This window comes from Variovorax sp. Root473 (assembly GCF_001426505.1).
Lineage (GTDB): Bacteria > Pseudomonadota > Gammaproteobacteria > Burkholderiales > Burkholderiaceae_C > Variovorax.
Genome location: NZ_LMEV01000019.1, coordinates 221,665 through 309,960, shown reverse-complemented (window position 1 = coordinate 309,960; position 88,296 = coordinate 221,665). Strand labels below are relative to the sequence as shown.

Genomic DNA, 88,296 nt, shown 5'->3' with positions numbered 1-88,296 from the left:
GGGGGGAGCCGCTCTCGGGCCCCGCCGCCGCGTCGGCCGCGATGCGGGCGCAGAACGCCGGCGAATACGACGGCGTGCGCGCCTACCGGCGTGGCGACCCGCTCAAGCTCGTGGTCTGGAAGAAGGCTGCCCGCGCCCAGGCCAACGGCTCCGAAGACCTGGTGAGCCGCGACACGCAGCACACGCAGCGCGAGGAACTCTGGCTCGACGCGCACGCCGCCGCGCTGCCCGACACCGAGGCCCGCCTGTCGCGCCTGTGCGCCTGGGTGCTGATGGCGGACCGGCTCGGTGTCGACTACGGCGTGCGCGTCGCCGGTCGCACGGTGAACCCGTCGCAGGGCGAAGCCCACCGGCGCGCCTGCCTCGAGGCGCTGGCCCTATGCTGAGCGCGAACCGGCTGCGCCTGCAGATGTCCGCCCTGCCCCGGGAGGCGCGCGACACGCTCTTCCTGCTCGCGGTGATCGCGCTGATCGTGCTGCCGCAGGTCAACGAACTGCCCTGGTGGTGCACCGCCCTCACCGCGCTGGTGTTGCTGTGGCGCGGCTCGCTCGCCGTGCAGGCCCTGCCGCTGCCCGGCAAATGGTGGCGCATCGCGCTGCTGGCGGTGGCGCTGGCCGGCACCTACGCCAGCCACCGCACGCTGCTGGGCCGCGACGCGGGCGTCACGCTCATCGTGGTGCTGCTCGCGCTCAAGACGCTGGAGCTGCGCGCGCGGCGCGACGCCTTCGTGGTCTTCTTCCTGGGCTTCTTCGCGATGCTCACGAACTTCTTCTATTCGCAGTCACTGGTCACCGCCTTCACGATGCTGCTGGCGCTGCTGGGCCTGCTGACGGCGCTGGTCAACGCCCACATGCCGGTGGGCCGGCCGCCGCTGATGCAGGCCGCGCGCACCGCCGGCTGGATGGCGCTGGCGGGCGCGCCGGTGATGCTCGCGCTGTTCCTGCTGTTCCCGCGCTTCGCGCCGTTGTGGGGCACGCCCGGCGATGCCATGGCCGGACGCAGCGGGCTGTCGAACACGATGCGGGTCGGCACCATCGCCGAGCTCGCGCTGGACGGGGCGATCGCCGCGCGCATCAAGTTCGACGGCAACCGCGCACCGCCGCAAAGCCAGCTCTACTTCCGCGGCCCCGTGCTGGCGCAGTTCGACGGGCGCGAGTGGACGGCGCTGCCGACCTGGGCGCGCAGCGGGCAGGCGATGCCGAACCTGCGCACGCGCGGCGAGCCGGTGCGCTACGAGGTCACGCTCGAAGCCAGCCAGCGTCCGTGGCTGCTCACGCTCGATGCCGCGCCGCACGCACCCCAGCTGTCTGGCTACGAGGTCACGGGCACGTCCGACCTGCAGTGGTTCGTGAACCGGCCGGTCACCGACCTCGTGCGCTACCGCGCCGAAAGCCACCCGCAGTTCGAAAGCGGCCCGCTCACGCGCGCGGGCGCCCGGCTCCAGCCCTACCTGGCGCTGCCGGCCGGCAGCAACCCGCGCACCGCCGCGCTCGCGGCCGAGATGCGCGCCGACCCCACGCTGGCCGGCGCCGACGCCCGGGCCTTCGTGCAGGCCGCGTTGAAGCGCCTGCGCACCGGCGGCTACACCTACACGCTGGAGCCCGGCGTGTACGGCAACGAAACGGCCGACGAGTTCTGGTTCGATCGCAAGGAAGGTTTCTGCGAACACATTGCCTCGGCCTTCGTGGTGCTGATGCGCAACCTGCAGATTCCGGCGCGCATCGTCACCGGCTACCAGGGCGGCGAGCTCAACAACGTCGACAACTACTGGGTCATACGCCAGAGCGACGCGCACGCCTGGGCCGAAGTCTGGCAAGAGGGCACGGGCTGGGTGCGCGTCGACCCGACCGGCTCGGTCGCACCAGGCCGCATCGGGCAGTTCCAGCGTCTGGTACCGCAACCCGGCCTGTTCGCGGGCGCCATCGGCGTCGTCATGAGCCCGACGCTGGTGCAGAACCTGCGCGCCGCCTGGGAGGCCGTGAACAACGGCTGGAACCAGTGGGTGCTCAACTACACGCAGAGCCGCCAGCTCGACCTGCTCAAGTCCATCGGCTTCAGCGCCCCGAGCCTGGAAGACCTGGCCTATGTGCTGCTGTACCTGCTGGTGGCCGCGAGCCTGGCCGGCGCCGGCTGGACGCTGTGGGAGCGCAGCCAGCACGACCCATGGCTGCGCCTGCTGGGCCGGGCCCGCGCGCGTCTGGCGAAAGCCGGCCTGCCGCTGCCCGAAACCGCGCCGCCGCGGCAGATGGCCCAGGCCGCCGACGCCCGCTTCGGGCCCGCCGGGCAGGCGGTGCGCGACTGGCTGCTGGAGCTCGAAGCCCAGCGTTACGCCCCTGCCACGTCCGACAGATCAGCGTCGCTCGCCGCGCTGCGCGCCGAGTTCCGCCAACTGGCCTGGCCGCCCGCGCCGCCGCGCGTCTGACACGCGGGGCACGCGGGGCACGCGGCTGCAACCACATGTGTCGCCCGAAAGTGCGCATGCGCACGGGCGGCACAATCGTGTCCATGTCACACGCCTTCCCCACGCCCTTTCGCGCCGCAGCGGCCGCCACTGCCCTCCTCGCCGCCTGCGTCGCCTGGCCCACGGGAGCCCTGGCCCAGAAGCCCTCCGCGAACGGGCGCGCCGCCGCCGTCACGCCCGTGCGCGGCAGCGTTCCCTACGCCACGCGCGACGACGCCATGGCTTTCGCCGACGATGTCGCCCAGCGCCGCAACCTCGACCGCGAATGGGTGCGCGCCACCATCGGCGCGGCGCGCTTCCTGCCCAACGTGCCGCGCCTGATGCTGCCGGGCCCCGCCGGCACCGTGAAGAACTGGCAGACCTACCGCAGCCGTTTCATCGACCCGGTGCGCATCGCGGCCGGCGTGCGCTTCTGGCGCGCCAACGCCGAGACGCTCGCGCGCGCCGAGGCCACCTACGGCGTGCCGCCGGAAATCATCGTCGGCATCGTCGGCGTCGAGACCATCTACGGCCGCAACATGGGCAACTTCCGCGTGATCGATGCGCTGGCCACGCTGTCCTTCGACTTCCCGCAGGGCCACCCACGCGCCGCCGAGCGCATCGCCTTCTTCCGCGGCGAGCTCGAAAGCTTCCTGAGCACCGAAAGCCGCACCGCCGACGACCCGCTCACGCCCGTGGGCAGCTATGCCGGCGCCATGGGCATGCCGCAGTTCATGCCCAGCAGCATCGCCAAGTACGCGGTCGACTTCGACGGCGACGGCCGCATCGACCTCGTGAACAATCCGGTCGACGTGATCGGCTCGGTCGCAAGCTACTTCAAGGGCTTCGGCTGGACGCCCGGCATGCCGTCGATCTATCCCGTGCACTTCGAGGAGTCGCGCCTGAAGAAGGCGCTGCTGCTGGCGCCCGACATCCTGCCGACCTTCAGCGCCGACAGCTTCGTGGCCGCGGGTGCCGTGCCCGAAGGCGAAGGCCTGAAGCACAAAGGGCTGCTCGCACTCATCGAGCTGCAGAACGGCCTCGACGCACCGCCGACCTACGTCGCGGGCACGCGCAACTTCTACGTGATCACGCGCTACAACTGGAGCAGCTACTACGCGATGTCGGTGCTCGACCTGGGCCAGGAGGTCAAGGCCGCGATGGAGCAATAGCCACCGTGGCCGCCATGACGCCGCAGGCGCTGCACGCGAACTGGGCCAAGGCCTGGTGCGCGCTCGGCGTGGCCGCGCCCGACGACGCGTTGCGGCCCGAACTGCAGCGCCGCTACAGCGAGCCGCAGCGCCACTACCACACGATGCAGCACCTGGGCGAATGCCTCGCGTGGTTCGACCAGGAACAGGCGCTGGCCGAGCGGCCCGGCGAGGTGGCGCTGGCGCTGTGGTTCCACGACGCGATCTACGACGTGCATGCGCACGACAACGAGGCACGCAGCGCCGACTGGGCACGGCAGGCCATGCGAGCCGCCGGCGTCGACGCAGCGGCGGCCGACCGCGTCCATGCGCTCGTCATGGCCACGCGCCACGACGCCGTGCCCGACGGCCGCGACGCCGAACTGCTGATCGACATCGACCTGTCGATCCTCGGCGCCGAGCGTGCGCGCTTCGACGAGTACGAGCGCCAGGTGCACGCGGAATATGGCTTCGTCCCCGAGGAGATTCGCCAGCCGCGTCGACGCGCGATCCTCCAGCGCTTTCTCGACCGCCCGGCGATCTACGCCACGCCGCGCATGCACGCGCTGCTCGAAGCCCGGGCGCGCGAGAACCTTCAGCGGTCGATCGCCGCCTGATCGGTCGGCACCAGCCGCCACCATTCAGAGCGCATCGGCACGTCGCCGAACGCTTCCTCCACCACGCCGAACAGCAGGCCCTCGCGTCCCGCACCGAGCTGCGACAGCGCCAGCGGGCGCGCGAGGTCGCGGCACAGCATGAAGCTCGCGTCGCCCTGCCAGTCGAGGCAACGTCCGACTTCGGCCAGCATCAGCGCAGGCTGGCCCTGCATGAAGGTGAACGGCATCGGCAGGCCCGTGTCGAGCTGTGCCAGCCCCGCGCGCGTGGCTTCCCATGCGCCGCGCCGGCTGGTCACGCGCAGGCGTGCGCCCATCGGCAGCGCAACTTCGCCAGCGGCGTCGAGGCACGCGCGCGCGCCGTACATCGCGAGCTCGGTCCACAGGCCCACGCGGCGCGGCCGGCGGCCCAGGCGGGTCGCGAGCGCATCGCGCCAGCCGTCGGGCGGCGGATGCGCCCCGACATGCGCAACGGTGCGCCAGATCGGAGTGATCATGCGGCGCCGCAATCCGTGAGCACCAGCGACGCATGCCCGCCGCCGAAGCCCACCACGTTGAGCAGGAGGTGGCGCAGCCTTGCCGGCGGCCCGTCGCTCAGCGCGATGCCGAGGGTCTCGTCCAGCGCATAGCCGACCGACGGCCAGGCGCCGCCTTCGATGCAGCCGACCAGCAACACCAGCTCCGCCGCCCCGGCCGCGCCGAGCGTGTGGCCGATCGCTGACTTGAGCGACACCAGCGGCGGCAACGGGTCGAACACCTGCCGCAACGCCTCGACCTCGATCGCGTCGTTGACCGGGCTGCCCGCCGCCTGCACCTTGATGAGGTCGATGTCCGCGGGCTGCAGACCACTGCGTGCCAGCGTCTCGCGGCACATCGCGCGCACCGCGCTCGCCTCGGTGCCCGAGGGGTTGCGGCCGTCGACCACGTTGGCGCCGCCCAGCAGCGCCCAGCGCGCGGGTTGCGATCCGAGCCGCAGCGCCGCCACCGCCTCGCCGAGCACCAGCCCCTGACGGCTCGCGCCGAAGGGCTGTGCGCTGTCAGGCGCGAGCAGCTGCATCGCGCCGAAGCCGGCCACGGTGAAGCGGTTGTCGAGTTCGGCGCCGATCACCAGCGCCTCGCGCGCCTCGCCCGCGCGCACCATGTCGGCCGCCGCCAGCATCGCGTTGAGCGCCGAGGTGCAGGCGGTCGAGACAGTGAAGACCGGACCTTGCCAGTCGAGTGCGGCGGCGGCGATGTCGGCAAAGTCCTGCAGGTCGCCGCTCAGCCGCGCGTCATGCTGCGCGTGCTCCATGGCCCCGATGTCGAGCGACGACGAGGCCACGAACAGCGGCCCGTGCCGGTCCAGCCCGTCGCCGGTCTGGGCGACCACGCGGCGCACCGTGTGCTGCACGCGCTGCGCCCAATCCTGATCGCCGGGCGGCACCGGCAGCGTGTAGACCGGCCACTGCTGGCCATCGGCCACCGTCACCGGCGTGGGCGGCACGCCGCCGCGCCGCAGCGCCGCGAGCGCGGACGGCAGGTCGTCGCCGAGCACGCTGGCCAGGCCCTTGCCAGCCAGGTACACCGGTCTCAGGGAATTCATGCCTTGCCCGCTTGCACCAGGTGCTCCGCCAGGTGCGCGATGGAGGTCAAGGCACGGCGCGTGTCCTTGCTGTCGGGCATGCGCAGGCCGAAGTGCTGCTGGATCGCCATCGACACCTGCAGCGCGTCGAGCGAGTCGAGGTCCAGGCGCGCCTCGGGGCCGAACAGCGGCTCGTCGTCGCCGAGGCCGCCGGGCGGTGCGTCTTTTTCGACAGCCTCGAGCACGAGGGCCTTGAGGCGGGCGATGAATTCAGAAGAAGAAGCGGTGCTCGTCACGGTGCGCGCCTGCGAAACAGAAAGACAGCCACGAAGAACATGAGGGCCGCGAACGCAACGAGCCGGCCGACCTGCGGCAGCACCTCGGCCGCGCCGCCGCCGCGCAGCAGCACGGTGAGCAGCGCTTCGAGCCCCCAGTTCATGGGAGAGATTTCGACCATGCGCTGCATGAAGCCCGGCATGACGAACTTGGGCACCATGATGCCGCCCGCCGCCGCCATCAGCACGTTCACCATCGGCCCGAGCGTCGCGGCTTGCGCATGGCTTTTGACGAGGCAGGCCACCGCGAGCGACAGGCTCACCGCTGCCAGGCTCACGGCCGCCAGCGACAGCAGCAGGCCGCCCCAGTGGATGCCCGAAAGCGACAGCGCATCGCCGCCGATCATTGGCATGAACCAGATGCCCGCCGCCAGCATCAGCAGCGCCTGCAGCGCGTTCACGCCGAGGTAAGGCAAGGCCTTGGAGGCCAGCAACATCGAACGCGACACGCCCAGGCTCTGCAGCCGGCCGAGCGCGCCGGAGCCGCGCTCCTGCACGAACAGGCTGGACAGCGAGGCGACCACGAAGAACATGCCGAACACCAGCCAGGCCGGCACGTTCTGCTGCACCGACGTGGGCCGCGGGCCGGCGGTGGCAAAGCGCTCGGCCTGCACCATCGCCTGGATGGACGCGTCGGGCGCGGGGCTGGCCGTGCCGGGCACCGCCAGCGCGAGTCGCGCCTTGAGTTCGCCCGACGCGCCGATCAGCTCGGCGCGCAGCGCGTTGAACAGGTTGGCGTCGATGCCGGGTTCGGCCAGCAGGCGGATGTGGGCGCGCGTGGAGAGCGCAGCCGATTCCAGTTCGTCCGACAGGCCCGGCTCCAGCACGATCACGTATTTGAGCGTGCCGCTGCGCAGCCGCGCCTGCCAGTCGCTGCCCAACGGCTGCGGCGCGCCGTGGCTGCGCTGCCAGATCTGCAGCAGCCATCTGGCGGGCGTGCCGCTGTCGCGCGCATCGACCGCGTAGCTCAGCTCGGCCAGCGGCGGACGGTAGATGTCCTTCAGCGTGAGCGACATCAGCACGATGAACACCATCGGCATCACGAACAGCACGGCCAGCCCGTGCATGTCGCGCACGAGGGCCAGCAGTTCCTTCTTGATGAGCGCTAGGAGCATGGCGTTCGGTCAGTCGCGCAGCGAACGGTGCGTGAGCGCCATGAACAGCTGCTCGAGGTCGTGCCGGCCGAACTCGGCCTGGCGCACCTCGATGCCTTCGGCTTCGAGCGCGGCCAGCACGGGGCCGGGGCCGGTGCCCGCGTTCAGGTGGATGCGCCAGTGCGCCGCGCCCTGCTCCACCGTGCCAAAGCGCGACAGCGTCTGTGCGTCGAGCCCGTCGGCGGCCAGCGTCAGCAGCATGGCGCTTTGCGACAGCAGCGCGTCGAGCGGGCCTTCGCGCAGCACGCGGCCCTGGTCGAGGATGGCCACGCGGTCGGCGATGGCCTCGATCTCTTCCATGTAGTGCGAGGCATAGATCACCGCCGCGCCGGCCTGCGCCAGGCTCTTGATCGCATCGAGGATGAAGGCGCGCGACTGCGGATCGACGCCCACCGTCGGCTCGTCGAACAGCATCAGCTCGGGTTCGGGCAGCAAGGCGATCGCGAGGTTGAGACGGCGCTTGAGGCCACCCGAGAGCCGCTCGGCGCGTACGCCCGAGAACTGTTCGAGCTGCGCGAACTGCGTGCAGGTGTCGATGCGCGACTTCTTTCGCGCACCCGAGAGACCGCCGGCCGCGGCGAAGCAGGCCAGGTTCTCGGCCACGGTGAGCATCGGATAGAAGGCCTGGTCCTGCGGTGCCACGGCGATGCGCGTGGGCGCCTTGGCGCGCACCTGCTGCAACGGCTGGCCGTCGATGCGGATGTCGCCCGACTGCACCGCGAGCGCGCCCGACAGGTGCGAGATCAGCGTGGTCTTGCCGGCGCCGTTCGGGCCCAGCAAACCCAGCACGCAACCGCGCGGCACGGCGAACGACACGTCGGCCAGCGCGGCCTTGTCAGCGTGCGGGTAGCGGTAGCCGAGCTGGTGAAGCTCCAGCATTGGCCCACCGCCGGGCCGCCCCAAGGCGGGCCGAGCCTCCCCCTCGGGGGGTGGCGAAGCACACGCAGTGGCAAGCCGGGGGGCTCCCATCTCAGGCGACAGCGGCCTTGAGGTCGCGGAAGAAGGTTTCCTCTTGCTGCGCCTGCTCGCGCAGCTTGCCGGCGAGCGCAACGGGATCGACGGGCTCGCGCCCTTTCACCATGCGCGCCGCCTTGAGCGCGAACGCGCGCCAGCCGTCGCCGATGGCGATCAGGCGTTCGGACATCTGCGTCAGCTGCGGCTTGTCGAGCAGCTGCGCGGCCTCCTGCAGGAAGCCCGCGTAGATGAAGCGAAAGCCCGCCCCGCCCGTACCGATTTCTTCCTGCATGCGCACCAGGTGGCCGATGAAGTCGACGCTGCGCGGATCGCCGGGCGACAGCTTCTGCATGCGCCTGGCCAGCGTGCGCATGCCGCGCACGCCCACGATGGGCACGGGCGCGAGCATGTTGCGCACGGTCTTGCGGATGGCCTGGGTCACCGAAGCGGCATCGACCGCCTTGCGTTCGATGGCCTGCGGGTAGTACATGAGGCCCTTGGGCGCCAGCACGCCCTTGGCGAAGCGCGCGCGCGACAGGTCTTCGCTCGCGCAGCGCACGGGCTCCTCGAACACGGGGTCGCTGATCAGGTAGTCGTCGCCGTCCTTGCCGTAGACCAGCAGGTTGTGCGCGTTGAAGTGAAAGCGCATGTTCGGCGGAAAGTACGGCAGCCAGTAGACCGAGGTCTGCAGGCCCACGAGCTGGCCGTCGGCCAGCAGCGCGTCCAGCCGCTGCTGCCCCGCTTGCGGGCTGCGGAAGGTCTCGAAGCGAAAGCGCGCGGCCATCGGCGCCAGCAGGCCCTTGATGATGGCCTTGGGCGGCATGCGGTACGAGATGAGCGGCAGGCCCGACAGCTTGATGAACGGCAGGTAGGCGAACGACAGCGCCGACGACAACCCCAGCGCCATCGCCTCGCTCATCGGCGCGCCGTGGTGGCGCATGAGGCTGGAGATGACGCCGCTTTCGCAGTGCGCCGCCTGTTGGTGCTGGAAGTTCACGGCAAGCCTTGCAGGGTGGAAACGGACAGCCCCAGCGCCTGGCCGTAGCGGGCCAGCTGGGCCGGCGACAGCGCGGCGAAATGGCGCGGCTGCAGGTGGCGGCGCACACGCCACTGCCAGAAGCCGCTGGTCTGCGAGAGCAGCGCCACGTCCATGCGGCGCTCGTACATCCAGTATTCGAGCGGCGAGGCCAGTCCGGCCTTCACGCGCGCCCTGGCCTCCTGCGCCTGCTCGACCAGCACGTCGACCGCGTGGCTGGTGACGATCTCTTCCGCCTCCCAGCCCTTCGAGGTGGTGGTGACGACGCGGCCCTGCGCATCGCGGGCGTACATCAGCTTGGAATGGCCGGCGAGGGTCGCGTTGCCCTCCTGTGGCACGGCATCGAGGTCCATGGCTACACAGCCTCCAGGTAGATGAAGCCGCTCGAAAAGCGACCGCTTTCGGGCACGAACATCAGGAGCTTCTGGCCAGGCTTGATACGGCCCGATCGGAACAGCTCGTCGAGCATGATGTACGGCGAGGCCGAGCCTGTGTTGCCCTTGGTCGCGAGGTTGCTGAACCAGCGCTCGCGCGGAATCGGCAGGCCCAGCGCGGCCAGGCTGGCGGCCACGGGCTCGACGAAATAGTGCGACGACAGGTGCGGCAAAAACCAGTCGATGTCGTCGGTCTTGAGCCCGCGGCGCTCGATGAGGGCCGCGAGCGGCTCGGTCAGCGTGGCGCGCACGATGTTGTCGTTGAGCAGGCGCACGTCCTGCTTGACCGCGAAGGTCGAGTCGCGCTGCCAGTCGGCCGGCGAGGTGCGGGCCCAGCCGTCGAGGCCGCCCTGCTCGTTCTTGTCGGCGCCGGCATACATGCACACCGGCAGCTCGTGCGCCGCCGACGACAGCTCGATCCACTCGACGCGCAGCGACAGCGGCCCGCGCGGCTCGCGCTCCAGCAGCACCGCGCCGGCGCCGTCGGACAGCATCCAGCGCAGGAAGTCTTTCTCGAAGGCGATCTCGGGGCGCGCTTCGAGCGCTTCGATCTTGTGTTCGAGCTCGGCCTCGAAGTTGATGCCGCGCATCACGGCCGAGGCCAGCTCGGAGCCCGTGGCGACCGCACACCGCGCATCGCCCGCGCGCACCGAGAGCCACGCATGCTTGAGCGCCGCCGCGCCGGCCAGGCAGATGCCGGCGCAGGCGACCACCTCGAGTCGGGGCCAGCCCAGTTCGCCGTGCACCATCACCGCGTGGTTGGGCATGAGCTGGTCGGGCAGCGAGGTGCCGGTGGCCAGGCAGTCGACCGGGCCGATGTCGTCGCCCAGCGCGCGGATGGCCGCGGCGGTGAGCTGCGCGTTGGTCATGGCCAGCTGGCCGGTGGCGCGGTCGATGGCGTAGTGGCGCGACTGGATGCCGTTGCTGCGCAGGATGAGGCGTCGCGCACGCGACACCTTGCCGCCGATGCGACCCAGCACTTCTTCGATGTCTTCGTTGCTGACCGGAGAAAAAGGCAGGAAGGCAGCGGTGCGGGTCAGGAAAACATCAGTCGTCATAAAGAGGGAGGCGGTCCGTGGCAGAGCCCGACGGGCGCTCGAATTGAGCCGTCATTTTAGTCAGCCACCCTCGGAACAACGGCCGCAGCAGGGCCTGCAGCGTCAGGCTCACCGGCACGACGGTGACGATCAGCGCCAGCAGAAACAGCACGTACAGCAAGAGCAGCGGCTTGCGCGCCGCCGCGCCCGGCCCGCCGGCCGCCATGATGAGCTTGCCCCAGAGAAAGAAGCTGCGGGTGCCGGCCTTCTCGCTGATGAGCAGCCGCGCGTCGGCCCGCACCGCGCCCAGCCCGGCCAGCAGGGGCGCATCGCCGCGTTCGCGGCCCTCGTGCAGCGCGTCGCGCAGGGCCCGGCCGAAGCGGCCGCAGCCGCGGATCTGCGCTTCGCTCAGCCCCGCGTCGGGCATGCCCCAGAAGCCGCGCTTGCGGCCCCAGATGAGCCAGGCCGGCGTGGTGAAGAAGGTGGCCAGCGTAGGGCCCGGGTCGGTGAGCACCACGTTGTCGATCAGGCGCGCGCCGGTGGCGGCGAGCAGGCCCTTGAGCTTTTCGTGGGCCAGCAGCCACATGTTGCGGCAGGCAATGACCGTAACCACGGGTTTTCCCTTGAGCAGCCGCGCCGCCACGGGGTGCTGCAAAAAGGCCGCGATCGGCTGCGCGGGCGCCAGGAACCAGACCTGGTACGGGAGGATGACGAGGTCGAACTCTTCGTCGCCCGTGAGCGTGAGCGGCGCCAGCGGGCCCGGCTTCATGTGGGCCGACTCCGGGAAGGCGTCGAAGAAGGTCAGGAAGGGCCAGGGAAAGGGAAAGCGCTGCAGCGGCCGCAGCGTTTCCACGTGCAGTTCGATGCCCGGGTCGGCGCGCAGCGGCGCGGCGATCTGCCCGGCCACGCGGTCGAGCTGCCCGGTCTGCGAGTACTGGATCAGCAGGACGCGTTTGGCACGCGCGCTCGGGGTGGCAGGAGGGCTGGCGGAGGGGCTGGGAGAACTTGGATTCACAGGCGGGGCGTGGCGGGGGCCGTCGAATGTAAGCGAAGCATTTCAAAGGTGCATCTGCCATTGGTCATGACGTCGCGCGAATCCGACGAACCATTCCGCCAGAACGCGAAAAAGGGCCGCCCCCTGCGGCACGGCCCTTGTTTGCAATTGCTGCTGGCGAAGCGCTGGTCAGCGCACCTTGCCGGCCTTCCAGGCGCTCAGCAGCTTGTTGTAGTCGATGGTCTCGCCCTTGGGCTTCTCGTTGGCCAGCTTCCTCCAGGGGGCGTGCTGGTCGCTCAGCCACTTGTTCGGGTCGCCCTTGGCGTTGAGCTTGGGCGCGCAATGGGCCATGCCGGCGCGTTGCAGGCGGGCCATCACGTTGTCCATCTCGTCGGCCAGGTTGTCCATGGCTTTTTGCGGGGTCTTCTCGCCGGTGACGGCCTCGGCCACGTTCTTCCACCACAGCTGCGCCAGCTTCGGGTAGTCGGGGACGTTGGTGCCGGTGGGCGTCCACGCCACGCGGGCCGGGCTGCGGTAGAACTCGACCAGTCCGCCCAGCTTGGGCGCCATGTCGGTCATGGCCTTGCTCTGGATGTCCGATTCGCGGATCGGGGTCAGGCCCACGATGGTTTTCTTGAGCGACACGCTCTTGGACGTCACGAACTGGGCGTAGAGCCAGGCGGCGGCGGTCTTGTTGGCGTCGTGGCCGTTGAAGAACGACCACGAACCCACGTCCTGGTAGCCGTTCTGCATGCCCTGCTTCCAGTACGGGCCGTTCGGGCCGGGCGCCATGCGCCACTTGGGCGTGCCGTCCTCGTTCACCACGGGCAGGCCCTTCTTGGTCATGTCGGCAGTGAAGGCCGTGTACCAGAAGATCTGCTGGGCGATCTGGCCCTGCGCGGGCACAGGCCCGGCCTCGCCGAAGGTCATGCCCATGGCTTCCTTGGGCGCGTACTTCTTCATCCAGTCGATGTACTTGGTGAGCGCATACACGGCGGCCGGCGAGTTGGTCGCACCGCCGCGCGACACGGCCGCGCCCACGGGCGTGCATTTGTCGTCGGCCACGCGGATGCCCCACTCGTCGATCGGCATGCCGTTCGGGTTGCCGATGTCGGCAGTGCCGGCCATCGAGAGCCACGCATCGGTGAAGCGCCAGCCCAGCGACGGGTCCTTCTTGCCGTAGTCCATGTGGCCGTAGATCGGCTTGCCGTCGATGGTCTTCACATCGACGCTGAAGAACTCGGCGATGTCTTCGTAGGCGCTCCAGTTCAGCGGCACGCCCAGGTCGTAGCCGTACTTGGCCTTGAACTTGTCCTGCAGGTCCTTGCGCGCGAACAGGTCGGCGCGGAACCAGTACAGGTTGGCGAACTGCTGGTCGGGCAGCTGGTAGAGCTTGCCGTCGGGCGCGGTGGTGAACTTGGTGCCGATGAAGTCCTTGATGTCGAGCCCGGGGTTGGTCCACTCCTTGCCCGCACCGGCCATGTAGTCGGTGAGGTTCATCATCTTGCCGTAGCGGTAGTGCGTGCCGATCAGGTCGGAGTCGGAAATCCAGCCGTCGTAAATCGACTTGCCCGACTGCATCGAGGTCTGCAGCTTCTCGACCACGTCGCCTTCCTGGATCAGGTCGTGCTTCACCTTGATGCCGGTGATTTCCTCGAAGGCCTTGGCCAGCGTCTTCGATTCGTATTCATGCGTGGTGATGGTCTCCGACACCACCGAGATTTCCTTGACGCCCTTGGCCTGCAGCTTCTTGGCCGCGTCGATGAACCACTTCATCTCGGCCGCCTGCTGGTCCTTGCTCAGGGTCGACGGCTGGAACTCGCTGTCGATCCATTTCTTGGCCTCGGGCTCTGCGGCCCATGCGCCGTGTGCGGCGACCATCGCTGCCGCCATTGCCAATGCCGTGTAGCGCATCTTCATGAATATGTCTCCTCGGTTGTGCTTCCCCGGTTTTTTCATCGCGGCTCCGGGGAGGCGGAGAGCCGGACGCGTGGGTGAAATCCGTGAACCTAGCCTTTGCGCATGACCAGGGCAAGAACGAGCATCGACAGCACGAAGCCGATCCAGATCGAGGGCTCCGCCTCCAGGCTCAGCCACTCCTGCATCTTGCCGGCCAGGCCGACGAAGATCAGGTTCACATACGCCGCGGACAGCAGGCCGATGAACAGCCGGTCGCCGCGCGTGGTGGCAATGGGCAGCCAGCCGCGCCGCATGACGGTGGGCGACTTGATTTCCCACACGGTCATGCCGACCAGCATGAGCGCGATGCAGGTGAAGAAAACGGCCACGGGGGTGGTCCAGACCATCCAGTCGAACATGTCTTGGTCTCCTTAGACGCGGCCCATCGCAAAGCCTTTTGCGATGTAGTGGCGCACGAACCAGATCACGATCGCGCCCGGCACGATGGTGAGCACGCCGGCCGCGGCCAGCGTCGCCCAGTCCATGCCCGACGCGCTCACCGTGCGCGTCATCGTCGCCACGATCGGCTTGGCGTTCACGCTCGTGAGCGTGCGCGCCAAGAGCAGCTCGACCCAGCTGAACATGAAGCAGAAGAACGCCGCCACGCCCACGCCGGCCTTGATGAGCGGCAGGAAGATGGTGAGGAAGAAGCGCGGGAACGAGTAGCCATCGATGTACGCCGTCTCGTCGATCTCGCGCGGGATGCCGCTCATGAAGCCTTCGAGAATCCACACCGCCAGCGGCACGTTGAACAGCAGGTGCGCCAGCGCCACGCCCAGGTGCGTGTCCATCAGGCCGACGGTGCTGTACAGCTGGAAGAACGGCAGCAGGAACACCGCGGGCGGCGTCATGCGGTTGGTGAGCAGCCAGAAGAAAACGTGCTTGTCGCCCAGAAACGAATAGCGCGAGAACGCATACGCCGCCGGCAGCGCCACGGTGAGCGAGATCGCCGTGTTGATCGCCACATAGATCAGGCTGTTGATGTAGCCCGAGTACCACGACTCGTCGGTGAAGATGCGCGCGTAGTTCGCCCAGGTCAGCTCGGTCGGGAAGAACGAGAAGCTCGACAGGATCTCTTCGTTCGTCTTGAAGCTCATGTTGACCATCCAGTAGATGGGCAACAGCGCGAACAGGATGTACAGCACCAGGAAGATGCTGCGCTTGTGGAATCGCTTTTCGTTCATTTTTCGACCTCGACTTCTTGCGTGCCCACCCGCTGCATCCAGTTGTAGAGCACGAAGCAGAACAACAGGATGATCAGGAAATAGATCAGCGAGAACGCCGCCGCCGGCCCGAGGTCGAACTGCCCCACGGCCTTCTGCGTGAGGTACTGGCTCAGGAAGGTGGTCGCGTTGCCCGGCCCGCCGCCCGTGAGCACAAAGGGTTCGGTGTAGATCATGAAGCTGTCCATGAAGCGCAGCAGCACCGCGATCATCAGCACGCCGCGCATCTTGGGCAGCTGGATGTAGCGGAACACCGCGAACTTGCTGGCACCGTCGATCCGCGCAGCCTGGTAGTAGGCGTCGGGAATCGAGCGCAGGCCCGCATAGCAGAGCAAGGCCACCAGCGGCGTCCAGTGCCACACGTCCATCACCAGCACCGTGAGCCAGGCGTCGGTCGCGCTGCCGGTGTAGTTGTAGTCGATGCCCATCACTTGCAACGCATGGCCCAGGAGGCCGATGTCGGCACGGCCGTAGATCTGCCAGATGGTGCCCACCACGTTCCACGGAATGAGCAGCGACAGCGCCACCACCACCAGCACCGCCGACGACTTCCATCCCGTGGCCGGCATCGACAGCGCGAGCGCGATGCCCAGCGGAATCTCCACCAGCAGCACCGACAGCGAGAAGCCCAGCTGGCGCCACAGCGCCTGGTGCAGCTCGTCGTCGCGCATCACGGCGGCGAACCATTCGGTGCCGACGAACACGCGCCGGTCGGGCGAGATGATGTCCTGCACCGAGTAGTTGACCACCGTCATCAGCGGCACGATCGCGGAGAAAGCGACACAGATCAGCACGGGCAGCACGAGCCACCACGCCTTCTGGTTGATCGGCTTGTTCGTCGGGTTCATTCGAATACCTCCGTGCTTCGCACTGCGGTGCGAGCTTGCTTGGGGCGGCCCTGCGCTGCGCTCATGCGACCAGTTCCTCGTCCTTGTAGTAGCAGGTGTGGGTGTCGAGCACCCGCAGCCACACCGTGTCGCCCACCGAGGGCGGCTGTTCGTCCGAATGCATGCGCACCTTGACCACGCCGCCGTCGACTTCGGCGCTGAGCATCGCGTGCGTGCCGACGTCCTGCACCTGCTGCACCACCGCCGGCACGGCGCCGGCCGCCCCCGCGTTCGACAGGCGCAGGTACTCGGGCCGAATGCCGATCTTGAGTGCGCCGGGCGGCAGCTCGCGCGTGGGCACCAGCGGCGTGCCCGCCACTTCGAGCGCACCGTTGGCGCTGTGGGCCGACAGGAAGTTCATGCCCGGCGAGCCGATGAAATGGCCGACGAAGGTGTGGGCCGGCCGCTCGAACAGCGCCTCGGCGCTGCCCACCTGCACGGCCTTGCCGCGCGTCATGACCACCACCTCTTCGGCGAAGGTGAGCGCTTCAACCTGGTCGTGCGTGACGTAGATCAGCGTGAGCTTGAGCTCGCGGTGGATCTGCTTGAGCTTGCGGCGCAGCTGCCACTTCAGGTGCGGATCGATCACGGTGAGCGGTTCGTCGAACAGCACCGCCGACACGTCGCTGCGCACCAGGCCGCGGCCCAGCGAAATCTTCTGCTTGGCGTCGGCCGCCAGGCCCGCGGCGCGCTGGTTGAGCTGGCCGCTCATGTCGAGCATTTCGGCGATCTCGCCGACGCGCTTCCTGATCTGGTCTTCGGGCACCTTGCGGTTGCGCAGCGGAAACGCGAGGTTCTCGGCCACGGTCATGGTGTCGTAGATCACCGGGAACTGGAACACCTGCGCGATGTTGCGCTCCTGCGGCGTGGCGCGCGTCATGTCGCGGCCATCGAAGCTCACGCTGCCCTGCGACGGCACGAGCAGGCCCGAGATGATGTTCAGCATGGTCGTCTTGCCGCAGCCCGAGGGGCCGAGCAGCGCATACGCGCCACCATCGCGGAAGCTCATCTTGAGCGGCAGCAGCGCGTAGTCGCTGTCCTGCGTGGGGTTGGCGCGGTAGGCGTGGGCCAGGTCGAGATCGATGCGTGCCATCTCAAGCTCCTTTGCGCCAAGCCGGCGCCAGTGCCAGCTTTTCACTGGCATCGAACACATAGGCCTGCGACGCGCTGAAGTACAGCGTGATCGAAGCGCCCAGCTCGAAGCGGTGCACACCGGTGAGCTGCGCCACCAGTTCGCCCACCGCGGTCTCGACGTGCACGAAGGTGTCGGAGCCCGAGATCTCGGCCAGCTCCACCTTGCCCGGCAAGGCGATGTCGCCCTCCCCCGCGTCGACATTCAATGCGCTCGCGCGCAGGCCGACCGTGACCGTGCCCGACACGCTGTCAGGCAAGGCCAGCGCCAGCGCGGGCCCGCCCGCCAGTTGCACGCGGCCGGCCGCCGCCGTGCCCGCCAGCAGGTTCATCGGCGGATCGCTGAAGGCGCGCGCCACGCGCAGCGACTGCGGCGCATGGAACACCTCGGCGGTCGGGCCGTACTGCAGCAGCTCGCCGGCGTCCATCACGGCCGTGTAGCCGCCCAGCAGCAGCGCTTCGCCGGGCTCGGTGGTGGCGTAGATGACGGTCGAGTCGCCGGTGGCGAAGAGCTGCGTGAGTTCTTCGCGCAGGCCTTCGCGCAGCTTGTAGTCCAGGTTGACCAGCGGCTCGTCGAGCAGCATGAGCGGCGCGTTCTTGGCGAGCGCGCGCGCCAGCGCCACGCGCTGCTGCTGGCCACCCGAGAGTTCAGCCGGCAGGCGGCCCAGGAACATGCCGATGTGCAGCTTGTCGGCCAGCGCCTTCACCCGCGCATCGATGTTCGATTCGCCGCGCAGCTTCAGCGGCGAGGCGATGTTGTCGAACACCTTGAGCGAGGGGTAGTTGATGAACTGCTGGTAGACCATCGCGACATTGCGCTCGCGCACCGGTGTGCCGGTGACGTCCTTGCCGTCCACCAGCACACGGCCCGTGCTCGGCGTGTCGAGCCCGGCCATCAGGCGCATCAGGCTGGTCTTGCCGGCCTGCGTGGCCCCGAGCAGCACGGTCACCGCGCCGCTCTTCGGCGCGATGCTCTGCTCGTAGAGCCAGGTGTGCGCGCCGACCTTCTTGGTGACGCGCTCCAGAGTCAGCTGCATCAGCTCACCTCCACTTCCACGGTGTCGTTGTTGTTCGTTGCGTGGGCCTGCAGCCAGATCGCCACCTGCTCGCGTTCGGCGGGCGTGTAGTGCAGGCCGAGCTTGGTGCGTCGCCAGAGCACGTCGTCCGAGCTCACGGCCCATTCGCGCGCCTGCAGGAAGCGCAGCTCGCGTTCGTACAGGCCGGGCGCGACCTCGGCGCCCATGTCGGCGAGCGACTGCGCCTCGCCGACCAGCTCGGCCACGCGCGCGCCGTAGCCGCGCGCCAGCCGCAGCGCGACCTGGGCATCGAGCCAGGGGTACTTCGCCTGCACGGCGGCCACGAAGCGGGCGAAGTCGTCGTCGGGGCGCTTGGGGGCGCCGATCCAGGCCGACAGGTCGCCGCCGGCCAGGAAGGCGCCGTCGGTCCAGGCCGGGCGCTGGGCATTCGACTGGCCGAGCATCTTGCCGACCTCGTCGGCCGCGTCTTCCGCGAGCTTGCGGAAGGTGGTGATCTTGCCGCCCCACACCGACAGCAGCGGTGCGGCGGTGGTGTTCGACTCGAGCAGGTAGTCGCGCGTGACGGCCGAGGGGTCGCCCGAGGCGTCGTCCAGCAGCGGGCGCACGCCCGAGTAGGTCCAGACCACGTCGGCCGGCACGATGGCCTTGTCGAAGTAGCGGCTGGCCTGGGTGCAGAGGTAGTCGATTTCTTCCTGCGCGATGCGCGCGCCGCCGGGGTCGTCGCCGCTGATCTCGATGTCGGTGGTGCCGATCAGCGTGAACGCGCCCTGGTAGGGGATGGCGAAGATGATCCGCTTGTCGGGGTTCTGGAAGATGTAGGCGTGGTCGTGGTCGAACAGGCGCGGCACGATGATGTGGCTGCCCTTCACGAGCCGCAGGCTCTTGGTGGCCAGCGCCTCGCCGCGCGCCGACTGGGCCACGCCGCGCAGGAAGGATTCGGCCCACGGGCCGGCCGCGTTCACCACGGCACGCGCACGCACGGTGCGGTGCGCGCCATCGGGGCCTTCGAGCGTCGCGACCCAGCCGTCATCGCCACGCTGCGCATGGATGCAGCGCGTGCGCGTGAGCACTTCGGCGCCCTTCGAACGCGCATCGATGGCGTTGAGCACCACGAGCCGCGCGTCGTCGACCCAGCCGTCCGAGTACACGAAGCCGCGCTTGTACTGAGCCTTGAGCGGCGCGCCGGCCGGGTGCTGACGCAGGTCGATGCCGCGCGACGGCGGCAGCACCTCGCGCTTGGCCAGGTGGTCGTACATGAACAGGCCGATGCGGATCATCCAGGCCGGGCGCATCGAGGGGTCGTGCGGCATCACGAAGCGCAGCGGCCACATGATGTGCGGCGCGCTCTTGAGCAGCACCTCGCGCTCCTGCAGCGCCTTGCGCACCAGCGAGAACTCGTAGTACTCCAGGTAGCGCAGGCCGCCATGAATCAGCTTGGTGGAAGACGACGACGTGTGCGAGGCCAGGTCGTCCTTCTCGCACAGGACCACGCGCCAGCCCCGGCCGGCCAGGTCGCGCGCAATGCCGCAGCCGTTGATGCCACCGCCGACGATCAGCACATCGCAATCGGTGGCCGGCGCGGCCGCTGGGGAAGAGAAATCGGTCACAGGCTGGAGGTCCGTAGGTTCGTGACTTTTGTCAGCAAAGGCCGAGATTGTATTTTCGCGTTTTTTCATTTGTATTCCTTTTGGCGCGATTTTCCTCCGAGTTTTCCCTTACGAAGATTCGTTTTCTTTCGTTTTAAAGTGACGCGGCCTGTACCCTCACGCTCAGTCTTTCCGCTTTCCACGACGTCTCTGTGAATTCCAATCCGCGCCAGATCAACCTCCTCGACACCGTGCGCGCGCGCGGCTCCGTCACCGTCGAACAGCTCGCAGACATGCTGGGCGTGACGCTGCAGACCGTGCGCCGCGATGTGCAGCGGCTGGCCGATGCCGGCCTGCTCACGCGCTTCCACGGCGGCGTGCGCGTGCCGAGTTCGACCACCGAGAACATCGGCTACCAGCAGCGCGAAACGCTCAACGCCGACGGCAAGGCGCGCATTGCGCGCCGCGTGGCCGAACTGGTGCCCAACGACTGTTCGCTGATCCTGAACATCGGCACCACCACCGAGGCCATCGCCAAGGCGCTGATGCGCCACACGGGCCTGCGCGTGATCACCAACAACCTGAACGTGGCGACCATCCTGAGCGGCAACACGTCGTGCGAGGTGATCGTGGCCGGCGGCTCGGTGCGCCCGCGCGACCGCGCCGTGGTGGGCGAGGCCACCATCGACTTCATCCGCCAGTTCAAGGTCGACATCGCGCTCATCGGCGTGTCGAGCATCGAGGCCGACGGCTCGCTGCGCGACTTCGACCTGCGCGAGGTGAAGGTCGCGCAGACCATCATTGCCCAGGCGCGCGAGGTGTGGCTGGCGGCCGACGCGAGCAAGTTCAACCGGCCGGCCATGATCGAGCTGGGCACGCTCTCGCAGATCGACCGCCTGTTCACCGACGCCGCGCCGCCGCCGCCGTTTCCCGACCTGCTGCACGCCGCGCAGGTGCGGTTGGAAATCGCACGCGACAACTGACTCCGAAGACACCGACCGAATGACCACCTACCTGCTCGCCCTCGACCAGGGCACCTCCAGCTCGCGCAGCATCGTGTTCGACCGCGAAGGCCGCATCGTCGCCATCGCGCAGAAGGAACTCACGCAGATCTACCCGCAGCCCGGCTGGGTCGAGCACGACCCGATGGAAATCTGGCGCAGCCAGCTCGCCACCGCGCGCGAGGTGCTGGCCAAGGCCAAGCTGCAGCCCACCGACATCCACGCCATCGGGATCACCAACCAGCGCGAGACCACCGTGCTGTGGAACCGCGCCACCGGCCAGCCCGTGCACCACGCCATCGTCTGGCAGGACCGCCGCGCCGAACCGCTGTGCGCGCAGCTGCGCGACGAAGGCATGACGGACACCATCCGCGACAAGACCGGCCTGGTAATCGATGCCTACTTCTCGGGCACCAAGCTGCGCTGGCTGCTGGACCACGTCCCCGGCGCGCGCGCCCAGGCCGAACGCGGCGAGCTGGCCTTCGGCACGGTCGACAGCTGGCTCATGTGGCAGCTCACCGGCGGCAAGGTGCACGTGACCGACGTGAGCAACGCCTCGCGCACGATGCTGTTCAACGTGCACGCCAACGAATGGGACGCCGACCTGCTGAAGGCACTTGACATTCCCGCCGCGCTCATGCCGAAGGTGCAGCCCTCGAGCTCGCACTTCGCCGACACCGACGCTGCATTGCTCGGCCACGCACTGCCCATCGGCGGCGTGGCCGGCGACCAGCAAAGCGCCCTCTTCGGCCAGGCCTGCTTCGAGGCGGGCATGGCCAAGAACACCTACGGCACCGGCTGCTTTTTGCTGATGCACACGGGCGGCGCGTTCCAGCCCTCGCACAACGGCCTGCTGGTCACCAGCGCCGCGCAGGTCGATGCAACGCCGCAGTACGCGATGGAAGGCAGCGTGTTCGTCGGCGGCGCCGTCGTGCAATGGCTGCGCGACGGGCTCAAGGCCATCAAGGGCAGCGCCGAGGTGCAGTCGCTCGCAGAGAGCGTGCCCGACGCGGGCGGCGTGATGATGGTGCCGGCCTTCACCGGCCTGGGCGCGCCCTACTGGGACGCCGATGCACGCGGCACGATCACCGGCCTCACGCGCGGCACCACGGTCGCGCACATCGCGCGCGCCGCGCTCGAAAGCATCGCGTACCAGAGCGCCGCGCTGCTGCAGGCCATGAGCCGCGACGCCGTGGCTGCAGGCGGCAAGCCCGTGGCCGAGCTGCGCGTGGACGGCGGCGCGAGCGTGAACGACCTGCTGATGCAGTTCCAGGCCGACCTGCTGGGCATTCCGGTGGTGCGGCCCGAAGTCATCGAGACCACGGCGCTGGGCGCGGCCTACCTTGCGGGGTTGTCGACTGGCGTCTACACCGACGCGCGCCAGCTCTCGAAGCTGTGGAAGATCGAACGCCGCTTCATGCCCACCATGGGGCGCGCGCAGGCCGAGGAATCGATGGCGCGCTGGGAGCGCGCGGTGCGCCAGGCGACCGCAAATTGAAGCTCGCCCCCAGGCTTCGCGCACTTCGTGTCGCTTCTCCTACCCCCTACCGGGGGCGACACCTGCGGCCCGGCCAAGCCGGTTCCGCGGTGTCTCGCGAACAAGCCGCCTGACGCGGGCTTACCAGCCCCAGACCTGGCGCTTGGGCACCCAGCCGGTGGCGCCGCCTTCGTGGCGCACCTTCACCCAGCCACCGCGACGCTCGAGCGTGCGCAGCACGTCGCCGTACACGGCCCGCTTCACGACCGGGCTGCGCGCGCCGGGTGCGCGGCGCAACTGCGCGGTCTTGGCCTTCACGACGTGGTGCGGTGTCTTGCCCGTCATCGAACGGAAGACCCAGGCCTTGTCGTTCTCGAAATCGGTGACCCGCAGCCAGTCGCCCTTGCGGCCGATCACGCGCAGCGGATACCCCCGGGTGACCGTCCAGTGCGCTTCGGCGCGCTGGCTGGGGCCGGTGCGCATGTTCAGGGTCTTGACCGCGACACTGACCATCTGCGGCTGCGCGGCGAAGGCGGACGGCAGCACCATCCACGAGAAGAAGAATGCGAGCAGGAGCGCGGGCAGTCGGCGGCTGAATCGGGCCATGGGGCAAGGGTTCCTTTCAAGAAGACACGGAGTCCGGCAAACACCGGGCGAAGCCCCTCTGGGACGCTGAGCGCGAATAAGTTCCGTGGGGATATCCCTGAGGTGTGGCTCCAAAGACCCCGCGAAGGTCGGGACACTGAAGGTACAGCGACAAGGCGCGGCGCAGAATTCGCCCGCTTTCGACTTCCCCTCCCCGCGCTTGACACCCTCCCACATCGACGCCCCGCGTCACTCCTGCAGTGCCCTGCTGGCCAGCGGCGTGGTGGGCGCCACGCTGCTGGCGCTCATCGCGCTGGGCCACGACGGCCGCCGCATCGCCCAGCTCGCCGTGCTCGCCGCGCCGCCCGTGCTCTGGCTGCTGTGGCCGCTGCACAGCGCGCGCCTGCGACGCTGGCGCACGGCACTCGTGTGGCTCTGGGTCATGGGTTTCGGGCTCGACGCCGTGGTCCGCGCCTACCTGCTCGACACCTACCAGGCCGCACCCGACAGCGCCATGGTGCTGGGCGCGGCGGCCAACACCAACGCGCGCGAAAGCGCCGAGTATCTGCGCATGCACTGGCGCTCCGCTGTCGTCTGGTCCGCTGCGCTCGTGGCGGCAGGCGGGGTAGCGGGCCTGTTCGCGCGGCACGGTGCGGTGGCGCCGCGTGCGCGTCGGCCGTTCTGGGTGCGCTCGCTGCTGCTGATCCTGCTGGCCGCCTGCGTGGCCTACGTGAGCAAGCCCTGGCGCCGGCTGCACCCGGTCGTCTTCTGGACCCAGTGGTCACAGTCGCTGCACGACCAACGCACCGCCTGGGCCGGCCAGGAAAAGACCCGCGATGCACAGCGGGCCCAGGCCCGGCAGGTCGCGCCGGTGTTCTCGCGCGAAGGGCCGTCCACGGTCGTGCTCGTCATCACCGACAGCATCAACCGCGACAACATGGGCCTGTACGGCTACGGCCGCCCGACCACGCCGCGCCTGCAGGCGCACAAGGCGCAGGAAGGCGACCGCATGGCCGTGCTGCACAACGCGTGGTCGGTGGACGCGAGCACCCTGCCTGCGCTGCGCAACATGTTCCATTTCGGCCAGCCCGAGAACGAAAGGCCGCCGCACCTGCTGGCCCTGGCGCGCGCCGCCGGCTACAAGGTCTGGTGGATCAGCAACCACGACGACCTGGCCATCGAACAGCAGCACGCGCGCCATGCCGACGTGGTCGACATGGTCAACCGCACGCCGGGCCGCGCCAGCGCCTCCCTCGACGGCGAGATCCTCGACTGCGTACAGGAAGCCTTTGCGGACACGAGCACCGACCGCAAGCTCATCGTGGTCCATTTGATGGGCGCGCATCCGCACTACAGCCTGCGCTTTCCCGAGAACGCCAACCCCTTCGACGACAGCGTCGATGCGGTCGAGAACGGCCTCGTGAAAGACGGCCGATCGGCCTGGGTGCGCCACTTCCGCCAGGAGTACGACGCCGCCTTGCTGTACCACGACTTCGTGGTGTCGGAACTGCTGCAGCAGACCCGCAGCACGGGCAAGCCGGACGATTACCGCGCGTGGATGTACCTGTCGGACCACGGCCAGGAAGTCGGCCACGGCAGCGACCGCGCAGGCCACAGCCCCGCCACCGCCTCGGGCTACCGCATCCCGGCCGTCGTCTGGCGCAACCGCGAGCCGTTGCCCACCGGCGCCGCCACGCAGCAGCCCTTCCGCGCGGACTGGGCCGGGTGGAGCCTGATGGACCTGCTGGGCATCCGCTGGAGCGGGCAGAAGGCCGAGCGCAATGTGCTGGACGACCGCTATGAATGGCGGGCGCCGGAGATTCCGGTGGCGGTGGAGTCGTTCTCGCGCTAGGACGCCGAAACTGCCGGCGGCCTGCGATGCAGCGTTGAACCAGCGTCGCCGTACATCACCTCGGAGCGCAGCACGTACTTGGCTCCGGACCCGATCACCGCGCCTTCATGCCAGGTGTCGTGGATGAACAGTAGCGCCGCGCCGACTTCGGGCTGGATGCGGAGCGTGGCCTTCGGTCCGTCCGCGGTGCGTCGCCTCGCTCAGTGCGCCGGCACCAGGAAGTCCTGGCTGATGCGCCCGCCCAGCTCGTTCACGCGGTCGAGGAACTGCGTGAGGTAGGCGTGCAGGCCGGTCGCCAGGATTTCATCGACCCGCGCGTACTGCAGGTCGGCCAGCAGCTTGCCGGCGCGGCGTTGGGTTTCGGCGCTCTGCTCGTTCTGCACCTTCGCAAGGTTGCTGACCACCTCGGCCAGGCTCGCGTGCAGCGAGCGCGGCATGTCGGCGCGAAGAATGAGCAGCTCGGCCACGCGCTCGGGCTTGATCACGTCGCGGTACACCTTGCGGTAGACCTCGAAGGCCGAGACGCTGCGCAGGATGGCGCTCCAGTGATAGAAGTCGTACTCCTGGTCTTCCTCGGTGGCGGCACCGAAGAACTCGCTGTTGAGCGCGTGGAACTTCACGTCGACCAGGCGCGCCGTGTTGTCGGCACGCTCCAAAAAGGTGCCCAGGCGCGAGAAGTAGAACGCCTCATCCTGGAGCATGGTGCCCAGCGTGACGCCGCGCGACAGGTGCGATCGGAACTTGACCCACTCGAAGAACTGCCCCGGGTCGCGCTCGAAATCGCCGGCGCGCAGCATGCGGTTCACTTCGAGCCAGGTGGTGTTCTGCGTTTCCCAGGCCTCGGTGGTGAGCGCGCCGCGCACGGCACGGGCGTTCTCGCGGGCGGCCTTCAGGCAGGAGACGATCGACGACGGGTTGCTCTCGTCCTTGACCATGAACTCCATGACCTCGTTGGGTGCGATGTGGTCGTACTTGTCGTTGTACAGCGGCAGCAGCTCGCTGATCGAAAGCACGCCCTGCCAGCCGTACTTGGCGACCTCGGCCGACTGAGGCAGCAGCGAGGTCTGGTAGTTGACGTCGAGCATGCGCGCCGTGTTTTCGGCGCGCTCGGTGTAGCGCGACATCCAGTAGAGGTGGTCTGCGGTGCGGGACAGCATCGTTTTTTCTCCTACTGCGATTGGCTTTGCGAGGGCGCTGCCGCCTTCGGCTTGGCGGTGCGGTCCGCTTCGAGAATCCAGGTGTCCTTGGTGCCGCCGCCCTGCGACGAGTTGACCACCAGCGACCCTTCCTTGAGCGCCACGCGCGTGAGGCCGCCGGGCACCATCTGCACCTCGCTGCCCGAGAGCACGAAGGGACGCAGGTCGATGTGGCGCGGCGCGATGCCGGCGTCGACGAAGGTCGGCGAGGTCGACAGGCTCAGCGTGGGCTGGGCGATGTAGCCGTCGGGCTTGGCGATGACGGCCTTCTTGAAGTCTTCGATCTCGGCCTGCGTGGCGGCCGGGCCGATGAGCATGCCGTAGCCGCCGGCGCCGTGCACCTCCTTGACGACCAGGTCCTTCATGTTGTCGAGCGTGTACTGCAGCTCGTCTTTGTTCCGGCACATGTAGGTCGGCACGTTCTTCAGGATCGGCTTCTCGCCGAGGTAGAACTCGATCATCTTCGGCACGTAGGGGTAGATCGACTTGTCGTCGGCCACGCCGGTGCCCACGGCATTGCAGATCACGACGTTGCCCTGGCGGTAGGCGCGCATGAGGCCCGCGCAGCCGAGGGTGGAGGTCGGGCGGAACACCTCGGGGTCGAGGAAGTCGTCGTCGACGCGGCGGTAGATCACGTCGACCCGCACCGGGCCGCGCGTGGTGCGCATGTAGACGAAGTCGTCCTTCACGAACAGGTCTTGTCCCTCGACCAACTCCACGCCCATCTGCTGGGCCAGGAAGGCGTGCTCGAAGTAGGCGCTGTTGTACATGCCGGGCGTGAGCACCACCACCGTGGGCTCGGCCGTGGCCGGCGGCGCGCTGGCGCGCAGGGTTTCGAGCAGCAGGTCGGGGTAGTGGGCGACCGGCGCGATGCGGTTCTGGTTGAAGAGCTCGGGGAAGAGCCGCATCATCATCTTGCGGTTTTCGAGCATGTAGCTCACGCCGCTGGGCACGCGCAGGTTGTCTTCGAGCACGTAGTACTCGCCGTTGCCCTGCGCATCGGGGGCACGCACGATGTCGATGCCCGAGATGTTCGAGTAGACGTTGTGCGGCACGTTCACGCCCATCATCTCGGGGCGGAACTGGGCGTTGTTCAGGATTTGCTCGGCCGGGATGATGCCGGCCTTGATGATGTCCTGGTCGTGGTACACGTCATGCAGGAAGCGGTTGAGTGCCGTCACGCGCTGCACCAGCCCCTTTTCCATGCTCTCCCACTCGTGGGAAGGAATGATCCGGGGCAGCAGGTCGAACGGGATCAGCCGCTCGGTGCCGGAGCCGTCCTCGTCCTTGGCGCCGTACACCGCGAAGGTGATGCCGACCCGGCGGAAAATCATTTCCGCCTCTTCACGCCGCGCTCGCATCACCTCACCGGGTTGCTTCGCAAGCCATTGGTCGTAGCGCTTGTAATGCTGTCGGATTGCAGCGCCCGCGTAGGGGAGCTGCTCATACATCTCGTCGAATTTGTGCATGGAACGACCAATCTCCTTGAGCCATAGCTTAGCAAGTTCAAGGCCAGTAGAAGCCCTAGGTTAGGCCCGAAGCGAAGGCCTTTGAGGTTTCGGGCAACGAGTCAGGGATGACGGTGGCGCCAGTAGCGCAGATCTTGCGCGCGTTCACACTTCACCTCGGCAGGCCGCGGGCTTGCCCAGTGAGCCGCGCCGCAGCGTGGGCTGTCGATCACCTGCACATCGCGTCGGGTGTAGCGCGCCACCACCTCGGACGCCGGGTGGCCGAAGCGGCTGCGGTAGCCGGCCTGGACCAGCGCGATGCGCGGGCCGACCGCGTCGAGGAAGGCCTCGCTCGACGAGGTCTTGCTGCCGTGGTGGGGCACGAGCAGCACGTCGGCCTGCAACCGCGGCGTGCGCGCCACCAGCGCGGCCTCCTGCAGCCGCTCGATGTCGCCGGCCAGCAGCACCGTGGCGCGGCCATTGCCGATGCGCAGCACGCACGACACGGCATTGGGCCGCGTGAAGCTGCGGTAGTCGCTGTCGTAGGGAAACAGCACCTCGAAATCGACACCATCCCAGTTCCAGCGCTGGCCGGCCTCGCAGCGGCGCGCGGGACGCAGTGTCTGCAATGGATGCCCGGCCTCGATGGAGCTCAGCAACGCCGCGTGGGGCTGCATGGCGAGCACGGCGGGCGCGCCGCCCGTGTGGTCGATGTCGCGGTGGCTCAGCAGGAGCACGTCGAGCCGCTCGCCCCGCGCGCGCAGCAGCGGCACGAGCACGCGATCGCCCGCATCGCTGTCGAGGCCGTAGCGCGGCCCGGTGTCGTACAGCAGGCTGTGCGTGGCGGTGCGCAAGAGCACCGCGTTGCCCTGCCCGATGTCGGCGGCGAGCAGGTCGAACTCGCCCACGGCGGGCCGCACCGGCTGCCACAGCAGCACCGGCAACAGCAGCGGCAGGCCGAGGGCGCGCATCGACCACGGCAGGCGCATCGCCAGCAGCACGCCACCTGCCACGCCGCCTGCGGCCAGCCACGGCGGCGGCGCAGCCATCGACAGCGTGGCGAACGGCAGGCTGGCAAACGCCTGCAGCAGCAGGGCGAACAGCTTCACAGCGCCGGCCGCCACGTCCCACAGTGGCGGCACCGCCACGCCGAGCATCGCGAGCGGCGTGATCACCAGTGTGACCCACGGGATCGCGATCGCGTTCGCGACAAGTCCGACTGCCGACACCTGCTGGAACAACAACAGGCTCAATGGCGCGAGCGCCAGCGTGATCGACCATTGCTCGCGGAAAAAGCGGCGCAGGCGCGTGAACACGCCCACCCTGCCCTCGCCCGGCACGGCCGCCGCGGACGCGAACAGCACCGCCACCGCCACGAAACTGAGCCAGAAGCCGGCCTGCAGCAACGCCCACGGATCGGCGGCCACCACGACCGCGGCCGTCAGCAGCCAGACATGCGGCCACGGCCAGCGCCTGCCGGTGAGACGCAGCAGCGCCACGGCAGCGAGCATCCAGACCGTGCGCTGCGAAGGCACGCCCCAGCCACTGAAGAGCGCATAGAGCGCGGCCAGCAGCACGCCGCATGCGAGTGCGGCCTGTTGCGCGGGCAGCCACAGCATGAGGCGGCGGCTGCGTCGCCACAGCGCGCCCACGACATGCGCCGCGAACCATGCGAACAAGGTGATGTGCAGGCCCGAGATCGACATCAGGTGCGCCACGCCGGTGGCACGGAACACGTCCCAGTCGGCGCGGTCGATGGCGCCCTGGTCGCCCGTGACCAGCGCCGCGATCACGCCGGCCTGGCGCCGATCGTCCACGCGTGCGAAGACGTCATCGCGCACGGCTTCACGCGCCCGTTCGATCGGATGCAGCCAGGTGATGCCCCTCAATTGCGGCGCGAGGTCGCGTGGCCCGGCACGCACATGGCCCTGCGCATGCACGCCCTGCTCCCACGCCCACAACTCGCTGTCGAAACCATGCGGGTTGAGGTTGCCGTGCGGCGCGCGCAGGCGCACGGTCAGTTGCCAGCGCTGCCCGGCGTGCACCTCGCCCACGGTGCCTGGGGTGGACGCGCGCCGACCGGCGGGCTGCTCCCACAGGCCGCTGTGCTCGCCGTACCAGGAGAGCGCGATACGCGATGGCACCGTCGGCGGCGCAGCGTCGCGCAAGGCCTCGGCCCATTGCGCCGTCTCCACGTCGAAACGCAAGCGTGTTCCGATGTCGCTGTGCTGCGGCATCTGCGACACCACGCCCGTGAGCCGCAGGTCGCGCCCTTCGAGTTGCGGGCTCAATGCCCCGTTTGCATAAACCGTGGCACGCCATCCCGCCAGGCCCGCGCCGGCCATCGCGCCGCAGGCCAGCGACAGCATCAGCACGATCAGCCGGCCTCCACGCCACCGCCACGACAGCCATCCACCGCCGAGCCCCACGAGCAGCAACGCGGCGTAGACGCCGGCCTCCCACAGCAGCGGCTGGCGCAGCTGCAAAGCCGCACCGAGCAGCGTGCCGCCGAGCGCAACGAAGGCGCCCGACCCACCCGCCACCACGCCGGACGCACGCCGCGACCGACCTCCAGACACCTCTGAAACCATGATGCAAACCCTCCCCCAACTCGCGCTCGATGGCGCGTTAATTGCTTGGCAACTGGGCTAGTATGCGTCTCACCAGAGACATCTTCTCGATGCAACCTCGCTGCACTGCAGGCTTCTACGCATGTCCATTCACGCCGCACTCCACCACGTCACCCACTACACATACGACCGCCTGGTGCAGTTGGGCCCGCAAGTCGTGCGCCTGCGCCCTGCGCCCCATTGCCGCAGCCATGTGATCTCGTACTCGCTGCGGGTCGAACCGGCCGAGCATTTCGTCAACTGGATGCAGGACCCGTTCGCCAACTACCAGGCGCGGCTCGTGTTCCCCGAAAAAACGCGCGAGTTCAAGGTCACGGTCGACCTCGTGGTCGAGATGGCGGTCTACAACCCCTTCGACTTCTTCCTCGAGCCGCAGGCCGAGAACTTCCCGTTCAAGTACACGGCCTCGCAGGCCGAAGAACTGGCGCCCTACCTCGTCACCGAGAAGCCCACGCCGCTGCTGCAGGCCTACCTGGACAAGATCGAGCGCAAGGAGCAGCGCACCATCGACTTCCTGGTCGGGATCAACCAGCAGGTGCAGCAGGACGTCAGCTACCTCATCCGCATGGAGCCCGGCGTGCAGACGCCGGAAGAAACGCTCGGCAACGGCAGCGGCTCCTGCCGCGACTCGGGCTGGCTGCTGGTGCAGCTGCTGCGCCACTGCGGGCTGGCCGCACGCTTCGTGTCGGGCTACCTCATTCAGCTCACGCCCGACGTGAAGGCGCTCGACGGTCCGAGCGGCACCACGGTCGACTTCACCGACCTGCACGCCTGGTGCGAGGTGTTCCTGCCGGGCGCCGGCTGGATCGGCCTCGATGCCACCTCGGGCCTGCTGGCCGGCGAAGGCCACATTCCCCTGGCCTGCACGCCCACGCCGTCGAGCGCCGCGCCCATCGAAGGCGGCGTCGACGAGTCCGAGGTCGAGTTCAGCCACGAAATGAAGGTCACGCGCATCTACGAATCGCCGCGCGTCACCAAGCCCTACACCGAAGAACAATGGGCCGAGGTGCTCGCGCTCGGCGACGCCGTCGATGCGCGCCTCGTGGCCGGCGACGTGCGCCTCACGATGGGCGGCGAGCCGACCTACGTGGCCACCAGCGACCGCGACGCGCCCGAATGGAACACCGACGCGCTCGGCCCCACCAAGCGCGGCTACGCCACCGAACTCGTGCACAAGCTGCGCGTCGAATACGGCCAGGGCGGCTTCCTGCACTTCGGCCAGGGCAAGTGGTACCCGGGCGAGCAGCTGCCGCGCTGGGCGCTGTCGATCTTCTGGCGCGCCGACGGCCAGACGCTGTGGCACGACCCCGAGCTGTTCGCCGACGAGCGCTTTCCCACGCACTACACGAGCGAAGACGCGCGCCGCTTCACCACCGTGCTGGCCCACAAGCTGGGCCTCACCGAGCGCTACATCCAGCCCGGCTACGAGGACACCTACTACTACCTCTGGCGCGAACGCCGCCTGCCGGTGAACGTCGATCCCTTCGACTCCAGGCTCGACGACGAACTCGAACGCGTGCGCCTGCGCCGCGTCTTCACGCAGAAGCTCGATGCCGTCATCGGCTACATGCTGCCCATCGAGCCCGGCAACGCCAACGCCGACGCCCCCGCGCTCGCCGGCCCCGGCTGGAAGACCGGCCCCTGGTTCCTGCGCGACGACCGCCTGTTCCTGATCCCGGGTGATTCGCCCATGGGCTACCGCCTGCCGCTCGACTCGCAACCGTGGGCCAGCAAGGGCGACTACCCCTACCTCATCGAGCGCGACCCGACCGCGCCGCGCGCCGCGTTGCCGAGCGCGTCCGACTACCGCGCGCGCTATGCCACCGCCACCCCGGTCGCCGGCGCCGACCTGGGCGACGTGCCCTACACCTTCGGCGCGCCACCCGTGGTGGCCGCGTCGCTGCGCATGCAGAGCCCCGGCGATGCAGCGACGGGCGATGCAGCAGCACCCGCAGCAGCAGCAACAGCCGCCGATGCCGCGAGTGCCTCCGCCACACCCGCCACGCGCCAGCCGCTTCGCGGCGAATCGGCCCACTGGGTCACGCGCACCGCGCTGTGCGTCGAGGTGCGCGACCCGCGCCGCGCCAACGGCCCGGCGGCCGAGAAGAAAGGCAGCGCCTCGGGCGTGCTCTACGTCTTCATGCCGCCGCTGGCGCGCCTGGAGGACTACCTCGACCTCGTCGCCGCCGTCGAAGCCACCGCGCAGCAGCTGGGCGTGCGCATCGTGATGGAAGGCTATCCGCCGCCGCGCGACCCGCGCCTGAAGATGCTGGCCGTCACGCCCGACCCGGGCGTGATCGAAGTCAACATCCATCCGGCCCACAACTGGAAGGAACTGGTCGACCACACCGAGTTCCTCTACAACGCGGCCTTCGAGACGCGCCTGTCGGCCGAGAAGTTCATGACCGACGGCCGCCACACCGGCACCGGCGGCGGCAACCACTTCGTGATGGGCGGCGCCACGCCGGCCGACAGCCCGTTCCTGCGCCGGCCCGAGCTGCTGGCCAGCCTGCTGCTGTACTGGCACAACCATCCGTCGCTGAGCTACCTGTTCTCGGGCATGTTCATCGGCCCCACGAGCCAGGCGCCGCGCGTGGACGAGGCGCGCAACGACCAGGTCTACGAACTCGAAATCGCGCTGAACGAAATCGCCAAAAACCGCGAGATCTACGGCCAGAACATGCCCGCGTGGCTGGTCGACCGCACGCTGCGCAACATCCTGATCGACGTGTCGGGCAACACGCACCGCAGCGAGTTCTGCATCGACAAGCTCTACTCACCCGACTCCAGCACCGGTCGCCTCGGCCTGCTCGAACTGCGCGCCTTCGAAATGCCACCGCATGCGCGCATGAGCATCGCGCAGCAGCTGCTCATTCGCGCCCTCGTGGCGCGCTTCTGGGACGCGCCCTACGAGGCGCCCGTTACCCGCTGGGGCACCGAGCTGCACGACCGCTTCCTGCTGCCGACCTTCGTCAAGATGGACTTCGACGACGTCATCAGCGAGATGCGCCAGGCCGGCTTTGGCTTCGATGCCGACTGGTTCGCGCCGCACTTCGAGTTCCGTTTCCCGCTCGTCGGGCAGATGCAATCGATGGGCGTGGAGCTGTCGCTGCGCAACGCGCTCGAGCCCTGGCACGTCATGGGCGAAGAAGGCTCGGCCGGCGGTACGGTGCGCTATGTCGATTCGTCGCTGGAGCGCATCGAGGTGCGCGTGACCGGCCTGAACGAAAGCCGCCACGTCGTCACCGTCAACGGCAAGGTGCTGCCGCTGCAGCCCACGGGTATCACCGGCGAATTCGTTGCGGGCGTACGCTACAAGGCCTGGAACCCGCCCTCGGCGCTGCATCCGAGCATCCCGGCCCACGCACCGCTGACCTTCGACCTCGTCGACACCTGGATGAAGCGCTCGCTGGGCGGCTGCCAGTACTTCGTCGCCCACCCGGGCGGACGCAACTACGACACCTTCCCGGTCAACGCCTACGAGGCCGAGAGCCGTCGCCACTCGCGCTTCACGCGCACCGGCCACACGCCGGGCCTGATGCGCACGCCGCCGGCCACCATCGAGCTGCCGGGCAGCCGGGAGTTTCCGTTCACGCTGGACCTGCGGCGCTGAGGGCCCTGTCGCACCGCCGGAATGCCCCCGGTGACGGTGGTGTGACAATCCCTCCCCTGTGGAACCCCTGAACGAATCCCTGTTCGACGCCCAGGCCCCGGAGCATCCGGCGGCGCTGGCATCTTCGCTCGCGCCGGCGGCCCTGCCTGGGCATTTCGACGAATTGCGCGGACAGGCGACGCCTGCGACGCCCTCGCGGCCGACGTTGGCCGCGGCCCCGCTGCTGTACGACGCTGCCGGGGAGCGACCGGCTCCGTCGCAAACGCAATCCCAGTCACAGTCTCAATCCCAGTCGTCTTCCCCATCACAGGGGCAGGAACAGGAGCAGTCCTCTACCAGCGACCCGCCCCCGCTCACCCCCGCCTGGAACGCCTTCTTCGAACAGCTCGGACCCGGCGGCATCAACGACCTGCCGCGGCGCGCGGTCAGCCTGGAGCGGCAGATCCGCGACAACGGCGTCACCTACAACGTGTACGCCGACGCCAACGGCCCGCAGCGGCCGTGGTCGCTCGACCTGTTCCCGCTGATCGTCTCGCCCGAGAGCTGGGCCCAGATCGAGGCCGGCGTGCAGCAGCGCGTGCGCGTGCTCGACCGCGTGATGGCCGACGCCTACGGCCCGCAGCAGCTGCTGGCCGAAGGCCTGCTGCCGCCAGCGCTGGTGCGCGGTCACCCGGGCTACCTGCGCGCGCTGCACGGCGTGAAGCCGGCGGGCGACACGTGGCTGCACATCGCCGCCTTCGACCTCGCGCGCGGCCCCGACGGCAACTGGTGGGTGGTGTCGCAGCGCACGCAGGCGCCTTCGGGCCTGGGCTACCTGCTGGAGAACCGCCTGGCGATCACCCGGCAGTTTCCGCAGGCCTTCGAGGCGCTGCACGTTCAGCGGCTGGCCGCCACCTACAGCGCCATGATGGAGGGCCTGCAGCGCATGTGCCCGTCGGGCTCGCCGCCGCACATCGCGCTGCTCACGCCCGGCCCGTACAACGAGACCTACTTCGAGCACGCCTATCTGGCGCGCTACCTCGGCCTGACGCTGGTCGAGGGCAGCGACCTCACGGTGCGCGACCAGCGCCTGTACCTGAAAACGCTGCAGGGCCTGCGCCCGGTGCACGGCCTCATCAAGCGGCTCGACGACCAGTTCCTCGACCCGCTGGAGCTGCGCCCCGACTCCACGCTCGGCGTGCCGGGCCTGCTGCAGGCGATCCGCGCGGGCAACCTGCTGGTGGCCAACATGCCGGGCTCGGCGTTCCTCGAATCGCCCGCGCTGCTGGGCTTCCTGCCGGGGCTGGCGCTGCGGCTCATCGGCGAAAAGCTCAAGCTGCCGGCCCTGCCGACCTGGTGGTGCGGCGAGCGCGCTGCCCTCGAGTCGGTGCTGCCGCAGCTGGGCGATTGCACGATCAAGCCGACCTACCCTGGTTTCGAGGGCCGCTCCAGCTTCGGCGCCGTGTTCGGCAGCCAGCTCAATCGCCGCGAGATCGACGAATGGGCCGGCCGCATCGTGCGCGAAGGCGACGCCCACACCGTGCAGGGCTACCTGCCGCTGTCGCAGATGCCGACCTGGACCAGCGACCTCGGCCCCGGCCACATCGCGCCACGCGCGCTGATGCTGCGCGTGTTCGCGGTGAGCGACGGCCCGCAGTCGTGGCGTGTGCTGCCCGGCGGGCTGGCGCGCCTCGCGGGGCCCGATGCGCAGATCGCTTCCATGCAGCGCGGCGGCAGCAGCGCCGACGTGTGGGTGCAGACGCATGGCGAGGTCGACCGCACCACGCTGCTGCAGCCGCACGCCACGCCGGCCTCGCTCGCGCGCCACCGCGCGCCGGTCACCAGCCGCGCGGCCGAGAACATGTTCTGGCTCGGCCGCTACACCGAGCGCGCCGAGAACGCGGTGCGCCTGGCGCGCCTCACGCTCAACCTGCTGGGCAGCGAAGACCAGTCGTCGCGCCCGCTGCTCGAATGGCTGCACCGCATGGCGGTGCGCAATGCGCTGGTGCCGGCCGAGGCGCCGAGCGCACCCCAGTCGCGCCGCGTGTTCGAACGCGCGCTCATCGCCGAACTGGGCGACGTCGACCACGGTGGCAGCGTCGGCTACAGCCTGCGCAGCATCCGGCAGGCCGCGGCGGCCGTGCGCGAACGGCTGTCTCAGGACAACTGGAACCAGATCGTGCGCGCCGAAAGCGACTTCCTGCGGCGCGCGGCCGAGCAGGCCGGTGAAGGCAGCTTTGCCGCCAGCGCCGCCTTGCGCGCGCTCGAATCCGCCAGCACCGCGCTGGCCGCGATGACTGGCGCGCAGACCGACCGCATGACGCGCGACGACGCCTGGCGGCTGCTGTCGATCGGCCGCCACATCGAGCGACTGGGCTTCCTGTCGAGCGCGCTCGAGGCCGGTCTTGCCAATGGCGCCGTGCACGAGGTGAGCGGCTTCGAGGCGATGGTGGCGCTGTTCGACAGCACCATCACCTTCCATGCGCGCTACCAGCAGCGCCGCGACGTCGCCACGATGGTCGACCTGCTGGTGCTCGATGCCGAGAACCCGCGCTCGCTGGCCTGGGTCACGCAGACGCTGCGCGGGCGCATCGCGCGACTCGCGGGCAGCGCGCCGGGCAAGCTCACGGCCCTGTCGTACGAGCTGCCCGACCCGGCCACCTGGACGCTCGAACACCTGTGCGCGGCCGGCCCCGGCGCCGACTACCCCGCGCTGGTGCAGCTGCTCGCCACCTGCGAGACCGCGGCGTACCACGTGTCGGACGCCATCGGCACGCGCTACTTCACGCTCACCTCGGAATCGCTGCGCTCAGTGGGCGCCTGATTCCACAGAGGCACACACGATATTTCGAAGGAGGCATTTCCATGTCCGGCATCGCCCTCAACCGCCGTCTCACACTGACCGCCGCCAGCCTCCTGGTCGGCCTCGCGCTCGCCGGCTGCGGCAAGCAGGAACCCGCTGCGCCCGCGGGCGCCTCTGCACCGCCGCCCGCTGCCGCGCCGCGCGTGCTGGTCGTGGGCACCGACGCGGCCTACACGCCCTTCGAATCGCAGAACGAAAAAGGCGAGGTCGTGGGCTTCGACATCGACGTGGTGAAGGCCATCGCACAGAAGGCCGGCATCGAGGTGAAGTTCGTCAACACGCCGTGGGAAGGCATCTTCAACACGCTCGACCTTGGCGACCGCGACCTGCTGGTGTCGGCCATCACGATCACGCCCGAGCGTCGCCAGACGATGGACTTCTCGCAGCCCTACTTCGAGGCCCGCCAGCTCATCGCCGTGAAGAGCGATTCGCCAGTCACGAAATTCGAGGACATCAAGAAGCTCAAGGTCGGCGTGCAGAACGGCACCACCGGCGACGAGGTGGTGGGCAAGCTGCTGGGCAAGTCGAGCACCGACATCAAGCGCTTCGAATCGACGCCGCTGGCGCTCAAGGAACTCGAAGCCGGCGGCGTGCAGGCCGTGGTGGCCGACAACGGCGTGGTGGCGCACTACCTGGCCAACAACCCGGGCGGCGGCTTCAAGACCGTGAGCGATGCCGGCTTCTCCACCGAGCAGTACGGCATCGCGGTGAAGAAGGGCAACGCCAAGCTGCTCGCGAAGATCGACAAGGGCCTGGCCGACATCAAGGCCGACGGCACTTACGCCAAGATCTACGCCGCGCACTTCGGCGCCGAATCCAAGTAAGCAACGGGCCCGCGCGATGCTGCTGCACGTCACCCACGAAACGCGCTACGCGTACGCGCCTGCGGTCGAGACGGCGCAGCACCTGGCGCACCTGCGCCCGCTGGCCACCGCGTCGCAGGAGCTCGTGAGCCACCAGCTCACGATCGACCCCGCGCCCGCGCAGCGCAGCGAAGTGCCCGACCTGTACGGCAACACGCGCGCCTTCTTCGCGCTCGAGGCCACGCACGACCACCTCATCGTGACGGCAGAGAGCGTGGTGAAGACCTCGCAGCCTGCGCTCTCGCCCGCCGTGGCGCGCGAGCTGCCCTGGGAGAGCGTGCGCGAGCGCTTCCGCTTTCGCAAGGACGCCCCCTTCGACCCCGCCTCGGAGTTCGTGTTTCCCTCGCCGTACGTGCCGCGCCACGACGACTTCGTCGCCTACGCGCGCGCCAGCTTCGTGCCCGAGCGTCCCACCTTCGACGTGGCGATGGACCTCACCGAGCGCATGTACCGCGACTTCGCCTACGACGCCGACAGCACCGAGATCAACACCCCCGCCGTCGAGGCACTGGCCCAGCGCAAGGGCGTGTGCCAGGACTTCGCCCACATCCTCATCGCGTGCTTTCGCGCCATGGGTTTGCCGGCGCGCTACGTGAGCGGCTACCTGCTCACGCAGCCCCCGCCGGGCCAGCCGCGCCTGGTGGGCGCCGACGCCTCACATGCGTGGGTGTCGGTGTATCTGCCCGGCGAGGGCGAAGGCCCCGAGAGCGTCGGTGACTGGGCCGACTTCGACCCCACCAACGGCCGCCAGCCCGGCGAGGACTACGTCACGCTCGCCATCGGGCGCGACTACTCCGACGTCTCGCCGATGCGCGGCGTGCTGCACGGCGGCGCGCGCCACACGCTGCATGTCGGCGTGACCGTGCAGCCCGTGGGGGAAGTGATCCAGCTGCCGCAATCGCCCACGCAAACGCAGACACAATCACCCCCGTCATCGTCATCCCCAGATCAGGAGTCTCCATGAGCGTTTACGACAAGCTTTCCAGCCTCGGCATCACCCTGCCCCCGGTGGCCGCACCCGCCGCCGCCTACGTGCCCTTCGTGCAGACCGGCAACCTCGTGTTCCTGTCGGGCCACATCGCCAAGAAGGACGGCAAGGTCTGGGCCGGCCAGCTCGGCGCCAACATCGGCACCGACGAAGGCAAGCAGGCCGCACGCGCCATCGCCATCGACCTGCTCGGCACGCTGCACGCGGCCGTCGGCGACCTCAACAAGGTCAAGCGCATCGTCAAGGTGATGAGCCTCGTGAACTCGGTCGGCACCTTCACCGAGCAGCACCTCGTGACCAACGGCGCCAGCGAGTTCTTCGCCGAAGTGTTCGGCCCCGAAAAGGGCGCGCATGCACGCAGCGCCTTCGGTGTGGCGCAGATCCCGATGGGTGCCTGCGTCGAGATCGAGCTGATCGCCGAGATCGGCTGATCTTCTTTCGTCCTCTCCCGCGCGGCGCCACGCGCCGCGTGAACAGCGCATCGGGGCTACTTGCGCTTCCAGCTCGCCACGGTGATGAACACGCCGGTTTCCTTCGCGTCGCGCAGGCGTACGCTGTAGCGGCCCGCGCCGTCGGTGCCGTTGAAGACGACCTCGCGGCCCTCTTCATCCAACGTCGCCCCCTTCGCGAGTTCGCGGTAGGTGTCGACCAGCTTGGCGATCGGCTCGTAGCTGCGCAGCGTGACCTCGGCGTCCGGCAACTGCGCCTCGGGGCGCTGCGAGCGCTCGTAGGCCGTGCGCATCGGCAAGCCGGCCAGGCCCTTGGGCAGCACGATCTTGCCGGCGCTGGCCGAGCTGTTCACCTCGGCCGTCTGCACCAGCATCGGATGCAGCGACGCGGGGAAGCCCGGCGGCAACTGCGCGACGCGCCAGCCCGGCACGTTCGGCTGGCCGGTGATGTATTCGACGCTCGCGATCTTCTGCGCGGCCGCCACGCCGCCGGATCGTCGCTCTCGGCCATGGCCGCGAGGTACGACGGCAGCTGCTTGCTCCACGCCACCAGCGGCGCGGCATCGGCCTGGCTGGCGCCCGCATGCTGGAAGACCGACAGCACGGTCTGCGGCAAGGGGTTGCACACCTTGGGATCGTCGCTCTTCGCCCCCGCGCGGCAGTGGCCGTTGACCAGCCCCACCGCCTGCACGCGGCCGTCGGCGTCGATCAGCATCGCCGCGCGCTCTTCGCCATGACCGCCGCCGCTGACGGACGCGATGACCTGGCGGCCGTCGGGCCACACGGTGCGCGTCACGTCGAACTTCGAACGCATGCCTTCGAGCAACTGCTGCGCGATCAGCGTGTCGGGCTCGGTGTAGCTGCCGCGCGCATAGCCGACCAGGCCGATCACGGCGCTGCGGATGCGCGTCTGCTCGCTCAGGCGCAGCGCGGGCGGCGGCAGCTCCGTCGTGACGGGCGCTGCAGCGTCTTGTGCGTGGGCCGTGGCCGCGCAGGCGAACACCAGCGATGCAAGCGCCACTGGAATCAAGGACTTCTTCATTCGGAAATTTCCAGTTCGACGTTCGTGATCGCGGGCATGTCGCGCGGGATCTTCGTTTCGACGGAGAAGCGCAGGCCGTCGCGGCTGCCGACGATGAAGCCGTTGCCGGACTCGATATCCTTCAGCGGCGGCGACAGCTGCTTGTAGAACGCCAGCACCTGGTCCGGTGTGTCGACGGTCTGCAGGCGCAGCACGCGCTTGGCCTTGGCGTCGCTCAGTGCGTCCTGTGCGGTGCCGTAGATCAGTGCCTTGGGGTACAGCGGCACTTGCGCGGAGAAGGCCTTGTTGGGCCGCACGATGGGGCGCGCCGTGGTGCGCGCGGTGTCCATCGTGACGTACTCGGTCGTTGCGATCTTCTCGCCCACGCCTTCGCCGCCCTGCATGCGGTCTGGAACCTGCTGGCTCCATGCGACCAGCGGTTGCGCCTTGGTGCGGTCGAAGCCGGGACGCAAGAAGACCGAGAGCACGGCGTGCTGATCGTCCAGACAACCGCTCGACGACGAGTCCTTGCCGCAGCTGCGATGCACCAGTGCGGCAGCCAGCACGTCACCGCTGCGGTCGTCGACCAGCACGGCCGCGCGCTCGCCGCCGTCGTAGGGCCGGCGGTACGACGAAAGCAGTCGTTGGCCGTCAGGCAGCGCCTGCTGCTTGCGGTCGGGGCGCGAGGCCAGGCCCGAGATCAGCTGCTCGGCCAGCAGGCCTTCGGGCCAGTAGTAGGAGCCAGAGGCCATGCCGGCGAAACGCGTCACGGCAAGGTCGAGTGCGGGGGCCTGGGATGTTTCCGGGGCGCGCTCGTGATGCGGCACGAGAACGAGCTGGGGTGTCGCGTTGGGCTGTGCGACGGCGCCGAAGGAAGAGAGGAGAAGGAAAACGAGAAAAGCGGAACGCGGTCGAAAGTGAGGCATGCAAAAAAGAAAGCGAACGATGCGGCTTGCCCGCGTTTGCCGACAAGTGTGTCGTTTGATTCTAGAAGGCGTTCATTGCCAAGACGCCTCGCATCTCAGCGCCGCGACGGGCGTCTCACGGCGTGACCGCGAGCTTCGACCGCAGCAGCCGCATCGCGGCGCCGATCGGTGCAATCACCGGCACCTCGAAGCGCGGCGCGAGCGCGAGCGCGGCCTGTCCGAGCGGACCGCCGCCGATGATCACGGCCTGCGCGCCGTCGTCGTCGATGCAGCATTGCACGGCCTGCGCCAACGCGTCTTCGAGCGCCTTCGCATCGGCCGCGAGCGCACGCGGATCGCCTTGCGTGAGGCGGATGCCGCTGAACTGCGCGCCCAACCCGAGCGCGGCCGCGCGCGCTTCGATGGGCGCCACGAGGTCGGGCGTGACGGTGGCGATGCCGAAGCGCCGGCCGCCCTCGCCCGCCGCGAGCATCGAGGCTTCGGCGATGCCGACCACGGGCACGCCGGCCTCGCGCCGCAGCAGTGCCACGCCGGGGTCGCCGAAGGCGCTGACGATCACGCCGTCCCAGCCCTCGCCCGCCGCCGCGCGCCACACCTTCCGAGCTGGCTGCGAACGCGGCGGACGAAGGAATCGGCGGACATGGGTGGGTGGTGTGAGGCGGCGCACGATGATGCCATGCCGCCCGCGGCGCCTCGGGCAAGCACAGGCATTGGACTAAAGTCCCATGACGCCCCTCGCGCCACGCGTTACCTTGCGATCACCACGGTCAGTCCTCCCACCTCCTCCCCCACCACACACCGATGAGCGCCACCCCACCCGCGACGCCCGCCGACCCCGTCTTCACCGCGCGCATGGCCGCCTTGCGGCGCAACTTCCCGTTCTCATTGCTCGGCGTGATGCTCACGGCGGGGCTGGTGGTCGTGGCGCTGTGGAGCGCCGTCTCGCACGCGCAGCTGCTGGCCTGGGTCGGCGCCAACGCGGCGCTCACGGCGGCACGTGCCTGGCAGGTCGCGCGCTACCGGCATGCCGAGCACGACACGGCCGCGCTGCGGCGCTGGCAGCGCAGCGCGATGGTGGGCGCGGTGCTCGGCGGCTTGCTGTGGGGGCTGCCGCTCGCGGCGTGGATGCTTCAGGTCTCGCTGCCGCAGCAGATGTTCATCGTGGTGGCGATGCTCACCATGGGCACGGGCGCGATCTATGCCTACTGCATCGACCTGGGGCTGCTGTACGGTTTCCAGGTGACGTACTTCGCGCCAGCGATCCTCGCGATGGGCACGCTCGACGACGTGCTGCTGCGCGTGATGTCGGCGGCCGGCGTGCTCTACCTGTTCGTCACACTGGCCTTCGCGCAGCGCATGTACCGCACGCAGGTCGACTCGCTCGAGCTGCGTTTTGAAAACCTCTACCTGCTGCGACAGCTGCGTCTCGAGAAGGACGCGGCCGAGCGCAGCGACCTGGCCAAGTCGCGCTTTCTCGCGGCGGCCAGCCACGACCTGCGCCAGCCGGTGCATGCGCTGAGCCTGTTCGTCGGCGTGCTGCGCGGGCAGGCGCTGCCGGCGGCCAGCCGGCACCTGGTCGACAGCATCGGCCGCGCTGCCGCCGCGATGGGACTGCTGTTCGAAGGCCTGCTCAACGTCTCGCGGCTCGACGCCGGCGTGGTGCGCGTGAAGGCGCGGCCGTTTGCGCTGGCGGGCCTGCTCGACCAGATCGTGCTGGAGTTCGCGCCGCAGGCAACGGGCAAGTCGCTGTCGCTGCGCTTGCGCGCGGGTGATGCCGTGGTCCATTCCGATCCTGCGTTGCTCGATCGCGTGCTGCGCAACCTGGTGGAGAACGCGATCCGCTACACGTCGCGCGGCGGCGTGCTCATCGGCTGCCGCCGCGCGGGCGCCGACGCGTTGCGCATCGAGGTGTGGGACACCGGGGTCGGCATTCCACCGACCGACCAGGAGCAGGTGTTCTGGGAGTTTCACCAGCTCGGCAATCCCGAGCGCGACCGCGCCAAGGGGCTGGGGCTGGGCCTGGCCATCGTGCGGCGCACGGCCGCGCTGCTGGGCCATCCGCTGGCGCTGCGCTCGCGCGTCGGCCATGGCACGGTGTTCTCGGTGACGGTGCCGCTGGCCCGGCAGGCGCTGCCCGCGCCCGAAGCGCCGCCCCCGCCGCTGCCGGCCGACACCGGCCGCCTCGTGCTCGTGGCCGAGGACGACGGCGAAAGCCGCCACGGCCTGCAGCTGTTGCTCGAAAGCTGGGGCCTGCGCGTGATCGCGGCCGAAAGCGGCGACGAGTTGCTGGCCCTCGCCGCACGCCAGGCCGGCAAGCCGGCGCTCATCATCAGCGACTACCGCCTGCGCGCAGGCGAGACCGGCATCGACGTGGTCGACCGCCTGCACGAGGACTACAACGACGACGGCATTCCCGCACTGATCGTCAGCGGCGACACCGACCCGCGGCGCCTGAGCGACGTGGCGGCGCGCGGCTGGCAGATGCTGCACAAGCCGGTGGACCCTGCGCAGCTGCAGGCGACGGTGTCGCAGTTGATCGCTGGCTAGCGCGGCCGCCCGAGCATCCCCGCCCGCCGCGCCGCGATCACGGCCTGCGTGCGGCTGGTCACGCCGAGCGCGCCGAAGATCGCCGAGATGTGCGCCTTGATCGTCTTCTCGCTGGTGGCCAGGCGCAGCGCGATCTCGGCGTTGCGCAGCCCTTCGCACAGGAGTTGCAGCACCTCGGACTGCCGTCCCGTGAGCGTGCTCAATGCATCGGTCGGCGTCGACAGCATGGGCAGCATGGCAGCCCCCGCCGGCGAGGCCTGCACCACGTTCTGCTCGCCCGCCATGACGCGGCGCAGTGCGCCCATGAGCTGCTGGCTGTCGGCCGACTTGTGCACGAAGCCCTGCGCGCCGGCGTCGAGCGCGGTGTCAATGTCCTGTGGGTCTTCCGATGCCGACAGCACCAGGATGCGCAAGCCGCTGCGCCGCCGGTGCAGCTCTGCCAGCAAGGCAGCACCGCCGAGGTCGGGCAGGTAGTAGTCGGTCATCACGGCGTCGAGTCGGGGCAAGGCGGCGAGTGCCTGAAGCGCTTCGGCGCCGTTGCGGGCCGTGGCGACGGTCATCGAGGGCTCGGCCTGGCGCAGCGCGAGGAACAGGCCCTCGCGGAACATCGCATGGTCGTCGATCAGCAGGATGGTGGCGGGCATGTTTCGATTCTGGCCGCAATCCGCCTTCGATCCACGGTTTTCCGTAGCCTGCAAGAGAACCCCGCCGGGCGGATGCGCGAGCCGGTCGCTTCCGCTGCCGCACAGCCTGCGACGGCTATGCCTGCGATGAGCCTCGCACCATGAGTTCGCCCGGCAGCAACAGCTGACGCGGCGGCGCGTCGAGCCCACGCAGTCGCTCGATGAGGCAGGTGGCAGCAGCGCGGCCGATCCCGTCGGTCGGCTGCGCCACCGTGCTCAGGCCCGGTCCGATGAGCGACGCCCACTCGGGATCGTCGAAGCCCACGAAGCCCAGGTCGGCGCCGAAGCGCCAGTCGAGCCGCGCCATGGCTTGCGCCACGCGCAGCGTGACCACGGCATTGCCCGCCACCACGGCGGCGCGGCGGCCGCGCCTGGCGCGCTTGCGCAACGCGGTCAGCGCGGCATCGAGCGCATCGTTCTCGCCATCGACCGATTCGAAGACCTCGCCCGCCACGCGCGGCTCGTGCGCGGCCACGCAGGCACCGAAGGCGGCCGTGCGCTCGCGCCGCGAGCTGACACCCTTCTGCGGCTCGGTAACGTACAGCAGCTCGCGGTAGCCGCCCTCGACCAGATGGCCGCAGGTGTCGCGCATCGCGGCGTGGTTGTCGAGCGAGACGAAGTCGGTGTGCATGCCCGTGTGCCGGCGGTCGACCAGCACGGCCGGCTTGCCGTGCAACGTGACCGCATCGACCACGTTGCTGCCGCGCCCCAGCGTATTGAGGATGAAGCCGTCGACCTGGTAGCCCGCGAGCGCATCGATGGCCTCGCGCTCGCGTTCGCTCTCGTTGCCCAGGTTGAACAGCATCACGAGGTAGCCGGCGTCTTGGCAGGCCTTCTCGGCGCCGCGCAGCACGGCCACCGAGTACGGGTTGGTGATGTCGGCCACGATCAGGCCGATGAGCCGCGAGCGGCCGTGGCTCAGCGCCTGCGCCATCGGGCTCGGCGAATACGCCAGCTTGGCGATGGCAGCCTCGACGCGCGTGGCAATGTCGGGGCTCAGCAGGCGTTCGCGGTGGTTCAGGAAGCGCGAGACGGTGGCTTTGGAAACGCCTGCCGCTTCGGCGACATCGGCGATGGTGGCGCGGCCCGTCGACTTCATGTCAGGCGGCGGCGGTGTCGTACGGCGCCGTCGGCTTCTCGCCCGCCAGCACCTGGAGCAGATTCGTCGTCGCCAGCTCCGCCATCGCATGCCGCGTCTCGTGCGTGGCCGAGCCGATGTGCGGCAGCGGCGTGACACGCGGGTGCGTGCGCAAAGGCGACTCCGCTGGCAGCGGCTCCTTCGCGAACACGTCGAGGCCGGCGGCGCGCAGGGTGCCGTGGTCGAGCGCCTCGAGCAGCGCCGCTTCGTTCACGGTGGCGCCGCGGCCGCCGTTGATGAACGACGCGCCCGGCTTCATGCGCGCGAAGAAAGCGGCGTCGATCATGCCGCGCGTGGCGTCGGTCAGCGGCAGCATCGCCAGCACGATGTCGGCGCGTGCGAGCAGGTCGTCCAGCGGCGTGTGCATGGCGCGGCCTTGCAATTCGGGCGCCTGCGCGGCGAGGTCGACCGCGCGACGCGAGTGATAGAGCACCGGCATGCCGAAGCCCAGCGCGGCGCGACGCGCGACGGCCTGGCCGATGCGGCCAAAGCCGAGGATGCCCAACGTCTTGCCGTGCACGTCGGTGCCGAAGAATTCTTCGCCGATGTTCCTGGTCCAGTTGCCTTCGCGCACGAGATTCGACAGCTCCACCACGCGGCGTTGCGTGGCCATGAGGATCGCGAACACCGTGTCGGCCACCGTTTCGGTGAGCACGTCGGGCGTGTGGCACAGCACGATGCCGCGCTTGTGAAGCTCGGCCAGTGCGTAGTTGTCGACACCGACCGACACGCTCGAAATTACCTCGAGCTGTGGCGCCGCATCCAGCAGCGCGGCATCGACGTTGTAGCTCGACCCGATCAGCCCGTTCGCGGTGGCGAGCGCAGCGGCAAAGGCCTCGGGCGCCTTGCGCGGATCGGCCACGATGACATGGTGTGCGGCCTGCAGGCGCGCGAGCTGGTCTTCGGGCAGCGCGCGGAACACGAGCACATTCTTTTTCGTCATGGCGTCAAAGCCCCGCTTCTTCGAGTTGCGCCCGCGTCGGCAGGCCTTCGGTGTCGCCCAGTACCTGGACGGCGCGCGCTCCGATCCAGGCGCCGCGCTTCACGGCCTCGGGCACGCTCTTGCCTTCGAGCAGCGCGCTCACCACGCCGGCCGCAAAGCCATCGCCCGCGCCCACGGTGTCGATCACTTCCTTCACCGGGAAACCGTCGACATGGCCGGTGCCGGCCACGTCGCTGTCGTAGTAGGCGCCGGCCGCGCCGAGCTTGACGACGACCAGCTTCGCGCCGCGCTCGCGATAGAACTTCGCGACGTCTTCCGGCTTGTCGTGGCCCGTGAGCAGCAGGCCCTCTTCGATGCCGGGCAGCACCCAGTCGGCGCGCGAGGCGAGTTCGTTCACCCAGTGGCGCATCGTCTCGGTGGACGACCACAGCGTGGGCCGCAGGTTGGTGTCGAACGAGATGGTGCGGCCAGCCGCGCGCATCACGTCCATGGTCTTGAGCGCGGCCTGCAGGCTGGTCTGCGAGATGGCCGCGAACACGCCGGTGGCGTGCAGGTGGCGCGCCGAACGCAGCCAGGCTTCGTCGACATCGGCCGGGCCCATATGGCTCGCGGCCGAGCCCTTGCGGTGGTATTCGATCGGCGGATCGCTGCCGTCGGTGACGCGGCCCTTGAACTGGAAGCCGGTGCGCTGCGTGGCGTCGGTGATCACGTGCGAGCAGTCGATGCCTTCGGCGCGCATGGCTGCCAGCAGCGCGCGGCCCATGGAGTCGGTGCCCAGGCGGCTGGCCCAGCCGACCTTCAGGCCGAGGCGCGACAGGCCGATCGCCACATTGGTCTCGGCGCCGGCAGTGCGCTTGTGGAACGCCTCTGCGTCTTCCAGCGGGCCGGGCCGGTCGGCCACGAGCAGCAGCATGGCTTCGCCGAAGAGCGCGACGTCGAAGGCTGTGGGTTGCGTCATGTGATGTGTGTTCTACGCGCGTGCAGCGCGGATGAAATCGATCTGCGCGCGGGTAACGGCCAGGAGGTCGTCGCCCACGAGCGGGTATTCGATGGCGTGCGGCACGTCGGCCGGCAGTGCGCGCAGCACCGCGCGCCATGGCGCGACCGAGTCGCCCAGCGGCACCGCCACCCACTTGTGCGGCAGGCGCTGCGCGCCCTTGCAATGCACATAACGCACGCGATGGCCGAGCACCTGCGCGGCCTGCAACGGGCACTCGCCCAGCCAGTGCCAGTTGCCCATGTCGAAGGTCATGCCCAGCGACAGGCCGGCGCGGTCGGCTGCGTCGAAGAAGACCTGCAGCGCGGCCAATGTGCCGGCGCGCACGGTCTGGTCGTTCTCGATCAGCAGCTCGACGCGGGTTTCGGCCAGTGCGGCCTTCAGGCCCGCGAGCGAAGCGTGCGACAAAGCCTGGAAATCGCCGATGGCCATCTTCAGTCGCCCCGCACCCACGCGCACGGCGGCGTCGAGGCCGCGTTGCAGCGCGGCGCCGTCGAGCATCCCGCCTTCGGCCCACAGGCCCTCGGGACTGGAGTAGACCGAAGCGAGGCCTTGCAACGCGGGCAGTTCCGCATCTGCATCGCGCAGCATCTCGCCGCGCACCTCGACCGAATCGGCGCCCGCGGCGCGCGAGAGTTGCGAGCACCAGAGCTGGCCATGCCGCCCCACCTCGGCCGCACCGAAGGACGACAGAGAAATCAGGACTTCGAAGGCCATCAGTGGGCTTGGTGCGAGCTGAGAATTTGCCCCAGGAACTGGCGCGTGCGCTCGTCCTTGGGGTTGCCGAAGAACTCCTGCGGCGGCGCCTGCTCGACGATCTTGCCGTCGGCCATGAAGATCACGCGGTCGGCCACGCTGCGGGCGAAGCCCATCTCGTGCGTCACGCACAGCATGGTCATGCCGTCTTCGGCCAGGCCGATCATGGTGTCGAGCACTTCCTTGACCATCTCGGGGTCGAGCGCCGAGGTGGGCTCGTCGAACAGCATGATCTTGGGCGACATGCACAGCGCGCGCGCAATGGCCACGCGCTGCTGCTGGCCGCCCGAGAGCTGGCTCGGGTACTTCTTCGCCTGCTCGGGAATGCGCACGCGCGTGAGGTACTTCATGGCCACCTCTTCCGCCTGCGCCTTGGTCATGCCGCGCGAGCGCATCGGCGCCAGCGTGCAGTTCTCCAGGATGGTCAGGTGCGGGAACAGGTTGAACTGCTGGAACACCATGCCGACTTCGGCGCGCACCGCATCGACGTTCTTGCCGCCCGCGGTGAGGTCGATGCCATCGACCACGATGCGGCCCTTTTGCACCGTCTCGAGGCGGTTGATGCAGCGGATGAGCGTCGACTTGCCCGAACCCGAAGGCCCGCAGATCACGATGCGCTCGCCCTGGCGCACCGACAGGTCGATGCCGGTCAACACCTGGAATTCACCGTACCACTTGTTGACCGCTTCCATGCGGATGATCGATTCCGTCGTCATGCCAGGATTCCTTCTTCTTCAGCCTCGGGGGCTCACTGCATCTTGGGCAAATCAGCCTGCAGCCACTTTTGGTAGAGCTTGTTCAGCTCGCCGTTGGCGGTGTTCTTCTGCACGAATTCATTCACCGCCTTGTGCAGCTCTTCCTGCCCCGGACGCATCGCGATGCCCATCGACTGCTGCACCAGCGTGAACTTGTTTTCGAAGGTGTTGGCCGGCACGCGCTTGGCGATCTGCGCTGCCACCGTGACCGAGCAGCCGATCGCATCGACCTGGCCCGAGATCAGTGCCTGCATGGCCGAGGCGTCGTCATCGAAGCGGCGAATCTCGGTGCCTTCCGGTGCGGCCTTGGTCACGGCCACGTCCTGCGTCGATGCGCGAGCCACGCCCACGCGCAGGCCCTTGAGGTCGCCAGCGGCCTTGATCGAGGTCTTGGTTGCGCCGTACAGCACGATGGTGGCGGCCGCGTAGGGCTGCGAGAACTGCACCTGCTTGGCGCGCTCGGGCGTCACGGCCAGTGAAGCCACCAGCAGGTCGACCTTGTTGGTCAGCAGGAAGGGAATGCGGTTCGGGCCGGTGACCGGCACGATGTTGGCCTTCACGCCCCAGTCTTTCGCCAGCAGCTTGGCCACGTCGGCGTCGTAGCCGTCGGGCTGGTTCTTCGCGTCGGTGGTGCCGTAGGGCGGAAAGTCGACCAGCATGCCGATGGTGATCTCGCCCTTCTTCTTGATGTCGGCCACGGTCTGTGCCGAGGCGAACGGCGCGAACACGGTCAGGGCGGCGCCAAGGCCCAGGGCGGCGAGCGCAACGCGGCGGGTGGTGGAACGGGTCATGGGATGTGTCTCCTGAAAAAGAAAGGAAGCGACGAGAAAAGGGAAGGCGAAAAAAGTGCGGTGATCAGCGGGCAAGCGCCAGGGCGCGCTTGCGCTCCATGCGCGCCGCGAGCAGCGACAGCGGCCAGCAGATCACGAAGTAGATGGCGGCCACCACCGAGAACACGATGAGCGGCTGGAAAGTGGCGTTGTTGACGATCTGTCCGGCCCGCGTGACCTCGACGAAACCGATGATGGCCGCCAGCGAGGTGCCCTTGATGATCTGCACCAGGTAGCCCACCGTGGGCGCCAGCGCGATCTTGAAAGCTTGCGGCAGCACCACGTCGCGCATGCGCGCCGCGTACTTGAGGTTCAGCGCCTGCGCCGCCTCCCACTGGCCGCGCGGAATGGCCTGGATGCAGCCGCGCCAGATCTCGCCGAGGAAGGCCGCGCTGTTCAGGATGAGCGCCACGCCCGCAGCCACCCACGGGTTGATGTCGAGCCCCAGCACCGGCGCGCCGAAGAACACGAGGAACAGCTGCAGCAGCAGCGGCGTGCCCTGGAAGATCTGGATGAAGGTGGTCGAAATGCCGCGCGCCCAGCCGGACTCCGACGTGCGCATCAGCGCGATGATGAGCCCCAGGATCGCGCCGCCCACGAAGGCGATGGCCGACAGCGCAAGCGTCCACTTGGCCGCTTCGAGGATGAAAAGGAATTCGGGAAAGCCGAAAGTGCGCATGGTGTGTGCTCCGTCCGTCGTCGTCAGTTACCGGCGGTCCGGGTAGTTGAGCGTGCGCTTGTAGATCAGCTTGAACATGGCCGAGAAGGCCAGCGCCAGCGCGAGGTAGATGCCGGCCACGACGATGTAGATCTCGAAGCTGCGGAAGGTCTGCGACTGCAGGTTGGCGGCCACCGAGGTCAGGTCGTCGGCCGAGATGACCGACACCACCGCCGAACTCAGCATCAGCAGGATGAACTGGCTCGTGAGCGCCGGGTAGATCGCCTTCAGCGCGGGCTTGATGATCACGAAGCGGAAGATTTCCCAGGGCTTGAGGTTGAGCGCGCGGCCCGCCTCGATCTGGCCCTTGGGAATCGACTCGATGCCCGCGCGGATGATCTCCGTGGCGTAGGCGCCCAGGTTCACCACCATCGCCACCAGTGCGGCCGTTTGCGGCGACCAGCGCAGGCCGATGGCCGGCAGCGCGAAGAAGAAGAAAAACAGCTGCACGAGGAACGGCGTGTTGCGGATCACCTCGATGTACGCGTTGACAATGAAGCGCAGCCAGCCCGGCCCCGAGGTTTTGCCCCAGGCACAGAAGATGGCCACCACCAGCCCCAGCAAGGTGGCGGTGAGCGAAAGCTGCACCGTGATCCACGTGCCCTTGAGCAGCAGCGGCCAGGCGGCAAAGACGGCGTCGAATTGGAACTGGTAGTTCATGGCGGAGCGTGGTGGGCGGGGCCGTGCACGGACCTTGGAAGGAATGCTTGCAGCTTATATGAAACCGGTTTCAGTCCAATCTAGGGATTCCCCTAGGTGGGCGTTTTGCCCTACCCGCCTGCCTACACTGGCGCCATGCCGAACCCCCATGCGGACCCCGTGGACACCACCTCTCTCCCGGCAGGCACCCCGGCTGGCAGCCCCGTCGTGCAGCATTTCCGGCAGGCGCTGCTCTGGCCCTTGCGCCTCGTGCCGGCGCCCGGCGCAGCGCCCGCGCACCACGGTCCCTGGCATGTGCTGCGCGACATGGGCGACGCCTCGCCGTGGCGCGAAGAGGTCGACGAATACACCGGCGACAGCGGCCGCTTCCACGAGCGGCACTACAACGAGTTCGTGAGCTTCCTGCCGTATGTGCAGCGCTTCCTGTACGGCGAAGGCCGATCGCGCAGCAGCAGCGACGGCACGGGCAACGACGGCGACTCCCCGATGCGCGTGTTCCGCCGCCGCGACATCGCGGCCGTGCGGCTGGTGGCGCACCCGGGCGAGGCGCCTGTCACCCTCGACGTGATTCACTGCGACCTGTACTTCTTCTTCGACATCGACGTGGTGCTGCTCAACCTCGAGGTTGGCACCGACCACCTGAGCCTCGCGCAGGCGCAGGACATCCTCTACCGCTTCGGCCGCGCCTACCCCTCGGGCTGGGAGGCCGACGGCGCCGCCCTGCACTGCATGGCCAGCGTCGAGTGGCTCGGTGCCGACGGTCGCGTGCTCGCTGCCTCCGACGCGCAGCAGCGCGATGCGTTCCTCTCGCACGTGGCCCAGCACCGCGCGCCGCGCATCGCCGCGCACTGGGCCTACCTGATGCAGCCGCTGGTGAGCGACCATTCGGACGACCCCGGCGTGCTGCGCTACCGCCAGATCGAGTACTACCGCATGCCGGTGATGGCCTACCTGTCGCTGGACGACCCGCGCCGCCTCACGCGCGATGATTTCGTGCGCCTGGCGCTCGTCACGGGCGCGGGCGGGGCCGACGCCCACCTGCCCTATGCCGAGCATCACCTGGCCGACTTCGAGCACACCTACTGCTACGACCGCTTCTGGGTGAACGCAGGCGCGGCGCCCAACACACGCTACCTGTGCAACGGCCACGCACTCATCGTGGTGGGTGACGCGCGCTCCGAGTTCTTCTGCTGCCGCGACCGCGGCGTGCTCGCGCAGTTCAGGCACCAGCACTTCCTGCTGTTCCTCATCGCGCATTTCCAGAAGGCCTCGCTGCTGATGTTCTCGGACCAGCTGGTCGAGGCGCTCAAGAAGCTCGACATCCGCAGCACCCCGAGCGTGAAGCAGTTCAAGCGCGCCATCCGCGCGAGCTTCGAGCGCTTTTTGCGCTTCACGCACCGCTACTGGTTCCATGAGATTTCCGAGCAGGCGCAGGTGCGCGCGCTCTCGCACATGTGCGCCGGGCACCTCGGGCTCGATCCGCTGTACGACGAGGTCAAGGCGCGCATCGCCGACATGAACACCTACCTCGATGCCGACAGCCTGCGCCGGCAGGCCAGCACCGTGGTTCGGCTCACGGTGGTCACGCTGTTCGGCCTCATCGGCACCGTCACCACCGGCTTCCTCGGCATGAACCTGCTGGCCGAAGCCGACGCGCCGCTGTGGCGCAAGGCGATCTGGTTCGGCGTGGTGTTCGTGCTCACCACCTGGCTCACGATCTACACGATGGTGAAGTCGCAGCGGCTGTCGGACTTCATCGATGCGCTGTCGAACGACCGGCTGAGCTTTCGCGGCAAGCTGGCTGCGCTGGCGCGGGTGTGGCGGGCTGGGGCGGACTGAAGGTTTGGTTCAGGGCGACGCTCACGCCGACGGGGGACATTCGCGGAAGGAAGTGCCCGGCGGCCTGTGCACGCACCCCGAACGCCATCCCGATCAATCGCCGAAAACAACGCCCGCGCTGTGGATCGCGCGGATTGGCACGCCGAAGCTCGTGATGTCCGACAGCGTCGCGTTGTGGTGCGCGCGGATGAAGGCGCCCTTGGCGTGCGGCTTGTCGTGCGAGGTGTGGGCGTCGGCCGCCAGCACCACCTCGTAGCCCAGGGCGGCGGCGCGGCGCACCGTGGTGTCCACGCAGAACTCCGACGAATAGCCGCAGACCACCACGCGCCGCACGCCCTGCCCCGACAACCACGCCTCGAGCGGCGTGCGCAGGAACGAGTCGGGCGTGGTCTTGCGCAGGCGCGCGTCCGCCGGCGTCACCTGCAGGGCACCGGCCAGCTGCCAGCGCTCGGAATCGAACTCCAGGTCGATGGCGTTCTCGTGCTGGACGAAGGCCACCGGCACGCCCGCCGCGCGGGCCCGTGCCGTGAGCGCGTTGATGCGCCCGATGACCGCTTCGGCCTCGTACGGCCGGGGCGGATCGTCGCAAAGGCCGCGCTGCATGTCGATGACGAGGATGGCGGTTTTCATGGCAATGAAGGGCTGAAGCCGTGGATCGCCGGAGTATGCCGCCGGCTCGGGGATTGCCCCCGCGCGCCGAATGTTTCTGTCGCTGAAACCATTCAAAGGCCGACTCCCGCTAGTCTCGCGCCTCAAGACCAATACACATCAAGAGGGCTTTCTCATGGCTGACGACTCGGGCTCGCAAGGCGCTTATCTCCCCCGACTGCTGCGCCGCGGCGCCGTGCTCGCCACGGCCGGCTGTGCCTTTGTCGCGGGCTGCAGCAGCGCTGGCGGCGGAGAAACCCGCTACGACAACTCGCCGCAGTTCAAGAACGGCGTGTTCCAGAACATGGCCAACCCGGAGCTGTTGCCCGCGGCCAGCACGTGGCGCATCTGGTCGCGCTTCATCGTCGGCAGCAAGGTCGACACGGTGCCGGTCGACCCCATTCCGGTGCGCGCACTGACGCCCCAGGCGCTCGATGCACTCTCGGCCGACGCCAACCACGTGGTGCGCCTGGGCCACTCGTCGCACCTGCTGAAGCTCAAGGGCAAGTACTGGCTCATCGACCCGGTGTTCAGCGAACGCGTCTCGCCCTTCACCTGGGTGGGGCCGAAGCGCTTTCACAAGTCGCCGATCCAGCTGGAGCAGTTGCCGCCGATTGAGGCCGTGATCCTTTCGCACGATCACTACGACCACCTGGACGTGGCCACCATCGAGTACCTCGCCACGCGCGTGCAGCGCTATTTCGTGCCTCTGGGCGTGCGCGCCCGGCTCATCGAAATGGGCGTGCCCGCCGAGCGCGTGACCGAGCTCGACTGGTGGCAAGGCGGCGAGCATGCGGACGTGACGCTCACCGCCACGCCCGCGCAGCACTTCTCGGGCCGCGCCGTCACGCTGACCGACCGCGACCGCACGCTGTGGGCCTCATGGGTGGTGCAAAGCGGCGATCAGCGCATCTTCTACAGCGGCGACTCGGGCTATTTTCCGGGCTTCAAGCAGATCGGCGAACGCTTCGGCGGCTTCGACCTCGCGCTGATGGAAAACGGCGCCTACGACGCCTACTGGCCCGGTGTGCACATGACGCCCGAGCAGAGCGTGCAGGCCTTCGAAGACCTGCGCGGCAAGGTGCTCTATTCGGTGCATAACAGCACCTTCGACCTCGCCTTCCACAGCTGGCACGACCCGTTGGACCGCATCGCCAACCTCGCCGAGGCGAAGAAGATCGAACTGGCCACGCCGGTGATCGGCGAGGTGCTGACGGTGGGGCAGGCGCGCACCAACGTGCGTTGGTGGAGCGGGCTGAAGTAAGACGGCCTTACTTTTCCTGTTCGCGCCGTTCGCGCGCGCGCCGCACCTGGCGCGTCTCGCCGGCCCGCGCGGCGGCCTGGTTCTTGTCCAGCCGCTTCTGTGCGCGCTTCGCGCGCATGCGCCGCCCCAGGATGTAGCTGCCGAAGCCCGTGACCACGGCCAGCAGGATGCCCAGGGCACTGATGTCGATGCCGCCCAGCATCAGAGCACCCGCACGATGCTCGCGGGCTTGAAGCCCAGGTCGGCCGCCTTGCCCTTGCGCGCGCGGGTGCCGCGTGCGTTGTTGAGCGTGCGGATCTCCAGCGTCTCGTCGCGCTCCTTGCCGCCGCGGCCGATGCCGTCGATGCGCACGCTGCGGGTGTAGGCGGCGGCGCCGGCCAGCGTGTCCTTCGGCTCGAGGTCGATCAGCGTCAGGCCGCGGCCGCCCTTGGGCAGGCTCTTGAGCTCGGTGATGTCGAAGGTCAGGATGCGGCCGCCGGTCGAGGCGCAGGCCACGTGCGTGGCAGCCGGCATCGGCTCGGCGCCGCTCGCGCCGCCCACCAGCGAGGGACGGCACAGCTGCTCGCCCTCGCCCACGTCGATGAAGGCCTTGCCGCCGCGCTGGCGCGACATCATGTTCTCGATGGTGGCCATGAAGCCGTAGCCGCCCGTGTTGGCCAGCAGCAGGCAGGCGCCCACCGGGCCCGCGAAGAAGTGCGTGACGTGCGTGCCGGCATCCAGCTCGATGAGCGTGGTGACCGGCTGGCCGTCGCCGCGCGCGCCGGGCAGCGAAGCCACGGGCACGGTGTAGACGCGCACGCTCTTGTCCTTGGCGCTGCCGAAGACCAGCAGCGTGTCGACGCTGCGGCATTCGAAGGCGCCGTAGAGCGTGTCGCCCGACTTGAAGCTGTACTCGGGCGCGGCACCACCATTGCCGGCCGCCTTCTCGCTCGCCCAGCCCTTCTGCGCGCGCACCCAGCCCTTCTGCGACACGATCACGGTGACGGGCTCGTCGACCACCTTCACCTCGGCCACGGCGCGCTTCTCGGCCTGGATGAGCGTGCGGCGCGGGTCTTCGAAGGTCTTGGCGTCGGCCTCGATTTCCTTGACCAGCAGGCGGCGCAGCGTGGCCGGGCTGGAGAGGATGTCTTCGAGCTTTTTCTGCTCCTCGCGCAGGCCGGCAAGCTCCTGTTCGATCTTGATGGCCTCGAGCCGCGCCAGCTGGCGCAGCCGGATTTCAAGGATGTCCTCGGCCTGGCGATCGCTGAGATTGAAGCGCGCAATGAGCGCGGCCTTCGGATCTTCCGCCGCGCGGATGATGGCAATGACCTCGTCGATGTTCAGCAGCACCAGCTGCCGGCCTTCGAGAATGTGAATGCGATCCTGCACCTTGCCCAGGCGATGCTTCGAGCGCTTCTCGACAGTGATCTCGCGGAACGCGATCCACTCGTTGAGCATCTGGCGCAGCGACTTCTGCGTGGGCTTGCCGTCGATGCCGACCATCGTGAGATTGATCGGCGACGAGGTCTCGAGCGAAGTCTGCGCCAGCAGCGTGGTCACGAACTCGTCCTGGCTGATGCGCGAGGTCTTGGGTTCGAACACGAGGCGCACGGCGGCGTCCTTGCTCGACTCGTCGCGCACCACGTCGAGCACCGACAGCATCGCGGCCTTGAGCTGCGTCTGGTCGGCCGAGAGCGCCTTCTTGCCGGCCTTGACCTTCGGGTTGGTGATTTCCTCGATTTCCTCGAGCACCTTCTGCGTGCTCACGCCCGGCGGGAGTTCGTTGACCACGAGCTGCCACTGGCCGCGCGCGAGGTCTTCGATCTTCCAGCGCGCGCGCACCTTCAGCGAGCCACGGCCGGTGCGGTAGGCGTCGGCGATGTCAGCCGGGCCGCTGATGATCTGCGCGCCGCCCGGGTAGTCGGGGCCGGGCACGATCTGCAGCAGCTCTTCTTCGCTGAGCTTGCCGTTCGACTTGATCAGCGCCACGCAGGCATCGGCGATCTCGCGCAGGTTGTGACTCGGGATTTCGGTGGCCAGGCCCACGGCAATGCCGCTGGCGCCGTTGAGCAGCGTGAACGGCAGCCGCGCGGGCAGCAGGCGCGGCTCTTCGGTGCTGCCGTCGTAGTTGGGAATGAAGTCGACCGTGCCTTCGTCGATCTCGTCGAGCAAGAGGCTGGTGATGCGCGCCAGGCGTGCTTCGGTGTAGCGCATGGCCGCGGCGCCGTCGCCGTCGCGGCTGCCGAAGTTGCCCTGGCCGTCGACCAGCGGATAGCGCTGCGAGAAGTCTTGCGCCATGCGCACCAGCGCGTCGTACGCGGCCTGGTCGCTGTGCGGGTGGAAGCGGCCGAGCACGTCGCCGACGACGCGTGCGCTCTTCACGGGCTTGGCGCCCACGGTGCCGTTGGTGCCGCCGAAGCCCAGGCCCATGCGCGACATCGAGTACAGGATGCGTCGCTGCACCGGCTTCTGGCCGTCGGACACATCGGGCAGTGCGCGGCCCTTGACCACGCTCAGGGCGTATTCGAGGTAGGCGGTCTGCGCGTAGTCGGCCAGCGTGAGGGTGGTGTCGCCGTCGGTGGGGCCTGCAAGGTCGAGCGGGGGTTGAGAGTCGTCCATGAAGAAGAGAGAAAGAAAACAGTTGCGGGGGCTGCGTGCGTGATGCGCTCAGCCCCGAATGAAAGTGGGATGCATCGCGGGCTTCGACGTCACGACAACGGCGCCGGCGGCGACGCATCGCCCGGCTCGGCCGCGCTGGTCGGTACATCGGACAATTCGGGAATCTCGGGCATCGTCGGCACATTGCGCGGCGACTCGGACGGCATGTTGCCGCGGCCGATCGCGCCGCCCTTGGGCACCGACATCTCCATGCGGATGCGCGCCGGCGTCCTGGCACCGCTGCTGCCACTGCGCAGGTTGCCGCCCACGGTCACGGCCGAAGGCTTGAGGTACGCGTACAGCTGCAGCACGGTCTGCACGTAGTTCTGCGTTTCCTTGTAGTTCGGGATCTTGTTGCCCGCGCGCTGAACCGCACCTTCGCCCGCGTTGTAGGCGGCCAGTGCAAGTTCGATCTGGCCCGGGAACATCGCGATCAGGTCACGCAGGTAGCGCGAGCCGGCGGCGATGTTGATGTGCGGATCGAACAGCTTTTTCTCGATCGTGCCGCGCTTGTCCGTCGCCACGCCGTAGCGCTGCGCGGTGGCCGGCATGAGCTGCATGAGCCCCATCGCGCCCTTGGGCGACACGGCTCTGGCGTCGAAGCCCGATTCGGTGGCGACCAGCGCCTGCAGCAGCTCGTAGTCGATGGCGTGCTTGCTCGACGCATCGCGCAGCGCCGACTTCGCGGTCTTGTAGCCGGGCGAGGCCTCGAACATGGCCAGCAGGTTCTGCGCGGCCGGCGACACCTTGCCGTCGAGCCGGCGGTTGCTACGGCCACGGCCCAGCGGCGACAGGCCCTTCGCGGTGTCGAAGCTCTGGCCGCCGTGGAAGAAGATCTTGTAGCGCTCGTCGACCTTCTCGGCCGCGAAGTGCGCCACGCCGTTGCTGTCGATGTAGCCGTAGATGTCGGCGGCGTGCGCAAGCCCCTGCTGCGTGCACAGCAGAAAGGCCAACCACAGCGAACGCTTGAAAACCGACATGCGTAGGAAGAGAAAGAAAAAAGAATTGGATCAGACGTCGATGTCGACGTCGTCTGCGCGCAATTCCATGAGCTCGCGCCGCGCCGCCGCTTCGCCCTTGCCCATCAGCTTGGTGATCTCGCCCTGGGTGGACGAAAAATCGAACCGGCCCAATTGGACCTTCATCAGGCGGCGGGTGTCCGGATTGAGCGTGGTTTCCCACAATTGTTCCGCGCTCATTTCGCCCAGGCCCTTGAAGCGGCTGATGCTCCAGGCACCCTCGCGCACGCCATCCTTGCGCAGTTTGTCGAGCGTGGCGGTGAGTTCGCCCTCGTCCAGCGCATAGACCTTGGAGGCCGGCTTCTTGCCACGCGCGGGCGCGTCGACCCGGAACAAGGGCGGCTTGGCAACGTAGACATGGCCGGCTTCGATGAGCTTCGGGAAGTGCCGGAAGAACAGCGTGAGCAGCAGCACCTGGATGTGGGAGCCGTCCACGTCGGCATCCGACAGGATGCAGATCTTGCCGTAGCGCAGGCCGCTCATGTCGGGCGTGTCGGCGGGGCCGTGCGGATCGACGCCCACGGCTACCGAGATGTCGTGGATTTCGGTGTTGGCGAAGAGCCGGTCGCGCTCGACTTCCCAGGTGTTGAGCACCTTGCCGCGCAGCGGCAGGATGGCCTGGCTTTCCTTGTCGCGCCCCATCTTGGCGCTGCCGCCGGCGGAGTCACCCTCGACCAGGAACACTTCGTTGTGGCTGATGTCCTTGCTCTCGCAGTCGGTCAGCTTGCCGGGCAGCACGGCCACGCCGGAACCCTTGCGCTTCTCGACCTTCTGGCCGGCGCGCTGGCGCGTCTGGGCAGCCTTGATGGCCAGCTCGGCGAGCTTCTTGCCGTAGTCGACGTGCTGGTTGAGCCACAGCTCCAGCGTCGGCCGCACGAAGCTGGACACCAGTCGCACAGCGTCGCGCGAGTTCAGGCGTTCCTTGATCTGGCCCTGGAACTGCGGGTCGAGCACCTTGGCGCTGAGCACGTACGAGGCGCGCGCGAACACGTCCTCGGGCAGGAGCTTCACGCCCTTGGGCAGCAGCGAGTGCAACTCGATGAAGCTCTTCACCGCGTTGAACAGGCCGTCGCGCAGGCCGCTTTCGTGCGTGCCGCCGGCGCTGGTGGGAATCAGGTTGACGTAGCTCTCGCGCACCGGCTGGCCGTCTTCGGTGAAGGCCACGCACCAGTCGGCGCCCTCGCCCTCGGCGAAGTTGTCGGCGTTCTTGTCGGCATGGCCGCTGCCTTCGAACAGCGGAATGACCGGGTCGCCGTTGAGCGTCTGCATGAGGTAGTCGCTCAGACCGCCCTTGTAGAGCCACTGCTGGCTTTCGCCGGTCTTCTCGACGGCCAGCGTGACGCTCACGCCGGGCATCAGCACGGCCTTGCTGCGCAACAGGTGGGTGAGTTCGCCCATGGGCAGCGCGGCGGTCTCGAAGTACTTGGCGTCGGGCCAGGCACGCACGGTGGTGCCCTGCTTGCGTTCGCCGGCTTCGAGCTTGCGGATTTCGAGCGCCTCGATCACGTCGCCGGCGCTGAAGGCCAGCTTCGCGACCGAACCTTCACGGTGCGAGCTGACTTCGAGGCGCCTGGACAGCGCATTGGTCACCGACACGCCCACCCCGTGCAGGCCGCCCGAGAAGCTGTAGGCGCCGCCCGAGCCCTTGTCGAACTTGCCGCCGGCATGCAGCCGGGTGTAGACCAGTTCGATGACGGGCGCCTTTTCTTCGGGGTGCAGGCCGAAGGGAATGCCGCGGCCGTCGTCCTCGATGCTGACCGAGCCGTCGGCGTGCAGGGTGACCTTGATCTTCTTGCCGTAGCCTGCCAGCGCTTCGTCGGCGGCGTTGTCGAGCACTTCCTGGATGATGTGCAGGGGGTTGTCGGTCCGGGTGTACATGCCCGGGCGCTGCTTCACGGGCTCGAGGCCCTTGAGCACGCGGATGGAGCCTTCCGAATAGCCGGAAGCGGAGTCTGAAGATGTCTTGGGGGAAGTCGCCATGGGGGCGGATTGTAGTCAGTTGGGTTGAAATGACTGGATACCCATACAGGCACCGACGCCAGCCATTTTGCATATCGGCGGCCAGCCTTTTGGCTTTTGATGCCGTCTGCGCATCGAAACCGCACCCACAAATCATCAATGGCCTTGGCCGCCGCGCCGCCTTCCACAGCACGCATTTCGCTACATTCGAAGGATGCAAGCTTCCCCCGCCCCCACCCTTTCGATCAAGCAGGTGCTGTTCTGCGGCGCCATGATCGTCACGCTCTCGATGGGCATCCGTCACGGCTTCGGCCTCTGGCTGCAGCCCATCACGCAGGCGCAGGACTGGAGCCGGCAGACCTTCTCGTTCGCGCTCGCGGTGCAGAACCTGTCGTGGGGCATCTTTGGTGTGTTCGCCGGCATGCTGGCCGACCGCTTCGGTGCGTTTCGCGTGCTGATCGGCGGCGCGGTCTTCTACGCGCTGGGCCTGTTCGGCATGGCGCATTCGCCGACGCCGTTGCTCTTCACCCTGAGCGCAGGCGTGCTGATCGGCGCCGCGCAGGCGGGCTCGACCTACGCCGTGATCTACGGCGTGATCGGCCGGCAGATTCCGGCCGAACGCCGCTCCTGGGCGATGGGCGTGGCGGCGGCGGCCGGTTCGTTCGGGCAATTCCTCATGGCGCCCATCGAAGGCCGCCTGATCGGCGCTTTCGGCTGGCAGACCGCGCTGGCGGTGCTGGCGGTGGTGGTGCTCGTGATCGTTCCGCTGGCCTTCGGCCTGCGCGAACCCAAGACCGCCGCGCTGGCCGGCCACCGCGACCAGTCGGTGCTGCAGGCCGTGGGCGAGGCCTTCCGCTACCCGAGCTTCGGGCTGCTGATGGCGGGCTACTTTGTCTGCGGCTTCCAGCTGGCGTTCATCGGCATCCACATGCCGACCTACCTGCGCGACCAGAGCCTGTCGACCGACGTGGCGGGCTACGCGCTGGCGCTGATCGGCCTGTTCAACGTGTTCGGCACCTACACGGTGGGCCTGCTGGGGCAGAAGCTGTCCAAGCCCAAGATCCTGGCAGCCATCTACCTGGCGCGGGCGGTGTCGATCGCCCTCTTCCTGCTGGTGCCGATCTCGCCGCTCAGCGTGTACGTCTTCTCGGCGGCGATGGGCTTCCTGTGGCTTTCGACCGTGCCGGCCACCAACGCCATCGTCGCGGGCATCTTCGGGGTGGCACACCTGTCGATGCTCAGCGGCTTCGTGTTCCTGAGCCACCAGGTGGGGTCGTTCCTGGGCGTGTGGCTCGGCGGCTTCCTGTACGACACGACGGGCAGCTACAACATCGTCTGGTACATCTCGATCGCGCTGGGCGTGTTCGCGGCGCTGATCAACCTGCCGGTCAAGGAAAGCGCCATTGCGCGCGGCGTCCGGCCGGCCGCTGTGGCGGGCTGACCGCCCGCGCTTTTCCTTTCTTGCAAGGAGCCATCGCCATGACGCCCCGCACACGCAACCACTACCTGGCCCAGGCCGCCTGGTTCGCCGCCGTGCTGGCGGCGCTGGGCGGCGTGTTCGCGCTGTACGTGCATCCGTCGTTCCTGGTGACGCTGGTCGATCAGGTGTGGTCCTGTTTCTGAAAACCGCGCCCTGACATCGACCGCTATGAAAGATGTAGCAGCCCCCGTGCATGCGAGCACGACGCCCTCCGAATGGATCGTGCGCTGGTCGCACCTGCTCGCTCCGAACGCCACCGTGCTCGACGTGGCCTGCGGGTCCGGCCGGCACATGCAGTGGTTCGCCGGGCGTGGGCATGCGGCAACCGGCGTCGACCGCGCACCCGAAGCCGTCGAGGCCGCTGGCGTTTTCGGCCGGGTGGTGGCGGCCGACATCGAATCGGGGCCCTGGCCCTTTGCGGCCCAGCGCTTCGGTGCGGTGGTCGTCACGAACTACCTCTGGCGCCCGCGCATGGCCGACATCGTGGCTGCCGTGGCGCCGGGTGGCGTGCTGCTGTACGAGACCTTCGCGGCCGGCAACGAGACCGTCGGCAAGCCCTCGCGGCCCGATTTCCTGCTGCAGCCGGGCGAACTGCTCGGGGCCTGCGCCAGCCTGCAGGTGATCGCCTATGAAGACGGCTTCCTGTCGGAGCCGGCGCGCTTCGTCCAGCGCATTGCCGCCGTGCGGCCCGGCGAAGCGGCCGCGGGCGCCCCGCCGCGCCACTTCCTGAAGGCCAGCTGAGCTGGCCGACACAACTGTCTCCGGCCCGGCCGGAGTCAGTAGAATGGCCGCTTTCGTCCACCGACAAAGAGATTCCCTTGGAGCAACTGACAGGCAGCATCGTCGCGCTCGTCACGCCGATGCACGACGACGGCAGTGTCGACTACCCCGCCCTGCGGCGGCTCATCGACTGGCACATTGACGAAGGCACCGACTGCCTTGGCGTGGTCGGCACCACCGGCGAATCGCCGACGGTCGATGTGGAAGAGCACTGCGAAATCATCCGCGTATCCGTCGAGCAAGCCCGGGGCCGCGTGCCCGTGATGGCCGGCTGCGGCGCGAACTCGACCAAGGAAGCCATCGAGCTCGCCAAGTTCGCCAAGGGCGTCGGCGCCGATTCGCAACTCCAGGTCGTTCCCTACTACAACAAGCCCACGCAAGAGGGCCAGTACCAGCACTTCAAGGCGATCGCCGAAGCCGTCGGCGACCTGCCCGTGGTGCTGTACAACGTGCCCGGCCGCACCGTCGCCGATATGGCGCACGACACCGTGCTGCGCCTGGCGCAGGTGCCCGGCATCATCGGCATCAAGGAAGCCACCGGCAACATCGAACGTGCCCAATGGCTCATCCGCGACCTGCCGAAGCACTTTGCCGTCTACTCCGGCGACGACCCGACCGCGGTCGCGCTCATGCTGTGCGGCGGCCAGGGCAACATCAGCGTCACGGCCAACGTGGCGCCGCGCAAGATGCACGAACTGTGCGTGGCCGCGCTGGCCGGCGACGTGAAACGTGCCATGCAGCTGCAGTTCGAACTCATGCCGCTGCACCGCAACCTGTTCGTCGAACCCAACCCGATCCCGCTCAAGTGGGCCATGGCCCGCCTGGGTCTGTGCGGCGGCGCCCTGCGGCTGCCGCTCACGGAACTCGGCGAAGCAAGCCGCCCGGCGGTCGAGAGTGCGCTGCGCGCCACCGGCCTGCTCAAGGACTGACGGGGGCCGGGTTTCCCACCGATCACACCGCCTCCCGCCGGCCCTTTCTCCCTGTTCGCAGCAAGGTCAAGCAACCTTTTGCCGCAACAGTGCTCAGAGAGGGCGGGGCGCTGGGGCCCATCGATTGACCGAACCATTCCACCAAGGAAGACGACGTTGAAGAATATTTCGCGACTTGCACTGCTGGCCCTCGTTGCCAGCCTCGCCGCCTGCTCCGTCCTCGAGAGCGACAAGATCGACTACAAGAGCGCAGGCAAGGCCCCGACGCTCGAAGTCCCACCCGATCTCTCCCAGCTCTCGCGCGACAACCGCTACGCGGTGCCGGGCGGTGCGGTCACCGCCAACGCCTACCAGGCGGGCGTCGCGAACGCACCGGGCATCCCCACCGCCGTGGCCAACATCGGCGACGTGCGCATGGAGCGCTCGGGCACGCAGCGCTGGATCGTCATCAACCGCACGCCCGACCAGCTCTGGGAGCCTGTCAAGGACTTCTGGCAGGAAAGCGGCTTTTTGCTGACCACCGACCAGCGCAACCTGGGCATCATGGAAACCGACTGGGCCGAGAACCGCGCCAAGCTGCCACAGGACATCATCCGCGGCACGCTGGGCAAGCTGGTCGACTCGGTCTACTCGACCGGCGAACTCGACCGCTTCCGCACCCGCCTGGAGCGCAACCCCAACGGCAGCACCGAGATCTTCATCAGCCACCGCGGCATGCAGGAGGTCTACAACAACTCCCGCCAGGACCAGACCGTGTGGCAGCCGCGCCCGAGCGATCCTGAGCTCGAGACCGAATTCCTGCGTCGCCTGATGGTCAAGCTCGGCGTGTCGCAAGAGCAGTCGAAGATCCTCGCCGCGACCACCGCAGCGCCGAAGACCGCCACCGTGGCGACCATCGGCAACCAGCCGGTCGTGCAGATCAACGAAGGCTTCGACCGCGCATGGCGCCGTGTCGGCCTGGCCCTGGACCGCACCGGCTTCACCGTCGAAGACCGCGACCGCAGCGCCGGCATCTACTACGTGCGCTACGTGACGCCGAACCCCGACAAGAAGGACGAAGGCTTCTTCGGCAAGCTGTTCAGCGGCTCCAAGAAGGACGAGGCACCGATCAAGTTCCGCATCTCGGTCAAGAGCCAGGGCGAAGCCACCACGGTTTCGGTCCTGAACGAAGCCGGCGCACCCGAAACCTCGGCCAACGCGCAGCGCATCGTCAAGGTCATCGCCGACGACCTGAAGTAACCCGCATGCTCCGCTTCCGAAGCCTCGGCAGCGGCAGCACGGGCAACGCTGCGCTGGTCGAATCGACGACCAGCGCCGGCCGCACCACCCGCCTCCTCGTCGACTGCGGCTTCGGCATTCGCCAGCTCGACCGGCGGCTGGCCCAGGCGGGCCTTGCCTCAGCAGACCTCGACGCCATCTTCATCACCCATGAGCATGGCGACCACATCGGCTGCGCCCATGCGCTGTCGCTGCGCGACCGCATCCCGGTCTGGATGAGCGAGGGCACGTGGCTGGCCACGGGCGGCCGTGATTACGAAGGCCGTCTGAATCTGGCGCGCGACGACGCCGAATTCACGGTCGGCGACCTGTGCCTGCAGCCCTTCACCGTGCCCCACGACGCCCGCGAGCCGCTGCAGCTGCGCTGCACCGACGGCAACCGCACGCTGGGCGTGCTCACCGACCTGGGCCACGCGACGAGCCACGTGCTGGCCCGGCTGTGCGGCGCGCACGCGCTGCTGCTCGAGTTCAACCACGACAGCGACCTGCTCGCCGGTTCGGCCTATCCGGCGTTCCTGAAGCACCGCGTGGGCGGCAACTACGGCCACCTGTCGAACATCGCCGCGGCCGAGATTGCGCGCGCCGTGCTGCACGACGGACTGCGCCACGTGGTCGCGGCGCACCTGAGCGAGCAGAACAACCGGCCCGAGATCGTGCGGCGCCTCATGGCCGAGGCGCTGGGTGGCAATGAGGCCGAGATGCTCACAGCAACCGCCGCGGAAGGCTCGCCCTGGCTCGACGTCTGAACAGGCGGGCATCGACCTCCCCCAATGAAAAAGCCGCCCGAGGGCGGCTTTTTGCATGCTGCGGACCTGCAGCGGAATTACTGCTTCGGTGCCTCGCCCTTCTTGGCGGCCTCGGTCGCGGCGTTGGCGGCGTCCAGGGCCGACGAGGCGGCGGCCGACGGTGCCGATGCAGGTGCGGCGGCCGGCGGTGCAGCGGGTGCGGGCTCGGTCACGGGAGCGGGCGGCGGGGTCACGACCGCGGGCGCGGCGTCCTCTTTCTTTCCGCAAGCCACCAGGGCGGCAGCGGCGATCAGCGAGGCAATCAGGACGGACGACGACTTCTTCATGAGGACTCCTTTGGCAATGAAGGTCTGGAACCAAAAAATTCTAGACTGCCAGCCCCGCCCGGACATGTCGCGGGGATGTATTTGCGGCATTGGCTTACAGGCCGAGCGCGGAGGCCGGAAACGCCGGCCGCCCCTGGCGCCAGCTTTCCTCGAAGCTTTCGCGCAGCGCTCGTCGCGTCTGCGGCACGCTGCTGCACACGCCGCGGCTGCGTTCGGGGTCGATACGGTGCAGGCACCAGGTGGGCGTCCACAGCGCGCTGGGCACCTCTTGGCTGCCACCTGAACGACGTGCCGCGCGACATTCGACGATGTGGTCCCAGGTGCGGCGCCACGTCACGAAACGCGCATGGCCGCGCTCCACCAGGTCAAAGCGCCCCGCCAGCAGCAGCACGCGGCGCCCGCTGGCCGACCAGGCCTGCAGCGCCTCGATGCTCGCGCGCTCGCCCAGGGGCCAGTCGGCGAAGTCGGGGTCGCTGAAGACGATTTCGTTCCAGCCCTGATGCGCGGCGGCAGACAAGGCGTTTCGGATGAGATCCGCGAACGCCTGCGGGCCGTCGAAGCGGCCTTCGGTCAGAACCGGTTCAGCGCCCTCACCCGGCATGCAGCCAGCCCGCCTCGCACCAATCGCCCAGCAGCGCCCGCGCGCCCTCGCTGGCACGGGCCAGGTCGCGTGCGCCGAGCGCGCGCTGGTTGGCCAGCCGCCGCATCAGCGTGGCATCGGCCCCGCCGGCGCGAAAGCTTTCACCGTTGATGTAGATGTGCCGCGCGTCGTAGAGCATGCGCGTGCGGCGGTCGAGCGCAACCTCGCGCAGCACGTCAGGTGCCTGGCCGCCTTCGCCGAACCAGACGTTGGCCTTCGGCTCGGTGAGCGATTCGCCCAGCGCGCGGTCGATCGCATCGGGGTCGCGCAGTGTGGCCTCGACAGCCTTGCGCGCGAAGTCCTGCAGCGCAACCGGCATCGCGGCCGGGGCCTCGACGGCGGGCTGCGACGGGTCGCGGTAGCGCGCGAGTTCGGCGGGGCCCGCGTCCTCCAAATCTTCCGCGTAAGCCTGTGCGACACGCGCCAGCAGGTCGGCGCCCAGTTCGCCCACGGCGCACGAGCGCAGCCCGATGGAGTACGTCATGCAGTCGTCGCCCACCGCCACGCCGTCGTGAGCGTACTTGGGCGGCAGGTACAGCATGTCGCCGGGCTCGAGCACGAAGGTCTGCTCGGGCACGAAGCTCTCGAGCACCTTGAGCGGCACGTCGGGCTGCAGCCGCAGGTCGGACTGCTTGCCGATGGACCAGCGGCGCTGGCCCTGCGCCTGCAGCAGGAACACGTCGTAGCTGTCGAAGTGCGGACCGACCCCGCCCGTGTCGCTCGCGTAGCTGATCATCAGGTCGTCCAGGCGGGCATCGGGCAGGAAGCGGAACTGCCGCAGCAGGTCGTGCACGCCGTCGTGGTGCAGGTCGACACCCTGCACGAGCATCGTCCAGCCCGGCTGCTTCAGCGGCGGCAGCGCGCGCCGGGGCAGCGGGCCGTGCTTGAGCGACCAGCCGGCCTTGCCATGCCGGATCAGGCGGGACTCGACCCCCTCCCGCTCCGCCAGCGCAAAGAGCGCGGAGCGGTCGATCGGCGGCACCATCGAGGGAACGGCCTGCCGGATCAGCAGGGGTTTCTTTTGCCAGTACCGGCGCATGAACTGCGCGGGACTCAGGCCGCCAAGCAAGGGCAGCGGTTGATTGATCTCCATGGGAGAATTCTGCAATGGAAATCTCTGAACAATGCGTGGTCGGCCTGACCTGGACCATGAAAGACACGCTCGGCGATGTGCTGGACGTGCTCGACGAGCCGGTGGAATTCATGGTGGGCGGCGACGACCTCTTCGACGTGATCGAGGCCGCCCTGCAGGGCCATGAGCCTGGCGCGCGCGTCCAACTGCAGATCGAGCCCGAGCAGGGCTTCGGCGACTTCAACGACCAGTTGCTCTTCCTGGAGCCGCGCAAACTGTTCCCCGAAGGCACCGAGGAAGGCATGACCTTCGACGGCTCGGCCTTGCCCAAGGGCGTGAGCGAGGCCATGCCCAAGGACGCGATCTACACGGTGGCCGAAATCTATCCCGACCACCTCGTGCTCGACGGCAACCACCCGCTGGCGGGCATCGCGATCCGCCTGGACATCACGGTGCGATCGGTGCGCGAGGCGACCGAAGAAGAAGTCGGCCGAGGCTCAGCCGGTACCGCCTTCTTCAAGGTGCCGCCGATGGCGCCGGGCAACCAGATGCTGCACTGACACCACGCCATCCCACAAAGCAAAAGCCGGGCACTGCCCGGCTTTTGCTTTGTGGCGCGCGGCCGACCGCCTACAGGCGAGAGATGTGCCCGTTGTCGATGCGCACACGGTCGCCGATGCGCAGGTCGCCCGGGCTTTGCACGTCGAAGGCGCGGTAGCCGCCGCGGTCGGTCTGCACCGAGACGCGATAGCTCTCGTAGGCGCGCGGCCCGTTCTGCTGGGCCTCGATGGCGTTGCCCAGCAAGGCGCCGCCCACGAGGCCGAGGGCCGTGGCTGCGGCACGGCCGTTGCCATGTCCGAACTGGTTGCCCACCACGCCGCCGAGCAGGCCTCCTGCCACGGCGCCGCCGCCCGTCGTGCCGACGCCTGCGGTTTCGCTGCGCAGCACCTCGATGTTGGCCACGTGGCCGTACTCGACGTAGGCCGCTTCCTGGTAGTGGATCGCGCGTGGCGGCGCTTGATAGGGGTAGCGCGAAGTCTGGTAGACCGGGGCCGGCGCGACACAGGCCGTGAGCGTGGCCAGTGCGAGCACGGACGCGGTGACGGAAATGAAGCGCATTGAGATGTTCATGAAAGAGGCTCCTCGAAGAAAACAGCACGCGCCCGGACGGGCGGCATGCCCGCCGTGTCTAACGTCCCAGCCGAAGCCGCGATGACGAAAGACACACGCTGAAACCTTCGAGGCGAACCGCGCGCCGGCAGTTCCGCGCTTTACGCCTTGGATACTCAGGTGCCCTTCAGCTTTGCGGGGCCACAAGCACTCAGTGCTTGCCGGTCGAACCGTAGCCGCCCTCGCCGCGTTGCGAAGCTGCAAATTCGGTGACCACCTGAAACTGGGCCTGCACCACCGGCACGATGACCAACTGCGCGAGCCGTTCCATCGGCTGCAGCACGAAGGGCGTGCTGCTGCGGTTCCAGGCGCTGACCTTCAGCTCGCCCTGGTAGTCGCTGTCGATCAGCCCGACAAGGTTGCCCAGGACGATGCCGTGCTTGTGGCCCAGGCCCGAGCGCGGAAGGATCAGCGCCGCATAGGCCGGATCGGCCAGATGGATCGCGATGCCGGTGCCCACCAGCTGCCAGGCATTGGGTTCGAGCGTGACCGGGGCGTCAAGGCAGGCCCGCAGGTCGAGGCCGGCGCTTCCGGGCGTGGCATACGCGGGCAATTGATCCACCATGCGTGGATCGAGGATTCGGACGTCGACTTTCACTGACTTGCTGCCTTCTTACTTCTGTTGCTGTTCTTTTTGCTTGCGGGCGGCTTCTTCGAGCACCTGCTGCCACTTGGCGACGCCGGGTCTCAGGTTGAGGCCCTTGAGAAAGCGCTTGCCGAACCAGGCCGCCGCGGCGGCGCCCAGGACGAGCACGGAGAGCGGCACGCCGATGGCCCACAGCACGAGGAAGACCATCGCCCCCATGCCGGCCAGCACCTTGAGCGTGCCCGGGGGGATGGCCTTGGTGCCGTCAGTCTTCGCGGCCTCGCCAGCCGGCGATTCACGCCGCGTGGCGACGGTGCCCTGCGCGCCGGGCAAAGGCGTCATGCCGACGTCCAGCCCGTGCTCGGACTCCTTGCCCGGGATGCGGGCAGACTGGCTGGCCCGCGCCGACAGCTGCTCCACGTAACGGGCGAAATCGCCGTTGGGGGGTGTGTTGGATTCGGTGTTCATCAGGCCCTCCCATCTGGAAGCCGCGCGGCAATTTCGGTCATCAGCTCACGCGCCAGCCGGAGCTTGGGCGCGCGGGGCAGCTCGCGCGCGCCCTTGGCGTCCACCAGCAGCAGCGCGTTGTCGTCCTGCCCGAAAGTCAGCGGGCCGATGTTGCCCACGAGCAGCGGAATGCCCTTGCGCTCGCGCTTGGCCTTGGCGTGCTCGACGAGGTTTTCGCTCTCGGCGGCGAAGCCCACGCAGAACAGCTTTTTGGCCTGGGCGCGGTCGCTCTTGGCCACGGTGAGCAGGATGTCGGGGTTCTCGACGAAGTGCAGCACCGGCGTCTGGCCGCTGCCGTCCTTCTTGATCTTCTGGTCACTGTGGGTGGCAGGGCGCCAGTCGGCCACGGCGGCCGTCGCTACAAAAATGCTAGCAGCCTGCGCCGCACGGGTCGTGGCGTCGAGCATCTCCTGCGCCGACAGCACGTCGATGCGGCTCACGCCACGGGGCGTCGGAAGGTGCACCGGGCCGGCCACCAGCGTGACGTCGGCGCCGGCCTCGCGCGCTGCGCGGGCGATGGCGAAACCCATCTTGCCGGACGAGTGGTTGGTGATGCCGCGGATCGGGTCCAGCGCCTCGAAGGTCGGGCCCGCGGTGACCAGCACCTTCTGCCCCGCCAGCAGCTTGGGCTGAAAAAAGGCCGTGATGTCCTCGAGCAACTGCGCCGGTTCGAGCATGCGCCCGTCGCCGGTTTCACCGCAGGCCTGCCAGCCGCTGCCCACGCCCAGCACGGTCGCGCCGTCAACGGCCACCTGCATCAGGTTGCGCTGGGTGGCCGGATGGGCCCACATCTCGCGGTTCATGGCCGGTGCGATCAGCAGCGGCACGCGGTCGGTCGGGCGCGCCAGGCACAACAGGCTCAGCAATTCATCCGAACGCCCTTGCACCAGCCGCGCGATGAAATCGGCGCTGCAGGGCGCCAGCACGATCGCGTCGGCCTCGCGGCTCAGGTTGATGTGCGGCATGTTGTTGGGTTCGCGCGCGTCCCACTGCGAGGTGTAGACGGTGCGCCCCGAGAGCGCCTGCATGGTGACCGGCGTCATGAACTGCTCGGCCGCCTCGGTCATGACGACCTGCACCGTGGCGCCCGCCTTCACGAGCAGGCGGCACAGCTCGGCCGATTTGTAGCAGGCGATGCCCCCTGTGAGTCCGAGGACGATGTGTTTGCCGGCGAGATCTTGCATGGGACATATTGTTGCTCACATACCGACAAGATCAGGAATGGGATGGCCTTGGGCCGAAGAGGCACAAAGGGGACACCTATAATCGCAATTTCCCACTGCCCGGATTCACGCATCCGGAACTGGCATGACCAAATTTGTCTTCGTCACCGGTGGTGTCGTATCTTCCCTTGGCAAGGGAATCGCCTCCGCCTCGCTCGCCGCGATCCTCGAATCGCGCGGCCTCCAAGTCACCCTCATCAAGCTCGATCCGTACATCAACGTCGACCCCGGCACGATGTCACCGTTCCAGCATGGCGAGGTGTTCGTCACCGATGACGGCGCCGAGACCGACCTGGACCTCGGCCACTACGAGCGCTTCATCAATACGCGGATGCGCAAGGCCAACAACTTCACGACCGGTCAGATCTACAAGACCGTGCTCGAGAAGGAACGTCGCGGCGACTACCTCGGCAAGACCGTGCAGGTCATTCCGCACATCACGAACGAGATCCAGGAATACATCAAGCGCGGCGCCGGCATCGGCACCCCGCACGAAGTCGACGTGGCCATCGTCGAAATCGGCGGCACCGTGGGCGACATCGAGTCGCTGCCCTTCCTCGAAGCCGTGCGCCAGATGAGCCTGCGCAACGGCCCGAACAACTCGGCCTTCGTACACCTGTCGTACGTGCCCTGGATCGCCGCCGCCGGCGAGCTCAAGACCAAGCCGACGCAGCACACGGCCAAGGAACTGCGCGCCATCGGCATCCAGGCCGACGTTCTGCTGTGCCGCGCCGACCGCCCGATTCCCGACGACGAGCGCGCCAAGATCTCGCTGTTCTCGAACGTGCCCGAATGGGGCGTCATCTCGATGTGGGACGTCGACACCATCTACAAGGTGCCCCGCATGCTGCACGAACAGGGCCTCGATGGACTGATCTGCGACAAGCTGCGCATCAACACCCCGCCGGCCAAGCTCACGCGCTGGGACGACCTGGTGTACGAGGTCGAGCATCCGCAACAGGAAGTCTCGATTGCCATGGTCGGCAAGTACGTCGACCTGTCGGACAGCTACAAGTCGCTCAACGAGGCGTTGCGCCACGCCGGCATGAAGAACCATGCGCGCGTGAAGATCGACTACATCGATTCCGAAACCATCTCCGCGCAAGACGTCTCGCGCCTGGCGAAATACGACGCCATCCTCGTGCCCGGCGGCTTCGGCCAGCGCGGCGTCGAAGGCAAGATCTCGGCCGCCCGCTTCGCCCGCGAATCGAAGGTGCCCTACCTGGGCATCTGCCTGGGCATGCAGGTGGCCACCATCGAGTACGCCCGCCATGTGGCCGGCCTCAAGAACGCCAACAGCACCGAGTTCGATCCCGAAACGCCCACCCCGGTGATCGCGCTGATCACCGAGTGGAAGGATGCCGACGGCACCGTGAAGACGCGCGACGAGAAGTCCGACCTCGGCGGCACCATGCGCCTTGGCGCGCAGAGCTCCGACGTCTCGCCCGGCACGCTGGCGCACAGCATCTACGGCGACGTGGTCACCGAGCGCCACCGCCACCGCTACGAAGCCAACGTCAACTACCTCGACGAACTGCGCACTGCCGGCCTCGTGATCTCGGCGCTCACGCAGCGCGAGCACCTGACCGAAATCGTCGAGCTGCCGCAGGACGTGCACCCGTGGTTCATGGGCGTGCAGTTCCACCCCGAGTTCAAGTCGACCCCGTGGGGCGGCCATCCGCTCTTCAACGCCTTCATCAAGGCGGCGCTCGACCACAAGGACAAGGGCGCGGGCAGCACGAGCAAGACGCTCAAGGCCGTGGCATGAAGCTCTGCGGGTTCGACATCGGGCTGGACCAGCCCTTCTTCCTGATCGCCGGCCCCTGCGTGGTCGAATCCGAACAGCTGCAAATGGACACGGCCGGCACGTTGAAGGAAATCACGGCGTCGCTGGGCATCCCGTTCATCTTCAAGAGCAGCTTCGACAAGGCCAACCGCTCCTCGGGCACCAGCTTTCGCGGCCCGGGCCGCGACAAGGGCCTCGAAATTCTGGCCAAGGTGAAACGCGAACTCGGCCTGCCCGTGCTGACCGACGTGCACACCCATGAAGACATCACCGAGGCCGCCAAGGTGGTCGACGTGCTGCAGACGCCCGCCTTCCTGTGCCGCCAGACCGACTTCATCCACGCCGCGGCGCAGTCGGGCAAGCCGGTGAACATCAAGAAGGGCCAGTTCCTCGCGCCACACGACATGAAGAACGTGATCGACAAGGCGCGCGCTGCCGCAAGAGAAGCCGGCCTGGACGAAAACAGCTTCATGGCCTGCGAACGCGGCGCCAGCTTCGGCTACAACAACCTCGTCTCGGACATGCGCTCGCTCGCGATCATGCGCGAGACGAAAGCACCCGTGGTGTTCGACGCCACGCACTCGGTGCAGCTGCCTGGCGGCCAGGGCACCAGCTCCGGCGGCCAGCGCGAGATGGTGCCGGTGCTCTCGCGCGCGGCCGTGGCCGTGGGCGTGGCCGGTCTCTTCATGGAGACCCACCCCGACCCGAACAAAGCCCTGAGCGACGGCCCCAACGCCGTGCCGCTCAAGCACATGAAGGCCCTGCTGGAGACGCTCGTCGCGCTCGACCGGGTCACCAAGAAGAACGCATTCCTAGAGGACAGTTTTCAAGCATGAGCAGCGGTTACGTCATTGCCCACGTCGAGGTCACGAATCCGACGCAGTACGAGGAATACAAGAAGTGGTCGAGCGTCGCGATGCAGGCGCACGGCGCCGAAGTCTGCGTGCGTGGCGGGCAGGTGCAGCCGCTCGAAGGCGACTGGAAGCCCACCCGCGTCGTCGTGCTCAAATTCCCCAGCTTCGAGCAGGCCAAGGCCTTCTACGAAACACCCGAATACCTGAAGGCGCGTGAAGCGCGTGCCGGTGCCGCCATCATGAACATGATCGCGGTCGAAGGCCTTTGATTCCGTTTTTTGCCAGCCCACTCCACCAAGAGACCCAGAGAAAGAGATAGAGATGAGTGCAATCGTTGACATCGTCGGCCGCGAAATTCTCGACAGCCGAGGCAACCCCACCGTCGAGTGCGACGTGCTGCTCGAATCGGGCACCATGGGCCGTGCGGCCGTGCCCTCGGGCGCATCGACCGGCTCGCGCGAGGCCATCGAGCTGCGCGACGGCGACAAGGCCCGCTACCTCGGCAAGGGCGTGCTGAAGGCCGTCGAGAACATCAACACCGAGATCTCGGAAGCCGTGCTGGGCCTGGACGCCAGCGAACAGGCCTTCCTCGATCGCACGATGATCGATCTGGACGGTACCGACAACAAGGCCCGCCTGGGCGCCAACGCCACCCTCGCCGTCTCGATGGCCGTGGCCCGCGCCGCGGCCGAAGAGTCGGGCCTGCCGCTGTACCGCTACTTCGGCGGCATGGGCGGCATGCAGCTGCCGGTGCCGATGATGAACGTCATCAACGGTGGTGCGCACGCCAACAACAGCCTGGACCTGCAAGAGTTCATGATCATCCCCGTGGGCGCCAAGAGCTTCCGCGAGGCTGTACGCTACGGCGCCGAAGTGTTCCACGCACTGAAGAAGATCCTGGGCGACCGCGGCATCAGCACCGCCGTGGGCGACGAAGGCGGCTTCGCTCCCAGCGTCGAGAGCCACGAAGCAGCCATCCAGCTGATCCTGGAAGCCATCGACAAGGCCGGCTACACCGCCGGTGAACAGATCGCCCTGGGCCTGGACTGCGCGGCCAGCGAGTTCTACAAGGACGGCAAGTACGTGCTGTCGGGCGAGAACCTCTCGCTCACGGCCGAGAGCTGGACCGACATGCTCGCGACCTGGGTCGACAAGTACCCGATCATCAGCATCGAAGACGGCATGCACGAAGGCGACTGGGACGGCTGGAAGCACCTGACCGAACGCCTGGGCAAGCGCGTGCAGCTGGTGGGCGACGACCTGTTCGTCACCAACACCAAGATCCTGCAGGAAGGCATCGACAAGGGCATCGCCAACTCGATCCTGATCAAGATCAACCAGATCGGCACGCTGACCGAGACCTTCGCCGCCATCGAAATGGCCAAGCGCGCGGGCTACACGGCCGTCATTTCGCACCGTTCGGGCGAAACCGAAGACAGCACCATCGCCGACATCGCCGTGGGCACCAACGCCGGCCAGATCAAGACCGGCTCGCTGTCGCGTTCGGACCGCATCGCCAAGTACAACCAGCTGCTGCGCATCGAAGAAGACCTCGGCGACATCGCTGTCTACCCGGGCCGCGGCGCGTTCTACAACCTCAAGTAGCGCCTCGCAGCCTGCATGCGCGCGCGCTTCGTCCCTCCTCTCATCCTGGTGCTGCTGCTGGTCATCCTGCAGTGGCAGCTGTGGAACGGGCGCGGCAGCGTGCGCGAGGTCGCCCAGCTGAGAACCCAATTGGGCGACCAGAAGGATGCCAACGCCAAGGCCGTGCTCAACAACGAGCGGCTCGCGTCCGAAGTCAATGACCTGAAAGACGGTCTCGAAATGGTCGAGGAGCGCGCCCGCGCGGAACTCGGCATGGTCAAACCGAACGAAGTCTTCGTGCAGATAGCGCGCTGATCCTTTCCTTCGCCGCTTCTCGATGCCAGAGCTTCTCTCGGCCTCCGCCTTTGCGCTGTGGGGCTCTCCCGTCACGTGGCTCGAACTGGTCGCCGCCGTGCTCGCGCTCGCGATGGTGGGCTGCAACATGCGCGAGATCCACTGGGGCTGGCCGCTGGCCATCGTCAGCTCGTTGCTCTACGTGGTGGTGTTCGCCAACGCGCGCATCTACGGCGATGCGGCACTCCAGGTCTTCTTCGCTTTCGTCGCCCTGTGGGGCTGGGCGCAATGGCTGCGCGGTTTTCGCGCCGACGGCAGCGCCTTGCGCGTCAGCCGGCTGTCGCCGCGTGGCACCGCCTGCGCCTTCGTGGCCTGCGCCATTGCGTGGCCCGTGGTCGCCCTCTTCCTGCGTCGCTTCACCAACACCGACGTGCCCTGGTGGGACGGCTTCGTCACCGGCCTGAGCCTGGTCGGGCAGTTCCTGCTCGGGCGCAAGTTCATCGAGAACTGGCTCGTGTGGCTGGCGGTGAACATGGTCAGCGTGGGCCTGTTCATTCACAAGGGCCTGTGGCTCACGACGGGGCTGTACGCGGTGTTCGCCGTGCTCAGCGTGGCCGGCTTCCTGGCATGGCGGCGACGCCTGCCAAAGGCCGCCACGAAGGCGATACCCGCATGACACCGAACCTGCCGACCGGCTGCGTCATCGCGCTCGTGGGTGCCGAGAGCACCGGCAAGACCGAGCTCTCGCGCGCCATCGCGCAGCGCCTGCAAGACCGCGGCATGCCCGTCACGCTCGTGGGCGAGTACCTGCGCGAATGGTGCGAGCGCGAAGGCCGCACGCCGCGCCCCGACGAGCAACAGGCCATCGCCGACGAACAGAGGCGTCGCATCGATGCCGCTGCCGCCACCGGGGTGGTCGTGGCCGACACCACGGCGCTCATGACGGCGGTCTACAGCGAGCAGCTGTTCGCCGACACCTCGCTCTACGACAGCGCCCTCGCCGCACAGCGGCGCTACGCCATCACCTTGCTCACCGCGCTCGACCTGCCCTGGGTGGCCGACGACATGCGCGACGGTCCGCATGCACGCCAGCCGACCGACACGCTGGTGCGCGCGGCGCTCACGCGCGCCGGGCTCTCGTATGCGGTGGTGCACGGCAACGGCGGTGAGCGGCTGGCGAATGCATGGAACGCGATCAACACCATCGCCGGCAACGAAGGCCGTGCCCACACGCGCACCCGCCGCGATGCGAAGCCCGCCTCGTGGACATGGCCTTGCGAGAAGTGTTCCGACCCGGAATGCGAACATAAGCTTTTCAGCGACCTGATGGCGCGCCGCGACCCGTCCTGAGACTTTTGGTTCGCAGGTGCTCGCGCGCCCTCTCCCCTTCACCGGAGACCCGATGCCCGTTTCGATTGCTGCACGCCTTGCCTCGCGCGCTCCCGCCGCCTTCTTCGCTCTGCTGCTGGCTGCTGCCGGCGCCGTGTCTGCAGCCCCCGTTGCCGCCACGGTCGAGAACGCCACCACCCCCACGGCCTGCGCCGAGGAAGACAACGTGTCGATGGTGCTGCGCGGCGATGGCATCCGCCGCATGCGCATCGAAGCGCTGCATCCGAGTTACCTCGGCAGCATCGGCAACGACGTCACCGCGCCCGATTTCTCGAACTGCAATTTCGACGGCGGCGCGCACCCCACCGACCCGGCGCACCGGTTCAAGAAGCGCACCGTCGTGCTGCTCGACAACGCGCAGTGGCGCATCGTCGGCATGACGCTGCCCACCTTCTGGCGACCGGCGCGCGTGCCCGTACAGGTCGGTGCGCGGCACGACCGCGGCTTTCACCTGCTGCAGGTGTTCAAGAAGGAGAACGGCAAGGCGCTCGAGGCCATCGTGCTCTACCCCTCCGACGGCTACTGGCGCCTCAAGCCGCTGCCCGAGGCCCGCTTCGGCGATGGCGTGTACGGCTCGTCGTTCCTGCTCGGCCCGGTCGAGCAGGCCGGGCGGCCGGTGGTGAACATCGCGTCGATTCGCGTCGTGCAGCAGCCGCTCGCCATCCATCTGAACTTCGCCGACGGCGGCAAGGCCGTGGCGCGCGTGACCGAAATCAGCCGCACCCGCACTGCGCTCGACGTGACGCTCTCCCAACCCACGGCGAGCGCCAAGCAGCCTTTCGCGGTGCTGCGTTCGATGTACGTCACGCCCGACAACGCCGACATGAACGAGGTGCGCTGGCAAGCCTCGCCGCAGGCCGTCGAACAGGTGCTGCCGCTGCCCGAGGTGAAGACGCTGAACGCCACGCAGGTGCGCTTCGGCCGCAGCCTGCCTTCGAAGCACAACACGAGCGCGCCCGACATGGCGTTCAGCGGCTTCGACAGCGAAGCACGCTGATCGCAGCCCTAGCCCGCGCGCCGCACCTCGCCGGGCGTGACGCCCAGGCTGCCTGGGACCCGGACGGCGAGCCCGAGAGTTCGATGGCCACTTGCGCGGGCTCGGGACGGCTGTTCGTGAAGCAGGCGCGCGAGGCGCAACTCGACGCGGCCTTTCCGGATTTCCTGATGGGGATGTTCGATCGCGCACTGCGCGCGGGCCTGGGCAACGAGCGCCTGGCCGCGATGGTCAAGGTGCTGCGGCAGCCGCAGCCGCAGCCCGCTTGAACCGCGTCGCGCTTACTGGACGACCGGGCTGCCCGGCAGCTGGTCGCTCGGCGGCTTGAACAGCTGCGCGGTGTCGATCGCGTCGAAGCGGTACTGCTTGCCGCAGAAGTCGCAGCCGACCTCGATGTCGCCGCGCTCGGCGAGGATTTCCTCGGCCTCTTTCACGCCGAGCCCGCGGATCATCTGCGCCACGCGCTCGCGGCCGCAGGTGCAGGCGAAGTGCGGGCCGAGCAGGCCGGCCTGCGGTTCGAAGCGCAGCAGCTTCTCCTCCCAGAACAGGCGGCGCAGGATGGTCTCGATGTCGAGCGTGAGCAGCTCGTCGCGCGTGAGGCTCGACGCAAGGATCGAGATGCGGTTGTATTCCTCGTTGCGGCCGATGCGGTCTTCGCTGGCCTGGTCGCGGTCCTTGTCGGAAGTGCCTTCGAGGTTGCCCTCGCCCTTCACCGGCAGGCGCTGGATCAGCAGGCCGGCCGCCACCTTGTCGTCGGCCGCGAGCACCAGCGTGGTGTCGAGCTGCTCGCTTTGCAGCATGTAGTGCTGCAGCACGTCGCTGAGCTTGCCCAGCTTCTGGCCGTCGTCGCCGAACAGCGGCACGACGCCCTGGTACGGCGTGGCGCCCGGAAGCTTGTCCTTCGGGTCGAGCGTGATCGCGCAGCGGCCCTTGTTGTTGACGTTGACCATGTCGGGCAGGCGCGCGTCGGCCGGCAGGTCGCCGATCACCTTGGCGGTGGCGCGCAGGCTCAGGTCGGGCTTGGCCTCGGCCACGGCCACCTTCACGGGGCCGTCGCCGAAGATCTGCAGGATCAGCGCGCCGTTGAACTTGATGTTGGACTGCATCAGCGTGGCCGCAGCCGTCATCTCGCCGAGCAGTTCGGCCACCGGCGGCGGGTACGGGCCGGTGGCGGTGTTGGAGGCGCGCCGCGCAAGGATCTCCTGCCACGCATCCGTCAGGCGCACGATCATGCCGCGCACCGGCAGGCCATCGAACAGGAATTTGTGCAGCTCGCTCAAAACGGAATCTTTCTCTCAGTGCCTGCGCGGGTCAGGCGATTTTCTTGAGGCCCTTCGCGAAGCGATGGGCGTTTTCGACGTAGTGCTCGGCGCTTTGCCGCAGCTTGGCGGCGGCGGCATCGTCGAGCGTGCGCACCACCTTGGCGGGTGAGCCGATGATGAGGGAATTGTCGGGAAACTCCTTGCCCTCGGTCACGACGCTGCCGGCGCCAACGATCGAATTGCGGCCGATCCTGGCGTTATTCAAGACCACGGCCTGGATGCCGATCAGCGAGTTGTCGCCGATGGTGCAGCCGTGCAGCATCACCTGGTGCCCCACCGTCACGTTGTCGCCGATGGTCAGCGGGCAGCCGATGTCGGCGTGCAGCACCGACAGGTCCTGGATGTTGCTGTTGCGGCCGATGGTCAGCACCTCGGTGTCGCCGCGCAGCACGGCGCCGAACCAGACGCTCGCGTTCTGCGCCAGTTCGACGTTGCCCATGACCTGGGCGCTGTCCGCGACCCATGCACCTTCGCCAAGGCGCGGGGCCACACCATCCAATTCATAAATCGCCATCGTGGTTGTCTCCGGAGGGGCAAAACTAGAATTGTAGGGATGCACCCCCGATTGAGCGCGCTGGCCGCGCTGCGCCTGACAGACCCCGACGCCAAGGTAGCGGCAACACGCGCCACAGCTGCACAGGCAGCTACCGTTTCCATAGCACTCGAGCCCCTGCGCACGCCCGGCGACGATGTGGACGTGCCGGGGCGTCCCGAGCGCCCGCTGCGCGTGGCCGCCACCGCCGTGCAGAAGCGCTCGCCCTTCACGCCCGAAGGCCGCGCCGCGCTGATCCATTCGATCTGCCACATCGAGTTCAACGCAATCAACCTGGCGCTCGATGCCGTGTGGCGCTACGACGGCATGCCCGAGGCCTACTACCGCGACTGGCTGCGCGTGGCCGACGAGGAGGCGCAGCACTTCACGATGCTGCACACGCACCTGCAGGCCATGGGCTGGCGCTACGGCGACTTTCCGGGCCACGACGGCCTGTGGAACATGTGCGAGAAGACGAAGGACGACGTGCTGGCGCGCATGGCCCTGGTGCCGCGCACTCTGGAGGCGCGCGGGCTCGACGCCACGCCGCTGATCCAGTCCAAGCTCAAGCGCGTGAACACGCCCGACGCGCTGCGTGCGGTGGAAATCCTCGACGTCATCCTGCGCGACGAAGTGGGCCACGTCGCCATCGGCAACCACTGGTATCGCTGGCTGTGCGAGCGCGCCGGAATCGACGCCGAAGCCAACTACCCGGCCCTGGTGGCGCGCTACGACGCGCCGCGCCACAAGCCGCCCTTCAACCTCGAAGCCCGCAGCCGGGCGGGCTTCAGCCCCGCAGAGCTGCAGGCGCTGACCGATTCCCGCCCCGAATGATTCTCGTGATGACCGATGTGATTTCCGACCAGACCTGGTCACGCGCCGAACTGCAGGCTGGCCTGCAGGGCCGCGACACGCCGCCGCACTTCGAACGCTGCCACTTCGACGAGGCCGACCTGTCGCGCCTGGACCTGCGCGGCGCTCAGTTCACGCTGTGCAGCTTCGCCGAAACCTCCTTCGACCGCGCGCAGCTGGCCGACACGCGCTGGGTCGGCTGCCGCGCGCGCCAGGCCGACTTCGGCCTGGCCGACCTCACGAACGCGCGCTTCCAGGATTGCGACCTGAACAACACGCAGTGGGCGCGCGCCAAGCTGGCCTCGGCGCTCTTCACGGGCGTGAAGCTCACGGGCGCGCACCTCGGCGAGGTGTCGGCGCTGGGCGTCGTGTTCAAGGATTCGCTGCTGGTCGACGCGCACCTGCGCGGCCTGTCGTTCCGCAAGCAGACGCTCGCGCAGCTCGACCTCTCGGAGGCCGACCTGTCGGGCTGCGACTTCCGCGAGACCATCTTCGAAGGCGGCAGCCTGCGCAACGCGCACCTGACGCTCGCGCGCTTCGAAGGCGCCGACCTGCGCGACGTGGACCTGGGCGGCCTGCGGCTGGCCAACGCCGCGCCGTTCAAGGGCGCGACCATCTCCCACCGGCAGGCCGCCGCGCTGGTCGAGGAACTGGGCCTGCGCGTCGTCTAAGTCGCGGGAGGGTCAGGACGTCGCGGTGCGGCTGTGCACCACCAGCTTCGGCGTGAAGTACTGCAGCACCTCGCCGCGCTGGTTGCGCGTCTGGCAGCGCATCGTGACCATCGCGCGGCCGGGCTTGGAGCGCGAGGGCGTGATGTCGACCACCTCGCTCAGCACATGCAGCACGTCGCCAGGGCGCGTGGGCTTGGGCCACTGCAGCTCGCCGCCCGAGCCGATGATGCCGTCCGCCAGCGGGATGCCGCTGTCGACCAGCAACTTCATCGTGAGCGCCGCCGTGTGCCAGCCACTTGCGGCCAGCCCGCCGAAGAAGGTGCGCTTCGCGGCCTCGTCGTCGAGGTGAAAAGGCTGCGGGTCGAACTGCTGCGCGAAGGCCTTGATCTGTGCCGCGTCGAGCAGGTGTTCGCCGCTCTGGAAACGGTCGCCGACCTTCAGGTCTTCGAGATACAACAGCGTGGCCATGGGAGTCTCCTTGTTACGTTGCCCGTCATTCTCGGGCGATCAGACGCGCTCGAGGATGGTCGCAATGCCCTGCCCGCCGCCGATGCATTGGGTCGCGAGCGCATAACGGCCGTTTTCGCGCGCCAGCAACGAAGCCGCCTTGCCCGTGATGCGCGCGCCGGTGGCGCCCAGCGGATGGCCGATGGCCAGGCCGCCGCCGTCGAGGTTCACGGTGGCCGGGTCGAGCCCGAGGTCGCGGATGCAGGCCAGCGCCTGCGACGAAAAAGCTTCGTTGATCTCGACCACGTCGAGGTCGGCCACGCTCAGGCCCGCGCGTGCGAGCGCCTTGCGCGTAGCGGGAATCGGACCGATGCCCATGACGGCCGGGTCGACGCCCACGGTCGCGAACGAGCGGATGCGCGCCAGCGGCTTCAGGCCGTGCTTCGCGGCGAAGGCGTCGCTGGTGACCAGCACCACGGCCGCGCCGTCGGTCAGCGGCGACGAGGTGCCGGCCGTGACCACGCCATCAGCGCGAAACGCGGGCTTGAGATTGGCCAGCGCCTCGGCCGAGGTCGAGGGGCGGATGCAGCCGTCGGCATCGATCACTTCACCGGAGGCCAGGCGCACCGGCACGATTTCGCCGGCCAGCCGGCCCTGCGCGCGCGCTTCGGTCGCCTTGCGGTGCGACTCGACGGCCAGCGCTTCCTGGTCGGCGCGGCTCACGTTCCAGCGCTGCGCGACGTTCTCGGCGGTCTCGCCCATGGAGATGTAGGCGTCAGTGTTCGCCAGCAGCTCGGGGCTGGGCGAGAAGTTGAAGCCGCCCTGCGGCACCATCGTCATCGACTCCACGCCCACGCACAGGAAGGCGTCGCCCATGCCCGCCTCGATCTGTGCGGCGGCGATGTGCACGGCCTGCATCGACGAACCGCAGAAGCGGTTCACCGTCATGCCGCCCACTTCGTGCGGCAGCCCGGCCAACAGTCCGACGATGCGCGCGAGGTTGTTGCCCTGCGAGGCCTCTGGATAGGCGCAGCCCAGGATGATGTCTTCGAGCAGCGCGGGGTCGAGGTCGGTGCGCTGCAGCAGGCCCTGCACCACGCCGGCGGCGAGCGTGTCGGGGCGCACTTCGGCCAGCGCGCCCTTCTTCGCGAAGTGGAACGGGGAACGGGCGTAGGCGGAAATCACGGCTTTCATGAGAACACTCCTTGGAGAAAAACTACCTTCCAATCGGTAGGCTTCAGGGGTCAAAAAAAGGCACGCCTCGCGTGCCGTGGTGAAACGGATCGGTCAGTCGAGCGGCAGTGCGCGCCTCAATTGCGCGATGGCGTCGTCGAAGTCTTCGACGCGGCCCGTCATGCGCGACGCGAGCAGCGCGCCCTGGCACGACGAGAACACGAAGGCCGCGAGCGAGGCCACGGGATTGTCTTTCTGCGCCTGCGCGGGCACCAGCGCGCCAAGCACGCCGGTGAGCCACATCACCTGCGTGTGGCGCAGGGCCTGCACGGCCTGGCGCAGGTCTTCGTTGATGCAGTCCCAGCCCGGCGCCAGCGCGCCCGCCGGGCACAGGCCCGAGCCGGCCTTCAGCGTGTTGCGGTACATGCGGAAATACGATTCGAGCGCGTCCTTGGGCTCGCGCGCACGCGCCGCCACCCAGTCCTTGAAGCCCTGCGTGGCGCCCTGGATCACCGCGATGCCCAGCGCTTCCTTGGTGGGAAAGTGGTGGTACAGGCTTGCCTTGCGCACGCCCACCGCGTTGGCCACGTCCTGGAAGCTGAAGCCCAGGTACGAACGGGTTTCGATGAGCCCGCGCGCCACCGCGAGGATCTGATCGCGGGTGCCGCCGGGGGCCAGGGTGGAAGCGTCGTGCATCTACCTACTATAAGGTAGGCAAACCCGTCCCTGCAAGCGCCGGGGTCAATCGGCCTTGATGCCCGCGGCCTTCACGATGCGGCCGTTGCTCTCGAACTCGCTGGCGATTTCCTTGGCGAAGGCGGCCGGCGTGCCCGGGGCAGGCACGTTGTCGGTGGCCGTGAGCTTGGCGCGCAGCTCGGGACTGGCGAGCGCCTTGTTGATCTCGGCGTTGTACTTGGCCACCAGCGCCGCGGGCGTGCCCGCGGGCGCGAAGACGCCGAACAGCGAATGGATGTTGGCCGCGCTGTAGCCCAGCTCGGCCAGCGTGGGCACCTGCGGCAGGCTCTCCAGGCGCGCGGGCGCGCCCGCCGCCAGCGGGCGCAGCTTGCCCGACTGGATGTGCGCCGACAGCGTCGGGCTGGCGTTGGTCGACAAAATTTCGAACTGCCCGCTCAGCGCATCGTTGAGCTGCTGGCCGCCGCCCTTGTAGGGCACGTGCGTGATGTCCACGCCGGCCGCCGCGCGCACCTGCTCGAGCACGATGTGGCCGAGCGAGGCCGGCCCCGACGTGGCCCAGCGCACCGCGCCGGGCTGCGCCTTGGCTTCCGCAATCAGCGCGCGGAAATCCTTCGCCTTGCTGGCGGGCGTGGCCACCAGCAGCACAGGCGAATACATCACGCTGGCCACCGGCACGATGTCCTTCAGCGGGTCGAACGGCAGCCTGCCCAGGTGCGGGCTCAGCACCAGCGGGCTGATGGCCGAGAAGCCCAGCGTCGCGCCATCGGGCGCAGCCTTGGCCACGGCGTCCATGCCGATGGCGCCGCTCGCGCCCGCGCGGTTGTCGACGATCACCGTGGCGCCCAGTTGCGTGGCGAGCCGGTCGCCGAGCGCGCGGGCGACCACGTCGCTCACGCCGCCCGCCGGGTAGGCCACGATGAGCCGCACGGTGCGCGGCACGGTCTGCGCGTGCGCGCCGCTGGCCGCGCACAATGCTGCGGCGGCGAGCAGCCGGGTCGTGGTGCGGCGCGAGTGCTTGGAGGCGGCGAGGAAGTTCATGGTGTCAATGAGAAACATGCGTCGAAGGAAAAGAAGATCGGTCAGTCCAGCTGCAGCTTGCGCTCGCGGATCAGCCTGGACCATTTCTCATTGTCCGCCTTGACGAAAGCCGCAAACGCCGCCGGGCCGAGCGGATGCACCTCGGCACCGGCCGTTGCGAACTTGGCCTTGATCTCGGGCGTCGCCAGGGCCTTGGCGAGTTCAGCCGACAGGCGATCAACCACGTCCTTCGGCATGTTGGCCGGGCCGACCAGTCCCTGGAAGCCGACCGACTCCATGCCCGCGAGGCCCAGTTCTTTCACCGTCGGCACATCGGGCAGCTGCGGGTCGCGCACCGGACCGGTCACCGCCAGCGCCTTGAGCTTGCCGCCCTTCACTTGCGGCAGCAGCACGCTGCCTGCGTCGATGAGGATCTGCGTCTGCCCGCCGAGCAGGTCCTGCACCGCGGGCGCGCTGCCCTTGTACGGCACGTGCGTCATGTCCAGGCCCGTCACCTGGTTCATGAGCTCGCCGTTGAGGTGCGTCGAGGTGCCGTTGCCGCCCGAGGCGAAGTTGACCTTGCCGGGCTGGCCTTTGGCCCATGCCACGAACTCCTTGAGGTTCTTCGCCGGATGGTCGGGCCGCGTCACCGCGATGTAGCTGCCCTGGCTGATCTGGCCGATGTAGGTGAACTGCTTGATCGGGTCGTACGGTGGCTTGCTCTGCAGGTACGGCGCGATGGCGAAGGGGCCGGTGTTGGCCAGCAGCAGCGTGTAGCCGTCGGCCGGCTGGCGCGTGAGCTCGGTGGCCGCGATCATGCCGCTGGCGCCCGGCTTGTAATCGACCACCAGCTGCTGCTTGAGCGCTTCCTGCAGCGGCACCTGCACCGTGCGTGCCGCGAAGTCGATGCCGCCACCGGGCGGGTAGCCGACGATCAGGCGGATGGGCTTGGCGGTCGGAAAGCCCTGCGCGAATGCGGCGCCGCCCACGGCCAGCAGTGCGGCCGCGAACAGGGTGGTTGCTGTCTTCTTGTTCATGAAGGGTGTCTCCTGCTTTTTGTGGAAAACCGCGCGTCCTCAGCCGCGCGGATGGTGCTGCGCGTGCAGCTGCTTCAGGCGCTCGCGCGCCACATGCGTGTAGATGGTGGTGGTCGAGATGTCGGCATGGCCCAGCAGCAGCTGCACCGCGCGCAGGTCGACCCCGTGGTTCAGCAGGTGCGTGGCGAAGGCGTGGCGCAGCGTGTGCGGCGACAGCGGCACATGGATGCCTGCAGCCGCGGCCTGCTTCTTCACGATGACCCAGAACATCACGCGCGTCATGCCCGCGCCGCGCGCGGTCACGAACAGGTCGGGCGTCTGCTGGCCGTCGAGGATCACGGGGCGCGACTCCTCCAGGTAGCGCTCGATCCAGCGCCGCGCCTCGCCGCCGAAGGGCACGAGGCGTTCCTTGTTGCCCTTGCCGAGCACGCGCAGCACGCCGTCGTTGAGGCTCATGTCGATCACTTTCAACGCGACCAGTTCGCTCACGCGCAGGCCGCTGGCGTACATCAGCTCGAGCATCGCGCGGTCGCGCAGGCCGAGCGGGCTCTGGACATCGGGCGCGGCCAGCAGGTCGTCGACCTGCTTCTCGGACAGCGTCTTGATGGCGCGCGGCATCTGGCGTGCGGGCATGAGGCGGATGCTCGGATCGGCCGTGATGCGGCGCTCGCGCAGCGCCCAGCGGTAGTAGCGCTTGAACACCGTGAGCCGCCGGTTCGCCGAGGTCGCCTTGCCCTTGGTGGACAGGCGCACGCCCATGTAGGCCTGCAGGTCGGTCTCGCGCGCGGCATCGAGCCCCATGCCGCCCCGCTGTTCGCGCAGCCACTGCGCGAACAGCGCGAGGTCGCGGCGGTAGGCGGCCAGCGTGTTCTTCGACAGCCCGTCCTCGAGCCAGAGGGCGTCGATGAAGGTGTCGATGTCGGCGGTGGGGGGAGCGGCGGCGGCCTCGGTCATGCGGTGCAAGATAACAAAAGAAAAAGCCGCCCGGAACGCGGGCGGCTTTTGTGGGGGAGCGAAGCCGGTCAGTCGAGCTTGAGGTTCTGCTTCTTCACGACCTGCTTGTAGACGTCGAACTCGGCCTTGATCTGCGCCGAGAACTGGTCGGGCGTGTTGGCCACGATCAGCGAGCCGGTGTCTTCGATGCGCTTCTTCACGGCCGGATCTTCCACCGCCTTCTTCACGCCGGCGTTGATCTTGTCGACCACTTCCTTCGGCAGGCCCTTCGGGCCAAGGATGCCGTAGTAGGCCATGCGGTTGACCGGCTCCAGGCCGACTTCCTTGAAGGTCGGCACGTTCGGCAGGCCGGCCACGCGCGTCGGGGCCGACACCACGATCGGCACCAGGCGGCCGCTCTGGATGAAGGGCATGGCCGAGGGCAGGTTGTCGAAGATGATCGGCACCTGACCGGCCACCACGTCGTTCAGCGCCGGGCCCGCGCCGCGGTACGGGATGTGCGTGACGAAGGTCGTGGTCAGGCTCTTGTACAGCTCCATCAGCAGGTGGCCAATGCCGCCCGTTCCCGACGAGGCGTACGAATACTTGCCCGGGTTCTTCTTCAGCTCGGCCACGAACTCGGCGTAGTTCTTGGCGGGGAAGCTCGGGTTCACGGCGATCACGTTCGGCGTGGCCGCGATGTTGATGATCGGCGTGAAGTCGGTGATCGGGTCGTACGGCGTCTTCGGGTTGATGGCCGGGTTGGCCGCCGTGCTCGACACCGTCGCCACGCCCAGCTTGTAGCCGTCGGCCGGCGCGCGCGCGGTTTCGGCTGCGCCCACGATGCCGCCGCCACCGGCGCGGTTGATCACCACCACGGGCTGGCCCAGCACCTTGCCCAGCGGATCGGCGATCACGCGCGCCACGATGTCCGTCGTGCCGCCGGGTGCGAACGGCACGCTCAGTTCGACCGGCTTGGTGGGATAGCCCTGCGCAAAACTCTGACCTGCCACTGCGACCAGCGCGGCGGCGCCCGCAAGCGCGCTCCATTGACGACGTTGCATCGATAACTCCTTGACTAGACGGGACCGGCCGGGGCCGGAAAAAAGCGAAGCCCGGATGCTAGCGGGTCGGGGCGTTCCGTCATGCTGTGGAATACCCACGGTTGTGCCGGTTTATGCTCGAAGCGGTGAACTACGCGCAGCTGCTCTTCCCCGACTTCTCCCTCATCGCCATCGGCTGGCTCTTGTGCCGCTACACCGCGCTCGACCGCCGCGTATGGGACCAGGTCGAGAGCCTGGTGTATTACTTTCTATTTCCCGTCCTGCTGTTCCATTCGATCGTGCGCAGCCCGCTCGACTTCGGTGCGACCTCGAGCCTGCTGACCGCGGGCGTGGGCGTCGGGCTGGCCGGCATCGCGATGGCCTATGCCCTGCCCTTCGTGCCGGGCCTGCGCTCGCACATCGACCGCCACGACCACGCCGCCAGCGCGCAGATCGCGTTCCGCTTCAACTCCTTCATCTGCCTGGCGCTGGCCGAGCGGCTGGCCGGGCCCGAGGGCCTGCTGCTGATTGCGGTGCTGATCGGCGTGTGCGTGCCGATGTTCAACATCGCCGCCGTGTGGCCGATGACGCGGCACGCGCAGACCGGCTTCGTGCGGCAGCTGGTGCGCAATCCGCTGATCGTGGCGACGCTGGCGGGGCTGCTGGCCAATGTGCTGGGGCTCACGGTGCCTGGCTGGTTGACGCCGACGCTCACGCGGATCGGGGCTGCGTCGCTGGCGTTGGGGCTGCTGGCGGCGGGGGCGGGGATGCAGTTCGCGACGTTGGGGAGGGGGAAGGTGTTGGCGGTGTCGGTGCTGGCGATACGGCATTTCTTCTTGCCGCTCGTGGCTTGGGGGTTGTCGCTTGCACTGAAGCTGGACGCTACGCAGGCTTCGGTGTTGATGGCTTTTTCTGCTGTGCCTACGGCTTCCAGTGCTTATGTGCTGGCGGCGCGGATGGGATACAACGGGCCGTATGTGGCGGGGCTGGTCACGCTGTCTACGATCTTGGGGGTGATTAGCTTGCCGTTTGCGTTGGCTCTGCCTCGGTAGTTGCCGCGTGGTCGTAGGACGTTCCGA

87 protein-coding genes and 1 pseudogene are annotated in these 88,296 nt (G+C 68.4%); 34 read left to right on the top strand and 54 right to left on the bottom strand.

Annotation, left to right across the window (positions count from 1 at the left end; translation table 11 throughout):
- The 4 genes from ASD34_RS28405 to ASD34_RS24610 form a co-directional block, all read left to right on the top strand.
- The coding region (locus ASD34_RS28405; RefSeq protein ID WP_235510237.1) for a DUF58 domain-containing protein at positions 1–386 on the top strand (386 nt) is incomplete at its 5' end.
- Positions 380–2,422, top strand: a complete 2,043-nt coding sequence (locus ASD34_RS24620) for a transglutaminaseTgpA domain-containing protein (RefSeq protein WP_056583362.1) — start codon at positions 380–382, stop codon at positions 2,420–2,422. The genes ASD34_RS28405 and ASD34_RS24620, both read left to right, overlap by 7 nt.
- 83 nt (positions 2,423–2,505) lie before the next feature.
- Positions 2,506–3,612: a lytic murein transglycosylase B gene (gene mltB / locus ASD34_RS24615; RefSeq protein ID WP_056583507.1), complete on the top strand. Its 1,107-nt coding sequence runs from the start codon at positions 2,506–2,508 to the stop codon at positions 3,610–3,612.
- A 14-nt stretch (positions 3,613–3,626) separates the two neighbouring features.
- Entirely contained in the window at positions 3,627–4,247 is a 621-nt protein-coding gene (locus ASD34_RS24610; protein ID WP_056583504.1) for a hypothetical protein, read from the top strand.
- Here ASD34_RS24610 and ASD34_RS24605 read toward each other — a convergent pair.
- The 16 genes from ASD34_RS24605 to glpD form a co-directional block, all read right to left on the bottom strand.
- Positions 4,226–4,741: a hypothetical protein gene (locus tag ASD34_RS24605; RefSeq protein WP_056583360.1), complete on the bottom strand. Its 516-nt coding sequence runs from the start codon at positions 4,739–4,741 to the stop codon at positions 4,226–4,228. The two genes, ASD34_RS24610 and ASD34_RS24605, sit on opposite strands and share 22 nt — an antisense overlap.
- Positions 4,738–5,826 (bottom strand): beta-ketoacyl synthase N-terminal-like domain-containing protein, encoded by a 1,089-nt coding sequence (locus ASD34_RS24600; RefSeq protein WP_056583359.1) that lies wholly within the window; start codon positions 5,824–5,826, stop codon positions 4,738–4,740. Before ASD34_RS24600 ends, ASD34_RS24605 begins: the two co-directional genes overlap by 4 nt.
- Positions 5,823–6,101, bottom strand: a complete 279-nt coding sequence (locus tag ASD34_RS24595) for an acyl carrier protein (protein ID WP_056583357.1) — start codon at positions 6,099–6,101, stop codon at positions 5,823–5,825. The genes ASD34_RS24600 and ASD34_RS24595 overlap by 4 nt, the downstream gene beginning before the upstream one ends.
- On the bottom strand, positions 6,098–7,255 hold the full coding sequence (locus tag ASD34_RS24590) for an ABC transporter permease (RefSeq protein ID WP_056583355.1): 1,158 nt from the start codon (positions 7,253–7,255) through the stop codon (positions 6,098–6,100). Before ASD34_RS24590 ends, ASD34_RS24595 begins: the two co-directional genes overlap by 4 nt.
- Before the next feature lie 9 nt (positions 7,256–7,264).
- Positions 7,265–8,173, bottom strand: a complete 909-nt coding sequence (locus ASD34_RS24585; RefSeq protein WP_056583353.1) for an ABC transporter ATP-binding protein — start codon at positions 8,171–8,173, stop codon at positions 7,265–7,267.
- A 91-nt stretch (positions 8,174–8,264) separates the two neighbouring features.
- Positions 8,265–9,245, bottom strand: a complete 981-nt coding sequence (locus ASD34_RS24580; RefSeq protein WP_056583351.1) for a BtrH N-terminal domain-containing protein — start codon at positions 9,243–9,245, stop codon at positions 8,265–8,267.
- Entirely contained in the window at positions 9,242–9,637 is a 396-nt protein-coding gene (locus ASD34_RS24575) for a hypothetical protein (RefSeq protein ID WP_056583350.1), read from the bottom strand. Before ASD34_RS24575 ends, ASD34_RS24580 begins: the two co-directional genes overlap by 4 nt.
- Before the next feature lie 2 nt (positions 9,638–9,639).
- A complete protein-coding gene (locus ASD34_RS24570; RefSeq protein WP_056583348.1) occupies positions 9,640–10,776 on the bottom strand; it encodes a beta-ketoacyl-ACP synthase III in 1,137 nt (378 codons plus the stop codon).
- The gene (locus ASD34_RS24565; protein ID WP_235510235.1) at positions 10,766–11,770 is read right to left on the bottom strand and encodes a dialkylrecorsinol condensing enzyme; all 1,005 of its coding nucleotides are present in this window, start codon (positions 11,768–11,770) and stop codon (positions 10,766–10,768) included. The genes ASD34_RS24570 and ASD34_RS24565 overlap by 11 nt, the downstream gene beginning before the upstream one ends.
- Positions 11,771–11,938: 168 nt before the next feature.
- Positions 11,939–13,669 carry an ABC transporter substrate-binding protein gene (locus ASD34_RS24560; protein WP_056583346.1) on the bottom strand — a complete coding sequence of 577 codons (1,731 nt, stop codon included), beginning with the start codon at positions 13,667–13,669 and terminating at the stop codon, positions 11,939–11,941.
- 89 nt (positions 13,670–13,758) lie between these two features.
- Positions 13,759–14,067 (bottom strand): DUF2160 domain-containing protein, encoded by a 309-nt coding sequence (locus tag ASD34_RS24555; RefSeq protein ID WP_056583344.1) that lies wholly within the window; start codon positions 14,065–14,067, stop codon positions 13,759–13,761.
- A gap of 12 nt (positions 14,068–14,079) precedes the next feature.
- Positions 14,080–14,892 (bottom strand): carbohydrate ABC transporter permease, encoded by an 813-nt coding sequence (locus ASD34_RS24550; RefSeq protein WP_056583343.1) that lies wholly within the window; start codon positions 14,890–14,892, stop codon positions 14,080–14,082.
- The gene (locus tag ASD34_RS24545; RefSeq protein WP_056583342.1) at positions 14,889–15,779 is read right to left on the bottom strand and encodes a carbohydrate ABC transporter permease; all 891 of its coding nucleotides are present in this window, start codon (positions 15,777–15,779) and stop codon (positions 14,889–14,891) included. Before ASD34_RS24545 ends, ASD34_RS24550 begins: the two co-directional genes overlap by 4 nt.
- Positions 15,780–15,840: 61 nt before the next feature.
- Positions 15,841–16,911, bottom strand: coding sequence for an ABC transporter ATP-binding protein (locus ASD34_RS24540; protein ID WP_056583341.1), 1,071 nt, complete (start codon positions 16,909–16,911; stop codon positions 15,841–15,843).
- Between the two features lies 1 nt (position 16,912).
- Positions 16,913–17,986 (bottom strand): ABC transporter ATP-binding protein, encoded by a 1,074-nt coding sequence (locus tag ASD34_RS24535; protein ID WP_056583340.1) that lies wholly within the window; start codon positions 17,984–17,986, stop codon positions 16,913–16,915.
- A complete protein-coding gene (gene glpD, locus ASD34_RS24530; RefSeq protein ID WP_056583338.1) occupies positions 17,986–19,662 on the bottom strand; it encodes a glycerol-3-phosphate dehydrogenase in 1,677 nt (558 codons plus the stop codon). Before glpD ends, ASD34_RS24535 begins: the two co-directional genes overlap by 1 nt.
- A gap of 122 nt (positions 19,663–19,784) precedes the next feature.
- Between glpD and ASD34_RS24525 the strand changes: the two genes are divergently transcribed.
- Positions 19,785–20,555, top strand: a complete 771-nt coding sequence (locus tag ASD34_RS24525; protein ID WP_056583336.1) for a DeoR/GlpR family DNA-binding transcription regulator — start codon at positions 19,785–19,787, stop codon at positions 20,553–20,555.
- A gap of 19 nt (positions 20,556–20,574) precedes the next feature.
- Positions 20,575–22,071: a glycerol kinase GlpK gene (glpK, locus tag ASD34_RS24520; protein ID WP_056583334.1), complete on the top strand. Its 1,497-nt coding sequence runs from the start codon at positions 20,575–20,577 to the stop codon at positions 22,069–22,071.
- 120 nt (positions 22,072–22,191) lie between these two features.
- Here glpK and ASD34_RS24515 read toward each other — a convergent pair whose 3' ends face one another.
- Positions 22,192–22,656: an SH3 domain-containing protein gene (locus ASD34_RS24515; protein ID WP_056583332.1), complete on the bottom strand. Its 465-nt coding sequence runs from the start codon at positions 22,654–22,656 to the stop codon at positions 22,192–22,194.
- A 199-nt stretch (positions 22,657–22,855) separates the two neighbouring features.
- Here ASD34_RS24515 and ASD34_RS24510 point away from each other — a divergent pair, with 199 nt between their 5' ends.
- Positions 22,856–24,487, top strand: coding sequence for a sulfatase-like hydrolase/transferase (locus ASD34_RS24510; protein WP_056583331.1), 1,632 nt, complete (start codon positions 22,856–22,858; stop codon positions 24,485–24,487).
- Positions 24,488–24,687: 200 nt separating this feature from the next.
- Here the strand turns inward: ASD34_RS24510 and ASD34_RS24505 are convergent, their stop codons facing one another.
- The 3 genes from ASD34_RS24505 to ASD34_RS24495 form a co-directional block, all read right to left on the bottom strand.
- On the bottom strand, positions 24,688–25,644 hold the full coding sequence (locus tag ASD34_RS24505; protein ID WP_056583329.1) for an alpha-E domain-containing protein: 957 nt from the start codon (positions 25,642–25,644) through the stop codon (positions 24,688–24,690).
- Positions 25,645–25,655: 11 nt separating this feature from the next.
- Complete coding sequence (locus ASD34_RS24500) at positions 25,656–27,152, bottom strand: circularly permuted type 2 ATP-grasp protein (RefSeq protein ID WP_056583327.1); 1,497 nt, start codon at positions 27,150–27,152, stop codon at positions 25,656–25,658.
- A 101-nt stretch (positions 27,153–27,253) separates the two neighbouring features.
- The gene (locus tag ASD34_RS24495; protein WP_414929892.1) at positions 27,254–29,710 is read right to left on the bottom strand and encodes a DNA internalization-related competence protein ComEC/Rec2; all 2,457 of its coding nucleotides are present in this window, start codon (positions 29,708–29,710) and stop codon (positions 27,254–27,256) included.
- A 133-nt stretch (positions 29,711–29,843) separates the two neighbouring features.
- Here ASD34_RS24495 and ASD34_RS24490 point away from each other — a divergent pair, with 133 nt between their 5' ends.
- The 5 genes from ASD34_RS24490 to ASD34_RS24470 are packed head-to-tail and all read left to right on the top strand — an operon-like array spanning position 29,844 to position 38,498.
- A complete protein-coding gene (locus ASD34_RS24490; protein WP_056583322.1) occupies positions 29,844–33,374 on the top strand; it encodes a DUF2126 domain-containing protein in 3,531 nt (1,176 codons plus the stop codon).
- Between the two features lie 58 nt (positions 33,375–33,432).
- Positions 33,433–36,177, top strand: coding sequence for a circularly permuted type 2 ATP-grasp protein (locus ASD34_RS24485; protein WP_056583319.1), 2,745 nt, complete (start codon positions 33,433–33,435; stop codon positions 36,175–36,177).
- Between the two features lie 41 nt (positions 36,178–36,218).
- On the top strand, positions 36,219–37,040 hold the full coding sequence (locus ASD34_RS24480; RefSeq protein ID WP_056583317.1) for a basic amino acid ABC transporter substrate-binding protein: 822 nt from the start codon (positions 36,219–36,221) through the stop codon (positions 37,038–37,040).
- A gap of 16 nt (positions 37,041–37,056) precedes the next feature.
- Positions 37,057–38,043, top strand: coding sequence for a transglutaminase family protein (locus tag ASD34_RS24475; RefSeq protein WP_056583315.1), 987 nt, complete (start codon positions 37,057–37,059; stop codon positions 38,041–38,043).
- Complete coding sequence (locus tag ASD34_RS24470) at positions 38,040–38,498, top strand: RidA family protein (protein ID WP_056583313.1); 459 nt, start codon at positions 38,040–38,042, stop codon at positions 38,496–38,498. Before ASD34_RS24475 ends, ASD34_RS24470 begins: the two co-directional genes overlap by 4 nt.
- Positions 38,499–38,554: 56 nt before the next feature.
- Here ASD34_RS24470 and ASD34_RS24465 read toward each other — a convergent pair whose 3' ends face one another.
- The 4 genes and pseudogenes from ASD34_RS24465 to ASD34_RS24450 all read right to left on the bottom strand — a co-directional run.
- On the bottom strand, positions 38,555–38,890 hold the full coding sequence (locus ASD34_RS24465; RefSeq protein ID WP_056583309.1) for a hypothetical protein: 336 nt from the start codon (positions 38,888–38,890) through the stop codon (positions 38,555–38,557).
- Complete coding sequence (locus ASD34_RS24460) at positions 38,866–39,558, bottom strand: hypothetical protein (RefSeq protein ID WP_056583308.1); 693 nt, start codon at positions 39,556–39,558, stop codon at positions 38,866–38,868. The genes ASD34_RS24465 and ASD34_RS24460 overlap by 25 nt, the downstream gene beginning before the upstream one ends.
- A complete protein-coding gene (locus ASD34_RS24455; protein WP_056583306.1) occupies positions 39,555–40,307 on the bottom strand; it encodes a hypothetical protein in 753 nt (250 codons plus the stop codon). The genes ASD34_RS24460 and ASD34_RS24455 overlap by 4 nt, the downstream gene beginning before the upstream one ends.
- A 271-nt stretch (positions 40,308–40,578) precedes the next feature.
- Positions 40,579–41,061, bottom strand: a pseudogene (locus ASD34_RS24450) (aspartate/glutamate racemase family protein); the annotation flags it as partial.
- Positions 41,062–41,264: 203 nt separating this feature from the next.
- Here ASD34_RS24450 and ASD34_RS24445 point away from each other — a divergent pair.
- The gene (locus tag ASD34_RS24445; protein WP_056583304.1) at positions 41,265–43,010 is read left to right on the top strand and encodes a hybrid sensor histidine kinase/response regulator; all 1,746 of its coding nucleotides are present in this window, start codon (positions 41,265–41,267) and stop codon (positions 43,008–43,010) included.
- On the opposite strand, the gene ASD34_RS24440 is transcribed toward ASD34_RS24445, so the two are convergent.
- The 9 genes from ASD34_RS24440 to ASD34_RS24400 all read right to left on the bottom strand — a co-directional run bounded on the left by ASD34_RS24440 (position 43,007) and on the right by ASD34_RS24400 (position 50,490).
- A complete protein-coding gene (locus ASD34_RS24440) occupies positions 43,007–43,654 on the bottom strand; it encodes a response regulator transcription factor (protein WP_056583302.1) in 648 nt (215 codons plus the stop codon). The genes ASD34_RS24445 and ASD34_RS24440 overlap by 4 nt on opposite strands.
- 115 nt (positions 43,655–43,769) lie before the next feature.
- The gene (locus tag ASD34_RS24435; protein ID WP_056583300.1) at positions 43,770–44,792 is read right to left on the bottom strand and encodes a LacI family DNA-binding transcriptional regulator; all 1,023 of its coding nucleotides are present in this window, start codon (positions 44,790–44,792) and stop codon (positions 43,770–43,772) included.
- A gap of 1 nt (position 44,793) precedes the next feature.
- The gene (locus ASD34_RS24430; protein ID WP_056583299.1) at positions 44,794–45,774 is read right to left on the bottom strand and encodes a 2-hydroxyacid dehydrogenase; all 981 of its coding nucleotides are present in this window, start codon (positions 45,772–45,774) and stop codon (positions 44,794–44,796) included.
- A gap of 4 nt (positions 45,775–45,778) precedes the next feature.
- On the bottom strand, positions 45,779–46,732 hold the full coding sequence (locus tag ASD34_RS24425; protein WP_056583297.1) for a sugar kinase: 954 nt from the start codon (positions 46,730–46,732) through the stop codon (positions 45,779–45,781).
- 12 nt (positions 46,733–46,744) lie between these two features.
- The gene (locus ASD34_RS24420; RefSeq protein ID WP_056583295.1) at positions 46,745–47,488 is read right to left on the bottom strand and encodes a sugar phosphate isomerase/epimerase family protein; all 744 of its coding nucleotides are present in this window, start codon (positions 47,486–47,488) and stop codon (positions 46,745–46,747) included.
- Entirely contained in the window at positions 47,488–48,243 is a 756-nt protein-coding gene (locus ASD34_RS24415) for an amino acid ABC transporter ATP-binding protein (RefSeq protein WP_056583293.1), read from the bottom strand. The genes ASD34_RS24420 and ASD34_RS24415 overlap by 1 nt, the downstream gene beginning before the upstream one ends.
- Before the next feature lie 32 nt (positions 48,244–48,275).
- Positions 48,276–49,073 (bottom strand): transporter substrate-binding domain-containing protein, encoded by a 798-nt coding sequence (locus tag ASD34_RS24410; RefSeq protein ID WP_056583291.1) that lies wholly within the window; start codon positions 49,071–49,073, stop codon positions 48,276–48,278.
- A gap of 64 nt (positions 49,074–49,137) precedes the next feature.
- On the bottom strand, positions 49,138–49,791 hold the full coding sequence (locus ASD34_RS24405) for an amino acid ABC transporter permease (protein WP_056583290.1): 654 nt from the start codon (positions 49,789–49,791) through the stop codon (positions 49,138–49,140).
- 27 nt (positions 49,792–49,818) lie between these two features.
- Positions 49,819–50,490: an amino acid ABC transporter permease gene (locus ASD34_RS24400; protein ID WP_056583288.1), complete on the bottom strand. Its 672-nt coding sequence runs from the start codon at positions 50,488–50,490 to the stop codon at positions 49,819–49,821.
- Positions 50,491–50,625: 135 nt separating this feature from the next.
- Between ASD34_RS24400 and ASD34_RS24395 the strand changes: the two genes are divergently transcribed.
- Positions 50,626–52,329 carry a CorA family divalent cation transporter gene (locus tag ASD34_RS24395; RefSeq protein ID WP_235510234.1) on the top strand — a complete coding sequence of 568 codons (1,704 nt, stop codon included), beginning with the start codon at positions 50,626–50,628 and terminating at the stop codon, positions 52,327–52,329.
- A gap of 93 nt (positions 52,330–52,422) precedes the next feature.
- On the opposite strand, the gene ASD34_RS24390 is transcribed toward ASD34_RS24395, so the two are convergent.
- Positions 52,423–52,959, bottom strand: coding sequence for a cysteine hydrolase family protein (locus tag ASD34_RS24390; RefSeq protein ID WP_056583283.1), 537 nt, complete (start codon positions 52,957–52,959; stop codon positions 52,423–52,425).
- Between the two features lie 154 nt (positions 52,960–53,113).
- On the opposite strand from ASD34_RS24390, the gene ASD34_RS24385 reads away from it, so the two are divergent.
- On the top strand, positions 53,114–54,241 hold the full coding sequence (locus tag ASD34_RS24385; protein ID WP_056583282.1) for an MBL fold metallo-hydrolase: 1,128 nt from the start codon (positions 53,114–53,116) through the stop codon (positions 54,239–54,241).
- Positions 54,242–54,248: 7 nt separating this feature from the next.
- Here the strand turns inward: ASD34_RS24385 and ASD34_RS24380 are convergent, their stop codons facing one another.
- From ASD34_RS24380 to ASD34_RS24365, 4 genes are all read right to left on the bottom strand, one after another.
- The gene (locus ASD34_RS24380) at positions 54,249–54,443 is read right to left on the bottom strand and encodes a hypothetical protein (RefSeq protein ID WP_235510232.1); all 195 of its coding nucleotides are present in this window, start codon (positions 54,441–54,443) and stop codon (positions 54,249–54,251) included.
- Positions 54,443–56,839, bottom strand: coding sequence for a DNA topoisomerase IV subunit A (gene parC / locus ASD34_RS24375; protein WP_056583280.1), 2,397 nt, complete (start codon positions 56,837–56,839; stop codon positions 54,443–54,445). The genes ASD34_RS24380 and parC overlap by 1 nt, the downstream gene beginning before the upstream one ends.
- 89 nt (positions 56,840–56,928) lie before the next feature.
- Complete coding sequence (locus tag ASD34_RS24370; RefSeq protein ID WP_056583279.1) at positions 56,929–57,858, bottom strand: lytic transglycosylase domain-containing protein; 930 nt, start codon at positions 57,856–57,858, stop codon at positions 56,929–56,931.
- Between the two features lie 30 nt (positions 57,859–57,888).
- A complete protein-coding gene (locus ASD34_RS24365) occupies positions 57,889–59,877 on the bottom strand; it encodes a DNA topoisomerase IV subunit B (RefSeq protein ID WP_056583277.1) in 1,989 nt (662 codons plus the stop codon).
- Between the two features lie 193 nt (positions 59,878–60,070).
- Between ASD34_RS24365 and ASD34_RS24360 the strand changes: the two genes are divergently transcribed.
- The 6 genes from ASD34_RS24360 (at position 60,071) to ASD34_RS24340 (ending at position 65,069) form a co-directional block, all read left to right on the top strand.
- Positions 60,071–61,297: an MFS transporter gene (locus tag ASD34_RS24360; RefSeq protein ID WP_056583275.1), complete on the top strand. Its 1,227-nt coding sequence runs from the start codon at positions 60,071–60,073 to the stop codon at positions 61,295–61,297.
- Between the two features lie 38 nt (positions 61,298–61,335).
- Positions 61,336–61,479, top strand: a complete 144-nt coding sequence (locus tag ASD34_RS27940; RefSeq protein WP_200937645.1) for a hypothetical protein — start codon at positions 61,336–61,338, stop codon at positions 61,477–61,479.
- A gap of 25 nt (positions 61,480–61,504) precedes the next feature.
- Positions 61,505–62,077: a class I SAM-dependent methyltransferase gene (locus ASD34_RS24355; RefSeq protein ID WP_056583273.1), complete on the top strand. Its 573-nt coding sequence runs from the start codon at positions 61,505–61,507 to the stop codon at positions 62,075–62,077.
- Positions 62,078–62,148: 71 nt separating this feature from the next.
- Entirely contained in the window at positions 62,149–63,045 is an 897-nt protein-coding gene (gene dapA / locus ASD34_RS24350) for a 4-hydroxy-tetrahydrodipicolinate synthase (protein ID WP_414929894.1), read from the top strand.
- Positions 63,046–63,201: 156 nt separating this feature from the next.
- Positions 63,202–64,284 (top strand): outer membrane protein assembly factor BamC, encoded by a 1,083-nt coding sequence (gene bamC / locus ASD34_RS24345; protein WP_056583271.1) that lies wholly within the window; start codon positions 63,202–63,204, stop codon positions 64,282–64,284.
- A gap of 5 nt (positions 64,285–64,289) precedes the next feature.
- Positions 64,290–65,069 carry an MBL fold metallo-hydrolase gene (locus tag ASD34_RS24340; protein WP_056583269.1) on the top strand — a complete coding sequence of 260 codons (780 nt, stop codon included), beginning with the start codon at positions 64,290–64,292 and terminating at the stop codon, positions 65,067–65,069.
- Between the two features lie 77 nt (positions 65,070–65,146).
- Here ASD34_RS24340 and ASD34_RS24335 read toward each other — a convergent pair whose 3' ends face one another.
- From ASD34_RS24335 to ASD34_RS24325, 3 genes are all read right to left on the bottom strand, one after another.
- On the bottom strand, positions 65,147–65,395 hold the full coding sequence (locus ASD34_RS24335; RefSeq protein WP_056583267.1) for a hypothetical protein: 249 nt from the start codon (positions 65,393–65,395) through the stop codon (positions 65,147–65,149).
- A gap of 94 nt (positions 65,396–65,489) precedes the next feature.
- The gene (locus ASD34_RS24330) at positions 65,490–65,996 is read right to left on the bottom strand and encodes a hypothetical protein (RefSeq protein WP_056583264.1); all 507 of its coding nucleotides are present in this window, start codon (positions 65,994–65,996) and stop codon (positions 65,490–65,492) included.
- The gene (locus ASD34_RS24325; protein WP_056583261.1) at positions 65,986–67,128 is read right to left on the bottom strand and encodes a JmjC domain-containing protein; all 1,143 of its coding nucleotides are present in this window, start codon (positions 67,126–67,128) and stop codon (positions 65,986–65,988) included. Before ASD34_RS24325 ends, ASD34_RS24330 begins: the two co-directional genes overlap by 11 nt.
- A 14-nt stretch (positions 67,129–67,142) precedes the next feature.
- Between ASD34_RS24325 and ASD34_RS24320 the strand changes: the two genes are divergently transcribed.
- Positions 67,143–67,667 (top strand): FKBP-type peptidyl-prolyl cis-trans isomerase, encoded by a 525-nt coding sequence (locus tag ASD34_RS24320; protein WP_056583259.1) that lies wholly within the window; start codon positions 67,143–67,145, stop codon positions 67,665–67,667.
- Positions 67,668–67,737: 70 nt separating this feature from the next.
- Here the strand turns inward: ASD34_RS24320 and ASD34_RS24315 are convergent, their stop codons facing one another.
- The 4 genes from ASD34_RS24315 to coaBC all read right to left on the bottom strand — a co-directional run bounded on the left by ASD34_RS24315 (position 67,738) and on the right by coaBC (position 70,554).
- Positions 67,738–68,238 carry a glycine zipper 2TM domain-containing protein gene (locus ASD34_RS24315; RefSeq protein ID WP_056583257.1) on the bottom strand — a complete coding sequence of 167 codons (501 nt, stop codon included), beginning with the start codon at positions 68,236–68,238 and terminating at the stop codon, positions 67,738–67,740.
- A gap of 190 nt (positions 68,239–68,428) precedes the next feature.
- On the bottom strand, positions 68,429–68,875 hold the full coding sequence (dut, locus tag ASD34_RS24310) for a dUTP diphosphatase (RefSeq protein WP_056583255.1): 447 nt from the start codon (positions 68,873–68,875) through the stop codon (positions 68,429–68,431).
- 15 nt (positions 68,876–68,890) lie between these two features.
- Positions 68,891–69,331, bottom strand: a complete 441-nt coding sequence (locus tag ASD34_RS24305) for a hypothetical protein (protein ID WP_056583254.1) — start codon at positions 69,329–69,331, stop codon at positions 68,891–68,893.
- On the bottom strand, positions 69,331–70,554 hold the full coding sequence (coaBC, locus tag ASD34_RS24300) for a bifunctional phosphopantothenoylcysteine decarboxylase/phosphopantothenate--cysteine ligase CoaBC (protein WP_056583252.1): 1,224 nt from the start codon (positions 70,552–70,554) through the stop codon (positions 69,331–69,333). The genes ASD34_RS24305 and coaBC overlap by 1 nt, the downstream gene beginning before the upstream one ends.
- 124 nt (positions 70,555–70,678) lie before the next feature.
- Between coaBC and ASD34_RS24295 the strand changes: the two genes are divergently transcribed.
- The 9 genes from ASD34_RS24295 (at position 70,679) to ASD34_RS24255 (ending at position 77,763) form a co-directional block, all read left to right on the top strand.
- On the top strand, positions 70,679–72,361 hold the full coding sequence (locus ASD34_RS24295; protein WP_056583250.1) for a CTP synthase: 1,683 nt from the start codon (positions 70,679–70,681) through the stop codon (positions 72,359–72,361).
- Entirely contained in the window at positions 72,358–73,215 is an 858-nt protein-coding gene (gene kdsA, locus ASD34_RS24290) for a 3-deoxy-8-phosphooctulonate synthase (protein WP_056583248.1), read from the top strand. The genes ASD34_RS24295 and kdsA overlap by 4 nt, the downstream gene beginning before the upstream one ends.
- Entirely contained in the window at positions 73,212–73,502 is a 291-nt protein-coding gene (locus ASD34_RS24285; RefSeq protein ID WP_056583246.1) for a DUF1330 domain-containing protein, read from the top strand. Before kdsA ends, ASD34_RS24285 begins: the two co-directional genes overlap by 4 nt.
- Positions 73,503–73,554: 52 nt before the next feature.
- On the top strand, positions 73,555–74,838 hold the full coding sequence (gene eno / locus ASD34_RS24280; RefSeq protein ID WP_056583244.1) for a phosphopyruvate hydratase: 1,284 nt from the start codon (positions 73,555–73,557) through the stop codon (positions 74,836–74,838).
- A 15-nt stretch (positions 74,839–74,853) separates the two neighbouring features.
- Positions 74,854–75,132 carry a cell division protein FtsB gene (ftsB, locus tag ASD34_RS24275; protein WP_056583242.1) on the top strand — a complete coding sequence of 93 codons (279 nt, stop codon included), beginning with the start codon at positions 74,854–74,856 and terminating at the stop codon, positions 75,130–75,132.
- 22 nt (positions 75,133–75,154) lie between these two features.
- Positions 75,155–75,787 (top strand): nicotinamide riboside transporter PnuC, encoded by a 633-nt coding sequence (pnuC, locus tag ASD34_RS24270; RefSeq protein ID WP_056583239.1) that lies wholly within the window; start codon positions 75,155–75,157, stop codon positions 75,785–75,787.
- Positions 75,784–76,461, top strand: coding sequence for an AAA family ATPase (locus ASD34_RS24265; protein ID WP_056583237.1), 678 nt, complete (start codon positions 75,784–75,786; stop codon positions 76,459–76,461). The genes pnuC and ASD34_RS24265 overlap by 4 nt, the downstream gene beginning before the upstream one ends.
- A gap of 52 nt (positions 76,462–76,513) precedes the next feature.
- Entirely contained in the window at positions 76,514–77,497 is a 984-nt protein-coding gene (locus tag ASD34_RS24260) for a hypothetical protein (protein ID WP_056583235.1), read from the top strand.
- A gap of 83 nt (positions 77,498–77,580) precedes the next feature.
- Positions 77,581–77,763 carry a hypothetical protein gene (locus ASD34_RS24255; protein WP_056583232.1) on the top strand — a complete coding sequence of 61 codons (183 nt, stop codon included), beginning with the start codon at positions 77,581–77,583 and terminating at the stop codon, positions 77,761–77,763.
- Between the two features lie 12 nt (positions 77,764–77,775).
- Here ASD34_RS24255 and ASD34_RS24250 read toward each other — a convergent pair whose 3' ends face one another.
- On the bottom strand, positions 77,776–78,774 hold the full coding sequence (locus tag ASD34_RS24250) for an Hsp33 family molecular chaperone HslO (protein ID WP_056583230.1): 999 nt from the start codon (positions 78,772–78,774) through the stop codon (positions 77,776–77,778).
- Between the two features lie 31 nt (positions 78,775–78,805).
- Positions 78,806–79,330: a gamma carbonic anhydrase family protein gene (locus ASD34_RS24245; RefSeq protein ID WP_056583228.1), complete on the bottom strand. Its 525-nt coding sequence runs from the start codon at positions 79,328–79,330 to the stop codon at positions 78,806–78,808.
- 39 nt (positions 79,331–79,369) lie between these two features.
- Here ASD34_RS24245 and ASD34_RS24240 point away from each other — a divergent pair, with 39 nt between their 5' ends.
- Together ASD34_RS24240 and ASD34_RS24235 are read left to right on the top strand one after the other, a co-directional pair.
- Positions 79,370–80,182 (top strand): ferritin-like domain-containing protein, encoded by an 813-nt coding sequence (locus ASD34_RS24240; protein ID WP_056583226.1) that lies wholly within the window; start codon positions 79,370–79,372, stop codon positions 80,180–80,182.
- Between the two features lie 8 nt (positions 80,183–80,190).
- Positions 80,191–80,871, top strand: a complete 681-nt coding sequence (locus ASD34_RS24235) for a pentapeptide repeat-containing protein (protein ID WP_056583492.1) — start codon at positions 80,191–80,193, stop codon at positions 80,869–80,871.
- A gap of 12 nt (positions 80,872–80,883) precedes the next feature.
- On the opposite strand, the gene ASD34_RS24230 is transcribed toward ASD34_RS24235, so the two are convergent.
- From ASD34_RS24230 to ASD34_RS24200, 7 genes are all read right to left on the bottom strand, one after another.
- Entirely contained in the window at positions 80,884–81,339 is a 456-nt protein-coding gene (locus ASD34_RS24230) for a MaoC family dehydratase (RefSeq protein ID WP_056583224.1), read from the bottom strand.
- Between the two features lie 39 nt (positions 81,340–81,378).
- Positions 81,379–82,512 (bottom strand): thiolase family protein, encoded by a 1,134-nt coding sequence (locus tag ASD34_RS24225; protein WP_056583222.1) that lies wholly within the window; start codon positions 82,510–82,512, stop codon positions 81,379–81,381.
- 93 nt (positions 82,513–82,605) lie between these two features.
- The gene (locus tag ASD34_RS24220) at positions 82,606–83,187 is read right to left on the bottom strand and encodes a TetR/AcrR family transcriptional regulator (protein WP_056583221.1); all 582 of its coding nucleotides are present in this window, start codon (positions 83,185–83,187) and stop codon (positions 82,606–82,608) included.
- A gap of 45 nt (positions 83,188–83,232) precedes the next feature.
- Complete coding sequence (locus ASD34_RS24215) at positions 83,233–84,225, bottom strand: Bug family tripartite tricarboxylate transporter substrate binding protein (protein ID WP_056583489.1); 993 nt, start codon at positions 84,223–84,225, stop codon at positions 83,233–83,235.
- A gap of 41 nt (positions 84,226–84,266) precedes the next feature.
- Positions 84,267–85,241 (bottom strand): Bug family tripartite tricarboxylate transporter substrate binding protein, encoded by a 975-nt coding sequence (locus tag ASD34_RS24210; protein WP_056583219.1) that lies wholly within the window; start codon positions 85,239–85,241, stop codon positions 84,267–84,269.
- Between the two features lie 39 nt (positions 85,242–85,280).
- Entirely contained in the window at positions 85,281–86,195 is a 915-nt protein-coding gene (xerD, locus tag ASD34_RS24205; protein WP_056583217.1) for a site-specific tyrosine recombinase XerD, read from the bottom strand.
- A gap of 68 nt (positions 86,196–86,263) precedes the next feature.
- Positions 86,264–87,238 (bottom strand): tripartite tricarboxylate transporter substrate binding protein BugE, encoded by a 975-nt coding sequence (locus tag ASD34_RS24200; protein WP_056583215.1) that lies wholly within the window; start codon positions 87,236–87,238, stop codon positions 86,264–86,266.
- A gap of 113 nt (positions 87,239–87,351) precedes the next feature.
- Here ASD34_RS24200 and ASD34_RS24195 point away from each other — a divergent pair, with 113 nt between their 5' ends.
- Positions 87,352–88,269 (top strand): AEC family transporter, encoded by a 918-nt coding sequence (locus ASD34_RS24195; RefSeq protein ID WP_056583213.1) that lies wholly within the window; start codon positions 87,352–87,354, stop codon positions 88,267–88,269.
- The last annotated feature ends 27 nt before the right edge of the window (positions 88,270–88,296 follow it).

Bases quoted from the DNA above. Each gene is read 5' to 3' on its own strand.
- ASD34_RS24620 (WP_056583362.1), top strand. From the start codon at position 380: ATGCTGAGCGCGAACCGGCTGCGCCTGCAGATGTCCGCCCTGCCCCGG.
- mltB (WP_056583507.1), top strand. From the start codon at position 2,506: ATGTCACACGCCTTCCCCACGCCCTTTCGCGCCGCAGCGGCCGCCACT.
- ASD34_RS24610 (WP_056583504.1), top strand. From the start codon at position 3,627: ATGACGCCGCAGGCGCTGCACGCGAACTGGGCCAAGGCCTGGTGCGCG.
- ASD34_RS24605 (WP_056583360.1), bottom strand. From the start codon at position 4,741: ATGATCACTCCGATCTGGCGCACCGTTGCGCATGTCGGGGCGCATCCG.
- ASD34_RS24600 (WP_056583359.1), bottom strand. From the start codon at position 5,826: ATGAATTCCCTGAGACCGGTGTACCTGGCTGGCAAGGGCCTGGCCAGC.
- ASD34_RS24590 (WP_056583355.1), bottom strand. From the start codon at position 7,255: ATGCTCCTAGCGCTCATCAAGAAGGAACTGCTGGCCCTCGTGCGCGAC.
- ASD34_RS24585 (WP_056583353.1), bottom strand. From the start codon at position 8,173: ATGCTGGAGCTTCACCAGCTCGGCTACCGCTACCCGCACGCTGACAAG.
- ASD34_RS24575 (WP_056583350.1), bottom strand. From the start codon at position 9,637: ATGGACCTCGATGCCGTGCCACAGGAGGGCAACGCGACCCTCGCCGGC.
- ASD34_RS24570 (WP_056583348.1), bottom strand. From the start codon at position 10,776: ATGACGACTGATGTTTTCCTGACCCGCACCGCTGCCTTCCTGCCTTTT.
- ASD34_RS24560 (WP_056583346.1), bottom strand. From the start codon at position 13,669: ATGAAGATGCGCTACACGGCATTGGCAATGGCGGCAGCGATGGTCGCC.
- ASD34_RS24555 (WP_056583344.1), bottom strand. From the start codon at position 14,067: ATGTTCGACTGGATGGTCTGGACCACCCCCGTGGCCGTTTTCTTCACC.
- ASD34_RS24550 (WP_056583343.1), bottom strand. From the start codon at position 14,892: ATGAACGAAAAGCGATTCCACAAGCGCAGCATCTTCCTGGTGCTGTAC.
- ASD34_RS24545 (WP_056583342.1), bottom strand. From the start codon at position 15,779: ATGAACCCGACGAACAAGCCGATCAACCAGAAGGCGTGGTGGCTCGTG.
- ASD34_RS24540 (WP_056583341.1), bottom strand. From the start codon at position 16,911: ATGGCACGCATCGATCTCGACCTGGCCCACGCCTACCGCGCCAACCCC.
- ASD34_RS24535 (WP_056583340.1), bottom strand. From the start codon at position 17,986: ATGCAGCTGACTCTGGAGCGCGTCACCAAGAAGGTCGGCGCGCACACC.
- glpD (WP_056583338.1), bottom strand. From the start codon at position 19,662: ATGAAAAAACGCGAAAATACAATCTCGGCCTTTGCTGACAAAAGTCAC.
- glpK (WP_056583334.1), top strand. From the start codon at position 20,575: ATGACCACCTACCTGCTCGCCCTCGACCAGGGCACCTCCAGCTCGCGC.
- ASD34_RS24515 (WP_056583332.1), bottom strand. From the start codon at position 22,656: ATGGCCCGATTCAGCCGCCGACTGCCCGCGCTCCTGCTCGCATTCTTC.
- ASD34_RS24505 (WP_056583329.1), bottom strand. From the start codon at position 25,644: ATGCTGTCCCGCACCGCAGACCACCTCTACTGGATGTCGCGCTACACC.
- ASD34_RS24500 (WP_056583327.1), bottom strand. From the start codon at position 27,152: ATGCACAAATTCGACGAGATGTATGAGCAGCTCCCCTACGCGGGCGCT.
- ASD34_RS24490 (WP_056583322.1), top strand. From the start codon at position 29,844: ATGTCCATTCACGCCGCACTCCACCACGTCACCCACTACACATACGAC.
- ASD34_RS24480 (WP_056583317.1), top strand. From the start codon at position 36,219: ATGTCCGGCATCGCCCTCAACCGCCGTCTCACACTGACCGCCGCCAGC.
- ASD34_RS24475 (WP_056583315.1), top strand. From the start codon at position 37,057: ATGCTGCTGCACGTCACCCACGAAACGCGCTACGCGTACGCGCCTGCG.
- ASD34_RS24470 (WP_056583313.1), top strand. From the start codon at position 38,040: ATGAGCGTTTACGACAAGCTTTCCAGCCTCGGCATCACCCTGCCCCCG.
- ASD34_RS24465 (WP_056583309.1), bottom strand. From the start codon at position 38,890: ATGCTGGTGCAGACGGCCGAGGTGAACAGCTCGGCCAGCGCCGGCAAG.
- ASD34_RS24460 (WP_056583308.1), bottom strand. From the start codon at position 39,558: ATGAAGAAGTCCTTGATTCCAGTGGCGCTTGCATCGCTGGTGTTCGCC.
- ASD34_RS24445 (WP_056583304.1), top strand. From the start codon at position 41,265: ATGAGCGCCACCCCACCCGCGACGCCCGCCGACCCCGTCTTCACCGCG.
- ASD34_RS24440 (WP_056583302.1), bottom strand. From the start codon at position 43,654: ATGCCCGCCACCATCCTGCTGATCGACGACCATGCGATGTTCCGCGAG.
- ASD34_RS24435 (WP_056583300.1), bottom strand. From the start codon at position 44,792: ATGAAGTCGACGGGCCGCGCCACCATCGCCGATGTCGCCGAAGCGGCA.
- ASD34_RS24430 (WP_056583299.1), bottom strand. From the start codon at position 45,774: ATGACGAAAAAGAATGTGCTCGTGTTCCGCGCGCTGCCCGAAGACCAG.
- ASD34_RS24425 (WP_056583297.1), bottom strand. From the start codon at position 46,732: ATGACGCAACCCACAGCCTTCGACGTCGCGCTCTTCGGCGAAGCCATG.
- ASD34_RS24420 (WP_056583295.1), bottom strand. From the start codon at position 47,488: ATGGCCTTCGAAGTCCTGATTTCTCTGTCGTCCTTCGGTGCGGCCGAG.
- ASD34_RS24415 (WP_056583293.1), bottom strand. From the start codon at position 48,243: ATGACGACGGAATCGATCATCCGCATGGAAGCGGTCAACAAGTGGTAC.
- ASD34_RS24410 (WP_056583291.1), bottom strand. From the start codon at position 49,073: ATGACCCGTTCCACCACCCGCCGCGTTGCGCTCGCCGCCCTGGGCCTT.
- ASD34_RS24405 (WP_056583290.1), bottom strand. From the start codon at position 49,791: ATGCGCACTTTCGGCTTTCCCGAATTCCTTTTCATCCTCGAAGCGGCC.
- ASD34_RS24400 (WP_056583288.1), bottom strand. From the start codon at position 50,490: ATGAACTACCAGTTCCAATTCGACGCCGTCTTTGCCGCCTGGCCGCTG.
- ASD34_RS24395 (WP_235510234.1), top strand. From the start codon at position 50,626: ATGCCGAACCCCCATGCGGACCCCGTGGACACCACCTCTCTCCCGGCA.
- ASD34_RS24390 (WP_056583283.1), bottom strand. From the start codon at position 52,959: ATGAAAACCGCCATCCTCGTCATCGACATGCAGCGCGGCCTTTGCGAC.
- ASD34_RS24385 (WP_056583282.1), top strand. From the start codon at position 53,114: ATGGCTGACGACTCGGGCTCGCAAGGCGCTTATCTCCCCCGACTGCTG.
- ASD34_RS24380 (WP_235510232.1), bottom strand. From the start codon at position 54,443: ATGCTGGGCGGCATCGACATCAGTGCCCTGGGCATCCTGCTGGCCGTG.
- parC (WP_056583280.1), bottom strand. From the start codon at position 56,839: ATGGACGACTCTCAACCCCCGCTCGACCTTGCAGGCCCCACCGACGGC.
- ASD34_RS24370 (WP_056583279.1), bottom strand. From the start codon at position 57,858: ATGTCGGTTTTCAAGCGTTCGCTGTGGTTGGCCTTTCTGCTGTGCACG.
- ASD34_RS24365 (WP_056583277.1), bottom strand. From the start codon at position 59,877: ATGGCGACTTCCCCCAAGACATCTTCAGACTCCGCTTCCGGCTATTCG.
- ASD34_RS24360 (WP_056583275.1), top strand. From the start codon at position 60,071: ATGCAAGCTTCCCCCGCCCCCACCCTTTCGATCAAGCAGGTGCTGTTC.
- ASD34_RS27940 (WP_200937645.1), top strand. From the start codon at position 61,336: ATGACGCCCCGCACACGCAACCACTACCTGGCCCAGGCCGCCTGGTTC.
- ASD34_RS24355 (WP_056583273.1), top strand. From the start codon at position 61,505: ATGAAAGATGTAGCAGCCCCCGTGCATGCGAGCACGACGCCCTCCGAA.
- ASD34_RS24340 (WP_056583269.1), top strand. From the start codon at position 64,290: ATGCTCCGCTTCCGAAGCCTCGGCAGCGGCAGCACGGGCAACGCTGCG.
- ASD34_RS24335 (WP_056583267.1), bottom strand. From the start codon at position 65,395: ATGAAGAAGTCGTCGTCCGTCCTGATTGCCTCGCTGATCGCCGCTGCC.
- ASD34_RS24330 (WP_056583264.1), bottom strand. From the start codon at position 65,996: ATGCCGGGTGAGGGCGCTGAACCGGTTCTGACCGAAGGCCGCTTCGAC.
- ASD34_RS24325 (WP_056583261.1), bottom strand. From the start codon at position 67,128: ATGGAGATCAATCAACCGCTGCCCTTGCTTGGCGGCCTGAGTCCCGCG.
- ASD34_RS24320 (WP_056583259.1), top strand. From the start codon at position 67,143: ATGGAAATCTCTGAACAATGCGTGGTCGGCCTGACCTGGACCATGAAA.
- ASD34_RS24315 (WP_056583257.1), bottom strand. From the start codon at position 68,238: ATGAACATCTCAATGCGCTTCATTTCCGTCACCGCGTCCGTGCTCGCA.
- ASD34_RS24305 (WP_056583254.1), bottom strand. From the start codon at position 69,331: ATGAACACCGAATCCAACACACCCCCCAACGGCGATTTCGCCCGTTAC.
- coaBC (WP_056583252.1), bottom strand. From the start codon at position 70,554: ATGCAAGATCTCGCCGGCAAACACATCGTCCTCGGACTCACAGGGGGC.
- ASD34_RS24295 (WP_056583250.1), top strand. From the start codon at position 70,679: ATGACCAAATTTGTCTTCGTCACCGGTGGTGTCGTATCTTCCCTTGGC.
- kdsA (WP_056583248.1), top strand. From the start codon at position 72,358: ATGAAGCTCTGCGGGTTCGACATCGGGCTGGACCAGCCCTTCTTCCTG.
- ASD34_RS24285 (WP_056583246.1), top strand. From the start codon at position 73,212: ATGAGCAGCGGTTACGTCATTGCCCACGTCGAGGTCACGAATCCGACG.
- eno (WP_056583244.1), top strand. From the start codon at position 73,555: ATGAGTGCAATCGTTGACATCGTCGGCCGCGAAATTCTCGACAGCCGA.
- ftsB (WP_056583242.1), top strand. From the start codon at position 74,854: ATGCGCGCGCGCTTCGTCCCTCCTCTCATCCTGGTGCTGCTGCTGGTC.
- pnuC (WP_056583239.1), top strand. From the start codon at position 75,155: ATGCCAGAGCTTCTCTCGGCCTCCGCCTTTGCGCTGTGGGGCTCTCCC.
- ASD34_RS24265 (WP_056583237.1), top strand. From the start codon at position 75,784: ATGACACCGAACCTGCCGACCGGCTGCGTCATCGCGCTCGTGGGTGCC.
- ASD34_RS24260 (WP_056583235.1), top strand. From the start codon at position 76,514: ATGCCCGTTTCGATTGCTGCACGCCTTGCCTCGCGCGCTCCCGCCGCC.
- ASD34_RS24255 (WP_056583232.1), top strand. From the start codon at position 77,581: ATGGCCACTTGCGCGGGCTCGGGACGGCTGTTCGTGAAGCAGGCGCGC.
- ASD34_RS24245 (WP_056583228.1), bottom strand. From the start codon at position 79,330: ATGGCGATTTATGAATTGGATGGTGTGGCCCCGCGCCTTGGCGAAGGT.
- ASD34_RS24240 (WP_056583226.1), top strand. From the start codon at position 79,370: ATGCACCCCCGATTGAGCGCGCTGGCCGCGCTGCGCCTGACAGACCCC.
- ASD34_RS24235 (WP_056583492.1), top strand. From the start codon at position 80,191: ATGACCGATGTGATTTCCGACCAGACCTGGTCACGCGCCGAACTGCAG.
- ASD34_RS24230 (WP_056583224.1), bottom strand. From the start codon at position 81,339: ATGGCCACGCTGTTGTATCTCGAAGACCTGAAGGTCGGCGACCGTTTC.
- ASD34_RS24225 (WP_056583222.1), bottom strand. From the start codon at position 82,512: ATGAAAGCCGTGATTTCCGCCTACGCCCGTTCCCCGTTCCACTTCGCG.
- ASD34_RS24220 (WP_056583221.1), bottom strand. From the start codon at position 83,187: ATGCACGACGCTTCCACCCTGGCCCCCGGCGGCACCCGCGATCAGATC.
- ASD34_RS24215 (WP_056583489.1), bottom strand. From the start codon at position 84,225: ATGAACTTCCTCGCCGCCTCCAAGCACTCGCGCCGCACCACGACCCGG.
- ASD34_RS24210 (WP_056583219.1), bottom strand. From the start codon at position 85,241: ATGAACAAGAAGACAGCAACCACCCTGTTCGCGGCCGCACTGCTGGCC.
- xerD (WP_056583217.1), bottom strand. From the start codon at position 86,195: ATGACCGAGGCCGCCGCCGCTCCCCCCACCGCCGACATCGACACCTTC.
- ASD34_RS24200 (WP_056583215.1), bottom strand. From the start codon at position 87,238: ATGCAACGTCGTCAATGGAGCGCGCTTGCGGGCGCCGCCGCGCTGGTC.
- ASD34_RS24195 (WP_056583213.1), top strand. From the start codon at position 87,352: ATGCTCGAAGCGGTGAACTACGCGCAGCTGCTCTTCCCCGACTTCTCC.